This is a genomic window from Serratia sp. EWG9, assembly GCF_019913725.1.
In the GTDB taxonomy this organism is placed as follows: Bacteria; Pseudomonadota; Gammaproteobacteria; order Enterobacterales; family Enterobacteriaceae; genus Serratia; species Serratia ureilytica.
This window is the reverse complement of the sequence record NZ_JADNRO010000001.1, coordinates 686,127-799,117: the sequence shown is the minus strand read 5'-3', so window position 1 is coordinate 799,117 and position 112,991 is coordinate 686,127. Positions and strand designations below refer to the sequence as shown.

110 protein-coding genes and 1 other annotated feature (2 of these 111 cut by a window edge) are annotated in these 112,991 nt (G+C 60.3%); of the genes, 56 read left to right on the top strand and 54 right to left on the bottom strand.

The annotated features are described in order from the left end of the window. The 4 genes in view from ITX55_RS03745 to puuD are tightly spaced (at most 15 nt apart) and all read right to left on the bottom strand, a layout consistent with a single transcriptional unit that may run on beyond the window. Positions 1-938: the 5' portion of an FAD-binding oxidoreductase gene (locus ITX55_RS03745; protein ID WP_016928043.1), read on the bottom strand. 343 nt of this gene lie to the left of the window's left edge; the window shows 938 of its 1,281 coding nt (coding positions 1-938); it begins with the start codon at positions 936-938; its stop codon lies off the left edge, out of view. An 11-nt stretch (positions 939-949) separates the two neighbouring features. Continuing rightward, positions 950-2,446: an aldehyde dehydrogenase PuuC gene (gene puuC, locus ITX55_RS03740; RefSeq protein ID WP_108680562.1), complete on the bottom strand. Its 1,497-nt coding sequence runs from the start codon at positions 2,444-2,446 to the stop codon at positions 950-952. Positions 2,447-2,461: 15 nt separating this feature from the next. Then, on the bottom strand, positions 2,462-3,019 hold the full coding sequence (puuR, locus tag ITX55_RS03735) for an HTH-type transcriptional regulator PuuR (protein WP_033642801.1): 558 nt from the start codon (positions 3,017-3,019) through the stop codon (positions 2,462-2,464). Next, positions 3,016-3,777: a gamma-glutamyl-gamma-aminobutyrate hydrolase gene (gene puuD, locus ITX55_RS03730; protein ID WP_025302552.1), complete on the bottom strand. Its 762-nt coding sequence runs from the start codon at positions 3,775-3,777 to the stop codon at positions 3,016-3,018. Before puuD ends, puuR begins: the two co-directional genes overlap by 4 nt. Before the next feature lie 219 nt (positions 3,778-3,996). Between puuD and ITX55_RS03725 the strand changes: the two genes are divergently transcribed. The 5 genes from ITX55_RS03725 (at position 3,997) to ITX55_RS03705 (ending at position 9,667) form a co-directional block, all read left to right on the top strand. Further along, positions 3,997-5,415, top strand: a complete 1,419-nt coding sequence (locus ITX55_RS03725; RefSeq protein WP_015377637.1) for a glutamine synthetase family protein — start codon at positions 3,997-3,999, stop codon at positions 5,413-5,415. Between the two features lie 307 nt (positions 5,416-5,722). After that, positions 5,723-7,093 carry an APC family permease gene (locus tag ITX55_RS03720; RefSeq protein ID WP_033642803.1) on the top strand — a complete coding sequence of 457 codons (1,371 nt, stop codon included), beginning with the start codon at positions 5,723-5,725 and terminating at the stop codon, positions 7,091-7,093. Between the two features lie 91 nt (positions 7,094-7,184). Then, complete coding sequence (yddG, locus tag ITX55_RS03715) at positions 7,185-8,078, top strand: aromatic amino acid DMT transporter YddG (RefSeq protein ID WP_042784303.1); 894 nt, start codon at positions 7,185-7,187, stop codon at positions 8,076-8,078. A 73-nt stretch (positions 8,079-8,151) separates the two neighbouring features. Then, positions 8,152-8,424: a hypothetical protein gene (locus ITX55_RS03710; protein WP_004941292.1), complete on the top strand. Its 273-nt coding sequence runs from the start codon at positions 8,152-8,154 to the stop codon at positions 8,422-8,424. Between the two features lie 370 nt (positions 8,425-8,794). Beyond that, a complete protein-coding gene (locus ITX55_RS03705; RefSeq protein WP_223084863.1) occupies positions 8,795-9,667 on the top strand; it encodes a nucleoside-specific channel-forming protein Tsx in 873 nt (290 codons plus the stop codon). Positions 9,668-9,721: 54 nt separating this feature from the next. Here the strand turns inward: ITX55_RS03705 and ITX55_RS03700 are convergent, their stop codons facing one another. Further along, positions 9,722-9,901 (bottom strand): hypothetical protein, encoded by a 180-nt coding sequence (locus ITX55_RS03700; protein WP_033642811.1) that lies wholly within the window; start codon positions 9,899-9,901, stop codon positions 9,722-9,724. 442 nt (positions 9,902-10,343) lie between these two features. Here ITX55_RS03700 and ITX55_RS03695 point away from each other — a divergent pair, with 442 nt between their 5' ends. Together ITX55_RS03695 and ITX55_RS03690 are read left to right on the top strand one after the other, a co-directional pair. Next, positions 10,344-10,850, top strand: a complete 507-nt coding sequence (locus ITX55_RS03695; protein WP_108680566.1) for an anti-virulence regulator CigR family protein — start codon at positions 10,344-10,346, stop codon at positions 10,848-10,850. A gap of 115 nt (positions 10,851-10,965) precedes the next feature. Then, on the top strand, positions 10,966-11,496 hold the full coding sequence (locus tag ITX55_RS03690) for a chorismate mutase (RefSeq protein ID WP_042784307.1): 531 nt from the start codon (positions 10,966-10,968) through the stop codon (positions 11,494-11,496). A 3-nt stretch (positions 11,497-11,499) separates the two neighbouring features. On the opposite strand, the gene ITX55_RS03685 is transcribed toward ITX55_RS03690, so the two are convergent. From ITX55_RS03685 to hutC, 4 genes are all read right to left on the bottom strand, one after another. Further along, the gene (locus ITX55_RS03685; protein ID WP_108680570.1) at positions 11,500-13,035 is read right to left on the bottom strand and encodes a serine hydrolase; all 1,536 of its coding nucleotides are present in this window, start codon (positions 13,033-13,035) and stop codon (positions 11,500-11,502) included. A 243-nt stretch (positions 13,036-13,278) separates the two neighbouring features. After that, complete coding sequence (gene hutG / locus ITX55_RS03680; protein WP_108680572.1) at positions 13,279-14,082, bottom strand: N-formylglutamate deformylase; 804 nt, start codon at positions 14,080-14,082, stop codon at positions 13,279-13,281. Further along, positions 14,079-15,302: an imidazolonepropionase gene (gene hutI, locus ITX55_RS03675; RefSeq protein ID WP_108680574.1), complete on the bottom strand. Its 1,224-nt coding sequence runs from the start codon at positions 15,300-15,302 to the stop codon at positions 14,079-14,081. The genes hutG and hutI overlap by 4 nt, the downstream gene beginning before the upstream one ends. Before the next feature lie 156 nt (positions 15,303-15,458). After that, entirely contained in the window at positions 15,459-16,214 is a 756-nt protein-coding gene (gene hutC / locus ITX55_RS03670; RefSeq protein ID WP_033652097.1) for a histidine utilization repressor, read from the bottom strand. A 180-nt stretch (positions 16,215-16,394) separates the two neighbouring features. Here hutC and ITX55_RS03665 point away from each other — a divergent pair, with 180 nt between their 5' ends. The 3 genes from ITX55_RS03665 (at position 16,395) to ITX55_RS03655 (ending at position 19,399) form a co-directional block, all read left to right on the top strand. Then, positions 16,395-17,765: a formimidoylglutamate deiminase gene (locus ITX55_RS03665; protein ID WP_108680575.1), complete on the top strand. Its 1,371-nt coding sequence runs from the start codon at positions 16,395-16,397 to the stop codon at positions 17,763-17,765. Further along, positions 17,765-18,328 (top strand): HutD family protein, encoded by a 564-nt coding sequence (locus ITX55_RS03660; protein WP_033652099.1) that lies wholly within the window; start codon positions 17,765-17,767, stop codon positions 18,326-18,328. The genes ITX55_RS03665 and ITX55_RS03660 overlap by 1 nt, the downstream gene beginning before the upstream one ends. A 69-nt stretch (positions 18,329-18,397) precedes the next feature. Further along, positions 18,398-19,399, top strand: coding sequence for a LacI family DNA-binding transcriptional regulator (locus ITX55_RS03655; protein ID WP_033652100.1), 1,002 nt, complete (start codon positions 18,398-18,400; stop codon positions 19,397-19,399). A gap of 41 nt (positions 19,400-19,440) precedes the next feature. Here ITX55_RS03655 and ITX55_RS03650 read toward each other — a convergent pair whose 3' ends face one another. From ITX55_RS03650 to ITX55_RS03635, 4 genes are all read right to left on the bottom strand, one after another. Beyond that, positions 19,441-20,883: a glycoside hydrolase family 32 protein gene (locus ITX55_RS03650; protein ID WP_108680577.1), complete on the bottom strand. Its 1,443-nt coding sequence runs from the start codon at positions 20,881-20,883 to the stop codon at positions 19,441-19,443. After that, a complete protein-coding gene (locus ITX55_RS03645) occupies positions 20,880-22,139 on the bottom strand; it encodes an MFS transporter (protein ID WP_042784312.1) in 1,260 nt (419 codons plus the stop codon). The genes ITX55_RS03650 and ITX55_RS03645 overlap by 4 nt, the downstream gene beginning before the upstream one ends. A 168-nt stretch (positions 22,140-22,307) precedes the next feature. Then, complete coding sequence (locus ITX55_RS03640; RefSeq protein ID WP_042784313.1) at positions 22,308-23,612, bottom strand: MFS transporter; 1,305 nt, start codon at positions 23,610-23,612, stop codon at positions 22,308-22,310. Positions 23,613-23,705: 93 nt separating this feature from the next. After that, the gene (locus ITX55_RS03635; protein WP_025302572.1) at positions 23,706-24,404 is read right to left on the bottom strand and encodes a DAPG hydrolase family protein; all 699 of its coding nucleotides are present in this window, start codon (positions 24,402-24,404) and stop codon (positions 23,706-23,708) included. Between the two features lie 93 nt (positions 24,405-24,497). On the opposite strand from ITX55_RS03635, the gene ITX55_RS03630 reads away from it, so the two are divergent. Continuing rightward, a complete protein-coding gene (locus ITX55_RS03630) occupies positions 24,498-25,142 on the top strand; it encodes a TetR/AcrR family transcriptional regulator (protein WP_108680579.1) in 645 nt (214 codons plus the stop codon). A 56-nt stretch (positions 25,143-25,198) separates the two neighbouring features. Here the strand turns inward: ITX55_RS03630 and pckA are convergent, their stop codons facing one another. Continuing rightward, entirely contained in the window at positions 25,199-26,818 is a 1,620-nt protein-coding gene (gene pckA / locus ITX55_RS03625; RefSeq protein WP_033642831.1) for a phosphoenolpyruvate carboxykinase (ATP), read from the bottom strand. 432 nt (positions 26,819-27,250) lie between these two features. Between pckA and ITX55_RS03620 the strand changes: the two genes are divergently transcribed. Together ITX55_RS03620 and ITX55_RS03615 are read left to right on the top strand one after the other, a co-directional pair. Continuing rightward, a complete protein-coding gene (locus ITX55_RS03620; RefSeq protein ID WP_223084808.1) occupies positions 27,251-28,594 on the top strand; it encodes a 2-hydroxycarboxylate transporter family protein in 1,344 nt (447 codons plus the stop codon). Positions 28,595-28,922: 328 nt separating this feature from the next. Next, positions 28,923-30,341 (top strand): serralysin family metalloprotease, encoded by a 1,419-nt coding sequence (locus ITX55_RS03615; protein WP_108680581.1) that lies wholly within the window; start codon positions 28,923-28,925, stop codon positions 30,339-30,341. A gap of 146 nt (positions 30,342-30,487) precedes the next feature. On the opposite strand, the gene ITX55_RS03610 is transcribed toward ITX55_RS03615, so the two are convergent. After that, the gene (locus ITX55_RS03610) at positions 30,488-30,697 is read right to left on the bottom strand and encodes a hypothetical protein (protein ID WP_033642834.1); all 210 of its coding nucleotides are present in this window, start codon (positions 30,695-30,697) and stop codon (positions 30,488-30,490) included. 159 nt (positions 30,698-30,856) lie between these two features. On the opposite strand from ITX55_RS03610, the gene ITX55_RS03605 reads away from it, so the two are divergent. Beyond that, positions 30,857-31,009 carry a hypothetical protein gene (locus tag ITX55_RS03605; RefSeq protein ID WP_162837208.1) on the top strand — a complete coding sequence of 51 codons (153 nt, stop codon included), beginning with the start codon at positions 30,857-30,859 and terminating at the stop codon, positions 31,007-31,009. A gap of 38 nt (positions 31,010-31,047) precedes the next feature. Here ITX55_RS03605 and yniD read toward each other — a convergent pair whose 3' ends face one another. Together yniD and ITX55_RS03600 are read right to left on the bottom strand one after the other, a co-directional pair. Further along, entirely contained in the window at positions 31,048-31,140 is a 93-nt protein-coding gene (gene yniD / locus ITX55_RS23970) for a small membrane protein YniD (RefSeq protein WP_223525009.1), read from the bottom strand. Further along, on the bottom strand, positions 31,121-31,315 hold the full coding sequence (locus ITX55_RS03600; protein ID WP_223084873.1) for a hypothetical protein: 195 nt from the start codon (positions 31,313-31,315) through the stop codon (positions 31,121-31,123). Before ITX55_RS03600 ends, yniD begins: the two co-directional genes overlap by 20 nt. Before the next feature lie 160 nt (positions 31,316-31,475). On the opposite strand from ITX55_RS03600, the gene ITX55_RS03595 reads away from it, so the two are divergent. Next, entirely contained in the window at positions 31,476-31,868 is a 393-nt protein-coding gene (locus tag ITX55_RS03595) for an ASCH domain-containing protein (protein WP_033638276.1), read from the top strand. Positions 31,869-31,872: 4 nt separating this feature from the next. Further along, positions 31,873-32,472, top strand: coding sequence for a C39 family peptidase (locus ITX55_RS03590; protein WP_089191602.1), 600 nt, complete (start codon positions 31,873-31,875; stop codon positions 32,470-32,472). 55 nt (positions 32,473-32,527) lie between these two features. Here ITX55_RS03590 and ITX55_RS03585 read toward each other — a convergent pair whose 3' ends face one another. The 11 genes from ITX55_RS03585 to yebS form a co-directional block, all read right to left on the bottom strand. Further along, positions 32,528-32,767, bottom strand: coding sequence for a YebV family protein (locus ITX55_RS03585; protein ID WP_033652110.1), 240 nt, complete (start codon positions 32,765-32,767; stop codon positions 32,528-32,530). A 135-nt stretch (positions 32,768-32,902) separates the two neighbouring features. Then, positions 32,903-33,838 (bottom strand): spore coat protein U domain-containing protein, encoded by a 936-nt coding sequence (locus tag ITX55_RS03580; protein WP_169539546.1) that lies wholly within the window; start codon positions 33,836-33,838, stop codon positions 32,903-32,905. A 16-nt stretch (positions 33,839-33,854) separates the two neighbouring features. Further along, positions 33,855-36,326, bottom strand: coding sequence for a fimbria/pilus outer membrane usher protein (locus ITX55_RS03575; protein WP_370632584.1), 2,472 nt, complete (start codon positions 36,324-36,326; stop codon positions 33,855-33,857). A gap of 22 nt (positions 36,327-36,348) precedes the next feature. After that, on the bottom strand, positions 36,349-37,116 hold the full coding sequence (locus tag ITX55_RS03570; protein ID WP_046686936.1) for a molecular chaperone: 768 nt from the start codon (positions 37,114-37,116) through the stop codon (positions 36,349-36,351). Positions 37,117-37,136: 20 nt separating this feature from the next. Beyond that, a complete protein-coding gene (locus ITX55_RS03565) occupies positions 37,137-37,652 on the bottom strand; it encodes a spore coat U domain-containing protein (protein ID WP_370632589.1) in 516 nt (171 codons plus the stop codon). 20 nt (positions 37,653-37,672) lie between these two features. Further along, positions 37,673-38,176, bottom strand: a complete 504-nt coding sequence (locus ITX55_RS03560; RefSeq protein WP_033642839.1) for a spore coat U domain-containing protein — start codon at positions 38,174-38,176, stop codon at positions 37,673-37,675. A gap of 2 nt (positions 38,177-38,178) precedes the next feature. After that, on the bottom strand, positions 38,179-38,715 hold the full coding sequence (locus ITX55_RS03555; protein ID WP_046686938.1) for a spore coat protein U domain-containing protein: 537 nt from the start codon (positions 38,713-38,715) through the stop codon (positions 38,179-38,181). A gap of 273 nt (positions 38,716-38,988) precedes the next feature. Further along, positions 38,989-39,525 carry a spore coat protein U domain-containing protein gene (locus tag ITX55_RS03550; RefSeq protein WP_033652487.1) on the bottom strand — a complete coding sequence of 179 codons (537 nt, stop codon included), beginning with the start codon at positions 39,523-39,525 and terminating at the stop codon, positions 38,989-38,991. A 265-nt stretch (positions 39,526-39,790) separates the two neighbouring features. Beyond that, positions 39,791-41,227, bottom strand: coding sequence for a 16S rRNA (cytosine(1407)-C(5))-methyltransferase RsmF (gene rsmF / locus ITX55_RS03545; RefSeq protein WP_108680585.1), 1,437 nt, complete (start codon positions 41,225-41,227; stop codon positions 39,791-39,793). Positions 41,228-41,329: 102 nt separating this feature from the next. After that, positions 41,330-43,960 carry a PqiB family protein gene (locus ITX55_RS03540; RefSeq protein WP_108682297.1) on the bottom strand — a complete coding sequence of 877 codons (2,631 nt, stop codon included), beginning with the start codon at positions 43,958-43,960 and terminating at the stop codon, positions 41,330-41,332. Continuing rightward, positions 43,929-45,176 (bottom strand): membrane integrity lipid transport subunit YebS, encoded by a 1,248-nt coding sequence (gene yebS / locus ITX55_RS03535; RefSeq protein WP_108682295.1) that lies wholly within the window; start codon positions 45,174-45,176, stop codon positions 43,929-43,931. Before yebS ends, ITX55_RS03540 begins: the two co-directional genes overlap by 32 nt. 255 nt (positions 45,177-45,431) lie before the next feature. Between yebS and ITX55_RS03530 the strand changes: the two genes are divergently transcribed. The 3 genes from ITX55_RS03530 (at position 45,432) to prc (ending at position 48,804) form a co-directional block, all read left to right on the top strand. Beyond that, positions 45,432-45,929, top strand: a complete 498-nt coding sequence (locus ITX55_RS03530; protein WP_033642843.1) for a GAF domain-containing protein — start codon at positions 45,432-45,434, stop codon at positions 45,927-45,929. Positions 45,930-46,025: 96 nt separating this feature from the next. Next, on the top strand, positions 46,026-46,736 hold the full coding sequence (gene proQ / locus ITX55_RS03525; RefSeq protein WP_004931497.1) for an RNA chaperone ProQ: 711 nt from the start codon (positions 46,026-46,028) through the stop codon (positions 46,734-46,736). A gap of 19 nt (positions 46,737-46,755) precedes the next feature. After that, positions 46,756-48,804, top strand: a complete 2,049-nt coding sequence (prc, locus tag ITX55_RS03520; RefSeq protein WP_042784328.1) for a carboxy terminal-processing peptidase — start codon at positions 46,756-46,758, stop codon at positions 48,802-48,804. 67 nt (positions 48,805-48,871) lie between these two features. On the opposite strand, the gene ITX55_RS03515 is transcribed toward prc, so the two are convergent. Genes ITX55_RS03515 through ITX55_RS03490 form a run of 6 tightly spaced genes read right to left on the bottom strand, consistent with a single transcriptional unit; the run spans position 48,872 to position 54,715 of the window. Then, positions 48,872-49,717, bottom strand: coding sequence for a DMT family transporter (locus ITX55_RS03515; protein ID WP_033642846.1), 846 nt, complete (start codon positions 49,715-49,717; stop codon positions 48,872-48,874). After that, entirely contained in the window at positions 49,714-51,021 is a 1,308-nt protein-coding gene (locus tag ITX55_RS03510; protein ID WP_223084807.1) for an opine metallophore biosynthesis dehydrogenase, read from the bottom strand. The genes ITX55_RS03515 and ITX55_RS03510 overlap by 4 nt, the downstream gene beginning before the upstream one ends. Then, positions 51,014-51,811, bottom strand: a complete 798-nt coding sequence (locus ITX55_RS03505; protein ID WP_072627726.1) for a nicotianamine synthase family protein — start codon at positions 51,809-51,811, stop codon at positions 51,014-51,016. Before ITX55_RS03505 ends, ITX55_RS03510 begins: the two co-directional genes overlap by 8 nt. After that, entirely contained in the window at positions 51,799-52,584 is a 786-nt protein-coding gene (locus ITX55_RS03500) for an ABC transporter ATP-binding protein (RefSeq protein ID WP_047026224.1), read from the bottom strand. Before ITX55_RS03500 ends, ITX55_RS03505 begins: the two co-directional genes overlap by 13 nt. Beyond that, a complete protein-coding gene (locus ITX55_RS03495; RefSeq protein WP_033652483.1) occupies positions 52,581-53,621 on the bottom strand; it encodes an iron ABC transporter permease in 1,041 nt (346 codons plus the stop codon). The genes ITX55_RS03500 and ITX55_RS03495 overlap by 4 nt, the downstream gene beginning before the upstream one ends. A 2-nt stretch (positions 53,622-53,623) precedes the next feature. Beyond that, positions 53,624-54,715 carry an ABC transporter substrate-binding protein gene (locus tag ITX55_RS03490; protein ID WP_042784331.1) on the bottom strand — a complete coding sequence of 364 codons (1,092 nt, stop codon included), beginning with the start codon at positions 54,713-54,715 and terminating at the stop codon, positions 53,624-53,626. A gap of 368 nt (positions 54,716-55,083) precedes the next feature. Between ITX55_RS03490 and htpX the strand changes: the two genes are divergently transcribed. Both htpX and ITX55_RS03480 read left to right on the top strand, forming a co-directional pair. Beyond that, positions 55,084-55,962, top strand: coding sequence for a protease HtpX (gene htpX / locus ITX55_RS03485; protein WP_033652481.1), 879 nt, complete (start codon positions 55,084-55,086; stop codon positions 55,960-55,962). Between the two features lie 338 nt (positions 55,963-56,300). Then, positions 56,301-57,008 (top strand): hypothetical protein, encoded by a 708-nt coding sequence (locus ITX55_RS03480; protein WP_108680586.1) that lies wholly within the window; start codon positions 56,301-56,303, stop codon positions 57,006-57,008. Between the two features lie 104 nt (positions 57,009-57,112). On the opposite strand, the gene ITX55_RS03475 is transcribed toward ITX55_RS03480, so the two are convergent. After that, a complete protein-coding gene (locus tag ITX55_RS03475) occupies positions 57,113-58,507 on the bottom strand; it encodes an MFS transporter (RefSeq protein WP_089191607.1) in 1,395 nt (464 codons plus the stop codon). 230 nt (positions 58,508-58,737) lie between these two features. Here ITX55_RS03475 and kdgR point away from each other — a divergent pair, with 230 nt between their 5' ends. Continuing rightward, complete coding sequence (gene kdgR, locus ITX55_RS03470; RefSeq protein WP_108680590.1) at positions 58,738-59,529, top strand: DNA-binding transcriptional regulator KdgR; 792 nt, start codon at positions 58,738-58,740, stop codon at positions 59,527-59,529. Between the two features lie 45 nt (positions 59,530-59,574). Here the strand turns inward: kdgR and ITX55_RS03465 are convergent, their stop codons facing one another. From ITX55_RS03465 to phnR, 5 genes are all read right to left on the bottom strand, one after another. After that, positions 59,575-60,378: an ABC transporter permease gene (locus ITX55_RS03465; RefSeq protein ID WP_047026220.1), complete on the bottom strand. Its 804-nt coding sequence runs from the start codon at positions 60,376-60,378 to the stop codon at positions 59,575-59,577. A 2-nt stretch (positions 60,379-60,380) separates the two neighbouring features. After that, positions 60,381-61,244 carry a 2-aminoethylphosphonate ABC transporter permease subunit gene (gene phnU / locus ITX55_RS03460; protein ID WP_042784336.1) on the bottom strand — a complete coding sequence of 288 codons (864 nt, stop codon included), beginning with the start codon at positions 61,242-61,244 and terminating at the stop codon, positions 60,381-60,383. Position 61,245: 1 nt separating this feature from the next. Continuing rightward, on the bottom strand, positions 61,246-62,370 hold the full coding sequence (gene phnT / locus ITX55_RS03455) for a 2-aminoethylphosphonate ABC transport system ATP-binding subunit PhnT (protein ID WP_046898635.1): 1,125 nt from the start codon (positions 62,368-62,370) through the stop codon (positions 61,246-61,248). An 8-nt stretch (positions 62,371-62,378) separates the two neighbouring features. Next, positions 62,379-63,389: a 2-aminoethylphosphonate ABC transporter substrate-binding protein gene (locus ITX55_RS03450; RefSeq protein ID WP_108680592.1), complete on the bottom strand. Its 1,011-nt coding sequence runs from the start codon at positions 63,387-63,389 to the stop codon at positions 62,379-62,381. 176 nt (positions 63,390-63,565) lie between these two features. After that, entirely contained in the window at positions 63,566-64,285 is a 720-nt protein-coding gene (phnR, locus tag ITX55_RS03445; protein ID WP_069100110.1) for a phosphonate utilization transcriptional regulator PhnR, read from the bottom strand. A gap of 152 nt (positions 64,286-64,437) precedes the next feature. On the opposite strand from phnR, the gene phnW reads away from it, so the two are divergent. Together phnW and phnX are read left to right on the top strand one after the other, a co-directional pair. Next, positions 64,438-65,541 (top strand): 2-aminoethylphosphonate--pyruvate transaminase, encoded by a 1,104-nt coding sequence (gene phnW, locus ITX55_RS03440; RefSeq protein WP_108680593.1) that lies wholly within the window; start codon positions 64,438-64,440, stop codon positions 65,539-65,541. 9 nt (positions 65,542-65,550) lie between these two features. Next, positions 65,551-66,360: a phosphonoacetaldehyde hydrolase gene (gene phnX / locus ITX55_RS03435; RefSeq protein WP_108680595.1), complete on the top strand. Its 810-nt coding sequence runs from the start codon at positions 65,551-65,553 to the stop codon at positions 66,358-66,360. 63 nt (positions 66,361-66,423) lie between these two features. Here phnX and ITX55_RS03430 read toward each other — a convergent pair whose 3' ends face one another. From ITX55_RS03430 to ITX55_RS03415, 4 genes are all read right to left on the bottom strand, one after another. Continuing rightward, entirely contained in the window at positions 66,424-67,815 is a 1,392-nt protein-coding gene (locus ITX55_RS03430) for an L-cystine transporter (protein WP_033652470.1), read from the bottom strand. Positions 67,816-68,001: 186 nt separating this feature from the next. Next, a complete protein-coding gene (locus ITX55_RS03425; RefSeq protein WP_033642861.1) occupies positions 68,002-68,550 on the bottom strand; it encodes a metal-dependent hydrolase in 549 nt (182 codons plus the stop codon). 422 nt (positions 68,551-68,972) lie between these two features. Further along, on the bottom strand, positions 68,973-69,638 hold the full coding sequence (gene hxpB, locus ITX55_RS03420) for a hexitol phosphatase HxpB (protein ID WP_108680597.1): 666 nt from the start codon (positions 69,636-69,638) through the stop codon (positions 68,973-68,975). Positions 69,639-69,702: 64 nt separating this feature from the next. After that, positions 69,703-70,983, bottom strand: a complete 1,281-nt coding sequence (locus tag ITX55_RS03415) for an HdeD family acid-resistance protein (protein WP_046686946.1) — start codon at positions 70,981-70,983, stop codon at positions 69,703-69,705. 185 nt (positions 70,984-71,168) lie between these two features. On the opposite strand from ITX55_RS03415, the gene ITX55_RS03410 reads away from it, so the two are divergent. Next, on the top strand, positions 71,169-71,729 hold the full coding sequence (locus ITX55_RS03410; protein ID WP_025302601.1) for a YniB family protein: 561 nt from the start codon (positions 71,169-71,171) through the stop codon (positions 71,727-71,729). A 35-nt stretch (positions 71,730-71,764) separates the two neighbouring features. Here ITX55_RS03410 and ITX55_RS03405 read toward each other — a convergent pair whose 3' ends face one another. From ITX55_RS03405 to ghoS, 6 genes are all read right to left on the bottom strand, one after another. Beyond that, entirely contained in the window at positions 71,765-72,634 is an 870-nt protein-coding gene (locus ITX55_RS03405) for a fructosamine kinase family protein (RefSeq protein WP_033642864.1), read from the bottom strand. Between the two features lie 240 nt (positions 72,635-72,874). After that, positions 72,875-73,729, bottom strand: a complete 855-nt coding sequence (locus ITX55_RS03400) for a metal ABC transporter permease (protein ID WP_108680599.1) — start codon at positions 73,727-73,729, stop codon at positions 72,875-72,877. After that, complete coding sequence (gene yfeC / locus ITX55_RS03395; RefSeq protein WP_016927980.1) at positions 73,729-74,589, bottom strand: iron/manganese ABC transporter permease subunit YfeC; 861 nt, start codon at positions 74,587-74,589, stop codon at positions 73,729-73,731. The genes ITX55_RS03400 and yfeC overlap by 1 nt, the downstream gene beginning before the upstream one ends. Further along, positions 74,589-75,479: a manganese/iron ABC transporter ATP-binding protein gene (locus tag ITX55_RS03390; RefSeq protein WP_033642866.1), complete on the bottom strand. Its 891-nt coding sequence runs from the start codon at positions 75,477-75,479 to the stop codon at positions 74,589-74,591. The genes yfeC and ITX55_RS03390 overlap by 1 nt, the downstream gene beginning before the upstream one ends. Beyond that, positions 75,476-76,420 carry a metal ABC transporter substrate-binding protein gene (locus tag ITX55_RS03385; protein ID WP_108680601.1) on the bottom strand — a complete coding sequence of 315 codons (945 nt, stop codon included), beginning with the start codon at positions 76,418-76,420 and terminating at the stop codon, positions 75,476-75,478. Before ITX55_RS03385 ends, ITX55_RS03390 begins: the two co-directional genes overlap by 4 nt. A gap of 131 nt (positions 76,421-76,551) precedes the next feature. Beyond that, complete coding sequence (ghoS, locus tag ITX55_RS03380; RefSeq protein WP_033642868.1) at positions 76,552-76,851, bottom strand: type V toxin-antitoxin system endoribonuclease antitoxin GhoS; 300 nt, start codon at positions 76,849-76,851, stop codon at positions 76,552-76,554. A gap of 109 nt (positions 76,852-76,960) precedes the next feature. Between ghoS and ITX55_RS03375 the strand changes: the two genes are divergently transcribed. From ITX55_RS03375 to ITX55_RS03350, 6 genes are all read left to right on the top strand, one after another. After that, a complete protein-coding gene (locus ITX55_RS03375) occupies positions 76,961-77,626 on the top strand; it encodes a transglycosylase SLT domain-containing protein (protein ID WP_004931439.1) in 666 nt (221 codons plus the stop codon). Between the two features lie 304 nt (positions 77,627-77,930). Further along, the gene (locus tag ITX55_RS03370; RefSeq protein ID WP_042784344.1) at positions 77,931-78,656 is read left to right on the top strand and encodes a gluconate 2-dehydrogenase subunit 3 family protein; all 726 of its coding nucleotides are present in this window, start codon (positions 77,931-77,933) and stop codon (positions 78,654-78,656) included. 2 nt (positions 78,657-78,658) lie between these two features. Beyond that, a complete protein-coding gene (locus ITX55_RS03365; RefSeq protein WP_004931432.1) occupies positions 78,659-80,440 on the top strand; it encodes a GMC family oxidoreductase in 1,782 nt (593 codons plus the stop codon). A gap of 12 nt (positions 80,441-80,452) precedes the next feature. Then, positions 80,453-81,790: a cytochrome c gene (locus ITX55_RS03360; RefSeq protein ID WP_042784347.1), complete on the top strand. Its 1,338-nt coding sequence runs from the start codon at positions 80,453-80,455 to the stop codon at positions 81,788-81,790. Positions 81,791-82,045: 255 nt separating this feature from the next. After that, positions 82,046-83,329 carry a serine/threonine protein kinase gene (locus tag ITX55_RS03355; protein ID WP_033652462.1) on the top strand — a complete coding sequence of 428 codons (1,284 nt, stop codon included), beginning with the start codon at positions 82,046-82,048 and terminating at the stop codon, positions 83,327-83,329. Between the two features lie 150 nt (positions 83,330-83,479). Further along, entirely contained in the window at positions 83,480-84,613 is a 1,134-nt protein-coding gene (locus ITX55_RS03350; protein WP_033642872.1) for an ABC transporter substrate-binding protein, read from the top strand. A 36-nt stretch (positions 84,614-84,649) separates the two neighbouring features. On the opposite strand, the gene ITX55_RS03345 is transcribed toward ITX55_RS03350, so the two are convergent. Together ITX55_RS03345 and ITX55_RS03340 are read right to left on the bottom strand one after the other, a co-directional pair. After that, positions 84,650-85,339: a MarC family NAAT transporter gene (locus tag ITX55_RS03345; RefSeq protein ID WP_033652461.1), complete on the bottom strand. Its 690-nt coding sequence runs from the start codon at positions 85,337-85,339 to the stop codon at positions 84,650-84,652. A gap of 107 nt (positions 85,340-85,446) precedes the next feature. Continuing rightward, positions 85,447-85,674, bottom strand: a complete 228-nt coding sequence (locus ITX55_RS03340; protein ID WP_025302614.1) for a hypothetical protein — start codon at positions 85,672-85,674, stop codon at positions 85,447-85,449. Between the two features lie 223 nt (positions 85,675-85,897). Between ITX55_RS03340 and ITX55_RS03335 the strand changes: the two genes are divergently transcribed. The 25 genes from ITX55_RS03335 (at position 85,898) to ITX55_RS03215 (ending at position 111,274) form a co-directional block, all read left to right on the top strand. Continuing rightward, positions 85,898-86,947, top strand: a complete 1,050-nt coding sequence (locus ITX55_RS03335; RefSeq protein ID WP_108680603.1) for a YrzE family protein — start codon at positions 85,898-85,900, stop codon at positions 86,945-86,947. Positions 86,948-87,186: 239 nt separating this feature from the next. Further along, entirely contained in the window at positions 87,187-87,810 is a 624-nt protein-coding gene (locus ITX55_RS03330) for a hypothetical protein (protein WP_047026212.1), read from the top strand. Positions 87,811-88,028: 218 nt separating this feature from the next. Then, the gene (gene thrS, locus ITX55_RS03325) at positions 88,029-89,957 is read left to right on the top strand and encodes a threonine--tRNA ligase (protein ID WP_025159696.1); all 1,929 of its coding nucleotides are present in this window, start codon (positions 88,029-88,031) and stop codon (positions 89,955-89,957) included. 3 nt (positions 89,958-89,960) lie between these two features. Continuing rightward, positions 89,961-90,512: a translation initiation factor IF-3 gene (gene infC / locus ITX55_RS03320; RefSeq protein WP_048233542.1), complete on the top strand. Its 552-nt coding sequence runs from the start codon at positions 89,961-89,963 to the stop codon at positions 90,510-90,512. 97 nt (positions 90,513-90,609) lie between these two features. Beyond that, complete coding sequence (gene rpmI, locus ITX55_RS03315) at positions 90,610-90,807, top strand: 50S ribosomal protein L35 (protein WP_004931418.1); 198 nt, start codon at positions 90,610-90,612, stop codon at positions 90,805-90,807. A 43-nt stretch (positions 90,808-90,850) separates the two neighbouring features. Next, positions 90,851-91,207: a 50S ribosomal protein L20 gene (rplT, locus tag ITX55_RS03310; RefSeq protein ID WP_004931417.1), complete on the top strand. Its 357-nt coding sequence runs from the start codon at positions 90,851-90,853 to the stop codon at positions 91,205-91,207. 113 nt (positions 91,208-91,320) lie between these two features. Continuing rightward, positions 91,321-91,443: a sequence feature (Phe leader region), on the top strand. Beyond that, the gene (gene pheM / locus ITX55_RS03305; protein ID WP_121626058.1) at positions 91,325-91,369 is read left to right on the top strand and encodes a pheST operon leader peptide PheM; all 45 of its coding nucleotides are present in this window, start codon (positions 91,325-91,327) and stop codon (positions 91,367-91,369) included. Its footprint overlaps the feature before it by 45 nt. Positions 91,444-91,630: 187 nt before the next feature. Beyond that, positions 91,631-92,614, top strand: a complete 984-nt coding sequence (pheS, locus tag ITX55_RS03300) for a phenylalanine--tRNA ligase subunit alpha (protein ID WP_004931416.1) — start codon at positions 91,631-91,633, stop codon at positions 92,612-92,614. A gap of 14 nt (positions 92,615-92,628) precedes the next feature. After that, positions 92,629-95,016: a phenylalanine--tRNA ligase subunit beta gene (pheT, locus tag ITX55_RS03295; protein WP_033642878.1), complete on the top strand. Its 2,388-nt coding sequence runs from the start codon at positions 92,629-92,631 to the stop codon at positions 95,014-95,016. A 4-nt stretch (positions 95,017-95,020) separates the two neighbouring features. Further along, positions 95,021-95,317: an integration host factor subunit alpha gene (ihfA, locus tag ITX55_RS03290; RefSeq protein ID WP_004931414.1), complete on the top strand. Its 297-nt coding sequence runs from the start codon at positions 95,021-95,023 to the stop codon at positions 95,315-95,317. Between the two features lie 551 nt (positions 95,318-95,868). Next, the gene (locus ITX55_RS03285; RefSeq protein ID WP_047026211.1) at positions 95,869-96,285 is read left to right on the top strand and encodes a DUF2502 domain-containing protein; all 417 of its coding nucleotides are present in this window, start codon (positions 95,869-95,871) and stop codon (positions 96,283-96,285) included. Between the two features lie 179 nt (positions 96,286-96,464). Further along, a complete protein-coding gene (btuC, locus tag ITX55_RS03280; RefSeq protein ID WP_033652456.1) occupies positions 96,465-97,472 on the top strand; it encodes a vitamin B12 ABC transporter permease BtuC in 1,008 nt (335 codons plus the stop codon). 45 nt (positions 97,473-97,517) lie between these two features. Next, positions 97,518-98,069, top strand: coding sequence for a glutathione peroxidase (locus ITX55_RS03275; protein ID WP_072627708.1), 552 nt, complete (start codon positions 97,518-97,520; stop codon positions 98,067-98,069). Positions 98,070-98,074: 5 nt separating this feature from the next. Continuing rightward, positions 98,075-98,830, top strand: a complete 756-nt coding sequence (gene btuD, locus ITX55_RS03270; RefSeq protein ID WP_089191669.1) for a vitamin B12 ABC transporter ATP-binding protein BtuD — start codon at positions 98,075-98,077, stop codon at positions 98,828-98,830. 402 nt (positions 98,831-99,232) lie between these two features. Then, positions 99,233-100,387, top strand: a complete 1,155-nt coding sequence (gene arnB, locus ITX55_RS03265; RefSeq protein WP_047026209.1) for a UDP-4-amino-4-deoxy-L-arabinose aminotransferase — start codon at positions 99,233-99,235, stop codon at positions 100,385-100,387. Beyond that, positions 100,374-101,354, top strand: coding sequence for an undecaprenyl-phosphate 4-deoxy-4-formamido-L-arabinose transferase (arnC, locus tag ITX55_RS03260; RefSeq protein WP_033642884.1), 981 nt, complete (start codon positions 100,374-100,376; stop codon positions 101,352-101,354). The genes arnB and arnC overlap by 14 nt, the downstream gene beginning before the upstream one ends. Continuing rightward, complete coding sequence (gene arnA, locus ITX55_RS03255) at positions 101,354-103,336, top strand: bifunctional UDP-4-amino-4-deoxy-L-arabinose formyltransferase/UDP-glucuronic acid oxidase ArnA (RefSeq protein ID WP_033644264.1); 1,983 nt, start codon at positions 101,354-101,356, stop codon at positions 103,334-103,336. Before arnC ends, arnA begins: the two co-directional genes overlap by 1 nt. After that, the gene (gene arnD / locus ITX55_RS03250) at positions 103,333-104,238 is read left to right on the top strand and encodes a 4-deoxy-4-formamido-L-arabinose-phosphoundecaprenol deformylase (RefSeq protein WP_223084806.1); all 906 of its coding nucleotides are present in this window, start codon (positions 103,333-103,335) and stop codon (positions 104,236-104,238) included. Before arnA ends, arnD begins: the two co-directional genes overlap by 4 nt. Next, positions 104,235-105,899 (top strand): lipid IV(A) 4-amino-4-deoxy-L-arabinosyltransferase, encoded by a 1,665-nt coding sequence (gene arnT / locus ITX55_RS03245; RefSeq protein ID WP_033652452.1) that lies wholly within the window; start codon positions 104,235-104,237, stop codon positions 105,897-105,899. Before arnD ends, arnT begins: the two co-directional genes overlap by 4 nt. Further along, a complete protein-coding gene (gene arnE, locus ITX55_RS03240) occupies positions 105,896-106,240 on the top strand; it encodes a 4-amino-4-deoxy-L-arabinose-phosphoundecaprenol flippase subunit ArnE (RefSeq protein WP_033642887.1) in 345 nt (114 codons plus the stop codon). The genes arnT and arnE overlap by 4 nt, the downstream gene beginning before the upstream one ends. Then, on the top strand, positions 106,237-106,629 hold the full coding sequence (gene arnF, locus ITX55_RS03235; RefSeq protein WP_033642888.1) for a 4-amino-4-deoxy-L-arabinose-phosphoundecaprenol flippase subunit ArnF: 393 nt from the start codon (positions 106,237-106,239) through the stop codon (positions 106,627-106,629). Before arnE ends, arnF begins: the two co-directional genes overlap by 4 nt. A 176-nt stretch (positions 106,630-106,805) precedes the next feature. Beyond that, complete coding sequence (locus ITX55_RS03230; RefSeq protein WP_016927954.1) at positions 106,806-107,270, top strand: NlpC/P60 family protein; 465 nt, start codon at positions 106,806-106,808, stop codon at positions 107,268-107,270. A gap of 59 nt (positions 107,271-107,329) precedes the next feature. Continuing rightward, positions 107,330-108,343 (top strand): lipoate--protein ligase A, encoded by a 1,014-nt coding sequence (locus ITX55_RS03225; protein WP_108680606.1) that lies wholly within the window; start codon positions 107,330-107,332, stop codon positions 108,341-108,343. Between the two features lie 511 nt (positions 108,344-108,854). Then, positions 108,855-109,586 carry an EAL domain-containing protein gene (locus ITX55_RS03220; RefSeq protein WP_033642891.1) on the top strand — a complete coding sequence of 244 codons (732 nt, stop codon included), beginning with the start codon at positions 108,855-108,857 and terminating at the stop codon, positions 109,584-109,586. A 245-nt stretch (positions 109,587-109,831) separates the two neighbouring features. Continuing rightward, positions 109,832-111,274 (top strand): protein adenylyltransferase SelO, encoded by a 1,443-nt coding sequence (locus ITX55_RS03215; RefSeq protein WP_108680608.1) that lies wholly within the window; start codon positions 109,832-109,834, stop codon positions 111,272-111,274. Positions 111,275-111,311: 37 nt separating this feature from the next. On the opposite strand, the gene ITX55_RS03210 is transcribed toward ITX55_RS03215, so the two are convergent. After that, positions 111,312-112,097: a heme ABC transporter ATP-binding protein gene (locus tag ITX55_RS03210; RefSeq protein WP_033642893.1), complete on the bottom strand. Its 786-nt coding sequence runs from the start codon at positions 112,095-112,097 to the stop codon at positions 111,312-111,314. Then, positions 112,090-112,991, bottom strand: partial view of an iron ABC transporter permease gene (locus ITX55_RS03205; RefSeq protein WP_044031352.1) — the 3' portion only. The gene runs 103 nt beyond the window's last position; the window shows 902 of its 1,005 coding nt (coding positions 104-1,005); its start codon lies off the right edge, out of view; its stop codon occupies positions 112,090-112,092. The genes ITX55_RS03210 and ITX55_RS03205 overlap by 8 nt, the downstream gene beginning before the upstream one ends.

The window sequence follows — 112,991 nt, the reverse complement described above, 5'->3', positions numbered from 1 at the left end:
TCGATGTCGTCCGGATCGCGCGCGCCGTACACCACGCCGCCGCCGTACAGCAGACGATGATCGGCGGTGATGCGGTAGTAATCCAGCAGGTAGTTGCAGTCCTCCACGCAGTAATTCTGCGGGATCAGCGCCTGCGCTATCTCCGGCGCCAGCGGTTCGGTGGTCACCACCTGGGTACCGCACGGCATGCTGCGCTTGGCCAGCCGCGGCTCCAGCTTATCGCCCAGATAGGCGTTGCCGGCGACGATGACGAAGCGCGCCTTCACCTGGCCATTGGCGGTGCTGATGAGCGCCGGTTCGCCGTGGCGAATGTTCGTCACCGCCGATTGCTCGAAGATGCGCCCGCCCTGCAGGCGAATCGCCTCGGCCTCGCCCAGCGCCAGATTGAGCGGATGGATGTGGCCGCCGCTGTGATCGAGCAGCGCGCCGACGTAACGATCGCTGGCGATCTCCTGGCGCACCCGGTCCGCGTCGAGCAGTTCAAGCTGGGTATTGCCGTAGCGCTCCCAGTTGCGTTTTTGCTCGATCAGCGCATGGAACTGCTTGTTGTTCAGGGCGGCGAAGATGCCGCCGGGGCGGTAGTCGCAGTCGATGGCGTAGCGGCTGATGCGGCTGCGAATGATCTCCGCGCCTTCGAACATCATGCTGCCGAGCAGGCGGGCGCTTTCCGCGCCGTAACGCTCTTCAATCACATCAATGTCGCGGCTGTAAGAGTTGACCAACTGGCCGCCGTTGCGGCCGCTGGCGCCGAAACCGATGCGCGCCGCTTCCAACACCACCACGTCGTAACCGGCTTCCACCAGGAACAGCGCGGAGGAGAGGCCGGTATAGCCGCCGCCGATCACGCAGACGTCGCACTCGATCGATTCATTCAGTTGCGGATAGGGCTGATGTGCGTTGGCCGTGGCCGCATAATAGCTTTTTACGTGTTCAGTCATGATGTAAGCCCTTATTCCAGCGAGATCCAGGTGGTTTTCAATTCGGTGAATTTGTCCAGCGCATGCAGCGATTTGTCGCGGCCGTTGCCGCTTTGCTTGTAACCGCCGAACGGCACGGTCATGTCGCCGTCGTTGTAGTTGTTGACGAACACCGTACCGGCCTTCAGTTGGCGCGCCATGCGGTGCGCGCGCGCCAGATCGCGGGTCCAGACCGCGGCACCGAGGCCGTAGTCGCTGTCGTTGGCCAGCTGCAGCGCCTGTTGCTCGTCGTCGAACGCCGTCACCGCCAGCACCGGGCCGAAGATTTCATCGCGCGCCACGCTCATGGCATTGTCCACCTGGGTGAGGATGGTCGGCCCCAGATAGCCGGCGTGGTCGCCCTGCGGATGGTCGCGCCCGTCGAGGAACAGCGCGGCGCCCTGGCTCAGCCCCCGATCGATATAGCCGGCCACTTTCTCGCAGTGGCCGCTGTCGATCAGCGTGCCCATCACCGTGTCGGGATCGAGCGGATCGCCGGGCACGAAGGCCGCCGCGTGTTTGCGCAGCGCCTGCAGGAACGCTTGCTCAATGCTCGCTTCGACCAAAAGGCGAGTGCCGGCGATGCACACCTGCCCCTGATTGTAGAAGATGCCGGCGGCGGCGCTGCGGGCGGCCTGATCCAGATCCGGGCAGTCGGCGAAGACGATGTTGGCGCTTTTGCCGCCGGCCTCCAGCCAGACGCGTTTCATGTTCGATTCGCCGGCGTAAATCATCAGCTGTTTCGCCACCAGCGTAGAGCCGGTAAAGGTGAGGGCGTCGACGTCGCGGTGCAGCGCCAGCGCCTTGCCGGCGTCGTGGCCGTAGCCGGGCACCACGTTCAGCACGCCGTCCGGCAGCCCGGCCTGTTGCGCCAGTTTGCCGAGCAGGATGGCGCTCAGCGGCGACTTTTCGGAGGGTTTGAGCACCACGCTGTTGCCGGCGGCCAGCGCCGGGCCGAGCTTCCAGCAGGCCAGCAGCAACGGGAAGTTCCAGGGCACGATGGCGCCGACCACGCCGATCGGCTCGCGTTCGATCAGCGCCAGCGCGTCGCGACCGGTAGGGGCGATTTCGCCGTACACCTTATCGATCGCTTCGGCGTACCAGCGGATGCAGCGGATAGCGCCCGGCACGTCGTCGCGCAGGCTGTGACGAATCGGTTTGCCGGTGTCCAGCGTTTCCAGCAGCGCCAGCTCTTCGTGATGCTGTTCCATCAGCTCGGCGAAGCGCAGCAGCGTGGCTTTGCGCTGCGCCGGCGCGGCCTGGGCCCAGTCGCCGCGTTCAAAGGCGGCGCGCGCCGCGCTGACCGCCCGATCGATGTCGGCGGCTTCGCCGCGCGCGACCTGCGCCAGCTCACGGCGACCGGCGGGATCTTCGACGGCGAAACGTTTCCCCGCGGCGGCCGGCTGGTAGCGGCCGTCGATAAACAGCTGGTGCTCAATCTTCAGGGCCTGCGCCCGTTGTTGCCAATACTGCAAATGGTGAAAGTTCATGCCTGGCTCCGTTGATCAGAATGTCGTCGGCGTATGGGCGCTGATAATCCGGCAAATGCGCGCCGACGTGTTGCTGAAACTGTGGGGAATGCCGGTATTGATGGCGTAGCTCTGCCCAGCCTGCAGGTGATAGCTCTGGCCGTTGACCTGCAGCACCACTTCGCCTTCCAGCAGCGTGCCGATCTCTTCCCCTTGGTGTTTGATGCGCTCGCCGGTGGTGGTGCCCGGTTCGTAGGTCTCGATCATCATTGCCAGCGTGCGATTCGGATCGCCGTTATGGATCAGCTTCATCGATACGCCCTGGCTGCCGATCTCGATCAGGTCGTCGCTGTCTATCACGATCTGCGGCTCAGCCGGTTTTTCCGGTTCGGCGAAAAACGCCGACAGCGACAGACCGTATACCGTCAGCAGCTTTTGCAGCGTGCTGATGGCCGGGCTGACCTTGTCTTGCTCGATAGTACTGATGGCGCTGTGGGTTAACCCAGACAGTTCGGCGACCCGGCGCTGCGACAACCCCAATTGTTGACGGATCTGCGACAGACGTTTTCCCGGTGCCAAGCTGACGTCGCTCATGGGCGTTTTTCCTTTTGATAGTTCCGACAGGCGGTAATGAAACCATCAAACAACAGGCGCGACAGGGCGTACTCGTCGCTGTTCCACTCCGGGTGCCACTGCACGCCGAGCGCGAAAGGCTGATCGCGTACGCTGATCGCCTCCACCAGCCCGTCGGCGGCGTGCGCCTCGATGCGAACGCTCGCGCCCAGGGTTTTGGCGCCCTGGCCGTGCAGCGAGTTCACCCAGAATCTGTTGCAATCCGGTATCAGTTGCGAAAGCAGCCCCCCTTCCTGAACGATGACCTCGTGGGCGGGGGCGTATTGCTGTTCCAGCGGCAGGTCGTGATCTTCACGATGCTCCAGCAGCTCGGGCAGTTCGTACAAGCGGCGATGCAGGGTGCCTTGAGTGGCGACCACCATTTCCTGCATGCCGCGGCAAATGGCGAAAAGGGGAATGCGCCTGTCGAATGCCTGGCGGATCAGCGCCAGGCTCAACGCGTCTCGGCCAGGATCGGCGTCAGGCTCATCGCCGTTTTCACCATAAAGGTGCGGCTGCACATTACTGGGGCTGCCGGGCAACAGAATGCCGTCGAGGCGCGGCAACAGTTCCGCCAGCATCTCAGGCTCCGCCAGCGCATGCGGCAGGGCGATCGGTAAACCGCCGGCGGTGATAACGGCATTCAGGTACTTTTCTTGCAAGGTCTGCGTAAGGTGCCCGTTTAACCTATACCTGCACATGACGACGCCGATGACTGGTCTGTTAAATATATTGTCCATGCTATCCCCTTGGTACGTTCGAAATTATGAACGATAAGCTTCTCCACCGCCGATTTCGTTCAATATTCTATAAATCTAGCAGTCGATTGGCCAATATTCAAACCAAAAGTAACACTTGCAAAACAAATTTGTTTCATCTACGTTTCAATTGTGGGCATTATATTGAACAAGACGGTCAATAAACATCGACGACAGCAAAACACAAACGGCGGGTGAACCATGCAGACCAACATCGTAGAAGTGGAAAACTTTGTTCAGCACAGTGAAGAGAGACGAAGTAGCGCGTTCCAGCGCGAAGTGAAGAAGTACCTGGAACGTTATCCGTTAACCCAACATGTCGACGTCCTGTTGACCGATCTGAACGGCAGCTTCCGCGGCAAACGCATCCCGGTCGGCGGTCTGAATAAGCTGGAGAAAGGCTGTTACTTCCCGGCGTCGGTATTTGCGATGGATATTCTCGGCAACGTGGTGGAAGAAGCCGGGTTGGGGCAGGAGCTGGGCGAGCCGGATCACGTGTGCGTGCCGGTACCGGGCACGCTGACGCCGTCGGCGGCGGATCCGCAATATATCGCGCAGGTGCTGCTCACCATGTTGGATGAAGATGGCACTCCCTTTGACGTTGAACCGCGCAATGTGCTGAACCGAGTGTGGCAGCGTTTGCGTCAGCGCGGGCTCTCCCCCGTGGTAGCGGTAGAGTTGGAGTTCTATCTCATCGATCGTCAACGCGATGCGGAGGGGTATCTGCAGCCGCCGTGCGCACCGGGGACCCAGGAGCGCAACACCCAAAGCCAGGTGTACTCCGTCGATAACCTGAATCATTTCGCCGACGTGCTGAGCGAGATCGACGAACTGGCGCGCTTGCAGGGCATTCCGGCGGACGGCGCGGTGGCGGAGGCGTCGCCGGGGCAGTTCGAGGTCAACCTGCACCATACCGATGATGTGCTGCAGGCCTGCGACCATGCGCTGGCGCTGAAGCGCTTGGTGCGCATGGTGGCCGAGAACCACAATATGCAGGCGACCTTTATGGCCAAGCCGTATGAAGAGCACGCCGGCAGCGGCATGCACGTGCACATCAGCATGCTGAATGCGCAAGGCGACAACGTGTTCGCCGATGACGACGGCGAAGATTCGGCGCTGCTGAAACAGGCGCTGGCGGGCATGATCGCCCTGATGCCGTCCTCGATGGCGCTGCTGGCGCCGAACGTCAACGCCTACCGCCGCTTCCAGCCCGGCATGTATGTGCCGACCCAGGCCTCCTGGGGGCATAACAACCGCACCGTGGCGCTGCGCATTCCCTGCGGCGATCGCGATAACCACCGGGTGGAGTATCGCGTGGCGGGCGCCGACGCCAACCCGTATCTGGTGATGGCGACCATTCTGGCCGGCATCGTCTACGGCCTGGAAACCGCATTGCCGCTGCCTGAGCCGGTGACCGGCAACGGGCTGGAGCAGGACGGGCTGCCGTTCCCGATCCGCCAGAGCGACGCGCTGTACGAGTTCGAACATCAGCCGGTGCTCAACGCATTGTTGGGCGAACGCTTCAGCCACGTCTATCTGGCCTGCAAAACCGATGAGCTGGTGCAGTTCGAGCGCCTGATCACCGAAACCGAGATCGAGTGGATGCTGAAAAACGCCTGATCCCGCTCACCCTGCGACTACCGCGCGCGTCCGGCGCATTTCATCGGCTCTCCTGTGGCCGGCGAGGCTGCGCGTTGCGGTACTGCATTTCTTCTATCACGCGTACAGGACGCCGACGAGGAAATAACCATGACTCAGTCATCTCCCTGCGCAGACGTTTGCCTGTGCCGCAGTGCCGACGGGCCGGTCGCCGGCCGCCCGACAGCGATCCCAACCCGTTTTTCCCGCCGCCTGAGCAGCAGTTTCCCCGCGGCCTCTCTGAATGACGTTGCACGGTTGACAGCAGAGGACCAAAAGGGGAAATGCCATGACGACTAAAGCCATCGACGGCGGCCAGGCGGGCAAACCGCAGCTGCGCAAATCCCTCAAGCTGTGGCAGGTGGTGATGATGGGCCTGGCCTATCTGACGCCGATGACGGTGTTTGACACCTTCGGCATCGTCTCCGGCCTCACCGACGGCCATGTGCCGACCTCCTACCTGCTGGCGCTGGCCGGCGTGCTGTTCACCGCCATCAGCTACGGCAAACTGGTGCGCCAGTTTCCCACCGCAGGGTCCGCCTACACTTATGCGCAGAAGGCGATCAATCCGCACGTCGGTTTCCTGGTGGGATGGTCGTCGCTGCTGGACTATCTGTTCTTGCCGATGATCAACACGCTGCTGGCCAAGATCTACCTGACCGCGCTGTTCCCGGAGGTGCCGCCCTGGGTGTGGGTGGTGGGTTTCGTGATTCTGATCACCGCCATCAACCTGAAAAGCGTCAATCTGGTGGCCAATTTCAATACCCTGTTCGTACTGGCGCAGGTGGCGATCATTTTGGTGTTCATCTATCTGGTGGTGCGCGGCCTGCACAACGGCGAGGGGATGGGCACGGTGTGGAGCCTGCGGCCGTTCCTCAGCGAGAATGCGCATTTGCTGCCGATCATTACCGGCGCGACTATCCTGTGCTTCTCGTTCCTCGGCTTTGACGCAGTCACCACGCTGTGTGAAGAGACGCCCGACGCCGCCAAGGTGATCCCGCGCGCCATCTTCCTGACCGCGCTGTACGGCGGGGTGATCTTTATCAGCGTGTCGTTCTTCATTCAGCTGTTTTTCCCGTCCATTCAACGCTTTCACCAGCCCGATGCCGCGCTGCCGGAGATTGCGCTGTACGTCGGCGGCAAACTGTTCCAGTCGATCTTCCTGTGCGTGACATTTATCAATACGCTGGCCTCCGGCCTGGCGTCGCACGCCAGCGTGTCGCGCTTGCTGTACGTGATGGGGCGCGACAACGTGTTCCCGGAGAAATTCTTCGGCTATATCCATCCCAAATGGCGCACGCCGGCGCTGAACGTGCTGATGGTTGGGCTGGTGGCGTTGTCGGCGCTGTCGTTCGATCTGGTGACCGCCACGGCGCTGATCAACTTTGGCGCGCTGGTGGCCTTTACCTTCGTTAACCTGTCGGTGATCAGCCACTTCTTTATTCGCGAAGGGCGCAACAAAAGCTGGAAGGATCGTTTCAACTTCCTGTTCCTGCCGTTGGTGGGGGCGCTGACGGTGGGCGTGCTGTGGCTGAATCTGGAGAAGAGCTCGCTGACCATGGGATTGATCTGGGCGACGCTGGGCTTCGGCTACTTGGCCTGGCTGACCCGGCGTTTTCGCCAACCGCCGCCGCAGCTGGAGCGGCAACCGCAGCAATAAATTCACAGGCGGGAGTTTCCCGCCTTTCTTTTTGGCGCGTGCGGCAGTAGAGTGAAAAACCTGATAAAAAATAACCTATTGGACCTGCCTTATGCCCGCTTTGCCCTCGCGTACCCGCGCCACGCTGTTCGGTTTGTTGGCCATCGTGCTGTGGAGCAGCGTCGTTGGCCTGATCAGAAGCGTCAGCGAAGGGCTGGGGCCTGTCGGCGGCGCGGCGATGATCTACAGCGTCAGCGCGGCGTTCTTGCTGGTGGCGCTCGGTGTGCCGAAATGGCGCAGCTTTCCGCGGCCTTACCTGATCGTCGGCAGCCTGCTGTTTGTCAGCTACGAGATCTGCCTGTCGCTGTCGCTCGGTTACGCCAATACCCGCCTGCAGGCGATAGAAGTGGGCATGATCAACTACCTGTGGCCCTGTTTCACCGTGCTGATGGCGCTGGCGCTCAACGGCCAAAAGGCGAAATGGTGGCTGCTGCCGGGGCTGCTGCTGTCGCTGTTCGGCATCGGCTGGATCATGAGCGGCGAGGGCGGCTGGTCACCGGCGCAGATGCTGGCCAACGTGCGCAGCAATCCGCTCAGCTATACGCTGGCGTTCAGCGGCGCGGTGATCTGGGCGCTGTATTGCAACCTGACCAAGAAGATCGCCCAGGGCAGCAACGGCGTGGTGCTGTTTATCGCGCTGACCGCGCTGGCGCTGTGGCTGAAGTACGCCTTCAGCGCGGAAAGCGGCATGCAGTTCAGCGTCGGCGTGACCGTGACGCTGCTGTGCGCCGGGGTGGCGATGGGGGCGGGGTATGCCGCCTGGAACGTCGGCATTCTGCACGGCAACATGACGCTGCTGGCGACCGTCTCCTATTTTACCCCGGTGCTGTCGGCGGTGTTCGCCGCGCTGGTGCTGCACACCTCGCTGACCGTCAATTTCTGGCAGGGCGTGGCGATGGTTACCCTGGGTTCGCTGATCTGTTGGCGGGCAACTCGCGGAAATTAACGGAAATTATCCGCCATCGCCGCAATGTTGAACTAGAATTTAACTAGCCATGTTGCCTGAAGGAACGACGACAATGAGAAGTGACATTCAATTTATTCAGCAGCCTGAAATCGACGTGCATCATTATGAGCGCGGCGATACCGTGCGCCTGACCACGGCGAATTTGCGGCATGAATATCAGCTCGATGTTTATATTTTGCGCCGCGACGACAAGCTGATTTACGGTTCGGTCGTCGCGGCGGCGCCCAAAACCGATATTCCGGTCGCCAGCTGGGAGGTCAAAAACGGTGAAGAGGTGGCGTTCCGCCAGGAAAACATCGCCAAAGCGGTGCCGGCGGTAAACTGATTTCACGTTCCGCACTTTCTCCTGATGCTGACGAAGGCCGACGCTCGCGCGTCGGCTTTTTCTTTTCCACCTCGTGATGACGCCCTGATGTCATTTGGCTTAAAAACTGCGCTAAAAAACGCGACACATGACAAAAATCACAGCGAATGTGAATTTGCATGAAACATAATTTGACAAATGTGAACGCAATCGATTACCTATTCGCGAAATGCGTAACTGGATCACAGATTCTTACAGTCAGTGGTTTCTATAATGCGCGCGTCATCCGAGTTTCTGTGTGAAGACAACGCCAGGTGTCGGCAGACTCATTGTCATCTTTTCTAAACGGGCAGGAAATGGCCCTTTAAGCATGTGGTAATAAAATGAAAAAATAGCTCTCGCAGCAGGTGTACTGCTCGCAGCGTCTTACAGTGCATCATCAATGGCTGATAGCAAAGACAGTCAATATGTCTCCGACTGGTGGCACCAGAGCGTTAACGTGGTGGGCAGCTACCACACCCGTTTCGGGCCGCAACTGAATAACGACGTGTATCTCGAATACGAAGCCTTCGCCAAGAAAGACTGGTTCGATTTCTACGGCTACGTTGACGTGCCAAAGTTCTTCGGCGTGGGCAACACCCCGGACCGCGGCATCTGGGACAAAGGCTCCCCGCTGTTTATGGAGATTGAACCGCGCTTCTCCATCGACAAGCTGACCGGCACCGATCTGAGCTTCGGTCCGTTCAAAGAGTGGTACTTCGCCAACAACTACATCTATGACCTGGGCCACAACGCCGACGGCCGTCAGAACACCTGGTACATGGGCCTGGGTACCGATATCGACACCGGCCTGCCGATGAGCCTGTCGATGAACATCTATGCCAAATACCAGTGGGAAAACTACCAGGCCGCCAACGAGAACAGCTGGGACGGTTACCGCTTCAAGGTGAAATACTTTGTGCCGCTGACCCAGGTGTGGGGCGGCAATCTGAGCTACATCGGCTTCACCAACTTCGACTTCGGTTCCGATCTGGGCAAGGACAGCCACTGGGTTGACGGCACCGGCAAACAGGTGCGCACCGGCAACTCGATCGCCTCTAGTCATATTTTGGCGCTGAACTACGATCACTGGCATTATTCTTTCGTGGCGCGTTACTTCCATAACGGCGGCCAGTGGCAGGATGGCGCGGAGATCGGCACGCCGCAGGGCCCGATCAAGTCTACCGGTTGGGGTTACTACCTGGTGGTCGGCTATAACTTCTGATTTTCCGTGTTATCAGAAACAGAAAACCCCGCCTGGCGGGGTTTTTTTTCGTCATCACTGGGCTTGTTCTACCGGGAGATGCCTCACCGGCATAAACAGCCTGCCTTTGATCACGTGACATTCATTATTTATCCAACTAATGATTTGTTCACGGCTGACGCCTTCCGACTGCGCGTAACGATGAAGATCGCCGTTAAAGTGCCGAGTGATGTATTCCATGAGGGTCATTTGCACGTCTTTTGCTCCTGAACGCCCACCCGTTGCCAGCCTGGCCACCGCGGGAGGTTAAGGTTTCTCAGACAGCGAATGTAAATTATCGGCAACGAAATCTCAACATAAAGCACCAAATAGGGGCGACGCCGGTGGGAAAAAGAATCCCGCACGGAAAGGCGGGAAGTGTTCGATATTATCATTCTGGATGATAAGAATAAGATTTGAGGTGCGACGAAAAAGAGCACGCTAACTCTTTTTTGTTACCGTCCCACGCTAGCGGAAGGCTTATTTTTCTTCAAGAAAAATCGGGGGTAGATTTCGGAATTCTCGAGGCGTTTTGCGTTAAAACAAGAGAGTGGCGCGAATGCCGTAAAACCGCACTGTCATCTCGGAGTTTTCCTTATACTTTGCCCGGAAAAGGCCAACTATAGTAAACAGAGTCCCCCACGCAGGAATACACAACATGAACAAACGTCGTACGACTCTCACGGTGTTGGCACTGATTGCATCGCTGGGGTTGTCATCCGCCCCGGCCATGGCCGACAAAGGCGGCAATGGTAACGGCAACGGGCATGGCAACAGCGGCAATCACGGCAACAACGGTAACCACGGCAACAACGGCAATCACGGCAATCACGGCAATCACGGCAACAAAGATAAAGGCGACTATAGAGACTATAGAAACGACGATAATCTGGTTTCCGTCAGCCTCTCGCGCGACCGCGCCCGTTCGCTGGCGCACACCTACGGGCTGACCGGCTACCGCTCGTTGCCGCCGGGCATCGCCAAGAATCTGGCGCGCGGCAAACCGCTGCCGCCGGGCATCGCCAAAAAAATGGTGCCGTCTTCGATGCTGCGTGAACTGCCGCAGTATCCGGGTTATGAATGGCGCATTGCCGGCGACGATCTGGTGCTGGTCGCGCTCAGCACCGCGATTGTGGCTTCCGTCATCAACGGCGTGTTCGACTAACGCCGGTTGGATCTCATCGGGCCTCGCTGCGGCGGGGCCTTTTTTATTTGCCGGCGCGGGGCTGACGTGGTGAACTTGGCGCCTGACCTTTTCACTGCATCATAAGGGAGGCGCCATGTTCAGGGCGTTATTGATAGCGTGTTGCCTGACCAGTTTTCCGGCGTTGGCGGACGGCGGCGCCGCTATCGGCGAGCTGGTGAACCAACGGCTGTCGTTGATGAAAGACGTGGCCGGTTACAAGGCGCAGCAGCATTTGCCGATCGAAGATCTGGCGCAGGAGGCGAAGGTGTTGGCCAACGCGCAGGCGGAAGCGGGGCGTTTGGGGCTGGAGCCGGCGTCGGTACGGCCTTTTATCACCGCGCAGATGAACGCCGCCAAGGCGATTCAGTACCGCTATCGCGCCGACTGGTTGGCGAGCCCGGAAAGCGATTGGCAGCCGCGCCCGCTGGCGCAGGTGCGGGTGCAGATCGGGCAATTGAGCAGCCGGATACTGCAGCGTTTGGCGGCGCGGCTGCGCGCCGGCCCGCTTGACGCGGCGGATCGGGCGGCGTTTATGGCGTCCGTGGAACAGGTGAATCTCAGCGCCGCCGACAAGCGGCGGCTGGCGGATGCGCTGCTGGCGGTCAAAGCCGACAGCGCGCGCTGATCGTCAGTCGCGGCCGACGGTGCTGCGGCGGAAGGTCAGCATCCGGCTGCGGTTGGCGATGAGATCCACGTTGTAACCGCGGAAATAGAGGCAAAAGCGTTTCAACCACGGGCCGTCCTGGCACTCCACCAGCATGCGTCCCTGGCCCAGCGGGCTGAGCGTGCCGGTCTGCGCCGCCGGGCCGACGCCGATATGCACCCGATTGCCGCGAATTTCAAAGGCGGTGCGATAGTGCGGGTGGTACCACAGCCCCTGCACATGCTTCAGGCAGTCGCCGTTGGCCGTGACCGGCAGGAAACGGCGCGCCACGTGTCCAACCTCGCCCTCTACCGTTTCGCCGGTCCACTTCAGCCTGATGGGCATATGAGCGGATAGCGACACCGCGTACCCGTCCTCTCCTTGATACAGCGGTTCATCGCTGCCCAGATAGGCCAGGTTACCGTTTTTGACTTCCAGCCAGTGCGGCTCCGCCAGCGTGGCGTAGAGGCCGTCGGGGATCGCCGCGCTGCGCTGCGGCAGCGGTTCGCCCAGCAGCGTCGCCATCACCTGCAAGGCCATGCCGAAACTGTCGCAATCTTCGCGGTTGGCCACCAGCGCGACGCCGGCCTGACGGTCGGGCGCCAGCAGGAAATAGGTTTTGTAACCGGCATGGGAGCCGCCGTGGCCCAGCAGGCTGCGGCGGCCCAGCGGCGTGCGCGCCAGCCCCAGGCCATAGGCGCTGAGTTGGCCCTGATTGAGGCGGCGCGGCGCGCTGAGTTGCGCCAGCACGCCCTGGCCGGGGCCTTGGTCCGCCAACAGCGTTTGCAGCCAGCGGGTGAGGGCGTTGAGGCTGCCGGTCAGGCTGCCGGAGGCGGAAAGGTGCAGGCCGGCGCTGGCGTGTTGCCAGCCCTGCGGCGCCCGCCAGTAACCCGGCACCAACCCCGGCACTACGTCGAACCAGCTTTCCGGCGCTCGCATCTGCACCTGCAGCGGCTGGGCGATATGCCGTTGCACCAACTGGTCGAAATCATACCCTTTGCTGCGCAGCGCGGCCTCCAGCAGCCGATAGCCGGTATTGCTGTAGGCGATCTCGCTGCCGGCCTCATAGTTCAACCTTTCCAGCCCCTCGACAAACTGCATCACCGGCTGCGCCTCGCTTACGGCGTGCAGCGAGATGCCGAGCAGGCCGAGCGTCTCGCGCACGTCAGGCAGGCCGCCGGTCATGTCCAGCGCCTGGCCGACGGTGACGTCCGCCAGCGCAGGCTGCAGGGCGGGGAGCAGTTCACCCAGGCGTTGTTCCAGCCGAACGGCGCGATCGGTGGCGTTCAGCGCCAGCGCGGCGAAGATATGCTTGGTCACTGAGGCGTAGCGCACCACGCTGTCGGCGGTGAAGGGGGTGTTCTGCGCCAGATCGGCCAGGCCGGCGCAGGCGGTGGCGCGGAGTTGTTCGGCGTCAAACAGGGTGATGGCGCCGCCGGGTTCGCCACGCCGTTGCCAGCCGGCCAGCAGTTGTTCGGCGACGGCGCCGGCAGCGCGCCAGTTTAACGGTGTTACAGACATAGGGCCTCCAGAGAGATATTCGAAACGGGCCAGTTGGCCACAGGCCGCCCGGTGCTGACGATGAACACGGGCTTTTGGGCTGATTGTGGCGCAGTGCGTTTTTCGTCGGCCGCTGTTTTGTGCGCTGTTTGGACCAGTTAGCGGGGAATCACGCGAAACTTTGATATAGCGCGCAGATTTCTGCTGGCGTTGCGGTTAAAGGCAGGAGAAAAACAGGCGCCCGGCGGCGCCTGTAAAGGGGGATCAGTTCAGCCTGGCGGCACCGTCCAACAGGCTTTCAACCATCTGCTTGAGCAGGCGCTGCAGCGAGGCGGCGCGCTGCGGTTCGAACGCGAAAGGATACTGTTCGGACATGTAGTTGACCTGCGCCAGCTCGAGCTGGATCGCATGCTGTTGCTGCTGCGGTTGACCGTAGGCGCGGGTGATGTAACCGCCCTTGAAGCGGCCGTTCAGCACGTGGGTGTACTGCTGTTGCTGCTCGCAGCAGGCGACCAGCCGATCGCTCAGCGCCTGGGCGCAGCTTTCGCCGCCGTTGGTGCCGAGGTTGAGATCCGGCAGTTTGCCGTCGAACAGCCGCGGGATCACCGAGGCGATGGAGTGCGCGTCGAACAGCAACGCATAGCCGTGCCGCGCTTTGAGGCGCGCCAGCTCGTTCTGCAGCTGCTGATGATAAGGTTGCCAAATCTGCTGCAGATAGCCGGCGCGTTCTGTGTCCGTCGGCGCTTTGCCCGGCAGGAAGCTAGGGCGGCCGTCGAACAGCACGTCGGGATACAGACCGGTGGTGGCGGTGGTGTACAGCGGTTTGTCATCCGCCGGGCGGTTCAGATCGATGACGAAGCGCGAATAGTTGCCGACCAGCACGCTGGCGCCCATCGCCCGGGCGAAGTCGTACAGCTGCGGAATGTGCCAGTCGGTATCGGGCAGCGGGCGGGCGTCGTCGGTCAGCCCGGCCTCGACCGCCGGCGTCAGTTGCGTGCCGGCGTGCGGGATGCTGATCAGCAGAGGCAGGCTGCCGGTCTGGAAGCTAAAAGGATCGCGAATGGTCATTGACGTACTTCTCCTCGGAAAATCACCGTACAGGGCAGCTGGCCGCCCAACCAATAAGCCAGTTCCGCCGGCCGCGACAGCGGCCAGTGAACGAAGTCCGCCACCTTGCCGGTTTCCAGCGTGCCGTGGCTGTGTTGCAACCCCAACGCTGTGGCGGCGTGGGTCGTGACGCCCGCCAGCGCTTCTTCCGGCGTCAGGCGGAACAGCGTGCAGGCCATGTTGATCATCAGGCGCAGCGACAGCGCCGGCGACGTGCCGGGATTGGCGTCGCTGGCGAGCGCCATCGCCACGTTGTGTTTGCGGAACAGCTCTACCGGCGGGCATTGGGTTTCACGCAGCAGGTAGTAGGCGCCCGGCAGCAGCACCGCCACGGTGCCGGCGTCGCCCATGGCGCGGGCATCTTGCTCGGTGGCGTATTCGAGATGGTCGGCGGAGAGCGCGTGATGGCGCGCCGCCAGCGTGCTGCCGCCGAGGGCGGAGAGCTGTTCGGCGTGCAGTTTGACCGGCAAACCGGCGGCTTCGGCGGCGGCGAAGACTCGCTCCACCTGCGCCGGTGAGAACGCCAGATGTTCGCAGAAGGCGTCAACCGCATCCGCCAGGCCGGCGGCGGCGGCCTGCGGGATGATGGTATCGCAGACCAGATTGATGTAATCGTCGGCGCGGTTGGCGTATTCCGGCGGCAGCGCATGGGCCGCCAGACAGGTGGTTTTCACCTCGACCGGCAGCAGCTCGCCCAGTTTGCGCGCCACCCGCAGCATTTTCAGCTCGCTTTCCGGGCTGAGACCGTAGCCGGATTTGATTTCCACGCAGGTGACGCCTTCCGCCAGCAGCGGACGCAGGCGGAACAGCGCCTGTTCCAGCAGCAGCGCTTCGTCGGCTTCGCGGGTGGCTTTCACGGTGGAGATGATGCCGCCGCCCTGAGCGGCGATGTCGGCATAGCTCACGCCGTTCAGCCGCTGTTCGAATTCGCCGCTGCGGTTGCCGCCGAACACCAGGTGCGTGTGGCAGTCAACAAAGCCGGGGGTGATGATGCCGCCGTCGAATTTCACCGTTTCGTCCGCGATCAGGCCGGGCGGCAACGCCGCATGTTCGCCAATCCAGACGATCTTGCCGTCGCGTACGGCGATCGCGCCGTCGGTCAGGGTGTGATATTTGCCGTCGCGCATGGTGACTATATCGGCGCCGTGCCACAGGCTGTCACAGTGAATCTCAGACGTCATTGCTTTCCTCCGTCGGAGCCGCAGCTCCCACATGGTTGTATATACAATTAAAAACAACCTAACGCATTCATCGGGATGTCACAAGAGGCGGGAGAGATTTTGTTATCAGGATGTGATCGACCGCGGAGATGCGGGCGCAGGGGCGCCCGCCGGGGATCAGACTTCGCTGGTGAAGCGGCCGAACAGCTGGTAACGGCTGCCGGGGTACAGCAGCCGGGCCGAGGTCACCACGGTTTTGCCGGACCAGGTGCGGCGGTGGATCAGCAGGCCAGGTTCGTGGTCCTCCAGCTGCAGCAGCTCGCGTTCGCGCCGGGTCGGGATCACCGCTTCGACGATGTGTTCGCCGGCGGTCAGCGGCGCGGCCTGCGTCAGATAGGTGTAGGGCGTGACGCGGTCGAAATCCTGCTTCAGGTAATCCGGCGCCACCAGCGGATTGACGCAGCGGTCTTCCACCTGCACCGGCACGTCGTTTTCGTAATGCACGATCTGCGAATAGAACAGCCGTTGGCCGGGCTGAATGCCGAGCGCCGCCGCCTCTTCCTCGCTGGCCGGGCGGGCCTTCAGCTCGAGGATTTTGCTGCTGTGGCGATGACCGCGCGCGGCGATCTCATCGGCGATGTTGTGCACTTCCAGCAGCGCGGTGTGCGCCTTGGCTTCGGCGACGAAGGTGCCGACGCCTTGCATGCGGATCAGAAAACCTTCGCTGGTCAGCTCGCGCAGCGCGCGGTTGATGGTCATGCGGCTGACGCCCAGTTCCGCCACCAGTTCACTTTCGGAGGGCACGCGCTGGTGCGGTTGCCAGTGCCCCGCACGGATTTGATTCACGATCGCCTGTTTGACCCGTTGGTAGATCGGGGCGGGGGCATCGCTCATTGCAGCCGCCAGTTGTAACACGGTCTGTTGTTCAGCCACGACGTTAACCTCGTCAAATAAAAAAATAATAACACCAGTTTACTGTTGATGTCGGCGTATGTATATGTATATACAACTAGTGGCCGTCGCGCCAGAAACTTGCCGGCGACCGCCAAAAATTCCTGAAGACGCGCCATCGCCGCGCCTTATTCGCCGTTACATTAACCGTGGAATACTGCCATGCCTGCTTATTTTGCCCCACGCGCTTTGCTCCCTGAGGGCTGGGCGCATAACGTCCGGCTAGACGTCGATGCGCAAGGTTATCTGACTCAAGTTACCGCCAACGCTGAACCGCAAGGCTGCACCCGGCTGCACGGCGATGCGGTGCCGGGCATGCCGAACCTGCACTCCCACGCCTTTCAGCGCGCGATGGCCGGGTTGGCGGAAGTGGCGGGCAACCCGCAGGACAGCTTCTGGACCTGGCGCGATCTGATGTATCGGCTGGTGCAGCGCCTGACGCCGGAGCAGGTGGAGGTGGTCGCCCGTCAACTGTATATCGAAATGCTCAAGGGCGGATATACCCAGGTGGCCGAATTCCACTACCTGCATCACGACGCCGACGGCAAGCCTTACGCCGATCGCGGTGAAATGACCGGCCGCCTCAGCGCGGCCGCGCATCAGGCCGGCATCGGCATGACGATGCTGCCGGTGCTGTACAGTTACGCCGGTTTTGGCGCCCAGCCGGCCCAGCCGGGGCAGAAACGGTTTATCCAGGATGCCGAAGGCTATCTGCAACAGCAGCAGGTGATTGCTCGCCAACTGGCGGATCGCCCGTTGCAGAATCACGGTCTGTGTTTCCATTCGCTGCGCGCGGTGGAACTTGGTCAGATGCAACAGATTTTGGCCGCGTCGGATCGCACCTTGCCGGTGCATATTCATATCGCCGAGCAGCAAAAAGAGGTGAACGACTGCCTGGCGTGGAGCGGGCAGCGACCGGTGGCCTGGCTGTATGACCATCTGCCGGTGGATCAGCGCTGGTGCCTGGTGCACGCCACCCATCTGGATCGCGACGAGCTGGAAGCGCTGGCGCGCAGTCGCGCGGTGGCCGGCCTGTGCCCGACCACCGAAGCCAACCTCGGCGACGGCATTTTCCCCGGCGACGTCTATCTGCAGCAGCAGGGGCGTTGGGGCATCGGCTCCGACAGCCACGTTTCGCTCAACGTGGTGGAAGAGCTGCGCTGGTTTGAATATGGTCAGCGGCTGCGCGATCAGCGCCGCAATCGCCTGACGACACCGCAGCAACCGGCGGTGGGCGATGTGCTGTATCACCAGGCGCTGCAAGGCGGCGCGCAGGCGTGTGGCGCGCCGATCGGCCGCTTGCAGAGCGGCTATCGCGCCGACTGGCTGGTGCTGGACGGCGACGATCCGTATTTGTCGGCGGCGCCGGATGCCTCGATCCTCAACCGCTGGCTGTTCGCCGGCGGCAAAGAGCAAATTCGCGACGTGTTCGTCGGCGGCCGACAGGTGATCGAGCAGGGGCGGCACGCGCTGCAGCAGCAGAGCAGCGCCGATTTCCTGCAGGTGCTGAAAACCTTTCAGCAGGAGGCGTGATGAGCCTGACCCGTTTTAATTTCGCTGGGTTGCCGGTCAGCCCGTGGCGCAACGGCGGCGGGGAAACCCGTGAAATCGTCAGTTGGCCGCCGGGCGAGCCGGATTTCGACTGGCGCGCCAGCATCGCCACCATCGCACAGGACGGGCCGTTTTCCGCCTTTGCGGGCATCGATCGTTCGATCACGCTGCTGGAAGGCGACGGCGTGCGGCTGTTCAGCGCCGGGCATATCGACCATCAGTTGGCGCGTATCGGGGAGCCGTTCGCCTTTTCCGGCGACGTGGCGCTGGAAGCGACGCTGCTGGGCGGCGCCAGTCAGGATTTCAACATCATGACGCGCCGCGGCCGGCTAGCGGCGCAGGTGCAACGCAGCGCCGAGCCGCTAACCTTGCCGCCGGGGCGGGCGGGGGTGCTGTATGTGCTGAGCGGGCTCTGGTCGCTGCCGGGGGGCGGCGAACTGAGCGCGCGCGAGGGCGTCTGGTGGACGGCATCGGCGGCGGGGGGCGACGTGGCGCCGTTGAGGGCCGGCAGCGCCATCCTGTGGGCGGACATCACACCCCGTTAACGCAGAGTAGAGTCCTGCGCCCGGTTATGGGATTATTCACTTTTTCCCATTAATCATAAAGAAGGGCGCATGGCTTCGCTGAAAGACGTCGCAAAACTTGCCGGAGTCTCGTTGATGACGGTGTCCCGCGCCATCAATGATCCCGGCAAGCTGCGGCCGGAAACCTACCGCCGCGTCAAACAGGCTATCGATCGGTTGGACTATGTGCCGGATCTGTCGGCGCGGCGTATTCGCGGTGACGGAAATCGCGTGCAGACGCTCGGCGTGCTGGCGCTGGATACCGCCACGACGCCGTTCTCGGTGGAAATGATCCTGTCGATTGAGAAAACCGCGCGCGAGCGCGGCTGGAACAGCTTCGTCGTCAACCTGTTCGCCGACGACAACGCCGAACAGACCGTCGATCTGCTGCTGGCGCATCGGCCGGATGGGGTGATCTTCACCACGATGGGGCTGCGTGAGGTGACGCTGCCGGCCAAACTGCTGGACAAAAAGCTGGTGTTGGCCAACTGCGTCAGCCCGGCGCATTCGATCGCCAGCTACATTCCTGATGATGAGCAAGGGCAGTATGACGCGACGCGCACGCTGATCGCCAAAGGCTATCGCGCGCCTTTGTGCATTCATTTACCGGCGGATACGCTGGCGGCGGGGCTGCGCCGCCGCGGTCTGGAACGCGCCTGGCGCGAAGCGGGGCGCGATGTTGAACAGCTGCGGCAGTATCATCTCGATCTGAGCGCCGGCGATCAAAGCTATCGCGACTGCGTAGCGTTGCTGGAGCGGCATTTTTCCGCCGGCCGGCGCGATTGCGATGTCGTGGTGTGTGGGAACGATCGGATAGCGTTTCTGGCGTATCAGGTATTGCTGGCGCAAGGTTGGCGGATACCGCAGCAGGTGGCGGTGCTGGGCTACGACAATATGGTCGGCACCGGCGAGCTGTTCCTGCCTGCATTGACGACGGTGCAGCTGCCGCATTATGAACTGGGTCGCCTTGCGGCGCTGCATGTGATTGAGCGGCGGGAACAGCGTGATACGGTGAAAGTGCCTTGCCCGCTGCTGGAACGTGGTTCGCTGTAAGCGCACCGGGGGCATCGCTGCGCGCCCGGTGCTCATTCCCATTACCCCCAGATGCTTGCCAACTGCCATCCCGTGATGGGCTCGAACAGCGCCTGGCCGCCTTCGGCGAACAGGCTGAGGCGGCGATCGCCCGCCGTCGGATAGATGCGGCTGGTCAGGCAGGCCTGCCCCTGATTAACGAAGATCTCCAGTGAGGAGCGATCGATAAAGATCCGCAGCGACAGAATGTCACCCTCCGGCAGCGGCACACTGCGGCAGGTGCACAGCGCCGGGTGTTCATTAAAACGCTCCAGCACCAATCGGTGTGACTGATTGTCGACGAACAGCCGCGCCGCACTCCCAATGGCCAGACCGTACCGCTCGGCGTCGCTGTCGGCCGGTCTCAACGTCAGGATGAGCTCCTGCATATCGTTCGTCAGCGGCAGATGCTGATTGGTCAGCGTCTGCGCCGACAACGTCTGCGATCCTCGGCGCAACGCCGCCAGTTCACGAGCCGGATTCATGCGGACGCTGCCGTCGGCGGCCAGCGTCAGCTCGCGTGGCAGGGTGAGGGCGCCGGCCCAGCGGTGCGCTTTGCTGGGCATCGGTGATTCCCACATATCCATCCAGGCAAACAGCAGCCGACGGCCGTCGGCGGCGGTGAAGGTCTGCGGCGCATAGAAATCGTGGCCGGCATCCAGCTCGCAGAAGGGCTGCGTTACCGTAAAGTCGCCGTCCGGCCGCCAATGGCCGAGCAGATAGCCGCTCTGGAAGCGATTGCGGTAGCGGTAGCCCTGCGCCGCCAGCCCCTGCGGCGAAAACAGCAGCAGGTGTTGCTCCCCCAGCTGAAAGAAATCCGGGCATTCCCACATATAGCCCTGATGCGCCGTTTGCGCGCCGGCCAGCACCCGATCGAAGCGCCAGGCGCGCAGGTCGGCAGAGCGGTACAGGCGCACCTGGCCCAGGCCGTTTTCTTTGGCGCCGACCACCAGCCACCATTCGCCGTTTTCGCGCCAGACTTTCGGATCGCGAAAATGCTGAATGCCGTCCGGCGGGGCCAGTACCGGCCCGTGCTTGACGAAGCGTATGCCGTCTTCGCTGGTGGCCAGACATTGCACTTCCCGCACCTGGCTGTCGTCACCGGGTTCGCCCAACCACACATGGCCGGTGTAAAGCAGCGTCAGCACGCCGTTGTCATCCACGGCGCAGCCGGAAAAACAACCGTCTTTGTCATAGGGCGCATCGGGCGCCAGGGCGATGGGTTGGTGCTGCCAGCGTATCAGATCGCGGCTGGTCGCATGCCCCCAGTGCATGGGCCCCCAGTGCTCGCTATGGGGATGATGTTGGAAGAACGCATGATAGACGCCGTCAATACAGATCAGGCCGTTGGGATCGTTGATCCAGCCGGCGGCCGGTGCGAGATGGAACTGCGGATAATAATCGTCTCGGCGCTCTGCGCGCAGGGCTTCGACCGCATGGTCGGCTTGAGCTAAAGCAGTGTTCATTGGACAGACTCACTTGATTTAATGGCGGATGGAAAGGGCGTTGCCGTGGCGGAGCGTTCGCCGCGCAGCAAGAAACAGGAGACAAGCGTGGTGACGGCGACCGCGCAGCCCATCAGCAGATAGGTGTCGGCAAAGCCGATGCGGTCATAACCGTAGCCCGCCAGCGGCGACAGGAAGCTGGCCATCACCTGGGTGATGAACTGGAAGCCTACCAGGTACAGCGTGGAGGAGAGTCGGCTGTCGAAGCGGCTGGCGATGTATTTGAAGATAGCGATCAGCAGGATTGGCAATTCTACGGCGTGCAGCAGTTTCATGGCGGAGATCATCAGGGCGCCGCTGACCAACCCGGAACCGAACATGCGCAGCGCCATCACGCTGCCCGCCAGCAACAGCCCCTGCTTGGCGCCGATGCGGTTCACCAGCAGCGGGGCCAGGAACATGCCGCCGGCTTCGAGGAAGACCTGCAGCGAGTTGAGAAAACCGTACATCTCGTTGCCCTGTGCGCGAGAAGCGAACTGTGAAGCGAAGTAGACAGAAAATTGCTGATCGAAAACGTTGTATACGCTGATCCCCAGCACAAACACTACCAGCGCCCAGAAGCCCGGCATGCGCAGCAGCGCCAGCGCGTCCTGCAGCCGCAGGTTCTCCGGTTTGCCGAACGCCAGGCCGGCCATGGCGTTCGGCTTCAGCTCGCGCACCTGACTGAGCAGCAACAGGAACACCACGGCGGCGGCGGAGGCCAGCCAGAAATTGATGTTCGGGTTGATATTGAAGATAAAACCGGCCACAAAGGTGGCGCTGGCCCAGCCGAGCGAGCCCCACATGCGGGCGCGGCCGAACTCGAAACCGCTGATGCGGCTGACGCGCTCGGTATAAGACTCCAGCGCGCCGATGCCGGCGAAGAAGGTCGCGCCGATGAACACCCCGCCGACCAAAGCGCCGAGCGGCAGGCTGCTCGCCAGCAGCGGGGCATAAACGTAGATAAAGAACGGGCCGGTCAGCAGCAGCATCACGCCGAGAAACTGCAGCAGGTGTTTGCGCAGCCCAAGTTTGTCCTGAATAAAGCCGTACAACGGCTGTGCGCACAGCGCCACCAGCGAGATGGCGGAGAAGATCAGGCCGGTCTCGGCGCCTTTCAGCCCGATCTTTTGATTCAGCCATAGCGAGATCAGCGAAAAGCTGGAAGACCAGGTGAAGAAAAAGAAGAACAGCAGGCCGCTGAGCAGCACGTAATATTTTTTAGTTTCGCGGTTCATGGGTAGGGCCCCGGTGAGTGAAGTTAGCTCTATTGTTAACGTTAACTCGCGGATGGATGAAGCTGTCAGTTATCACTCATGCGATGTTAATCACAAAAGTTAACGTTAACATTCTTGCGTTGTGATCATTATCACTAGTTGGAATGGGGGCGATGCGCCCCCGGAGGATTAACGTTCGTTCAGCGAGCGCAGATGATCGTCGCGGCGCAGCGTCATCAGCGCAAACAGGCTGACCACCGACGTGGCGACCACATAGTAGGCGGGAATGTCGATATTGCCGGTCTGTTTGATGAGGCCGGTGATAATCAGCCCGGCCGAGCCGGAAAACACCGCATTGGACAGCGAGTAAGCCAGCCCCAGGCCGGTATAGCGCACCCGGGTCGGGAACATCTCCGCCAGCATCGCCGGGCCGGGACCGGCCAGCAGGCCGACCACGGCGCCGGCGATCATGACTGCCAGCCCTTTGATCCACAGTGAGCTCTGCGCATCCTGCAACAGGTGCAGCAGCGGGAAGGTGAACAGGATCACCGCCGCCACGGCTGTCAGCATCACCGTTTTTCGTCCCAGCCTGTCGCTGATGATGCCCGCCGGCAGGATGGTCAGGGCGAAACCGACGTTGGCCAGCACCGTCGCCACCAGCGCCTGTTGGAAGGTGGCGTGCAGCGAGGTTTGCAAATAGGAAGGCATCACCACCAGGAAGGTATAGCCGGCGGCCGACCAGCCCATCATGCGGCCGATGCCGACCAGAATGGTTTTCACCACGCCGCCCAGCTTCGCTTCCGGCGGCGCGGCGGTGTGCTCCGCGGCGTGCTGCGCCTGGGTAAACGTCGGCGTTTCCTCAAGCTTGAGCCGCAGCCACAGCGCCACGGCGCCCATCGGCAGCGCCAGCAGGAAGGGAATGCGCCAGCCCCAGTCATGCAACTGCTGCACGCTCAGCAGCGCAGCCAGCAGCGCCACCAGCCCGGCGCCGGCCAACAGGCCGAGCGCGACGGTCAGCGATTGCCAGGCGCCGAACAGCCCGCGCTTGCCCTTTGGGGCGAACTCGGTCATCAGCGACACGGCGCCGCCGAATTCGCCGCCGGCGAACAGCCCCTGGAACATACGCAGCAGCGTCAGCAGCAGCGGGGCGGCGACGCCGATCGAGGCATAGGTCGGCATGACGCCGATCAACGCCGTCGCCAGCGTCATCAGCAGCAGGACCGCAATCAGCGTCGGACGACGGCCGATGCGATCGCCGATGCGGCCGAAGATCACCGCGCCGATCGGCCGGCAGAAAAACGCCAGCGCGAAGGCGGCGTAGGTGAGGATCAGGCTGGTGATTTCATTTTCACCCTGCAGCGTGAAAAAATTGGCGGCGATAACGGTGGCCAGGAACCCGTACACCCCGAACTCGTACCATTCGATAAAGTTGCCGACCGAGCCGGCCAGCAACGCCTGACGCGAGCGGCGCGCGTCGAGAGTCTGTTGATTCATCCCCGTTCCCATACTTTTGATTTATTGTTCGTCAGTTCTAAATTTATACGACAAAACAATCAATTGATTTCAGCGGGAACTGTGAGGCGCGATTCACCAGAGCAACGGCGCCGGCTCGCGGCCGTTTTCGGCGTAGTACAGCGACGGCAGGAACTGCGCCAGATAGCTGAACTCGTTGTAGCAGTGGCGCATCAGGTTAAACCCGATGTCGTCCGACAGTTCGTCGTGGGCGTTGGCGCAGGCTTTACCCAACAGAAAACGGCTGCGCAGCACGCACCCGTAGGGCGTATCGCGCGCCAGATGCAGCATTTCGCCGTCGCAGGGATCGCCGTTGTCATCCAACGCCACCTGGTCGCCGAAGCCGATGCGCGCGCACACGGCGGCGGAGAGCGCCTGCGCGTCACGCGCCTGGCGCAGCGGTTGCGGCGCGAAGAAGTCCTCGGCGGCGTGGAATTTGAGGCGCGCCGCGACCGGTGGCAGCTCCGCCAGCCATTCGACCGCTTCGATGCTGGCGCCGACGTAGCTTTCCCCTTTTTTCCAATGGCGGTCCCAGCCGCGATGTTCGACGTGATCGTGCGGGTGCCACCAGTTGATGTGCTGCGTGTTCTCAAAGAAGGTGAACCACCAGTCCAGCATGCGCCCCTTGCAGCCGTGCAGATCGGTACGGACCGCGACGGTCAGCAAACCGTCGGCGCTGCGACTCAGCCCCATCTCCAGCCGCAGCGGTTCAGGTTTGAGCAACTCGTTGATATCGTTAACGCCCCACGGCGCCAGCAGGGAAGGATGTGTCATAATGGGTTCCTGTTTTATTTTGGAAACGAATTGTGTTTCCAAAATAAAACTATGCCGCTATGCTGAGTCTGTCAATGCTTGTGAGGAATAAATATGGCGAACCCGAATGAAGAACCGCTGCGTGCTCGCGGCCGGCCGGCCACGCCGGAAACGGCGCTGCGCGCCGCGTTGGCGCAGGCGACGCTGGCGCTGTTGCTCGACGGCGGCTATGCCGCGGCAACGGTGGATGCGGTGGCGAAACGCGCCGGGGTGGCTAAAAAAACCCTGTATCGCTTTGCGGCCAATCGCGACGAACTGGTGGCGCAGGCGGTGAGCGGCTGGACCGAGGCGTTTCAGCCGGCCTTCGCCCAGGATGCCGGGCGGTGGGAGGCGGTGGCGCCGCTGTTGGAAAAAGGGCTGAAGGCGGTGGCGCAGCAGGTATTGAGCGCCGAAGCGGTGGGGATGTTTCGGCTGTTGCAAAGCGAGTTTCCGGGGCGCGAGGCGCTGCTGGACAGCTATCAGCGCAACGGCATCCTGCGCGGACGGGCGACGGTGGCGAACTGGCTGCGGCGCCAGCAGCAGTGCGGGTGGCTGCGTGAGCGTGACTGGGCGCAAACCAGCGATCTGCTGTTGGCGATGACCATCGCCGAACCGCTGCGGCAGATGACGCTGGGGCTGTTGCCGCCCGGCAGCGCGATCGACGAGCGCATCGCGGCGGCAGTGGCGCTGGTGATGCCGGGTTTGCTGGCGGAAGGATGAAAACAAGAAAGGGCCGAAAGTTCGGCCCTTAAACAGCAGGATGCAAAACGTCTGCGTTACAGCTTCGGCCCGGCGTTCACCAGCTTTTCGCCCGCCTGGGTGACGGTATATTTGGCGAAGTTATCGATAAAGCGCTGCGCCAGATCCTGCGCTTTCTCCTGCCACAGCGATTCGTCGGCGTAGGTTTTGCGCGGATCGAGGATGGACGGATCGACGCCCGGCAGCGCGGTCGGCACTGCCAGCCCGAAGATCGGCAGCGTGAAGGTGTCGGCCTGCTCAATGTCGCCATTCAAGATGGCGTCGATGATGCCGCGCGTATCTTTGATCGAGATACGCTTGCCGCTGCCGTTCCAGCCGGTGTTGACCAGGTAAGCCTGGGCGCCGGCGGCCTCCATGCGTTTCACCAGCACTTCAGCGTATTGCGTCGGGTGCAGCGTCAGGAACGCGGCGCCGAAGCAGGCGGAGAAGGTCGGCGTCGGGGCGGTGATGCCGCGCTCGGTGCCGGCCAGCTTGGCGGTGAAGCCGGACAGGAAGTGGTATTGGGTCTGCTCCGGCGTCAGGCGCGACACCGGCGGCAGCACGCCGAAGGCGTCGGCGGTCAGGAAGATGATCTTGCGCGCGTGGCCGGCTTTGGACACCGGTTTGACGATGTTCTCGATGTGATAAATCGGGTAAGAGACGCGGGTGTTCTCGGTTTTGCTGGCGTCGTCGAAGTCGATGCTGCCGTCGGCCCGCACGGTGACGTTTTCGAGCAGCGCATCGCGGCGGATCGCCTGATAGATTTCCGGCTCCGCCTGCGGCGACAGCTTGATGGTTTTGGCGTAGCAGCCGCCTTCGAAGTTGAACACGCCGTCGTCGTCCCAGCCGTGCTCGTCATCGCCGATCAGCTGGCGTTTCGGATCGGTGGAGAGGGTGGTTTTGCCGGTGCCTGACAGGCCAAAGAACACCGCGACGTCGCCTTGCTCGCCGACGTTGGCCGAGCAGTGCATCGAGGCGATGCCCTTCAGCGGCAGCAGATAGTTCATGATCGAGAACAGGCCTTTCTTCATCTCGCCGCCGTACCAGGTGCCGCCGATCAGCTGCATGCGCTCGGTCAGGTTGAAAGCGACGAAGTTTTCCGAGTGCAGCCCTTGCTGCTGCCAGTCCGGGTTGGTGCATTTGGCGCCGTTCAACACCACGAAGTCCGGCTCAAAGTCCGCCAGCTCGGCGTCGCTTGGGCGGATAAACATGTTTTTCACGAAGTGCGCCTGCCAGGCCACCTCGGTGATGAAGCGCACCTTCAGGCGCGTATCGGCGTTGGCGCCGCAGAAGGCATCCACCACGAACAGACGCTTGCCGGAGAGCTGGTTGCCCACCAGCGTCTTCAGATGCTGCCAGACTTCCGGCGACAGCGGCTGGTTGTCGTTCTTGCCGGTACCGTTGTCGGACCACCAGACGGTGTCGCGCGTGGTGTCGTCGCGCACGATGTATTTGTCTTTCGGCGAACGGCCGGTAAATTCGCCGGTCGCGACGTTGACCGCACCCAGTTGGGTGAGGGTGCCGCGTTCCAGCGGCGGCAGGTCGGCGCGGGTCTCTTCGGCGAACAGCAATTCATAGCTGGGGTTATAGACGATGTCGGCGGCCTGATGGATGCCGTAGCGAGCGAGGGTTTGTGGGGTAACAGCGCGTGAAGACATATTCTACTTCCTTATGAGTCATATTATGCCTTTTTCCCGTGCGGTGCCGCGCGCAGGATTAAGGTTCGGATCAAGCTGACCGGATTCAGCTAATGGCGTTTCCGGTTCTTTATTAATAAAGCAGGGGGCTTTTTCGCCCTCCTATAGCATAGCAGCGAATTTAAGCCTGATTACTTTAATTACAAAATGCTGACGATAATTAATTAAAACCAACCTTGGCGGAGGGTCACAATATTGAATTCCCTCAGCGTAATTTAGTTTTGCATTTTTATTTTTTATCATATTGTCAGTGCTGTCTACTGTTTTATTTCTTATTAGAAAAAGCGAAATCCGCAATAGGATTTTTGTAATTAGTTGTTTTCACTTGGCTATGGCGGGATTGTTGCGCCAGGTGGATCTAACCGTACTGTACGCTTGTCAGCAGGGTGAATAATGAAACAGATAAATGCAAAAATAGCCTGTGATAAAAATACGGCATCGTCCGAATCATCAGGATTAATTAATCAACTTCGTCAAATAGATATCGGTGCGGTGCCGATCGCGTTGTTTATCACGATTTGCGCCATCGTGGCGATTTCCGCCTACGCCAACTTCCTGCCGAAGAATATGATCGGCGGCCTGGCGGTGATAATGACGCTGGGCTTTGCGTTGGCGCAGTTGGGTAAAAGCATTCCCGTGCTGCGCGATATCGGCGGGCCGGCCATTCTGTGTTTGATGGTGCCGTCGGTGCTGGTCTACTTCAACGTGTTCCAGCCCAACGTCATGGGCACCGTCCATCTGCTGATGAAAGACGCCAACCTGCTTTATTTCGTCATCGCCAGTCTGGTGGTCGGCAGCATTCTCGGCATGAACCGGGTGATCCTGATCCAGGGGATGATTCGCATGTTCGTGCCGCTGGTGGTGGGCACGGTCACGGCGGTGATCACCGGGCTGCTGGTGGGGAAACTGTTCGGCTTCACCTTCTATCACACCTTCTTCTTTATCATCGTGCCGATCATCGGCGGCGGCATCGGCGAGGGCATTTTACCGCTGTCGTTGGCCTATTCGGCGATCCTGGGATCGACACCGGACGTCTACGTCGCGCAGCTGGCGCCGGCGGCGGTGCTGGGTAATATCTTCGCCATCGTGACCGCCGGGGTGCTGGCGCGCGTCGGCATGCAGCGCAAGGCGCTGAGCGGCGACGGCATGCTGATCCGTTCGGCGCAGGAGAACGCGATGTTCGCCATCAAGGAACAAAGCGGCAACGTCGATTTCCAACTAATGGGCGGCGGGCTGCTGGTGATCTGCGCCTTCTTTATCGTCGGCGGCCTGTTCGAGCATATCGTGCATATCCCTGGCCCGGTGCTGATGATCCTGTTCGCGGTGCTGTGCAAATACTGCCGGGTGATCCCGGCTTCGATGGAGACCGGCGCGCACAGTTTCTATAAGTTCGTCTCCACCGCGTTGGTGTGGCCGCTGATGATCGGTCTGGGCATGTTGTACGTGCCGCTGGAAAGCGTGGTTGCGGTGTTTTCGGTCGGCTATGTGGTGGTCTGCGGCTCGGTGGTGCTGTCGATGGGGTTGGTCAGTTTCCTGATTGCGCCTTACCTGAAGATGTTCCCGGTGGAAGCGGCGATCGTCACCTGCTGTCACAGCGGCCTGGGCGGCACCGGCGACGTGGCGATCCTGTCGGCGTCCAACCGCATGGGGCTGATGCCGTTCGCCCAAATCGCTACGCGCATCGGCGGCGCTTCCACGGTCATTGGCGCGACGCTGTTGCTCGGTTGGTTAGTCTGAGTCCAGAGTGTGTTATGGATAGCCGGGGTTGGATTGCCCCGGTTTTTTTATACTTTTTTCGACATCGTGATAATGCTGATTATTACCTTGAAAATCATTCGCATGGCGGAAAATCCCTGTCACACTTTTGATAAGAAAAATCTGTTCTCGGTAAAATGTGTCTATTCTCTTCTCTTAAGGGATTATCGTTCTCATTCAGAGTGCCGATGGAAGGCGCCAGCGCATTACCGATATCCCCGTATTGATTCAACACCGGGCCGCTGCCGTTCAGGCAATCCGCCAGTTGGGGCATCCCCCCGATTGAATTGACGAATATGGAGATAAGGTTATGTCATCAAGCAATGCTTCCGTTAAGGCCGAAGGCGTATTAGCCCTGCTGGGCGCTTATAAACCCGATGTAGACGACACCATTACCGTGCTTCATCCGTCGAAAACGTTCGAGAATGCCGGCCTGGAACTGGTGCGCGGCGATCGCAGTTGGCACGACAAGGGCGTGACCGAAAAGCCGGTCTCCCTGACCTACAGCTTCTGGGAAAAGGCGCCGGGCAATATGTCGAGCATGAGCATCAGCGGCTTCAGCAGCTTTAACGCGGAACAGCGCGAGCAGGCCAAACTGTCGCTGCAGTCATGGTCCGACGTGGCCAACATTACCTTCACCGAGACCAGCAACACCGCCGCCGCCAACATCAAATTCGGTCTGTTCGATTACAGCTCGCGCGGCTCCTATGCCTTTGCGTATAACCCGGATTCATCGCCTTCGGTCGCCGGTCAAACCTGGTATAACGCCAAGAACCACACCTTCGTCAACAACCAGATCCATGAAAACGAGTACGGCCGCCAGACCTTCACCCATGAGATCGGTCATGCGCTGGGGTTGCAGCACCCGGGCGACTATAACGCCGCGCCGGGCGTCAGCATCACCTACGCTAAAGACGCGACCTACTTCGAAGACAGCCGCGCCCACAGCCTGATGAGCTATTTCAGCGAAAGCAACACCGGGCAGGACTTTAAAGGCGCGTACTCTTCCGGACCGTTGCTCAATGACATCACGGCGATCCAGCATTTCTACGGCGCCAACATGAACACCCGCACCGGCGACACGGTTTACGGTTTCAATTCCAACACCGATCGCGACTTCCTCACCGCCACCGGCGCGCAGGACAAGATAATCTTCACCGCCTGGGATGCCGGCGGCAACGACACCTTCGACTTCTCCGGCTTCGACCAAAATCAGCGCATCAACCTGAATGAAAAGGCGTTCTCGGACGTCGGCGGCCTGAAAGGCAACGTGTCGATCGCGGCGGGCGTAACGATTGAAAACGCCATCGGCGGGTCGGGTAACGATGTGCTGGTCGGGAACGCCGCCGATAACGTGCTCAAGGGCGGCGCGGGCGATGATGTGTTGTACGGCGGCAAAGGGGCGGATCAGCTGTGGGGCGGCGCCGGCAAGGACACCTTCGTCTACTTCGCGGCGGATGAGTCGACGGCGGCGGCGCCGGATTGGATCCGCGACTTCGTGCGCGGCGAGGACAAGATCGATCTGACGCTGTTCAACACCGGCAGCGCCGACGGCATCCGCTTCGTCGATCAGTTCAGCGGCAAGGCGGGCGAGGCGAAGCTGAGCTACGATGCGCAAAATCACGTCAGCGATGTGGCGATCAACCTGGGCGGCGCCTTTGACGGCAACGATTTCCTGGTGAAAGTGGTGGGGCAGCCGCTGGATGCCGGCGATTTCGTGTTGGCGTAAGGCAGGCAACAAAAATAGGGCATTTTGGGCAAAAACCCGACAATTCCTATTAATTACGTCATATTAGCGTGACATAGTAGCGCGCAGAAGGCCGGGCTTGCATACCTCGGGCTTCTGTCGGATCGCCAACCTTTTCGGTTGGCGATTCATTTTCCGCCTTTCAGCATGTTGATGGCGGCGCCGAGCAGGATACGCCGTTCGATGTCGTTGCTCTCGGCCAGCTGCCGCGCCAGATGTTTCTCCAGCGTTTCCACCGACAGCGCCTCGCCGCGATGGCGCAGCTGCATCACGCTGTCGCCGATCAGGCGCGCGACTTCATCCCATACGGGTTTAATCTCCTGTTCCGAGAACGTCATGGCCTACACCTCGGTGGGTTGATTTTCGCCCAATGTAGCAGTTGAACTGCGGCTTCGCTACCGACGGCCAAAAACAGGAAGCATAAAAAACAAGCCATCAGTATTTCTTCTGGTTTTTGCGCTCAATACTTGCGGTGTCGAAAAGCAGGAGATCACAACATGAACTGGGTCGAAACCTTGGCGGAGTACTACCGCCTCAGCCGCACGGGTGAAACGCAACATTGGCTGTGCCGTCGCTGGTTGCCACAGGGGGAAGCGCGTCTGGCCTATTTGCGCGAGTTACTGGAGCCGACCGCGGCGCCGCGGCGGTGAGCAGGGCGCCGGCGGTTGGCCGGCGTCGTTTTATGGGATTAACCGAACGCTATCGCCGCCCAACGCAACAGCAACAACGCCAGGCAGATCAGCAGCAGCACCCCCACCATTTTACTGAGCTTGTTGCCCATGCGTTTTGTCGCCACGTCGCCCTCTCTTAACTGAAATACCATCGCCGGCGATGGCGATGAGCAACAGCGTCGCCAACGCGACGCTGTTGAGTAAATCGCTGAAGGTATCGTCAGCATCGAAATCGTCTTGCCGCATGTTGCCGCCTGGCGTTGCCATTGAGTGAATAATGTTCACAGTATGCGCCCCGTAGCGCTGAAGGCACAGCGAAGAACGGTAAAAACTCGTAAAGACGGCGCTGGCATAACGCGCAGTCGCGCTTGTGACGGATGCAGACGGCCGCCAATACGTTGTACTATCCTGTCTGCATTGAGGCATTTTTCCAAAAGGTATAATCATGGCGACGGCAATTCCACAGAAATACGAGCACCTTGAGCGTTGGGCGTTCGGCGATACCGAACAGCAGGCCGATGAAGTGGTGCAATTGATTTTGAACGGCACCAAAACGGCGACCTGCTCCAACCTGGACGGCGAGGGCATCCCACAGGCCGGCGATCGGTTCCTGGTGGTGGACGGCAAGGGAGAGCCGGTCTGCGCGGTTGAGCTGACCGCGGTGGAAATGAAAACGTACGATCAGGTCGATGAAGCGCACGCCTTTGCCGAAGGCGAGGGCGATCGTTCGCTGGCGCATTGGCGCAAAGAGCTGCAACGCTTCTTCGAAGAGTACGATCTGTTCTCGCCGGACATGACGCTGGTGCTGATGAATTTCAAAGTCGTCGACAAGTTCTAAACTGATGCGCGCCGTTCCCTACGAGTGCCAGTGGGCGAGCCCGGAGATGGCCGCCGATCTGATCGCCGGCCGCGCGACGCTGGCGCAAGACGAGAATTGGGCGCGCAGCGGCGCCCGCGATCGGGCGGAGTACGTCGAGTGGGCCAACCACGTGTGCGGCATGGCCTGCCTGAAAATGGTGCTGGGCCACCGCGACGGCGCAGCGCCGCCGCTGTTGGAACTGGCGCGCCGCAGCCTGCCTTATGGCGCCTATGTGCGTGAGAACGAGCGGATAAAAGGGCTGATTTACGCGCCGTTCGTCGAGTACGTGCGCGAGCAGTTCGCGCTGCAGGCGGAGGTGAAGGTGGGGTTGGCGGCCGCCGATGTGCCGGCGCTGCTTCATGAATGCCGCTACTTTATCGCCTCGGTGCATCCCGCCATTCGCCGGCCCGAGAACATACCGCCGCAGCGGGGCGGGCATCTGGTGTTGATCACCGCCGCCGATGCGCAAAGCGTGACCTTCCATAATCCTTCGGGCGACAGCCCGGCGACGCGCGAGCGAGTACAGCTGTCACTCAACCGCTTCGCCCACTTCTTTGCCGGCCGCGGCATCGCCATCGCATAAAAAAACGCGCTGTTTCTGATGAAAGCAGCGCGTCGTCAGCCGACTGGATGCATTTTCATGCCACCCGCATCACCCAGGCGTCCGTCTGTCGATCGTAGTGTTGCTTGTACAGCAGCGACTGCTTGCCGTTGAGGATGGCCGGAATGCTGGTGTGTTCATCCCAGCCGTCGAGCTGCATGCACAGATCCGGATCGGACTTGCAGGGGATGCTCAGGGTGCCTGCACGGTCGGCGGTGGCGTGAAGATGCGCGTCATCGACCTCGAAGCTGCCAATTTTTACGACGGTTTTGCTCATGGGAACTCCTTGCTCAATGATGTGGTAGGAGGTTAGACCAGTTAGGTCATCGGTATGAGCATAGCCAAATGAGCAAAAAATGCCACATAAAAAATACATTCTGGCAACATTCGTGCCGGGCGGCTAGCGGCTGCGCTAGTAAGTCACGACATAGCTGACGTTATCCTGATAGGTGCCGACCGGCACTTCGGTCTGCGCCGGATTGACGGCGGCGGTAAAGGGGATGCTTTGCGCCAGGCCAGTGCCGGTGCCGCTTTGCGCGTTGGTGCTGCTCCACACGGTGCTGGTATTGGGCAAATAGATCTGATACTGCAGGAAGTTGCTGGTGCCGCTGATCATTCGCCGCCAGCCGGTGATCGGATTGTTGCCGTTGGTGAAATAGGAGCTGTAAGACTGGGATTTGGTGCAGGTCAGCGTGATGCTTTGGTTGATCGGATTGAATTGCCCCACTAAGGCCATGCTGCCGAAGTTGACGTTGTTGGCGGTGTTGATCAGGCAACTCTTGGTGATGACCGCGGTGACGGTCACGGTGCTGGGTTGATTGGTGCCGTCCCACCAGATGCAAAGCCCTATCAGGCCCAGGCCGCAGATATGGTAGTTCCACACCAGGTTGATGGTATCGGTATAGGTGCCGGCGCTGACGTTCGCGCCGACGACGGTTTTGATATACACCGGAAAGTTGACGTTGGAAGAGATCAGGATCAGCGACAGCAGATTCAGCGAGCTGTAATCGATGGTCTGGCCGACGCTATACGGGTACTGGTAGTTCGAATCCGGGTAGATCAAATAAGAAATTTTATCGCCTGAGCCGTTGCCGTTCAGCAGAGCCATGTTGTTGGTGGTGGAAGCGATCTTGACCGTGACGGTGTTTTGCGTCAGCAAATTGAGCCCGAGCCCGGTGCAGTTCAGCCCCGCAGTGCCTTGGGCGCTTATCTGGCCGTTGTAGACGGCGAAGGAGTTGCTGCTGGGCAGGGTAACCGTGCCGTTGGTGGTGGCGCAGTCCGCCAGCGCGCGTTGTCCACACATCAACAGCAGCGCCGCCAAAAAGATTTTCACTTGCCGAGACATCATTCTTCTTCTCCGTGTGTTACTGGCAGACGAGAGGGCCGACGCGTTGCAGCCCCTGCGGGTTGGCCAGGCTGAAACTGACCTGGCACGGCGGGCCGCCGTCGGCCGGGATTACGCTTAACCGGTTGTGTTGCTGCACCGGATCGATATAGGTCATGCCATCCCACCCGACGTAGCTTTGTTGATTGCCGCCGAGCACCGCCACCTGGCTGCCGTTGGCCAGCGGTTTGCCTTGCGCATCGACCAGCTCGACGTCGGCGGCGGACAGGCGCTGGACGGGGAATTCGACCAGGTAGCCGCTGTGATCGCGGATGGCGACGGTTTTTTCGACCGCCGGCAGGTTAACGTCCGCCGGTAAATTGAGCGGGTCGATTTGGAACTTGGCGTGGTAATACGAGGTGACGGTGGGCACCAGCAGATAACCTTTGTCGTTGGTGACGCCGATGCGCTGGTTCTCGTAGCTGACCGGTATGCCGGCGTAGCCGTCGGTCGATACCAGCGCGAAGGCATCGTTGATGGTGTTGGTGGCATAAACGCCGCCGTTCATCGCTACCAGAGAACCGCTGACTTCGCCCCAGCGGGTGTAGTCGTTACGGTTGCCATACAGCCCGGCGCGGGTTTCCAACAGCGAGGTGCGCCAGGTCACATCCGCCTGACGATAATCGCTGTTGCTGCCCTGGCCGCCGGCATAGGCCAGATTCCAACCGAAACCGCCGTCGGTCGGCGCGGCGCGGCTGTAAGCCACGCGTTCGCTCCAGCGGTTGCCGGCGTCGCGGGCGGTGCTGACGTTGGCGGTGCCCCAGGTATCGAACGGAATGCTGATCTGCAGCTGAGAGCTGTAACCGTCACCGCCAATCTCGCGGTTCGCTGAGGCGTACAGGCTGATGTTGCGCCACAGCGTCAGGCTGTACGACAGGTTGACCAGGCGAGTGCGCTGGCCGATGGCGTCGCGCACGTCGAAATAACCGGCGCCCAGGCTGCCGAAGCGGCTCAGGCCGATGCTGCCGGTCAGCTGATCGGTGCGGCGGCTCAGCCGATAGCTGCTCTTGTAGGTGGATAGATCGCCAAAGTCCGCGCTGCGCAGCACCCGTTGAGCGTTGAGGCTGAAATACTGATTGCTGTAGGTGTAGCTCAGGCTGGTTTGATCGCCGTGTCGGCCGGCGTACTGATAGACCTGCCCGGCATCCGGTTGCTGCACCGGTTGGCCGGTGACCGGATCGTAATACCGCGGCGTGACCGGAGGGGCGTTGAAAGCGTCGCGGCCCGCCTGGCTGTAGCTGTAGGAGGCGTTGAGCACCCCTAGCTGCCCGATGCGCACGCCGGCGCCGGCGCCGGTGACCGCCAACTCCGCCGCACCTTCCGCCCGCCCTTCGATCGTGAGCCAATCCGTGACGCCGTAACGCCCGCTGCCGCTGGCCACCCACTGGCCGTAGTCCGCGGATCGGTAACCGTAGTTTTGGCGCAGCGCGCCTGCCGACAGGCTGAAATCGCTCAACCCGGCCTGCAGCAGCGAACTGGCGACATAGAACGGCACCGTCGTGCTGATCTGGCGGCCGAGCGCATCGGTCGTCACCACCGTCGCCTGACCGGCGCCGTTGATGTAGGGCACGGTATTCAGGGTGAACGGGCCGGGATTCACGTTGGCGGAGGTGTTTTTATAGCTGTTGATGTACAGATCGACGCTGCTCGGCACGGCGGCCTGGCCGGAGAACTGCGGCAGCGGGTAGGTAATGAGATCCGGCCGCGTGGCGAAATTACGCGCTACCTGCAGACCGCCGATGCGCACCGAACTGGTCCAGGGCAGCGAGCCGGTCGTGAGATCGCCGGCGGTATAGCTGAGCATGGTGTCGTCGTCGCTGTAGCGCCAGCTGCTGTCGTAGCGGATATAGCGATTGTTCTGCTGCGTGGCGGTCTCGCCGTTGAAGCTGCTGCGGAAAATGCCGGTGTTGGCGATAACGCCGAAGCCGTCGAACAGGCGCTGTTCGCTCCAGGCGGAAAAATAGCCCGGATTGCCGCGCCCACCGCTTTGGCTGATGTAGGCGTCGTAATTCAGCAAGAAGCCCAGGCTGCTTTGCGCCGGCAGCCGCTGCTCCGGGTTGGCGTCGCCGAGGGTTTGCCTGGGGAGCCAATCGTTGGGCACCGAGATCAGCAACTGCTGCGTTTCGCCGCTGTAGGTGACGTCGACCTTATCCAGTTGATCGACGGCGATCTCTTTCACCTGTTTGTCCGTCACCGGCAGGCCGGCATCGATCAACTGCTGAGGCGTTAAATAGTAATGGCCGCCGCGGTAGGCGACCGGCACGACTTTGCCGGTCGGGCGGCCATTCACCACCGGCTCCAGATACAGCGTGGTATCCGGCATGCTGACGGCGCGGGGCGGCGGTGGCAAATCGTCTGCGGCGGCAGGCGGCGGGCACAGTTCTACCGCCATACAGAGTACGGCCAGGGCCAGCGGCTTGAGCTGCATGCCGCGTGAGGGCGATGGCGACATCCGCATCACCTGCGCCTCGGGCTCAGTAAGACGGAAGGGTTACGGGCTGCTTGTTGTCGTTGACCATCGCCTGCAGCTTGCCGGCGGCAAAACTGCCCGACGGCGGCAGGGCGAAACGCATTTGCGAACCCGGCAGCACATAGCCCAGCAGCCCGTTGTTGAGCGGCTTGCCCTGAATGCTGACCTGCGACAGACGAGCATGCACGATGCCGTCATTGCGCACGTCGAGCCAGCGCTGGCTGTTTTGTTGCAGCAGCCGGTAGCTGAGCTTCGGCTGGTTGGCGGTGGCGTAGTCGCGCGGGTGTTCGAAGTCTTGCTTGGTCCAGACGCCTTTGCCGCTGACGAACAGCGGCACCGAATAACGCATCTGGAATTTCAGCCCCATCTGCGCGCCTTTGTCGGGCGCTGCGCCATCTTTATCTTTGATCGGCACTTCATCGACCAGGATGCGGTAAGCCCGCTCTTGTCCGGCGGCGGCCGGCGTCTGCTTGATCAGGCGAATCAGTTGGCGTTTGCCGGGGAGAATGGTGGCGACCGGCGGGCTGGCGAGCACCTCGCTCTGGTTGCGGTAATCGTCCTTACCGCCGGTTTGTTGCCAGCCCAGCACGCGAATTTGCATGTAAACCGGCTTGCTGTCGCGGTTTTCCAGCCACAGGGCTGTCGCCTGCTGGTTGTCTTCAATAACCGGATCGATGGGCCAAATCAGAATGGAGGCGGCGGCGAAGGCCTGCGGCTGGCCGGCTAACAACAATCCTGCCAGCAGAGGCAGGCGAAGCAGAGTAGTACGCATAATGTGATCCTTTTAAAAGCTCAATAACTCACCGTCACTAAGACCGTATCGTTGTAGGTGCCGCTGGTGGGCAAGGTGCTGCTCGCCATTAAACTGGCGTAGATTTTTATTTCCTGCGTACTGCCGGTGGAGGAGACGGTTTGGGCGGCGCCGCCGTTGCCGCCGTCTCCCCACAAAACGGCGTAGTTGGCATCCTGGTAGAGCTGGTAAATCAGCGTTTCCGAGGTGACCGAGTTCAACAGCTTGCGCCCGCCGGCGATGGAGCCGGACACGTTATTGCCGACGTTCAATCCCAGGGTGACGCTGAGCCCGGGGTTGCAGCGGATCAGGATCGAGCCGGCGCCGGCGCTCGAGACAATTTTTATCGGGCTGCTTAAAGACGCCACCTGGCCGAAGCTCATACTGCCGAACGAGGTAACGTTGGTGACGCCGCTGCCGAGCACGCAGCCTTTGATGATCGAAGCATTGACAGTGAAGCCCTGGCTGACGGTATCGGCATGTGCCGCCGGAGCGCCAAACAGCGCCGTCAGCAGCAGGGTGCGCAGCGTTCCGTTAATCACCAATTTATCGTCACCTGTACCGTGTCCGTATAAGTGCCCGTCGCCGGCGTCGCCTGCACCGGAATCATGCCGTACACCGGCAGCCAGACGCTTTGACCGGTGGCGGTCTGCGTCACGCCGGTGACGTTATCCCAGACGGTGGCGTAGCTGGCGCTGGTATACAGGTTGTAGTTCACGCGGGCGCCCGCCGCGCTTTGCAGATAGCGCGAAGCGGTATTGCCGCTCTGTCCGCCGCTGAGCAGCACCGTGTAACTGGTGCCGTTGTTGCAGTTGATCTGCAGTGCACCGGCGTTCGCCTGGCCGGTCACTTTTATTGCCGTATTGAGGAAGTAAACCGTGCCGAAGTTAAAGGTGCCGAACGTGGTGTTGCCGCCGCTGGTGGTGCCTGCGACACAGGATTTGACCAAGGTGGCGCTGACGCCGACCGTCGCAGTGCTGACGTCGGCGCGGCAAGCGCCTGCCAACGACAGCAGCATGCAGGTGACGGCCAGGCGCGTCATGCTTACCAGGTGACGGTCATGGTGACGGTATCGCTGTACGCGCCTGCCGCCGGGGTGGTGCCCGCGGCGGGCACCAGACCATAGACGATCAGCGGGACCGCCGAGCCGGTGCCGGTGCCGGTCAGCACACCGGTGGTGCTGTTCCACGGCACGGCGTGGGCGCTGTCCTGGTAGAGGTTATAGCTGATGTAAGCGGGCACGCTGCTGGCCATGCGCCGCTGGCTGCCGGAGGCGTTGAGGCCGTTGTCCAGCGCCACGGTGTAGTTGGTGCCGGTGGTGCAGTTCAGCCCCAGGGTGCCGGTGCCGCCGCTGCCGGTGGCGCTGGCGGTGATGACGTTAGCCAGCGACGAGTAGGTGCCGAAGCTGATGGAGCCGAAGTTGTTGGTGGTGCCGGAGCTGTTGCCGCCGGTAACGACGCAGCCGGCGCCGATGGTTAAAGTGACGCCCAGCGTGCCCTGAATGGTGCCTGCCGCAAAGGCGGCGCCAGAGGTGCACAGCAGGGCCGCTGCCGAGGTTAATGCCGCCAGAGTCTTTTTCATCATGGTTCCTTGCCGTAGTAGAGAAGCCTGCCAAAAAGCCCGAAAAATGAGTCAAATGCATTAATCTATTTACAGATTAATTAATAGAATAAGAACGGGAGAATGTCTTGCCGAAAGATTAAAAACTTTATTTATTTTTAAGCGAGATCGCAGGTTGAGTGCAGCGTAAACACATCAGGGGGAATTGTGTTTGAGATAACGAAAGGGTGGATAGGAATATTATTATATTGATGAATAACGGAGCGCCGTGGTGGCGCCCCGTGTCGGCAGGCATCACCAGGTCACGGTCATGGTGACGGTATCGTTGTACACGCCGGCGGCCGGGGTGGTGCCCGCGGCGGGCACCAGACCGTAGACGATCAGCGGGACCGCCGAGCCGGTGCCGGTGCCGGTCAGCACGCCGGTAGTGCTGTTCCACGGCACGGCGTGGGCGCTGTCCTGGTAGAGGTTATAGCTGATGTAGGCGGGCACGCCGCTGGCCATGCGCCGCTGGCTGCCGGAGGCGTTGAGGCCGTTGTCCAGCGCCACGGTGTAGTTGGTGCCGGTGGTGCAGTTCAGCCCCAGGGTGCCGGTGCCGCCGCTGCCGGTGGCGCTGGCGGTGATAACGTTAGCCAGCGACGAGTAGGTGCCGAAACTGATGGAACCAAAGTCGTTGGTGGTGCCGGAACTGTTGCCGCCGGTGACCACGCACCCGGCGCCGATGGTCATTGTCACGCCCACCGTGCCCTGAATGGTGCCCGCTGCGTTGGCTGCGCCACTGATGCACAGCAGAGGTGTTAACGAGAGCAAAACCAGCAGAGTTTTTTTCATCATGATTCCTTGCCATGTCAGAGAAAGTCCGCAAAAACGCCACCCAGAGCTGAGTTGCACGCATTTATTTACTTACATTTAAATTAATAGGATAAGAACGTGAAATTGTCTTTATCAAAGGTCAAAACTTTTTAATTGGCACAGGGCAAGCGTGCGCGGGTGAAATAACGTGATGGTGAAATGATTAGAATAATAACGAATGGTGATGGGAATATTGTTATCTTTATTTATCGCCGGGGAAAGCGGCTCCCCGGCGCCAGGGCGATTACAGGTGAAAATCCAGCGCGCCGTCGCGCACCAGCTCGCGCGGCAGGTTGTTCTTGATGCGGCTGCCGATGCGTTTGGCGATGCCCAGCGGTTGCCCCTGATAGGTGACGATGCACTCGTCGCCCGCCGGCGGCTGCTCAGGGTAGAGATCGCGGCCGTGATACCACTCCTGGGCCAGCGTGGCGTCCAGCTCGAAATGCTGTTTGCCGTCGGCGCCCGCGAGGGCGATCGCCGCTTCGTGCTGCCAACGGAAACCTTTCGGGAAGCGCTCCGCCAGCTTGAGGCCGATACGCGAGAAGCGCACTTTGCCGAACAGCGGCTCCAGCTCGGCCGGGAACAGCCAGATTTCCTTGTCGCGCTCCCACAGCCGGCTGTCATCGCCCCAGGTTAAGCCGGATGCGGCGGCGGCTTGGGCGATCAGCGCCGCCTCTTTGCCGGACAGCGGGCTGAACGGGAATTTACCGACTTTATAGGTCGGCTTCGCCAACGGCGCCACGGCGTGTTTTTTACGCAGGCGGGCGACGAAAAACCCTTCGCTGTCGTAAATCTGCGGGAAGACGTGCAGGAAGCCCTCGGCGGTCAACGCCTTGTCGGCGCCGGGGAACAGCTCACCCAGCGGCTCGATGCTGACCGCGTCGCCATAGGTGTCCAGCAGCCAGCGCACCACCTGCTGATTTTCCTGCGCATTGAGGGTGCAGGTGGAATAAACCATCACGCCGCCCGGCGCCAGCGCATGAAACGCGCTGTCGATCAGCTCGCGCTGGGTGGCGGCGATCTCGGCGACGCTTTCCGGCGACCAGTTGCTCATGGCGTCCGGATCTTTGCGCACCACGCCTTCGCCGGAGCAGGGGGCGTCGAGCAGAATGGCGTCAAAACTCTCCGGCAGCGCGGCGCCGAACACCCGGCCATCGAAGTGGGTCAGCGCCGTATTCTTCACGCCGCAGCGGCTGATATTGGCGTGCAGCACTTTCACCCGGCTGGCGGAGTATTCGTTGGCGACGATGCCGCCCTGATTATCCATCAACGCGGCTATCTGGGTGGTTTTGGAACCCGGCGCGGCCGCCACGTCCAGCACCCGATGGGGCGCTGCGCCGCCGGCGAACAGCGCGCTGACCGGCAGCATCGAGCTGGCCTCCTGAATGTAGAACAGGCCGCTCAAATGTTCGGCGGCGCTGCCCAATCGCAGCTCTTCATCGTCGCGCTCGATCCAGAAACCTTCCGCGCACCAGGGAATGGGTTCCAATCGCCAGTCGTAGTCCCGCACCAGCGCCAGGAAGTCGGTGACGCTGATTTTCAGCGTGTTGACGCGCAGGCTGCGGCGCAGCGGGCGCTGGCAGGCGGCGATAAAATCGTCCATCGCCAGTTCGGCGGGCATGATGGCGCGGGTGGCGTCAAGGAAAGCGGGGGGCAGAAAAACGGCGGTGGATTTGGCCACAGGGCGAACTCTCAGGGTGCAATAAAGACAAGGGCGAGAGTTTATCACAAAGCGGAAAAAAACAGGGCCCGGCATTGCCGGGCCCTGAGGGAAACGCGAAAGTTAATCGCGCGGAATGGCGGTGCCCCAGGTTTTCCAGTCCTTCGGCTCTTCCGGATTCAGCAGGAAGTGCTTGTTCGGTGTCGCTTTCGGCGCCAGCGGAATGGTTGGCGGCGTGGCGAAGGCGATGCCGCCGCGGATGAATTGCTGGAAGGTGCCACTCTTGATTACGCCGCCGGTCAGGCCGAACTGCAGGTTGTAACCCGACGCCAGCCAGAACACGCTGTTGTTGCGCACCAGATGCTGGTACTTCTTGCTGATGCGCAGCGCGACGTGCACCCGATCGGACATGGCGCCGAGGTAGAAGCCGGTGATGGTGCCGACCTCCACGCCGCGGAACAGCACCGGCGTGCCGATCTGCAGCGAGCCGGTTTCGGCCGCGTCGAGCACGACGCTCAGGCCGTCCAGATAGCGCGAGTCGGTGATGCTGGCCTGCTGCAGTTCGAAGGTGCGCAGCTCGCGCCCGCGGCCCGGCTCTACGTTGATATAAGGCTGGAGCAGGGTATCGAGGTTGCTGACGCCGGCGGCGGAGATCTCCGGCGACACGATCGAGAAGCGGCTGCCGAGGCGCGCGAAGGTCTGCACGTATTCCGGATACAGCACCGCTTTGGCCAACACTTCGTTGCGCTCCGGCGCCAGCTGCAGCGACTCCACCTGGCCGACGTCGATGCCGAGGTAACGCAGCGGCATGCCCGCCGACAGCTTGCTGGCGTCATAGGTTTTCAGCGTGATTTGGCTGCCCACCGCGCGGGCGGCGGTTTCGCTGGCGTACAGTACGCGGTTGGCGCCTTTGTTCAGCGTCACGCCCTGCAGGTTGTCGAAGCTGATGGCGCCTTTCAGCGCGCGGTTGAGCGGTGAAGCCTGCACCGTCAGGCCGCTGCCGTTGAGCTGCACCTTGGCGCCGCCTTCGGCCCAGAAGATGCTTTCACGGGTCAGCAACTTACGGTATTCCGGGCTGATGTAGACATCCACCTCAAACTCGTTGGCCTTCGGCCGAACGTTAACGATCTCGCCCACCTGGAATTTACGATACAGCACCACTGAGCCGGCCTGCACGTCCGGCAGGCTGGTGGCGCTGAGGGTCAGTGTGGTGGAAGGGGCGTTGCCGACGATGCCTTCCTCGGCTTTTTCGCTGTTGGCGTACAGCGGATACTGGCCGCCAGGCTCCCCTTTGCTGCCGGGGATAATGCGCACGCCGCCGTCTACCCACTCCTGCGCGCTGGCGCCGAGCACTTCCATGCCGTCTATTCCCAGCTTGACGTCGAGGCGGCTGTTGACCACGAATTTGCTGTCTTTGTGCAGCAGGCCGCGATATTGCGCATCAACGGCGGCGGTGAACACCACGCCGCCGGCGGTCAAGGTGCGGCTCAGGATTTGGCCGACTTTCACGCCGTGCACCACCAGCGGTTGCCCGACGTCGATGCCGTAGCTTTGCGGCGCCGTCAGCGTGACGGTCAACACGCCCGGCTGTTGCAACAGCGTTTCGCTGCTGTCCAGCACGTTGAAGCGCTGCTGCGGTTCGCCTTCACCCGGCACCAGTTCCAGCGTGGTGCCGGTCAGCAGTTGGCTGATCTTGGCGTCGTTGAGGCTGATGCGCGGGCTGCGCATCACGATGCGGGTGCCGCTGCGCATCAGATCGACCACCGAAGGATCGATGGTCAGTTCACCGATGACTTTGCTGTCCTGTTGCAACGTCAGCTTGGTCAGGGTGCCGACCTGCAGCCCCTGGTACATCAGCGGCGTGCGGTTTTCACTCAAATTGTTGCCGCTCGGCAGATCCAGCAGAATATTGACGCCGCGCTGGCTGTGGGCCAGGTCCGGGTAAAGGGTATAGTTCTGATCGCCCTTGGCCTGCTGGCCATCGGCCGGCGAATCGAAGGCGATGGCGCCGTTGACCAGTGCCGCCAGGCTCTCCATCTGCACCGTGGCGCCGGACAGGCTGAAATCGCCCTTGAAGCCGGAGACATTCCAGAAGCGGCTGTTGCTCTTCACCAGGTTGGCGAAGCGGCGGTCGATCAGCACGTCGATGGTTACGCCCTTGTTGCCTTCGCTGATGGTGTAGTCATACACCTTGCCGACCGGGATTTTACGGTAATAGACCAGCGAGCCGCTGTTGAGCGAACCCAGGTCGTCGGCGTGCAGGTGAATCATCAGCTCGCCGGTGTTCAGGCGGTACTTCGGCTGGGTATCGAGCGCGGTGAAGTGGGTTTGCTCCTTGCCGCTGCCGGGCATCATGCCGATATAGTTGCCGCCGACCAGCGCATCGAGCCCGGAAACCCCGGCCAGCGAGGCCTTGGGCGTCACCAGCCAGAACTGGGTGCCTTCGCGCAGCGAGTCTTCCAGATCGCTTTTGATGCTGGCTTCCACCACGATGCTGCGCAGATCTTTGCTCAGGCTGATTTTTTGCACCGTGCCGACCTCAACGCCCTGGTAACGCACCGGCGTGCGGCCGGCGACGATGCCCGCCGCCGATTGGAAATCGATGGTGACGGTGGTGCCGCGCTCCTGGAAATTGTTATAGACCAGCCACCCGGCGATCAGCAGGGCGATGAACGGCAGTAACCAGAACGGTGAAATGCGGCGTTTGTTCTTGACCCGCGCTTCAGTCGGTGTAGTCGGCGTTTCCTGTTGCATGTGCATCCCAAATCAATCGGCTATCGAGCCATTCAACGGCAAGAATAGTCAAAATGACCGCCGAGCCAAAGTAAAACGCGGCCGGTCCCATAGTAAAAGATAACAGTTGATCGCGATTTACCAGCGACATCATCAAGGCGATAACGAACAGATCGAGCATCGACCAACGGCCGATCCAGGTGACCAGGCGCAGCAGACGAATGCGCGTCTTCAGGCTGTGCGAGGTTTTGAAGTGGATGCTCAGCAACAGCACGATCAGCACGATCACCTTGGTGAAGGGCACAAGCACGCTGGCGATGAACACGATGGCGGCGATCGGCACGTTGCCGGAGGTGGCCAATGAGACCACGCCGGAGAAAATGGTGTCTTCCAGCCGCGTGCCGTTGGCGTAAATGATGGAAATCGGCAGCAGGTTGGCCGGTATCAGCAGGATCATCGCCGCGATCAGCGCCGCCCAGGTTTTCTGCAGGCTGTAGGGCTGGCGATGGCACATCGGCACATGGCAACGCGGGCAGCGGCCGCGCGCGTCGGGATAGCCGGTATAGTGGCAGGACAGACAAATGTGCAGCGCCGTCGGCGGGCCTTCCGGCTGTTCCTGCGGATAGTAGCGCTCCCACAGCTGCTCCAGGTTGACGTGGATCAGCGTCAGGATGCTCAGCACCGTGAGCGACAGGTAAGCGATCAGCGCGCTGCCGGGCTGGATGTCGGCGTAATCCTGCACTTTGATCGCCGCCACCGCCATGCCGATCAGATAAATGTCCAGCATTACCCACTCTTTGAGCCGCTCCAGCATCAGCAGCACCGGGCGCAGGTTCATGCCGAGCGCATGGCCGAAACGCAGGTACAGCAGCGACAGCACCAGCGTCAGCGGGGCGCCGATGGTGCAAAACGCCACCATGCTGGCGGTGAGCGGATCGCCCTGGCGGCTCATCTGCCAGATGCCCTCCAGCAAACTGGCGTCGATGCGCGTGCCGAGCAGACGAATGCTGATCAGCGGTTCGGTGAAGGCGAACGGCATCAGCAGCAGCATGGTGATCGCCATGGCGGTCAGGCGCGTCATCGACCAGTCGCGGCCGTGCACCACCTTGGCGTTACAGCGCGGACAATAAGCGGCCTGATTGCCGCTGAGCGGCGGCAGCACAAACAGCAGGTCGCACTCGCAGCAGCGTTGGTGGCGCGCTTTGGAAAGGGGGGCGGTGATCGCGTGTATTTTCATTTTTGACAAGTAGCTGCCCTTGAGCCCGCCGGAACTGTCAGCGTAGCTGAAAAATAAACCGGCCGCGTCACCGGCGTTCGGGCGCCGGACGGTAAAACGAGGTAAACCGGGATTCTGAGCGGCAAACATACCCCGAGCGACGGGGTTTTGTGAAGCAACAGATGATTAACCTTGTGGCTATACGCATTTAATGCTTATTTTATAGGGCCTAAGCTTTGGGCTTCTGGCCATCTTCACTGTTTCAATGGTTATCACATGACAAAAGAACAATTCTACGCGGAATTAAAACGTGACCTGAGCGCGTTGCTCGGCGGGGAAACCAACTTTATCGCGGCGTTGTCCAACGCCAGCGCGTTGCTCAACGAACGTCTGGATGACGTGAACTGGGTCGGTTTCTATCTGATGGATGGCGACCAACTGGTGCTGGGGCCGTTCCAGGGCAAGATCGCCTGCGTGCGCATTCCGGTGGGCAAGGGCGTGTGCGGCACGGCGGTGGCGGAAAATCGCGTGCAGCGCGTCGGTGACGTGCATGCGTTTCCGGGCCATATCGCCTGCGATGCGGCCAGCAACGCGGAAATCGTGCTGCCGCTGGCGGTTGGCGGCCGAGCGATCGGCGTTTTGGATATCGATAGCACGGTTTATCAACGCTTCGACGAACAGGACGAAGTGGGCCTGAAAGCAGTGGTGGCGGGGCTTTGTGAGCAACTGGAACAGTGTGACAGTGCGAAATATGTGACTGTGGCGGCAAGTTGATCGACGGTTAACGTGGCAATTACCGATGGCGTCATTATAATGACGCCTGTTCATGCCTGTGGCTTGTTGGCAATACCGTTGTAATCAGGAAATTTCATGGAAAATCAACCTAAGTTGAACTCTAGTAAAGAAGTCATTGCTTTTCTTGCCGAGCGTTTTCCGCTCTGCTTTAGCGCCGAAGGCGAAGCTCGTCCGCTGAAAATCGGTATTTTTCAGGATTTGGTAGAGCGCGTGCAGGGGGAAGAGAATCTCAGCAAAACGCAATTGCGTTCTGCCCTGCGCCTATACACCTCAAGCTGGCGTTACCTGTACGGCGTCAAGGTTGGCGCGCAGCGCGTCGATCTGGACGGCAATCCGTGCGGTGAACTGGAGCAGCAGCATGTCGATCATGCTCGCCAGCAGCTTGAAGAAGCCAAAGCGCGCGTTCAGGCACAGCGTGCCGAACAAAACGCCAAAAAACGTGAAGCCGCCGGCGAATCCGCCGATGCCGCTCCGCGCCGTCCGCGTCCAGCCGGTAAAAAGCCCGCTGCGCGTCGCGAAGGCGGAGCCGCGCCGGAAAACCGCAAGCCGCGCCCACAAACTCGCCCACAGCCCGCTCGCCAACCTCGTGCAGCCAAAGAGGAAAGCCAGCCGCGTTATGCGCCAGTCACGGATATCTCTAAACTGCAAATTGGCCAGGAAATCAAAGTCAGAGCAGGCAAGAGCGCGATGGATGCTACCGTACTCGAAATCGCTAAAGATGGCGTACGTGTGCAGCTCTCTTCCGGTCTGGCGATGATTGTGCGCGCAGAACACTTGCAGTTCTGATACGGAGGCCAACCCAGGCATGAACAAATTCGTCAGATTAACAGCGATTGCAGGGCTGCTGTGGGCGGGTGTCAGTTACGGCGCGGAAACAGCCAACATCCGCATCGGCCAACTGCCCCAACTGCAACAGGAACCCCAGCACGCTACGGTGAGTGAGCGCGTCACCTCGCGCTTCACTCGCTCTCATTACCGCCAGTTCGCCCTCGATGCGGAATTTTCAGGCAAGATCTTCGATCGCTACCTGAACATGCTGGACTACAACCATAACGTGTTGCTGGCCTCCGACGTGGCGCAGTTCGCCGGCAAACGCAATCAGGTTGGCGAAGAGCTGAAAACCGGCAAGCTGGACACCTTCTACGCGCTGTTCAATCTGGCGCAGAAACGCCGCTTTGAGCGTTATACCTATGCGTTGTCGTTGCTGGACAAGCCGATGAACTTCACCGGCAACGGCACTATCGATCTCGACCGCAGCAAAGCGCCGTGGCCGAAAGACAAGGCCGAGCTGGATAGCCTGTGGGATGCGAAAGTCACGTATGACGAGCTGAACCTCAAGCTGACCGGCAAGACCGACAAAGAAATCCGCGACACGCTGACCAAGCGCTATCAGTTCGCCATCAAGCGGCTGACGCAAAGCAACAGCGAAGACGTCTTCCAGCTGGCGATGAATGCCTTTGCGCATGAAATCGACCCGCACACCAACTATCTGTCTCCGCGCAACACCGAGCAATTCAACACCGAGATGAGTCTGTCGCTGGAAGGCATCGGCGCGGTGCTGCAGATGGATGACGACTACACCCTGATCAACTCGATGGTGCCGGGCGGTCCGGCGGCGAAGAGCAAGGCGATCACCGTGGGCGATCGCATCGTCGGCGTCGGCCAGGCCGGCAAACCGATGGTGGACGTGATCGGCTGGCGCCTGGACGACGTAGTGTCGTTGATCAAAGGGCCGAAGGGCAGCAAGGTGCGTCTTGAGATCCTGCCGGCCGGCAAGGGCACCAAAACCCGCGTGGTCACCTTGACCCGCGAGCGCATCCGTCTGGAAGACCGCGCGGTGAAAATGACCATCAAGACCGTCGGCAAAGAGAAGGTGGCGGTGTTCGACATCCCCGGGTTCTATGTCGGTCTGACCGATGACGTGAAAGTGCAGCTGCAGAAGATGGCCAAGCAGAACGTCAAGAGCGTGGTCATCGATCTGCGCACCAACGGCGGCGGCGCGCTGACCGAAGCGGTGTCGCTGTCCGGCCTGTTCATTCCGAGCGGCCCGGTGGTGCAGGTGCGCGACAACAACGGCAAAGTGCGCGAAGACGCCGACACCGACGGCGTGACCTACTATAAAGGCCCGCTGGTGGTGCTGGTCGATCGCTTCAGCGCCTCCGCCTCCGAAATTTTCGCGGCGGCGATGCAGGATTACGGCCGCGCGCTGATTGTCGGCGAGCCGACCTTCGGTAAAGGCACCGTGCAGCAGTACCGTTCGCTGAACCGTATCTACGATCAGATGCTGCGCCCTGAGTGGCCGGCGCTCGGTTCCGTGCAGTACACCATTCAGAAGTTCTACCGCGTCAATGGCGGCAGCACCCAGCGCAAGGGCGTGACGCCGGACATTCTGATGCCGACCGGCGTCGATCCGGCGGAAACCGGCGAAGCGTTTGAAGACAACGCCATGCCGTGGGACAGCATCAATGCGGCGACCTACAGCAAGACCGGCGATATGGCGCCGTTCGAGCCGGAGCTGCTGAAAGATCACCAGCAGCGCATCGCGCAAAATCCGGAGTTCCAGTACATCGCGCAGGATATCGCGCATTACAAGGCGCTGAAGGATAAACGCAACATCGTGTCCCTCAATCTGGCGGTACGCGAGAAAGAGAATCACGATGACGACGCGACCCGTTTGAAACGCATCAACGAGCGTCTGGAACGTGCGGGCAAGAAGCCGCTGAAATCGCTCGACGATCTGCCGAAGGATTACCAGGAGCCGGATCCGTACCTGGATGAAACCGTGCATATCGCGCTGGACCTGGCTCATCTGGAAAAGGATCAGCCCGCTCAGCAGCCGACGCCGGCCAAATAAGGCCACGGCTTTGCCTGTGAAAAACGCACCCTTGGGTGCGTTTTTTTTTGGTTGCGGCAAGCCCGGCTTAAGCCGGTTTCTTGCGGTGACGCAGCCCGAGCTGAATGCAGGAAACCACCACCAGCAGACAGCCGAACAGCGACAGCAGCAGCGGGATCTCATGCCAGAACAGCCAACCCCAGGCGATGTTGAACACGATGCCGATATAGCGCACCACCGAGACCACGATCAGGTTATCGGAAGAGAAGGCCTGGGTTAAGACGACCTGCCCCAACAGCGACACCAGGGCGATGGCGAGCAGAATGGCGAACTGATAGGCGTTGGGCCAAACGAACGCGTTCCACATCAGCGGCAGCGAGATCAGCGTTGCGATGAACAGGAAGTAGAACACGATCTCGTAGTTGTGGTGGCGCTTGCTGAGTTTGTTGACCGACAGATAGGCGATCGAGGCGAACACCGCGCTCATCACGCCGACCAGCGACGCCAGAGTATAGGCCGAGAAGTGCCACGGCCGCACCAGCAGCACGGCGCCGATGATGACCATCGCCAGCCAAAACGCGGTGCAGGCGCTGACCCGTTCACGCAGCACCAGCAAGGAGAGCAAAATGGAGAAAAACGGCGACAGGTAGGCCAGCATGCTGGCGTCGGCCAGCGTCAGATGGGCGATGCTGTAAAAATAACAAATGAGATACAGCCCGCCCATGGTGCCGCGCAACACCAGCAGCGGCCGGTCTACGCGGCTGAAGGCGATGCGGTGGCGGTACATCAGCAGCAGAACCAGCACACAGCCGATGCTGCTGCGAAAGAACACGATTTCACCGGTGGGAATAGCATCGGAGATGGTTTTAACCAGCGCGTTCATGACGCTGAAAATCAATGAGGCAAAAATGGCCAGTAGCGCACCCTGATTCATGCTTGCCTCCGCCATTGTCGGTAAATGATGTCCGCCTGCTCGTCGCAGGTATCGTCCAGCAACGAACGATGGCAATGCTCGGCGCCGATCCGGGTGACGAAGCGCTGCAGCGCCTGCTGAAAGCGGGCCAACAGACGCTGGGCGGCGGGCATCTCGACGTCAAGCCGCTGCGCCAGCAAGACCAGGACGCGCAGTTTGCGCACGTCCTCTTGCGGCACGCGCGGCAGTCGCCAGCGCCCCTGGGCATCCTGGAAGACGCGGGCGACCCTGACGGCGGAAAAATCATAGTAGCGACCCTGCGCATCCGGCTCGGAATAGGGGTCGACCAGCAGCGCGGTATAACGCGTAAACAGCGCATAGCATTGCTCCGTCGGCGCGAGCTGCGGGAATTGGTCAATCCAGCGGCGGCTCACCATACGGGGCGGAACCGGGTAGTTGTCGTCATTCAAAAAGCGCAGCAGGTTAATGGCCTCGATGCCGAGCCGGTTGAGCAACTGCTGGTAATCCTGCGAGAGCGCCAGCATGTCGGCGATCGCCTCGGGACAGATGGGGCCCTCGGGGTGGGTTTTATACAGGTACTGGATCGGCGCCTGCGGCTGGAATATCGCCTGCAGCGTGGTTTCGGCCAGCGCCAGCGGAGGATGAACATAATTGGTGATGCTGAAGCGCTCGGCGGCGAGCAGGCTGTTGCAGCGTTGGGCGTCAATGCCGTGATGCGCCAGCAGCGAGCAAAGCCAGTCGAGTTCGGCGCAGTCTGACCTTGTGCCTGCGCCGGCCAGATAAATTCGCTGCTTGAACGCCTTGGTGTAGGCGCGGTAAGGCTGTTCGGCGTTCTGGTATTTGGTGTCGGCGTAGTAGCTCGACAGGCTGATAACCTCGACGTGGGATTGCCCGGCCTCCTGCAGCAGGCTTTGCGCCATCAAGCCGGAGCCGATGGAGGGAGAGAGCAGGATCAGTGAGCGCAGTTGGGGCAACGCCGCCCATGGCACCTGTCGCAGCACGTCATGGTATTGATCGGCGGGGACGGCAAGGATCAGTCTGCGCCAGTCGCCGCCGACGAGCGCCAGATCATCGCAATAGCGCTCAATCGTCACCTGCGCATCGTCTTGGGTGCGTTGCGCCTTACCGGCGCCCGTCAGCCACAGGCTGGGCGTGTGCGCCAGATGTTGCTTCAGGCGGCGCCCTTTTTCGCTGGTGCGGTTGTACAGGCCGATGCGCGCATTGCCCGCGGTCTTGATGTCCGCAGCCAGTTGGATCGCCGCCGGGCCGGCGCCGAGGATCAGGGTGGGAAAGGCATTATTCATGGCGGTGAGGCTCCAAAATCAACAGATCGTACAGTGGGGTGGTGAGCGGTTTACCGCTGACGCGCCAGGGCGAGCCGGCGGCCTGGTGGTGGTAAGGGCAGTTGAAGATCGACTTGAGGCCATTGCCATAGCGCACCAGCAATTTGCCGCACTGGGGCAGCAAAGGCCGCAGCGCCTTCAGCAAACCCTGCTTGTCCGCCACCAGGGAGGCGATGATGATGTGATCGATATCGTTGCGCGTCAGGCCGTTCAGATTGTCGATGCAGGGCATCTGCTGCACCAGCCCCAGGTGGCGCGTGAGCCGGCGGGCAAAACGCTGGGCCGCCGGATCGCAATCGTAGCAAATGACGGTGGCGGAGAGCCTGGCGACCAGCGCCAGCGCCGTGGTGGGCAATGCGCCGCTGCCCACCAGCAGCACCCGTTCGCCGGGTTTAATGTCGGCGGCCGCGATCTCCAGCTGCAGCGCGCGGTCGAAACTGTTCAGGTAGGCGTTGGTTTGCGCCGGTTCCCGGCACAGCGCCGAGACGCGATGCTTTTCGTAGTCGCACAACGCGGCGTTGGCCGTCGCCCGCAGTTGGGTGATCTGCGCCGTTATCAAACGGTCGTTTTCCAGCTTTTGACGATAGGCCTGCAGCTGCGGTTCGTCGTTAAAGGCCTGCAGGCGGCTGAAACGACGTTCCAGCAGGGAAAAATGGCGCCGATCTTGCCGGGCGGAACGGTGAAGCTGGTGAATTTCCTGTTGCAAGCCGGCGAGTTGCGCCAGCATGTCCGCCTTGGTCAGAGTGTACATGGGGATTCTCCGTGTGCGTGTAACAGCTGTGTCGGCAGCAGATAGGGGTAGCCCTGCGGGCTGACGCCGTTTTCGATGCCGACGCCAAATACGCGAGACACCATCGGATGTCCCATCATCTGATGGGTATCGCCGTGGCAAACGACGCGTCCGTGCGCGAGCAGCGTGAGTGAGTGGCAATAGCGCAGCGCCAATCCCAGATCGTGGATCACCAGCAGCGTGATGCAGCGGTGGCGCCGGCCGTAGTCGGCGATCTGATTGAGCACGCGCAGCTGGTGGTGGATATCCAGCGCGCTGGTGGGTTCGTCGAGCAAAATGATCTGCGGCTGAGAGACGAAGGCCTGAGCCAGCATCACCAACTGTCGCTGGCCGCCGCTGAGACGGTTGAAGGGGCGATCGGCGAGCGCGGAAATGCCGCATTCCGTAAGCGCCTGCTCGACCGCATCGGTCTGGGCGGCGCTGATGCGCCAGCTCAACTGGCGTACCTTGCCCAGCAGCACCATGTCAAAAGCGGTCAATGCCGAATCGCAGCGATTAAGCTGCGGCACATAGGCGATACGGCTGGTTTTCGGATCGAGAGGGCGCTCGCGGTAAGCGATCTCGCCGCTGCACGGCACCATGCGGTTAATCGCTTTCAGCAGCGTCGATTTGCCGGCGCCGTTGGGGCCGATGATGCCGCCGAGCTGCGCCTCCGGCCAGCTCAATGAAACGTCTGCCAATAGCGAGCGGCGATGCAGCGAGACGCCGACGCGGGTGAGGGTCAGTTGAGTCATGGGCGTTTAACCTGTCGAGTGACGAAGTAAAACAGCACCGGCACGCCGATCAGTGCGATAACGATGCCGATGGGCACCACGCCGTTCGGCATCACCAGCTTGGCGACGATCGAGGCGCACAGCAGCAGCAGGCTGCCGCAGAGGGCGGAAATGCAGATCAGGTAGCGCTGATCCTCACCCACCAGAAAGCGGGCGAAATGCGGGGCGATCAGCCCGACGAACCCGATGGTGCCGACAAACGAGACCGAGGCGGCCGTCAGCAAGGTCGCCAGCAGAAAGGCCAGCTTGCGCAAGGCGCTGACATTGATGCCCAGCCCCTGGGCCTGCTCTTCGCCGGCGGACAGCGCCGTCAGCCGCCAGGCGAGCCGCAGACTGACGAACAGCGCGCACAGCAACACGACGCCGGTGATCGCCACGCCGTGCATATTGGCTTTGAGCAGGCTGCCGAACAGCCAAAAGACAATTTGCTGCATGGCTTCCGGCGAGGCCAGAAACAGCAGCAGCGATTGCAGCGACTGAAAGAAAAACAGCACCACGATGCCGCTCAACACTAATATTTGCGGCGTCATGCCGCGGCGTTGTCCCAGCAGATAGACAGGCACGCAAGCCAACAGCGCCATCAGCGAAGCCAGCAGCGGCGTGCCCAGCGCCAACGCGCCGCCCAGGCTGAAGCCGGTGAGGATCGCCAGCGCCGCGCCGAACCCCGCCGCGGCAGAGATCCCCAGCGTATAGGGGCTGGCGAGGGGATTGGCCAGCACGGTCTGCATCAGCAGGCCCGCCAGCGCCAGGCTGGCGCCGACCACCAAGGCGGTGAGCGTCATCGGCAAGCGAATCGACCAGAAAACCGCCTGATGCAGTGCGTTGCCAGGCGCAGAGCCGGGCCAAAGCATCCGCACGATATCCGTGAGGCCAAGTTGCGCGGCGCCGACGGTGAGATCGATGGCGGTCGCCGCCAGCAGCGCGCCGAGCAGCGCCAGCGTCAATAGCCCGCGGCGCAGCCTGCGCCGTCGCAAAAACGCACGTCCTGTGTGGGCCACGGTTATTCTCCTTGCCAGCGTTGCAAGAAGACGCCGTCCGCCTCTATCGGCAAATATTGATGGTAGAACTGCGCCAGATTGCGCGCGGGATCAACATCGGTAAACGCGGCGGGATAGAGCGCTTTTGCCAGATACTGGACAAAGATAAAATCGTAAATCGTGCGCGCGCCGCCATGGTAAAGCGCATAAAGACGCTGATTTTTTACCGCCGGCAGTTGCGGCCATCCCGCCCGCCGGGCGTATTGCGTCAGGCGCGTCTGTAGGGGGGCTGCCTGCGTGCCGTAGCCCATCGGCACGGCGTTCGGCATGTTTTCCCAGTCGCCACCGGCGAGAAAAATCACCTCGGGCCGTTGGGTCAGGACATAGTCGGCGCGCAAGGGGGAAGGGCTGCCGACGACGCCGGCGGCGATATTGTCGGCGCCGGCCAGCTGCAGCAGCGGCCCCCAGATCGATGCGCCATAGCTGCTGCCGTACTCGCCGGGGCCCTTGTCCCCCAGCTCAATGTAGGTGACCGGCGGCGGCAGCTGCGCCTGGCGGATGCGCCGCCGGGTATCCTCGAGACTTTGGCGATATTCGTCGGCCAGCCGTTCCGCTCGCTCGGCGTGGCCCATCGCCTGGCCCATTAACCGGATGCTGGCGAGCTTGACTTCAACGCCCTGATTGAAGTCGACGACGATGTAAGGAATGTTGAGCTGTTGCAGCACCGGCAGGTAGTTGGCGAAGCCGTCGAGCTGCCACTTCGCCAGGATCAGCAGGTCTGGCCGCGTGGTCAGCAGGCGTTCAAAATCGAAGCTCTGGTTATAGAGCGAACCGACATCGACCAGCTGAGCGAGCCGTGGCAGCGCCGCCTGATAGCGCGTCCATTGGCTGGCGCGCAACGCCCAGTCGCTTTTGGAGAAGGCGACGACCTGTTGATAACTCTCCGGGCCGTTCACCGCCAGAAAGTCTTCGTAGTAAAAGCCGATATAGGCGCGCTGTGCGGGGGCGGCCAGGGTAACCTGGCGTCCTTCAACGTCGGTGAGGTGAATTTCAGCGTGCGCGACCTGGCAGAAAAGCAGCCACGTCGCCAGCATCCAGACGATACGCGATAACATGATTGACATCCCTTTACGATTAATTGTGATGTTATAATGTAACAATTAATCGCGAGATTCAAACTTTCGTCGCCGCTGAATCAGGCGGGGCATGATGAAACGCGCTGAGCGGATATTGGCCTATAAAGCGTGAGGATAACGGTTCTCGTTGTCATGGCGTGCGGGCAAAGAAATTTTTCTGCAAAATCCCTCCGCCTTGCGCAACAATCGTTTACAATTTGCCAAATCCCGGTCGCGCGTCGTTTTTGTAAAGTTTCGTATTTTTAGTAGGTTAATGGCGCGCAACTCTTGAAACTGTGACGAATGCCCATACGATCCAGGGTATCTGGACAGTGTTTTGTTAACATTTATGAGGAAGTAAACATTTTATGATGCGTATAGCTCTGTTCCTGCTCACCAACCTGGCGGTGATGTTGGTTTTCGGGCTGGTGCTCAGCCTGACAGGAATCCAATCCAGTAGCGTTCAGGGCCTGATGATCATGGCCGGTCTGTTCGGCTTCGGCGGCGCTTTCGTGTCGTTGCTGATGTCCAAATGGATGGCGCTGCGCTCCGTGGGCGGGGAAGTGATTGAACAGCCGCGTAACGAAACCGAAAACTGGCTGCTGGAAACGGTGCGCCGTCAATCGCAGCAGGCGGGCATCGCCATGCCGCAGGTCGCTATCTACCACGCGCCGGACATCAACGCCTTCGCCACCGGCGCACGGCGCGACGCTTCGCTGGTCGCCGTCAGCACCGGCCTGCTGCAGAGCATGAGCCGCGACGAAGCGGAAGCGGTTATCGCGCACGAAATCAGCCACGTCGCCAACGGCGATATGGTGACCATGACCCTGATCCAGGGGATCGTGAACACCTTCGTCATCTTCATTTCGCGCCTGATCGCACAGGTTGCCGCCGGCTTCCTGGGCAACCGCGACGGTGAAGGGGAAGGCAACGGCAACCCGATGATTTACTTCGCCGTGTCGATGGTGCTGGAACTGGTGTTCGGCATCCTGGCGAGCATCATCACCATGTGGTTCTCGCGTCACCGCGAATTCTATGCCGACGCCGGTTCCGCCAAACTGGTGGGCCGCGAGAAGATGATCGCCGCCTTGCAGCGTCTGAAAACCAGCTATGAACCGCAGGAAGCGGGCAGCATGATGGCGTTCTGCATCAACGGCAAATCCAAGTCGTTCAGCGAGCTGTTCATGTCGCACCCGCCGCTCGACAAGCGCATCGAAGCGCTGCGCACCGGTCAGTACCTGAAGTAATCGGCTGAATGAAATGAAAAACCCCGGCTTGCCGGGGTTTTTTTATGGCATGCCTGAACCGCTATTTCAGCGGCGGCGACGGATTCAACAATGAAATTCGGCAATGAATGGGGTGAGCGCTTCAGCGAAGTTTGCGGGCGTTAATGCCGTGCAGCAGCGCCCGAAGTCCCTGAAGCCTACCTGCAAACCGCGTCTTTCGGCCTCTCAGCCTGGGCAGGCGCGGTGCCAGATCACCCGGTGAGAGGGCAAGCCGCATCGGGCCCGGTCACGACCGCCTGTTTGGCTTTGGAAGCACATGTTATATGCTCTGGCACAATGACATTTGTCCCTGAGGCCCTATGAAAATCAACCACCTTCCCTTACTCAACGGTGATGAGGTGCCGGCGCGCCTGGCCGCATTGGCTGGCGGTGTCGCCGATGCGGTTGCGGAATTGTTGAACCGGCATGATGACGATGATGAACCGCCGGTTATTCGCTGGCATTCAGGCGATCTGCGCCTGCCGGCGTTTTTCCCCGATGAGCACGACGGCCACGATTACGATTACCTGATCGTGGACGGCGATGTGATCGTGGAGGGATGCCTGGCGGTGTCACCGCAGCGAGAGGACGGCGGCATTGTTGTGCTGGGGCGGCTGCAGGCGGATACGCTGATTTGCTGGGGCGGACTGGTCGTGCGTGACGATGTCCGCATACGCCATGCCTATTGCAGCTCAGGAAACGACGGCGCGTTCGTGGTGGGGGGAGACCTGACCGCGCTCACCCTGGTAGAAACGGGGGAGTTTATCCATGTTCATGGCGACCTCGACGCGCGATGTTTCGCTTCGTTGCAGAACTTCGTTCAGGTTGACGGAGAGACGCGCTGCGACTGCCGCATCGACAGCGCGCAATCCGAAGATCTGATAAAGCGCATGTTCGCCCCCGGCCTGCTCAAGGCCTTCGAGGGGATGGATAACGACGGCCAACGCCTTGTTGGCTGGTATCCGGATGACGACGCCTATTTAGCCTGTTTACGACAAGGCCGCAGCCCGTTGAGGCGCGGCGACTGACGCCTGGCCTGCCATGCTCCCGGCACCGCACCCGACGCGGCCCGGCCGCCAGTGCTGGTCCCGTCGGTTTTACAATCGATGGGGGCTCGGCTCTTTTATGTGCGCTATTTCACCTCACGGCTGGGCTGCGCCGTTTGCGTCGTCGGTTGAGTGATACGCAGGCTGCTGACGGCCGCCGCCAGGGTGGCGAACACCCCAGCCAGGATCAGTGAAGCGTGGGTGCCGGAGGTCGGGAACAGGTTGAACATCAGCGCCACCAGCGCGGCTCCCGAGGTTTGTCCCAGCAGACGGGCAGTGCCCAGCATGCCGCTGGCGCCGCCGCTGCGGTTGCGCGGCGCGGCGGAGATGATGGTGTGGTTGTTGGGCGACTGGAACAGGCCGAAACCGGCGCCGCACAGCACCATGCGCCAGATGATGTCCATATTCGACGGCGCCGCGGGCAGCAGCGCCAGCGAGAACAGCCCGAGCGCGAACACCGCCAGCCCGATGCACCCCAGCAGGCCGGCATGCACGCGTTCCACCAACCGGCCGGCGATCGGGGCCATCACCACGATCGCCAGCGGCCACGGCGTCAGCAGCAGCCCGGTCGCCACCTCGTCGCGGCCCAATGCGCTTTGCAAGAAGAACGGCAGCGACACCATCGCCAGCATTTGCGCGGCAAACGAGCAGATTGAGGTGCCCATCGACAGGGCGAAGATCGGAATGCGCAGCAGATCGACCGGCAGCAACGGAAATTCCTGGCGCAGCTGGCGGCGTACGAACACCGCGCCAATCGCCAGCAGCGCGGCGATCTCGCTGAAGATCAGCGTCAGGCTCTGGCCCTGGGCGAAGCCGCTGATGGCGGTGATCAGCAGGCCGAAGGTCAGCGCGTTCAGCACGGCGCTGGTGGGATCGAAACGGCGGTTATCGCTTTTTTGGCCGTTGGCCGGCAGGAATTTCATCCCCAGCAGCAGCGCGACGATGCCGATCGGCAGGTTGATGGCGAACAGCCATTGCCAGGACGCGACCGACAGGATAGCGGCCGCCACCGTCGGCCCGGCCGCCGAGGAGCAGGCGACGATCAGCGAGTTGATGCCCATGCCGCGGCCGAGAAAACGCTGCGGGTAGATGATGCGGATCAGCGCGGTGTTGACGCTCATGATGGCGGCGGCGCCAAAGCCCTGCAGCACGCGGGCGATGGTCAGGGTGAGCAGCGAGTCGGACAGGGCGCAGAACAGTGAGGTGATGCTGAACACCAGCAATCCAGCCTGATAGATGCGGCGATAGCCGACCAGATCGCCGAGCGACGCCAGCGACAGCAAAGAGACGGTGATCGCCAGTTGATAGGCGTTAACCACCCAGATGGAACTGGCCGGACTGGCGTTGAGATCGCGCGCGATGGTGGGCAGCGCCACGTTGGCTATCGCGCCGTCGAGCACGGATACGGTAATGCCGAGGGCGATGGCGAGGATCGCCCCATAGCGTTGCGGGACGGGGAGGCCGTCGGAACAAGGACGCATGCAGGTCTCAGCGGTATTTATTCAGGAGAGTATTATCATGCTAATCATATTCGCCTGCGATTGCATGCCCCTTGTCCGCTTAATTGTAAACGGCGGTGAGCGGCAGGCGGTTATTCATTTGGCTTCAATCGCTTAGCCTTCAGCTGCGTTGCGCGTCGCGATCTGTTCCGATTATACTGAAACCCTTGTTTAAATTTCCTGAAACAAAACCGTTAAGTAGGGTATTCGCCATGGCTAACGCAGATTCAGACAAGCAACCGGATGCCGTCTCATCCGTGATGAAAGTGTTCGGCATTTTGCAGGCGCTCGGCGATGAGCGCGAGATAGGCATTACCGAACTGTCCCTGCGGGTGATGATGTCTAAAAGCACCGTCTACCGGTTTCTGCAGACCATGAAAGCGCTGGGTTACGTTTCACAGGAGGGCGAGACGGAAAAGTATGCGCTGACGCTCAAGCTGTTCGAACTGGGCGCCAAATCGTTGCAGAACGTCGATCTGATCCGTAGCGCCGACGTGCAGATGCGCGAGCTGTCGAATCATACCCGTGAAACCATCCACCTCGGCGCCCTGGACGAGGATGGCATCGTCTACATCCACAAGATCGACGCAATGTACAACCTGCGCATGTATTCGCGCATCGGCCGCCGCAACCCTCTGCACAGCACCGCCATCGGCAAGGTGCTGCTGGCCTGGCGCGAGCGGGATGAGGTGGCGCAGATCCTGTCGCAGATTGAATTTACCCGCAGCACCGAGCATACCCTGACCAGCGCCGCCGAACTGTTGCCGGTGCTGGATCGGGTGCGTGCGCAGGGATACGGCGAAGATGCCGAAGAGCAAGAAGCGGGGATCCGCTGCATCGCGGTACCGGTTTTTGACAGGTTCGGGGTGGCGATCGCCGGGCTGAGCATCTCTTTCCCGACGCTGCGCTTTTCCGAAGCGGCGCGGGAGGAGTATGTGGCGTTGCTGCACGTCGCCGCCCGACGCATTTCCGAACAGCAGGGCTATCACGACTACCCGTTCTGACCTGCGTTTCGATGAGCAAGGCGCCGTCATGACGGCGCCTTGCTGTTATTTCGCGCCGGGCGTCAACCGCTGAGAAATCCGCTCCAGCACCAACATCAGCACCAGCGTGGCCGCCACCAGGATCATGGTCAGCGTTGCGCCATTGGCGATGCTGCCGCGATCGGTCAGACTAAAAATGGTGACCGGCAGCGTCGCCCAGCTTGGCGGGTAGATCATCATGGTCGCGCCCAGCTCCCCCATCGACAGCGACAGGCTGAGCGCGAAGGCGGAGATCATGTAGGGGGCGATCATCGGCAGGGTGACGTGGCGCAGGCGAAACAGCGGCGAAGCGCCCAGGCTGGCGGCGACGTTCTCGTAGTCGTCAGGCAGCCGGGTCAGCCCGGCCATGACGTTGCCGAAGGTAAAGGCGGAAATCAGCACGAAGTGGGCGGCGGGCACGATCAGGAAGGTGCCGTTCATCTGCAGCGGCCCCTGGCTGAACGCCACCAGCATCCCCAAACCGATAGAGACCGAAGGCACCGCGCTGGGAATGAAAAACAGCGTGCCCAGCAGCCGTCGGCCGCGTTCAGGCACGTGGCGCAGCGCCAACGCCGCCCAGGTGCCGCACAACAACGCGAACAGGCTGGCGCTGAAACCGATAGCCAGACTGGCGATCAGCGCGTCCCAGGAGGCGCCGCTGAACGCCTGGCGGAAGTGGCTGAGGGTGAAGCCGCTCGGCAGCACGCCGCTCCACTGTTCACTGAGGCTGGACATCAGGATCACCGCCAGCGGCAGGCAGAAGAACAGGGCGAACAGCGTGACCGCCAGTGTGCAGGTCAGGGTGCGTCCGGTGCGAGACCAAATCAACATCGTCAGTTCCTCAGCCCGGCGCGCGCCGCGGCGTAGCGGTAAAGGGAGAACAGCCCGAGCGACAGCGCGATATTCACGACGGCGATCGCGCAGGCGACGGCGTAGTCCGATTCCAAAATCGCTTTGGCGTAGACCATCATCGGCAGCGTGGTGACGCCCTTGGCGCCGATAAACAGCACGATGCCGAACTCATTGGTGGTCAACAACAAACACAGGCTGCCGCCGGCCAGCAAGGCCGGCAGCGCGGCCGGTAAAATCACCTGGCGCACCACCCGTCCCGGCCGGGCGCCGAGGATGCTGGCGGCCTCGAGCTGGCTGCGGTCGATCTGCGACAGCGCCGCCATCAGTGGGCGCATCACCAGCGGGGTAAACACGGTGATTTCCGCCAGGATCACCCCCCAAATGGAGTAAAGAAAATCCACCGGCGGCAGGGTGAAACCAAAGGTCGCCATCAGCGTGCCGTTCAGCAGGCCGGCGGAACCGTAGATGAACGTGAAGGCCAGCGTGATGAGGAAGGTCGGCATGGCGATAAAGGTATCGATCACCCGGGCGATCAGACGGCTGCCGGGGAACGGCGTGAACACCAGCAGCAGCGACAGCAGGGTGCCGAGCACCAGGCAGCCCAGCGTCGCCAGCAGCGCGATCTGCAGCGTGTTGAGAAGGGCGCCGACAAAGCGACGTGATTCGAACGCCTGCTGCAGCGCAGCGGCGCTGAACAGCCCTTGGTCGTCGGTAAACGCCTGTTTGACGATCAACGCCAGCGGGTAGAAAAACAGCGTCGCCAGCGCCAGCAGCGGCAACAGGATCCACAGGCGGCGCGGCAAACGCAGCCGCTGGGCCGGGCGAATAAGCGTAGAGTCGGTCATGTCAGTCCTCGATCAGTACCGCATCGTCGGGGGCGAAATAGAGCGGCACCCGTTCGCCGATCTGCGGCATCCGGCTGCGATGGGTGGTGACCACGCGCAGCGGGTGGCCTTGCGCGTCGAACTGCAGGTGCGTCAGTTCACCCTGCCAATGAATATCGCGCAGCGTGCCGATAAGGCAGTTGCTGCGCTGGGCGTCGGCATCGAGCGCAATATGCTGCGGCCGGATGCACAGCAGCTTGTCGAAGCCGCGTTGTGCGCCGTAGGTGAAACAGCCGATCACTTTGCCGGCGCAGCTGACGGTGGTCATGCCTTGCCCGGTGGTGGTCTCCAGCGCGGTGGCCGGCAGCAGGTTGGCGCGGCCGAGAAACTCGGCGGCGAAGCGGTTCGTCGGATGGTGGTACAACGCGCGGGTTTCGCCGTGGGCGATCAGGTGGCCGTCGCGCATGATGCCGATCTTGTCCGCCAGCGTCAGCGCTTCGCCCTGATCGTGGGTGACGTACAGGATGGTCAGATCCGGCAGCTCGCGGTGCAGGCGGGCGATCTCTTCCACCATGCTGTGGCGGATTTGCGCGTCCAGCGCCGACAGCGGTTCATCCAGCAACAGCACTTTGGGGCGCACCGCAATGGCGCGGGCGATCGCCACCCGCTGTTGCTGGCCGCCGGAAAGCTGGCTGGGATAGCGCCTGGCGTAGGCGGACATGCCGACGATGGCCAACGCTTCTTCGACGCGCTCGGCGGTCAGGCCGCGCGGCTTGCCCTGGGCGCGCAGGCCGAACGCCACATTGTCTTCGACGCGCATATGCGGAAACAGCGCATAGTTCTGCACCACCATGCCCAGGCCGCGTTCATAGGGCGGCACGTCGGTGACATCGATATCGCCGATGGCGATGCGTCCGGCGGACGGCTGCACGAAACCGGCAATCGCTCGCAGTACGGTGGTTTTGCCCGAGCCGGAGGGGCCGATCAGCGCCAGCACTTCGCCGGGCGCGATGGTGAGCGTCAGGGGTTTCAGCACTTCGGTGCCGCGGTACGACACGCTGACGCGGTCGAGCTGAATGCCCGACGGCCCGGCGATGTCCCGGCTGTTATCCCGCGCCTCAGCGCGGGAAGCGAGAAGAGAAGGCATGGTCAGCGTCATTCTGTCACCTTGTGCCAGCGGGAAATGTCGGCGGACAGGCTGCTCACCACCTGATTCCAGTCCGGCGCCCAGATATCCACGCCCTGCAGCGCAGCCTGCGACTGCCTGAAGTTATCGTCGGTCGGGGTCACGTCTTTACGCACCGGCATGCCGTAGGAAATGGCGCTGACGCTGCTCTGCGCCTCTTTGCTCAGCAGGAAATCGATCAGCTTTTTGCCGTTGGCGCTTTGCGGCGCGCCTTGCACCAGGCCGATGTAGTAAGGCAGCACCAGCGTGCTGCGCTTGCCGTCCGGCCCGGCCGGCCAGAACACCTTCACGTTCGGGTTGCTGCGCATCTGCGCCAGGTTCATCTGCAGATCGCCGTTGGCCACCAGCAGCTCCCCTTTATTGACCAGCGCGGTCAGCTTGCCGGTGGAGGCGGAAGGGCCGACGTTGTTGCTTTGCAGCTTGCCGAGGTAGTCGAAACCGGCGTCTTTGCCGCCGAAGCTGTGGAACGCCTGCAGCATCACCGCAGTGCCGTCACCCGCCTGGCCCGGCGTGGAGTACTGCAGCTTATTGCGGAACTGCGCGTCCAGCAGCTGTTGGTAGCTGGCGGGCGCCTGCGGCAGCAGTTTGGCGTTATAGATGAAGCTCAGGTAGTTGTTCACCAGCGGCACGAACTGCGGTTGCGCATCGGCGATTTGCGCGGTCGCCTGCGGGGTAAAGTCCTGCAGCAGTCTTTCCGCCGCCGCGCGTTGAATGAACGGCGGCAGCGTCACGAGCACGTCGGCCTGCGGGTTGCTGCGCTCTTTCGACAGGCGTTCCACGATGGCGCCGGAGCCGCCTTCGACGTACTGCACCTTGACGCCGGTCGCCTGGGTGAAGGCGTCGAACTGCGTTTGATACCAGCTGTGATCGCCGTCGTGCAAACCATCGGCGGAGTAGACGGTCACCACCGCCTCGGCGGCCCAGAGCGGCGCGGCGCCGAGTGCGATGGCGGTCATCACGACCAGTCGAGAAAGTTTCATAGCTTCAGCCTCACTGTTACGGGTTAATGCGAAACTGGTATACACCAGATATGCGGCCACGCTAATCGGCGAATATGACAAACAAATGAAATCAGCAAAATATCATTGCCGGAAACGGGGAGGACGACGCGGGAGAGAAAGGCGGGCCTGCTGCGCAGGCCCCGTTGGGCAGGGAGTTAAAGCGTATCGACCTCGATGCGCAGGCTGTCGTGGCGCCAGTATTCGATATCGAAATCGAGAATGCGGCCGTGCTGATCGTAATTCAAGCGGCGCAGCAGCAACGCGGGCAGGCCGACCATGGCACCCAGCGCGTTGGCGGCGCGATAAGGCAGGGCGGTCGGGTAGAACGACAGGTGCATGTTGCTGTAAATCAAATCGTAATGCTGCTGATAAACCTCGGTCAGGCTGCCGTTGAGATCGTGGCTGAGCAGTTCCGGCACCCGTTGCGGCAGGCAGTGGTTCTCGCAATAGCAGATGGCGCGGCCGTCGGCATAGCGCACCCGGCGCAGCAGATACACCTGATCGAACGGTTCGAGCGCCAGCGGTTGCATCACGTCGAGCGGCACCGTGGTTTTTTCGCCGGACAGCAGCGCGGTGCGTGGCGTGCGCCCTTGCTCCTGACAGAGACGGTGGAAGTTGGTGTTTTGCGTCGGATCCAGCCACAGCCGCTCCGGCGTGACGAACCAGCCGCGACGATCGGCGCGGTAGATGGCGCCGGTGGCTTCCAACTGCGCCAGGCTCTCGCGGATGGTGACGCGGGTGGTGGAGAAGATGGCGCACAGCTCGCGCTCCGAAGGCAGCTTGTCGCCGGCCTGCAGCGCGCCGCGGGTGATGCGCGCCTGAAGCTGATCCTTGATCTGCAGATAGTGGGGCATATCGCCCGGATGTTCTTTCATTTCATCTCGCTATGGCATCGGCCTGGCATTCCGGCCCGCTTATTATACATAGCCAGATGAATTTTTTGTTTCACCGCGCTTTGCCGTTTGACCTGGGAAGGAATTTGCCGCCACAATCAGCGCGATCTGGTATAGACCAATAGGTGAATAACATGTCCGACCGTAACTACCTGCTGTTGACCCCCGGCCCGTTGACCACGTCGAAAACGGTGAAAGAGGCGATGCTGTATGACAGCTGCACCTGGGATGAAGATTACAACCTCGGCGTGGTGCAGCGCATTCGCCAACGGTTGGTGGCGCTGGCGACGCCGTCCGCCGGCTATACCTCGGTGCTGCTGCAGGGCAGCGGCAGCTTTGCAGTAGAGGGCGTGCTGGGCACGGTCATCGGCCCGCACGACAAGCTGCTGATCGTCAACAACGGTGCCTACGGGGCGCGGATGATCGAAATGGCGCGGCTGATGGATATCGACCACCACGCGTTCGACTGCGGCGAGGTGAACGAACCGGACGTGGCGGCGATGGAGGCGGTGCTGAAAAGCGATGCGCGCATCAGCCATATCGCCATGGTGCACTGTGAAACGACCACCGGCATGCTCAACCCGCTGCAGAAGGTCGCCGGTCTGGCGGCGCGCAACGGCAAGACCTTTATCGTCGATGCGATGAGCAGCTTCGGCGGCATCCCGCTGGATGTGGACGCGCTGGGCATCGATTTTCTGATCAGCTCCGCCAACAAATGCATTCAGGGTGTGCCGGGCTTTGCTTTCGTCATCGCCCGCCGCAGCGAACTGGAGAAATGCGCCGGCCGTTCGCGCTCGCTGTCGCTGGATTTGTATGCCCAGTGGCGCTGTATGGAAGACCAGGCCGGCAAATGGCGCTTTACGTCGCCCACTCACACCGTGCTGGCCTTCGCGCAGGCGCTGAAAGAGCTGGAACAAGAGGGCGGCATTGCCGCGCGCCACCACCGCTATCACGCCAATCAGCGTCGGCTGGTGGCGGGCATGCGTGAACTGGGCTTTGAGACCCTGCTGGACGATGCGCTGCATTCGCCGATCATCACGGCATTCTATTCGCCGAAGGCCGACACTTACCGCTTCGCCGAGTTTTATCAGCGCCTGAAGCAGCAAGGCTTCGTGATTTATCCCGGCAAAGTGTCGCAGAGCGACTGCTTCCGCATCGGCAACATCGGCGAAATTTATCCGCAGAATATCGAACGATTGCTGGCGGCCGTCGGGCAGGCGATGTACTGGAATCAATAAGGATTGACCATGAAACAGATCAAGGCAGTGATCCTCGACTGGGCCGGCACCACGGTGGACTTCGGCTCCTTTGCGCCGACGCAGATTTTCGTCGAGGCGTTCAAACGCACTTTCGATATCGACATCAGCCTGGAGGAAGCGCGCATTCCGATGGGGCTCGGCAAATGGCAACACATCGAGGCGCTGGGCAAGTTGCCGGCGGTTGACGCGCGCTGGCGGCAGAAGCTGGGCCGCTCGATGAGCCATCAAGACATCGACGCGCTGTATCAGGCGTTTATGCCGCTACAAATCGCCAAAGTGATCGACTTCGCCGATCCCATCGAGGGCGTGCCGCAGGTGATTGCCGCTCTGCGTGAACAGGGCATCAAAATCGGCTCCTGCTCCGGTTATCCGCGCGCGGTGATGGCGGTGCTGGCGCCTGCCGCGGCGCAGCGCGGCTACGCGCCGGATTACTGGGTCGCCACCGACGATCTCGCGGCCGGCGGGCGACCGGGGCCGTGGATGGCGTTGCAAAACGTGATTGCGCTGGGCATCGATGCGGTGACGCATTGCGTGAAGGTGGATGACGCGGTGCCGGGCATTGCCGAAGGGCTGAACGCCGGGATGTGGAGCGTCGGGCTGGCGCTGTCCGGCAACGAGTTTGGCGCGACCTGGCAGGAGTATCGCCAAATGCCACAAGGGGAGATCGAGCGCCGCCGCACGGCCGCCGCCGATAAGCTGTACGCGGCGGGCGCGCACTATGTGATAGACACGCTGGCGCAATTGCCGGGTGTGATCGCCGATATCAACCGGCGGCTGGCGAACGGCGAGCGGCCGTAACGACCGAACGCAGGGCATAAAAAAACCGGGGATCATCCCCGGTTTTTTCGTTCGCGGAAGGCGTTAACGGTGAGCCAATTCGACTTCGTCTTCGCTGTCCATCACGGCTTTGTCGGTTTGTTTCATCAGTTGGCTGGTGATGGTGCCCGCCGCCATGGAACCGTTGACGTTCAGCGCGGTACGGCCCATGTCGATCAGCGGTTCGACCGAGATCAGCAGCGCGACCAGCGTCACCGGCAGGCCCATCGCCGGCAGCACGATCAGCGCGGCGAAGGTGGCGCCGCCGCCCACGCCCGCCACACCGGCGGAGCTGAGGGTGACGATGCCGACCAGGGTGGCGATCCACACCGGATCCAGCGGGTTGATGCCGACGGTCGGCGCAACCATCACCGCCAGCATCGCCGGGTAGAGGCCCGCACAGCCGTTCTGGCCGATGGTGGCGCCGAACGACGCCGAGAAGCTGGCGATGGATTCCGGCACGCCCAGGCGGCGAGTCTGCGCTTCCACGTTCAATGGAATGCTGGCGGCGCTCGAGCGGCTGGTGAAGGCGAAGGTGATTACCGGCCACACCTTGCGGAAGAACTTCAGCGGGTTCACGCCGGTGAAGGCCAGCAGGATGGCGTGTACCACGAACATGATGGCCAGACCGATGTAGGAGGCCACCACGAAGCTGCCGAGCTTGACGATGTCGTGAATGTTGGAGCCGGCGACCACTTTGGTCATCAGCGCCAGCACGCCGTACGGCGTCAGCTTCATGACCAGACGCACCAGCTTCATCACCCAGGCCTGCAGGGTATCGATAGCCACCAGCACGCGCTCGCCTTTCGGCTTGTCGTCTTTCAGCAGCTGCAGCGCCGCCACGCCGAGGAAGGTGGCGAAAATCACCACGCTGATGATCGAGGTCGGGCTGGCGCCGGTCAGATCGGCGAACGGGTTTTTCGGGATGAACGACAGCACCATCTGCGGCACGGTCAGATCGGCCAGTTTACCCACGTAGTTGGTCTGGATCGCCGTCAGGCGCGCGCTTTCCTGCGCCCCCTGCACCAGGCCTTCGGCGGTCAGGCCGAACAGGTTGGTGACCAGCACGCCCACCAGCGCCGAGATCAGCGTGGTGAACAGCAATGTGCCGATAGTCAGAACGCTGATTTTGCCCAGCGAAGAGGCGTTATGCAATTTGGCGACCGCGCTCAGGATAGAGGCGAAGACCAGCGGCATGACGATCATTTGCAGCAGTTGCACATAGCCGTTGCCGACGATGTTGAACCAACTGATGGATTCTTTCAGTACCGGGTTGTCGGCGCCGTACACCAGCTGCAGCCCCAGACCGAACACCACGCCGACCACCAGGCCGACCAGCACTTTTTTCGCCAGGCTCCATTGCTTGTGGCGGGTTTGCGCCAGCAGCAAAAGGAGCGCGACAAACACCAGCACGTTAATCACGAGCGGAAGATTCATCCCCAATATCTCCAATAATCTTTCTTATATAAAAACGACTACGCACCATTAGGTGTGTCGCGATGTAAATATCGTAACAGTTTGCCGAGGGGCCTACTTATATCCAAATGGAATTTAATATAGCTTTTTGTGTGATTTTGTTCGTTTTATATACGCATGGGTGATGGGTTGAGCGATTTTTTGTGATCAGAGTCTAATATTTCTGATTTGCTCTACGTAGGATTGCACCGGGAGGGTGAAATCACCTTGCCAGCAGATGGCAAACGCCACCAGGCAGAGGCACAGCACGCGCTCCAACTGATTGCCTTTTTGCGAGTTGAGCAGCGGCAGGCGAAAACGCCAGCGGCACGGCCACAGCAGCGGTACGCCGGCGGGCGTGAGCATGTCGGCCAGCAGATGGCTGAAGTAACCAATGATCATGGCGTGCAGCGCGTCGGCCGGGATCGGCCAACTGCGCGGCACATCAAGCTGAAACAGCGCCATGCCGCCGGCGATCGCCAGCAGGCTGTGGGTGAAACCGCGGTGGCCGAAGGCGCGGGCGATGGGAATGGCGATCCAGCGCAGACGCTGGCCCAGCACCGACTTGGGGTGATCGATGTCCGGCAGCAGTGAGGTCAGCAGCGCGGCGGGTATGATGTGCCACCAGTCGCCGGTAGCCAGCTCTGGCGTCACTTCCGCCTTCTTGGCGAAGATCGCGCAAGCGACAGAGAATATAAGGTGTCCTTCCGCGGTCATGCTGTTGCGATTCCGACTGGTAAACTGTTAATTTATCCAGTATATGGGAAAATTCCCAGTAGTGGAAGCAGTTACCCTGTAACCAATTGTTTATTTTTCCCTGTTTTACAACGGCTTGTTACGGCAATGGGTAACAAAGCATCGATTTTGACGGGCGAGAACAAAAAGCGGGCGATGGGGGGCGTATGGCGGTGAGAAAAAAGGACGGTTGCTCGGCGTGTGGCGGGAGGAAGCGGCGGCCTTGAACCGCGCTGCGTGGCAGTGACAACGCGCCGCGGGCCGTCGCTTTCCCTGCCATGCAGCATAATGAGAACGTCATGCCAATTCAATAAAATGAAACGGTGTTTCGTTTATTTTGCGGTGCGGATCCCTTTTATGACGCAGAGCGGCAAACCCAGGGCGCCGATGGCCGGCGCCGCAGGTCAGGCAAAGTGGGCGGGGGTGAGCTGTTCCAGGGTGTCCAGTTTGTGGTCCGCCAGCGCCCAGCGCGGATCGTGACGGTATTCGGCCGCCGGGATCACGATGGAACGCATGCGTGCGGCCTTGGTGGCGATCATGCCGTTAAACGAGTCTTCCAGCGTGATGCATCGCAGCGGATCGCTGCCCAGGCGTTCGGCGGCGATCAGGTAGACCTCCGGGTGCGGCTTGCTGTACGGCAGGTATTCGGCGGAAACCAGCTGATCGAAGTAATCCTCAAGCTCGAACATCTTCAGCACCTGCCGTTGCATGTGCAGCGGCGAGGCGGAGGCGAGACCGATGTTCAGCCCCTGGCGGCGGCACAGCTCCAGCGCCTGCTGAACGCCCGGCAGCAGCGGGCGCGTATCGTGCACCAGCTCGATGGCGCGCTCGATAATCCGCGCCGACACCTCATCAAGCGAAACCCCTTGCCACGGCATCGCCTGATACCACATCTTCACCACCAGATCGATGCGCAGCCCCAGCGTGTCCGGCAGCTTGTGACGGTCGGACAGATCCAAACCCAGCGCGCCGAAGATATCCAACTCAGCCTGCAGCCACAGCGGTTCCGAGTCGATCAACAAGCCGTCCATATCAAAAATTGCGGTTTCAATGCGTTGCGAATAAGCCATTAACGGTTAACTCCTGCCGGCGCGGGTGAATGTGCCCGACACTTTATCATCGCCGGTGACGAGACTAAAACCTTTGCCTGCGCGTTTGGCTTTTGCCAAAACGCAGGATATTCCACACCTCGCGCAATTTTAGCCACCAGCGCTGGTGTTGACGCTCGGTGACCTGTTGCAACATGCGTGCGTAGTCCAGCACCAAACCCGGCGTCCAGGTCATGCTTTCGCCGCGGCTGCGCAGTACCGCCAGCATCCACAGGTTGGGATCGAGCACCAGCAACAGAAAGCGGCGCCACAGATGTTTATCGCCCAGCACGCCTTCCAACGCGCTGTCGAGCGCGCCGATGACCGTGGTGGAGCAGTTGCGCCGGGTCAGATTGTAGGTGGCGTCCTGCCGATAACGCAGCCAGAATGCGCGCAGCGCCGCCGGGTTATAGCGGTAGAATTGAATTTTCTTGTCCGGGGGGCACCAGGCGGCGATCTCGCCCGCCAGGTCGGGCAGGAAACGCCCGTCGACGTTGTTCTGTTCGCCGGCATGCAACAACTGGCGGAAATCCTGAACGGAATGGCTGATGTCGTTGAGCGGGTAGTGACTGATATACACATCCGGCGCGAGCGCCAGGGCGGCGTGACCGGTGGAGATATTGCCGCCGCCGTCAACCGCCGCGATGTATCGGTCGACGATGTAACGCCGGCGCGGATCTTTAGCCGCACCAATCGGTGTCCAGACATACACCGTGAGCGGCGCAGTCTCATCCTCCGGGTGCGGTGGCTGCCGCGCGGGGTGCTGATTCAGAGAGAAGCTTGTCAGTCTCCGGGCGATACGCAATAAGGCCCAGCCGGAAAGCACCATCATCACGCCGAGGCAAAAGGGCACCGTCATCCGATGCGGCGCCGGCCAGCCGACAAAAATCATCAACGAAAGCAGGATCTCGCCGCTGCCCGCCAGCGCCACGCCTTTCCATCGACTGTGTTGAATCACCGTGGAGGAGGCGATGCGCACGGCGCCGTCAAGCAGCAGCGCGCTGCCAAACACCACGGTGGCGACGATGTTATCGTCTGCGGGCACGTCCAGCATTAAAAAGGCCATAAAGACAAAACCCAATCCTTTCAGCAGCACCGGCCTGCTGGCCGAAGAGCCGATCACCAGCGCGGCGGATACCGCCACCAACCCCTCCAGCGCCAGGATGACCGCCAGCGCATCCAGCGCCAGCACCGACCGGCCATCCTGCAGGATGTCGAACAGCATCAGCGCCCCTGCGGCTATCCACAGCCAACCGAACAGCACCAGCAGACGGCGCTGACCGTGCAGCGCCTGCGCGCCCAGCAATAAGATAATCAGTCGAATCATGGCGGCCTCTGCCCGAATGGATAACGTTATCTCTTCAATGATAGTGTGCCGGCGCGGTTAAGTTTTTGATTTCGACTAATTCGGCTAAGCTTGTAGCACAGCGGGAGTGAAGAAAACGGTGGGCGAGTTTCGCCAACAGCAGGTAGACTTAGCCGATTCGGTTACGTCGCTAACAAGGGGAACACATGACGTATCAACAGGCCGGGCGTCTCGCCATTTTGAAACGCATTCTCGGATGGGTGGTTTTTATCCCGGCGTTGCTGTCGACGCTGATTTCCGTGCTGGGTTTTATCTATCAGCACAGTGAAAAAACTAAGGGCATCAACGCGGTGATGCTGGATTTCGTTCACGTGATGGTGGACATGGTGCGTTTCAACACGCCGTTCCTGAACCTTTTCTGGTACAACTCACCGGTGCCCGACGTGGATAAAAGCCTGTTCAGCGGCGCCAATCTGATGTTCATCATCATCTATATTCTGATCTTCGTCGGGCTGGCGCTGCAGGCTTCCGGCGCGCGCATGTCGCGTCAGGTCAAGTTCATCCGCGAAGGGTTGGAAGACCAGATGATCCTGGAGCAGGCCAAGGGCAGCGAAGGGCACACGCGCCAACAGCTTGAGGAGCGCATTACGCTGCCGCACCACACCATCTTCCTGCAGTACTTCCCGCTGTACATCCTGCCGATCGTGATTGCGGTGATCGCCTGGTTCGTGATCCGCCTGTTGGGGCAGTTGGCCGGCGCGGCCTGAACCATGAACGGGGCGCCGCTCGGCGCCCCGGAACGTTATGACGCTTCGGGCTGCAACAGCGCCTCCACCGCGCGTTGGGCAGCCACCAAATGCTGGCCGCCGAACAGATTGCTGCGGTTGAGCAGGTAGTACAGCTGATACAGCGGCTGGCGTTCGATAAATCCGGCCCCCAGCGGCCACACGCTCTGATAGCCGTCGTAGATCTGCGGCGGCAGCTCCGGATACAGCGGCAGCATCGCCAAATCGCACTCTCTGTCGCCCCAGTAGCTGGCCGGATCGAACAGTATCGGCCCGTTGGCGGTCATCGCGCAGTTGCCCGGCCACAGGTTGCCGTGCAGCAGGGAAGGCTGCGGCTGGTGGTGCTGCAAGCGCAGATACACCCGATCGACGATGTCGTCGATGTCGCCGAAGGTCATGCCTTTTTCCGCCGCCAGCTGCAGCTGCCAGCCGATGCGCTGCTCGGCGAAGAATTCCGACCAGCGGCGTTGCCAGGCGTTGGGTTGCGGGGTGGTGGTCAGATCGCTGTCGAAGTCGAGACCGAACTGCGGTTGCTCGCTCCACTGGTGCAGATGCGCCAGTTGTTGCCCCAGGCAGTAGGCGCCATGGGCGTCGAGGGGTTTCAACTGCTGATACTCCAGCAGCAGGAAGCTGTAGTCGCGATCGCTGCCGACGCCGTACACTTCCGGCACCCGCACGCTTTTGCTGCGCGCCAGCAGCGCCAGCTGATCGGCCTCGGCGGTGAATATCGGCAGTTGTTCACGGGCGTCGCATTTCACGAACACCTCGTTGTCACCGTAACTCACGCGCCACGCCGGGTGAATGTCGCCCCCGGGCAGTTCAATCCTTTCGCGTATCTCTGCGCTGCCAAGATGTTCACTTAACAGACGGCTAACGGCTTGCCACATGGTATTTCCCCCTCTGTGCTGCCTGATAATTCATTAGGTTAGCGTCTTTCCCGTGGTGAAAACACGACGCGGCGCACAGCCGGCGTCAAAATAGGCGATTTTTTCAGCATCCCGCCAGCTCACAGTATATACCCTATTGATTAATTTAAGCGCAATACCGGTTGCAACTTGATGACAACGGATAAGGGGGCAGAGAAAACAGGATGCGGCGGAGAGCGCCGCCGCATCAGAGGAGGGCGTTTAACTGTCGCTCAGGGCGGTTTGGTTACGCTGTAACGGACGCAGTTTACCGTACAGTAAGGCGATAACGAACAGCACGGCCTGCACAATGACGATGCAGGGCCCGGTTGCGCCGTCGATGTGGAAACTGATCAGCGTGCCGAGCACGCAAGAGAACACCGACACCACCGTCGCCACCATCAGCATGCGATCGAAGCGGCGGCACAGCATAAAGGCGATGATGCCGGGGGCGATCAGCATGGCGATCACCAGGATCACCCCCACGGCCTGCAGCGAGGCGACGATGGTCATCGCCAGCAGACACAGCAGCCCGTAGTGCAGCAGCTTGACCGGCAGGCCAATCACCCGCGCATGGTGCGGATCGAAACAGTAGAGCATGAAGTCTTTGCGTTTAAGCAACACCACCGCCAGGGTGAGGCCGGCGATCAGCAGGGTTTGCTTCAGCTCGCCGTCGGTGATGCCCAGCATGTTGCCGAACAGAATGTGGCTCAGGTGCTGGTCGGTGTCGATGCGCGAGAACAGCACCAGGCCGAAGGCGAACATGCCGGAGAAAACGATGCCCATCACCGTGTCTTCTTTCACCCGGCTGTTCTCTTTCAGGTAGCCGGTGGCCACCGCGCAGAAGATGCCGGAGAAGAAGGCGCCGATCGCCAGCGGAATGCCGATGACGAACGCCACTACGATGCCGGGCAAGACGGCGTGCGAGATGGCGTCGCCCATCAGCGACCAGCCCTTGAGCACCAGATAGCAGGAGAGTACGGCGCATACCACGCCGGTGACGATGGCGGCGACGATCGCCCGCTGCATGAACGGGTAGGCGAAGGGTTCGCTGAGCAGTTGGTAGAGTGTGTCCATCAGCGGCCTCCGGTTGGTGACTGTGCTACGCGACGTTTTGCCGCCAGCAGGCCGTGTTTCGGCGCGAAGCAGAACGCCGCCAGGAACACCAGCGTTTGCAGGGTGACGATCACCCCGCCGGTGGCGCCGTCGAGGAAGAAACTCAGGTAGGCGCCGATGCCGCTGGTCAATGCGCCGATGATGATAGCGATGATCACCAGCCGGCTGAAGCGGTCGGTCAGCAGATAGGCGGTGGCGCCCGGCGTGATCACCATGGCGATCACCAAAATGGCGCCGACGGTTTGCAGTGCGGCGACGGTGCAGGCGCTGAGCAGGGTGAAGAACAGGATCTTCAGCTTCAGCGGCGACAGGCCGATCGACACCGCGTGGCTTTCGTCAAAGAACACCGCCAGCAGATCTTTCCACACCAGGCACAGGATCAGCAGCGAAACGCCGATGATGATTTCCACTTGCAGCACGTCTTCGTCGGCGATGCCGAGGATATTGCCGAAGATGATCGACTGTACGTTGACCGAGGTGGGGTTGAGCGACACGATCAGCAGGCCGACGGCAAAGAAGGTGGAGAAGATAAAGCCGATGATGGCGTCTTCGCGCAGCCGGGTGATGTGGCGCACCAGCGTCATCGCCAGCGCCGCCAGCATGCCGGTGAAGAAGGCGCCGGCGGCGTAGGGCAGGCCGAGGGCATAGGCGCCGGCCACGCCGGGCACCACCGAGTGCGACAGCGCATCGCCCATCAGCGACCACCCTTTCAGCATCAGGTAGGCGGACAGAAACGCGCAGGCGGCGCCGACGATGGCGCTGACCCAGATGGCCTTCACCATGTAGTTATAACTGAAAGGTTGCAGCAGAAGGTCCAGCATCAGGATTGTTTCTCCCTGGCCTGACTGTTGGCAGGCGGATCGCTCTTGGTGTGGCCATAGAACACCGCCGGGCGTTCATCGTCGGTCAACACCGTGACGGTGCGCGGATCGTTGTCGTCGTGCAGATCCGGGCCGGAGAGGTTGATATGGCGCAGCACGCCGCCGAACGCCAGCTCCAGATTACTCTGGGTGAAGGTGGTTTCGGTCGGGCCGGCGGCCAACACCGTGCGGTTGATGAGGATCACCCGATCGCAGAACTCCGGCACGCTGCCGAGGTTATGGGTGGAAACCAGGATTAAATGCCCCTCGTCGCGCAGCGAGCGCAGCAGATCGATAATGGCATTCTCGGTTTTCACATCCACGCCGGTGAAAGGCTCATCCAGCAGCAGCACCGTGCCCTGCTGCGCCAGGGCGCGCGCCAGAAACACGCGCTTCTTCTGACCGCCGGAGAGTTCGCCGATCTGCCGGCCGCGCAGCTCGCTGAGGCCGACGCGCTCCAGCGCCTTGTCGACCCGCAAGCGATCCTCGCGCGACGGAATGCGCAGGAAATTCATCTTGCCGTAGCGGCCCATCATCACCACGTCTTCCACCAGCACCGGGAAGTTCCAGTCGACGTCTTCGGTTTGCGGCACGTAGGCGATCAGGTTCTTTTTCAGCGCGTCCGCCACCGGTTTGTCGCTCAGCGACACCCGGCCGCTGGTGGGCTTGACCAGCCCCATAATGCTTTTGAACAGCGTCGATTTACCGCTGCCGTTAACGCCCACCAGCGCGCAGATAGAACCGCCGCTCAGGGTAAAACTGGCGTTATGAATGGCGGTGTGCCCGTTGTTGTAGGTCACGGTGACGTCGTCCACGCTCAATTCAGGGCGGACAAACAGCTCATGGGTCATTGATCGAATCCTTTGGCGATGGTTTGCACGGTGGTGTTAAGCAGATCGATATAGGTCGGCACCGGGCCATCGCGGGTGGACAGCGAGTCCACGTACAACACGCCGCCGTATTTGGCGCCGGTCTCTTTCGCCACCTGCTTGGCCGGCTTGTCGGAAATGGTGCTCTCGCTGAACACCACCGGAATATGGTGGGCGCGCACCGCGTCGATCACCCGGCGGACCTGTTGCGGCGAGCCTTGCTCATCGGCGTTGATCGGCCACAGATAGACTTCTTTCAGCTGATAGTCCTGCGCCAGGTAGCTGAAGGCGCCTTCACTGGTCACCAGCCAACGCTGCGCGGCCGGAATGCGCGCCAGGCGTTCGCGCAGCGGAGCGTCCAGCGCGCCGATTTTCTCTGCGTAGGCCTTGGCGTTGCGGTTGTAGGTTTCCGCATTGGCCGGATCGTGCGCCACCAGCGCTTTGCGGATGTTTTCGATATATACCAGCGCGTTGCTCGGTGACATCCAGGCATGCGGGTTCGGGTTGCCGTTATAGGGCCCTTCACGGATCGGCAGCGGGGTGATGCCTTCTGTCACGACTGCCGCCGGCACCTGCTTGATGTTCTCGAAGAAGCGCTGGAACCAGCGTTCCAGGTTCATGCCGTTCCACAGGATCAGGTCGGCGTGCTGCGCTTTGACGATATCGCGCGGGGTGGGCTGGTAATCGTGGATCTCGGCGCCCGGTTTGGTGATGGATTCCACGACGGCGGCGTCACCCGCCACGTTCTGGGCGATATCCTGAATGATGGTGAAAGTGGTCACCACGCGCAGCTTTTTTTCCGCCAGCGCGGGTTGGCTGACCAGAGCGGCGCCGAGCAGCAAACAGGCGAGCGTGAAGGGGCGTAACAGTGCGGCAGCGCGGGGAGGGCGACTGCGACGAAAAGCGCAAGTTATCAATGGCATGATGACGTCTCCTGATTCAAATGAAAATGATTATCAATATCAATTGAAGCGAAGTCAAGCGTCACTTGCCCACCGCCGGCGGGGCTATTTCTCCAACTGAAAAATAATACCGTCCGGGGAGTTATAGCATTTTATGTATCAGTATGTAACCGCTGAAGGTAGTCCTTACAGGTGCAGATCGCCACCTCCGGCTGTTTTCCCAACGCCAACTGCCCGAACCCCTGCGCAAGTCGCTGCACATCCTCTTGATCCAGAACGGTTATGAACGCAAAACTGTTGCTGCCGAGCTCATGATGAACGCCATTTTCGTCTGTCACCGACGTGACAAAACCTTCACGGGTCAATTGCCCGGTCAGCTTGGCCAGGTCGGTCAGTCCCGCTTCCTGATAGCGAAAAGTCACCACAAAGCAGCTTGTTGCAGATTGACTCATAAATCACCTCTTGGTATATGGATAGCTTGAGATTAGTCCAAAAAATTACTGCAGGTGTCCTTACAAGTTGTATATGCTACGCAACTCATTGAAAGGAGTGAGGGATTCTGTGAAAACAAAAATAGGTTGCCTTACGGCAATTTTGCTTTTGTCGGGGTGCGCCAAAGACCCGCAAACGGCGAGCAATATTTCAGGCAGTGGCACAACGCGCGGCGGTTGGTTAAAACCCCCTCCGCAGGCACCGGTAAACCGCACAGGCACCCCGGTTGCTTATAACGATTACATTCGTCAGGCCGCCAGCAACTACGGCGTCGACGAAACGCTGATTAAAGCGATTATTCAGGTGGAGTCCGGGTTTAACCCGAACGTGGTCAGCACCTCGAACGCAGTGGGATTGATGCAGCTGAAGGCTTCTACCGCCGGCCGCGACGCCTATCGCATGAAAGGACGAAGCGGGCAACCCAGCTCGCGTGAGCTGAAGGATCCGGCGGTCAATATTGATCTGGGAACGGCCTATATCAATATTCTTCAAAGCCAGCAGCTAGCCGGGATCAACAACCCACAGACTTTGCGTTACGCCACCATCGTTTCGTATGTGAACGGGGCGGGCGCCATGTTGCGCACTTTCTCCTCGGACAAGCGCGTGGCGGTTAATCGCATCAATCAGATGAGTCCGGATGAGTTTTATCAGCACATCCAGAAAAAGCACCCGGCACCGCAGGCGCCGCGCTATTTATGGAAAGTGACCACCGCTTATCAGGCGATGTCGCAGTAATCCCATCCTTTGAATCGGCCGCCGAACGCGGCCGATTTTGTTTTCGGCGTCAGTTTTTAGCGCGACCCGCCTCTCATTTTTCGTTATTTCCTCATCGCTTATCAGAAAAACCGCACAAAAAGTTAAATTTACGTTAGCAGATAAATCTTTACGTTCATTCAATAAGTTACCGGTAACATTTTTGCTTTTGCTCGCATTCTGACCTTCAATAAATAGACAAATAAGTAACAAATTATTTTAAAAACCCGTATCGATCGCAAGGTTGCGGTTAAATAGTTGTGACTATCTTTGGATGGAATGTGACATGTCGAATCATAAAACCAACAATTCGCGGCGCGATTTCTTGTTGAAATCGATGACCTTAATTCCTGCGGCGGTAATTGGTGGCAGCGGCGTTGGCGCGCTGACGGCCCCAGCACCAGCGGTCGCTGCCTCGAACACTTCAACGCAGAACGATTACCAACCGACCTTTTTCACCCCGGAAGAGTGGGCCTTCATCAAGACCGCCGTCGCGCGCCTGATCCCGGCCGACGAACGCGGCCCTGGCGCGCTGGAAGCCGGCGTGCCGGAGTTTATCGATCGCCAGATGAACACGCCGTACGCCACCGGTTCCATCTGGTACATGCAGGGGCCGTTCAACCCCGATGTGCCGAAGGAAATGGGCTACCAGCTGCCGCTGGTGCCCAAGCAAATCTACAACCTCGGCATCGCAGACGCCGACGCCTACAGCAAGAAAACCGCCGGCAAGCCTTTCGCCGAACTGGATGGCGCGCAGCAAGACGCCCTGCTGCAAAAGTTCGAGTCCGGCGAGGCGGAGTTCCAGCAACTGCCGTCGAAACTGTTCTTCTCCTATCTGCTGCAAAACACCCGTGAAGGTTTCTTCAGCGATCCGATCCATGGCGGCAACAAAGACATGGTTGGCTGGAAGCTGATTAATTTTCCGGGCGCGCGCGCCGATTTTATGGACTGGGTTGAGCGAGGGGAGCGTTATCCCTTCCCGCCGGTCTCGATTCGTGGGGAGAGGGGCTAACCATGGCAACGGTAATGAAAAAAGTAGACGCGGTGATCGTCGGCTTCGGCTGGGTGGGCGCGATCATGGCCAAAGAGCTGACCGAGGCCGGCCTCAACGTGGTGGCGCTGGAGCGCGGCCCGATGCGCGACACCTACCCGGACGGGTCTTATCCGCAGGTGATCGACGAGCTGACCTATAACATTCGACGCAAGCTGTTCCAGGATCTGTCGAAAAGCACCGTCACCATTCGCCACAACAGCAGCCAGACCGCGGTGCCTTACCGCCAGCTGGCGGCGTTCCTGCCGGGCACCGGCGTCGGCGGCGCCGGTCTGCACTGGTCGGGCGTACATTTCCGCGTCGATCCGATCGAACTGCGCATGCGCAGCCATTATGAAGAACGCTACGGCAAAAACTTCATTCCGAAGGACATGACCATCCAGGACTTCGGCGTGACCTACGACGAGCTGGAACCGTTCTTCGACAAAGCGGAGAAAGTGTTCGGCACTTCCGGCACCGCCTGGACCATCAAAGGGCAGAAAGTGGCGCAGAAGGGCGGTAACCGCTTTGCGCCGGATCGCTCCGACGACTTCCCGCTGCCGGCGCAGAAAAACACCTACTCCGCCCAGCTGTTCGAGAAAGCGGCGCTGGAGGTGGGTTACCACCCTTACAACCTGCCGTCCGCCAACACCTCGGACTCTTACACCAACCCGTACGGCGCGCAGATGGGCCCATGCAACTTCTGCGGTTTCTGCAGCGGCTACGCCTGCTACATGTATTCCAAAGCCTCGCCGAACGTCAACATCTTGCCGGCGCTGCGCATGGAGAAACGCTTCGAACTGCGCACCAACGCCAACGTGCTGAAGGTCAACCTGACCGATGACAAGTCCCGCGCCACCGGCGTGAACTACGTCGATGCGCAGGGCCGCGAGATTGAACAGCCGGCCGACCTGGTGATCCTGGGCGCGTTCCAGTTCCACAACGTGCACCTGATGCTGCTGTCCGGCATCGGCAAGCCTTACGATCCGGTGACCGGCGAAGGCGTGGTCGGGCGCAACTTCGCCTACCAGAACATGACCACCATCAAGGCGTTCTTTGATAAAGACGTCTTCACCAACCCGTTCATCGGCGCCGGCGGCAACGGCGTGGGCGTGGATGACTTCAACGCCGACAACTTCGATCACGCCAAAGAAGGCTTCGTCGGCGGTTCGCCGTTCTGGGTCAACCAGGCGGGCACCAAGCCGATCTCCGGCCTGCCGACCCCTCCGGGTACCCCGGCCTGGGGCAGCAAGTGGAAAGCGGCGGTGGCGGATGCCTACACCCACCACGTCTCGATGGATGCCCACGGCGCGCACCAGTCGTACCGCAACAACTATCTGGATCTCGATCCCAACTACAAGAACGTGTTCGGCCAGCCGCTGCTGCGCATGACGTTCGACTGGCAGGAAAACGACATCAAGATGGCGCAGTTCATGTACGACAAGATGGCGCCGATCGCCAAGGCGATGAACCCGAAACTGATCGCCGGCAGCCCGAAAAACGCCAACAGCCACTTCGATACCACCAGCTACCAGACCACCCACATGAACGGCGGTGCGGTGATGGGGGAAGATCCGAAGACCAGCGCGGTCAACCGCTATCTGCAGAGCTGGGATGTGCACAACGTGTTCTCGATCGGCGCATCGGCCTTCCCGCAAGGGCTGGGCTACAACCCGACCGGCACCGTGGCGGCGCTGGCTTATTGGTCTGCCCGCGCCATTCGCGAGCAGTATCTGAAAAACCCAGGCCCATTGGTGCAGGCATAAGGACGGCGAACGATGAAAGCATTTGTACCGGCACTGGTTCTCAGTGCAGTGAGTTTCTCCGTTTGGGCGCAGGACGCCACCGTCAGCAGCGAGCTGATCAAGCGCGGCGAGTACCTGGCGCGCGCCGGTGACTGTGTGGCCTGCCATACCGATGGCAAGAACGGCAAGACCTTCGCCGGCGGCCTGGCGATGGAGACGCCGATCGGCACCATCTACTCGACCAACATTACGCCGGACAAGAAAACCGGCATCGGCGATTACAGCTTCGAGGATTTCGACAACGCGGTGCGTAAGGGCGTAGCCAAAAACGGCAGCACCCTGTACCCGGCGATGCCGTACCCGTCGTTCGCGCTGGTGAAAGAGGACGACATGCGCGCCATGTATGCCTATTTCATGCACGGCGTGCAGCCGGTGGAGCAGGCCAACAAGGATTCCGACATCCCGTGGCCGCTGTCGATGCGCTGGCCGCTGAGCATCTGGCGCGGCATGTTTGCGCCGTCGCCGGCGGATTTTGTCGCCGACGCCAAGGCCGATCCGGTGATTGAGCGCGGCCGCTACCTGGTGGAAGGCCTGGGCCACTGCGGCGCCTGCCATACCCCGCGCAGCATCACCATGCAGGAGAAAGCGTTGAGCAACAGCGAAAGCGACGACTACCTGTCCGGGAGCAACGCGCCGATCGACGGGTGGGTGGCTTCCAGCCTGCGCGGCGACCGCAAGGACGGCCTGGGCAGCTGGAGCGAAGCCGAGCTGACCGAGTTCCTGAAAACCGGCCGTAACGACAAAGCCATCGTGTTCGGCGGCATGAGCGACGTCGTGGAGCACAGCCTGCAATACCTGAGCGACGACGATCTGACCGCCATCGCGCGCTACCTGAAATCGCTGCCATCGAAAGACGGCAAGCAGCAGGCGGCGCCGGTCGAAGACAGCGTGGCCAAGGATCTGTGGCGGGGGAATGACAGCAAGCCCGGCGCGGCCCTGTATGTTGATAACTGCGCGGCCTGCCACCGCACCGACGGCGTGGGCTACAAGCGCGCCTTCCCGTCGCTGAAGGGCAATCCGGTGGTGCAGACCGAGGACGCGACCTCGCTGATCCACATCGTGCTGACCGGCAACACCACGCCGGCGGTGCAGGGCGCGGTGTCCAACATCACCATGCCGCCGTTTGGCTGGCGTTTGAACGATCAGCAGGTGGCGGACGTGGTGAACTTCATCCGCTCCAGCTGGGGCAACAGCGCCAAACCGGTGAGCGCCTCCGATGTGGCCGACGTGCGTAAAGACCGCTCGATGATCCGCGATGAGAAGGAGATGGGCAGCGCCGAGGTGCCGGACCATCCGGACGCGAAGAAGTAAACCGTTTAAGGGCTCCGCAAGGGGCCCTTAGTTTTTCTGCTGCCGCCTGCTTTTTCAGCAGATTGTGTTCGCAAATCGTCCGTTCAGCCGATAAAACATAGACCCGCAGCGGATTTTTCATTATCCTTGCCGTCCTTTCATCAGGCGTAAGTATGAAATATCGCTTTAATTCACTGATTATTATTAAAAAACTCGCGGAGAAGGATATCCCGTTAGGCGCAATCGTTGTCGCCGCAGATTAAGGTAGACTGTCTCATGAGTACGATTTCTCCCGATTCAGGCACGCTGACGGCCGCTCAGACTGCCAAATGGAACAAAACCGACACCGTCTGGATGTTCGGTCTCTATGCGACTGCGGTGGGCGCAGGTACGTTGTTCTTGCCGATCAACGCCGGCCTGAACGGCCCGCTGGTGCTGCTGTTGATGGCGCTGTTCGCTTTCCCGCTGACCTATTTGCCGCACCGCGCGCTCAGCCGCTTCGTGCTTTCCGGCTCCAGCCGCGACGGCAACATTCACGATGTGGTGGTGGAACACTTCGGCGTGCTGGCCGGCAAAATCATCATGGTGCTGTATCTGATGGCGTTCTTCCCGATCGTGCTGGTGTACAGCATTTCGATCACCAACGCGCTGGACAGCTTCCTGATCCATCAGTTTCACGTGGCGCCGCTGCCGCGCCTGTGGCTGAGCCTGGCCGTGGTGGTGGTGCTCAATCTGGTGCTGCTGCGCGGCAAAGACAGCATCGTGGCGGCGATGGGCATGCTGGTGTTCCCACTGCTGGTGTTCCTGATGGGCATTTCGCTCTATCTGATGCCGAGCTGGAATACCGCCAACTTCGTGCATGGCCTGGCCGCCACCCGCTTCGACACGCCGGGATTGTGGCATTCTCTGTGGCTGGCCGTGCCGGTGATGGTGTTTTCCTTCAGCCATGCGCCGATCATCTCTTCCTTCGCCTCGACCCAGAAGAGCCTGTACGGCGACAAGGCGGAACGCCGCTGCGCGCGCATCATGCGCTACAGCTATGTGCTGATCTGCGTTACCGTGCTGTTCTTCGTGTTCAGCTGCGTGCTGAGCCTGTCTCATGAAGACATGCTGCAGGCGAAAGAGCAGAACATCACGGTGCTGACCACGCTGGCCAACAAGTTCTCCAACCCGCTGATCGCCTACCTTGGCCCGGTGATGGCGATGCTGGCGATGGCCAAATCCTATCTCGGCACCTCGCTGGGGGTGACGGAAGGGGCGACCAGCCTGATCGACGGCGTCACGCGCGCGGTCGGCAAGCCGCTCAGCTCGCGCATGACGCACCGCATTTCGGCGGTGTCGCTGTTCCTGCTCACCTGGGCGGCGACGGTGTGGAACCCCAGCGCGCTGCATATCATCGAAACCATCAGCGGCCCGCTGATTGCGGCGATCCTGTTCATCCTGCCGATGTACGCCGTGCGTGCGGTGCCGGCCATGCGCCAATATCGCGCGGCGAGCAACGTCTTCGTGCTGGTGATGGGGCTGATCGCGCTCTCGGCGCTGATCTACGGCCTGATATGATCCCCTGGGCGCGCCGGCTCCGGCGCGCCTCTTATCCTTCCTTTACACATCCCTTTGCAATTAATCGCCGGCATGCCGGGCGTTATCTTTGATAATGCAAGCCATTCTCATTAGTATTTCCTGAATGTATTCATGACTAAGGAGTCTTTCGTGCACCGTCGAATCACTTTGCCGGCGCTGGTTTGCGCCGCCTTACTCGCCTCTCCGGCGATGGCCACTACCTATCCGTTGACCCTGACCGACACCTCCGGCCAGACGGTCACCCTCCCGCAGGAGCCGAAACGCATCGTGGTGCAGGACGGGCGCGACATTCTCACGCTGGCGCTGCTCGATCGCGCCAACCCGTTCGGCCGGCTGGTGGCCTGGAATAACCTGCTGAAGAAAAGCGACGCGGCGACCTGGGAAATCTTGCAGAGCAAATGGCCGGCGGCGAAAAACATCATCGATATGGGATTCAGCGATAAAGGCGAAGTGAATCTGGAGAGCGTGATCGCCAAGCGCCCCGATCTGATGATCGCCCAACTGCGCTCCAAGCCTTCGCTGAGCCAAACCGGCGTGCTGGATAAGCTGAAGGCGCTGAACGTGCCGGTGCTGTTTATCGATACCATGCTCAAGCCGGTGGAAAACACGCCGAAAAGCGTGACGCTGTTGGGGGAAACCCTCAACCGTGAAAGCGAAGCCAAGCAATATACCGATTATTATCAGCAGCATTATCAGGCCATTCTGGCCAAAACGCAGGCGGTGGCACCCAAACCGTTGGTGTTCTTCGAAGCCAAGGCCGGTCTGAATGGCCTGGAATCCTGCTGCTTCACCCATGCGCACGTCGGCTGGGGCGCGTTGGTCGAAGCGGTCGGCGCGCGCAACATCGGTTCTGCGCTGCTGCCGGGTGCGACCGGCGACGTGGCGCTGGAAAAAGTGATCAGCATGAAACCGGATGCGTATATCGTTTCCGGCTCGCAGTGGGCCAGCAAGACTAACGCCGCGGTGCCGTTCGGCTATGGCGTGACGCAGCAGCAGGTGGATGAGGCCTTCAACCGCATGAAACAGCGCCCGGGGTTCTCGCAGGTGTCGGCGGTAAAGGAAGGGCGGTTCTACGGCATCTACCATAACTTCTACAACCACCCGTACAACATCGTCGGGCTGGAGTATCTGGCGAAGTTTATCTATCCGGCGCAGTTCCCGGATTTGGATCCGGCCAAGACCTACAGCGAGATCCTCAGTCGCTTTACCGAAGTGCCGGAAGGCAAGGGCATTTTGGGCGCGCAGGCGCCGGCGGGGAAATAACGGCAACGGGCGCGGTGTCGCGCCCGTTTTTCATGGTCAGGCGGCGGCCGGTGTATAGGTGGAGATGATCTCCAGCACGCCGTTGATGATGAACTGCACGCCCATGCACACCAGCAGGAAGCCCATCAGGCGCGAGATCGCTTCGATGCCGCTTTTCCCGACCAACCGCATGATGGCGCCGGAACTGAGCAGGCAGGCCCACAGGATCACCGCGACCGTCAGGAAGATGGCGACCGGCGCCACGGCCAACACCCAGGGTTCAAAGCCCAGCGAGTTCGCTTTGACGCTCGACGCCGAGCTGATGATCATCGCGATGGTGCCCGGCCCGGCGGTGCTCGGCATGGCCAGCGGCACGAAGGCGATGTTGGCCGACGTCTTGTGGCGCAGCTCGTGCGACTTGCTCTCCACCTCCGGCGCGTCTTCGGGGCTCTGCTGCGGGAACAGCATGCGAAAACCGATGAAGGCGACGATCAGGCCGCCGGCGATGCGCAGGCCGGGGATCGAAATGCCGAAGGTGTTCATCACCACCTGCCCGGCGTAAAACGCCACCGTCATGATGCAGAACACATAAACCGAGGCCATCAGCGACTGCTGATTACGCTCTTCGCGCGTCATATTGCCGGACAACCCGAGCAGCAACGCCACCGTGGTCAGCGGGTTGGCCAGCGGCAACAGCAGCACCAAACCCAGTCCGATGGCCTGGAATAACTGCAAAATACCCGTCATAAAATAGACTCCCTGTGCAACGTTCAAGCCGCCAAACGGCGGCCCATGAGCTGAACAGCCTAGCCTGCCGTACGCCTGGCGGCAATGGGGATAGCTCGTAACGTTAATTAACCGTCGGCCCGGGCGTTCAGCGTCGCCGGCCGGCGAAATTCGTCGGCGGGAGCCTCATCGTCATCGCCGCACTCGCCGGCGAGCTCAGGTTCATCCTCACACCCCAGCGGCGCCTCGTTGACCGCAATCGCGCGCGGCACCGAACGTGCGCCAAAATGCACCAGCCCATATAACGTCGCCAATGCCGCGCACGCCACGATGAGGGCTGCGAGTAACCGGTTCATGTTGTGCGCTAAGACCTTGTTCATTGGTGGATAGCGTAAGAATAGTGACGCTAAGGCGGTCTGTCAGCGTAGCGCCGCTGAAAGTAAACGCACGTCTGAAGTCATTATCATTAATTATTTTTAACTGTTTTCACCCTTTAACCGCCTGATTGATGAAGCGAGTCTATAATGGTAAGGCTTTCTGGCATTTCTTTATAATCGAAAACTTAAAAGGAGTTTTACTATGGAAGTGGCAAAAGAATGGGTAGCGGCGAAAAAAATCTCCTGGGGCAGCGTCATCGGCGGCGTGATCACCGTATTGGCTGTTTCACTGTTGCTGTCGACGTTAGGCACCAGTCTTGGATTCTCCATCGTGGATCCGACATCAGACGATCCGATAAACGGCGCCGGTACCACCGTAGTGATTTGGTCCGCTGTTTCAATCATTATTAGTTTGGCCGCCGGCGCTTTTATTGCCGGGCGTTTGGCTGCTAATGACGGACTTATTCATGGCTTCCTGGTATGGGCGACCTCACTGATTGTGGCGGCGGTGCTGGGGGGGATGCTGGTCGGGTCTGCCGTGAAGGCGACCGGCAATGCGCTGGGCGCTATCGCTTCGACCTCCGGCAGCTTGCTCTCCGGCGCCGGTTCAGCGATTGGCAAAGGGGCATCCGGATTGGCGGACGCCGGCGGTAAAGTGTTTGACAAGTTGGGCATTGACACAACCTTGGAACCTGAACAGCTGCAAGGCGATGTGGTTACGGCGCTTAAAAAAAGCGGTATCCCGTCATTGCAGCCTGAATTCATGCAACAGCAGTTGAATGCGGCCAAAACTGATTTGGCGGATGCAGTAAAAGCTCTGGCACTTCAGCCTGACAATAGCGACGCCATTATTAATCAACTGGTCGCCAAGCTTAAAAAACAGGGTGAGGCCATCTCGCAAGATGTGGATCAAGACGCCCTGAAAAAGGCCTTGGCGGAAAATACCGATATGACGCCGCAGGAAGTGGACCAGACGGTGAAGAATTTGGTCGAAGCCAAAAATAAAACTGCGCAGCTGGTTAATCAGCGTTTGGATGACGCCGAAGCAAAAATCAATCAGGCAAAACAGGAGTATGTGGAGCTGAAACAGAAGGCGCGCGAACAGGCTGCCGCTGCTGCGGACGAATTGTCGCGGGCCGCATTGTGGTCGTTCTTTGCGCTGTTGATTGGCGCAGTGGTCAGTGCGTTGGCCGGCTTGTGGGGCGTTAACACCAATGTCCACCGTATCGCGGTATCACCTGCGCAGGCGTAATCTTCAGGCTCCTTTGCGCGTCTCGATGATATAGGGATGAGAGCCTGGAATACTGACGACGATGAAGTGACTGCCAGGAAAGACTGGCCTTACCCCGGCCCAGGTGCCGGGGTTTTTTATTGTTTCGGCGTAATTAACGACCACCTTTCGCGCGGCGCAGGGCATTAGGCATCAATTGCCACGATCCCTGAGAACAGGTGGATACCATAGATGCGCTGTAAATAATAATGAGTGTGATTATGAAACAAGAACTGCATATTTTACTGGGGAAAATCGGCGCATTCGCGCTTTCCGCCGCCTTCATGGCGGCATTGGTCGGCCTGGTGTTTATCGATGTGCACTGGCTGCATAACTTCGTGCATGAAACCTCGTTGACCGAAGCGGCGCAGGAGCTGTTGCTGCTCGCCATCTCCGGCGGTTTCTTCGCCGCGGCTCGGCGACAGGCCGAGCGTCGTTCCGCCTGGCTGCTGGTTGGCGGCTTCTTTCTCTGCATGCTGATCCGCGAGATGGACTTCGCTTTCGATGCGTTGTGGCACGGCGCCTGGGTGTGGTTCGCGCTGGCGGTCGCCTTGGCCTGTCTGTGGCATGCCGCAAGGCATATTGCGGCTACGGCGCGCGGCCTGGTCTATATCGTGTCGCACCCCGGCTACGGCATGATGTGCGCCGGCCTGCTGTGCATCCTGGTGTTTTCACGCCTGTTCGGCATGAGCGCGCTGTGGCAAACGCTGATGCTGGACGGTTACAACCGGGTGGTGAAAAACATGGTGGAAGAGGGATGCGAACTGCTGGGCTACGGCCTGTGCCTGCTGGCCACCCTTAGCTACCTGAAAGGCGTGTTTGCGCCGGATAGAGCGAAAGTGTGAGGGCGGCGGCGCTTTATTTATCCGGAACAATTTTAGTGATACTATTCGCTTAGCCGAATGCGGCTGAGAAGGTATGCGTTCCATTCTGTATACCCAGTGAGGTTTCAATCTGGCAATTGTGGGCGAGATCTGAAACCTGGCTGACCAAACCCAAAATCCAATTTTCGTACTGCATGTGATCTGTCGTGTGGGTCACCACTGTAGATAAGGAATTATTAATGCCTGTTATTACCCTTCCTGACGGAAGTCAGCGTCATTTCGACCACCCCGTTTCCCCGATGGATGTCGCGCGCGATATCGGCCCTGGCCTGGCGAAAGCCTGTATCGCCGGCCGTGTCAACGGCGAGCTGGTCGACGCCGGCGATCTGATCGAATCAGATGCGCAGCTGGCCATCATCACCATCAAAGACGAAGACGGTCTGGAAATCATGCGCCACTCCTGCGCGCACCTGCTGGGTCATGCGATCAAGCAGCTGTGGCCGGATACCAAAATGGCGATCGGTCCGGTGATCGACAACGGTTTCTATTATGACGTGGATATCGACCGCACCCTGACGCAGGAAGACTTGGATCTGCTGGAAAAGCGGATGCACGAGTTGGCCGATAAGGATTACGACGTCATCAAGAAGAAGGTCAGCTGGCAAGAAGCCCGCGACACCTTCGCTGAGCGCGGCGAAATCTATAAAGTGGCGATCCTGGATGAGAACATCAGCCATGACGATCGTCCGGGCCTGTATCACCACGAAGAATACGTCGACATGTGCCGCGGTCCGCACGTGCCGAACATGCGTTTCTGCCACCATTTCAAACTGCAGAAAACCTCCGGCGCTTACTGGCGCGGCGACAGCAAAAACAAAATGCTGCAGCGTATCTACGGTACCGCCTGGGCAGACAAGAAGCAGCTGAACGCCTACCTGCAACGCCTGGAAGAAGCGGCCAAGCGCGATCACCGCAAGATCGGCAAACAGCTCGACCTGTATCATATGCAGGAAGAAGCGCCGGGCATGGTGTTCTGGCACAACGACGGTTGGACTATCTTCCGCGAGCTGGAAGCCTTCGTGCGCATGAAGCTCAAAGAGTACCAGTACCAGGAAGTGAAAGGTCCGTTCATGATGGACCGCGTGCTGTGGGAAAAAACCGGCCACTGGGAAAACTACAAAGACGCCATGTTCACCACCGCGTCGGAAAATCGCGAATACTGCATCAAGCCGATGAACTGCCCGGGTCACGTGCAGATCTTCAACCAGGGCCTGAAGTCGTACCGCGATTTGCCGCTGCGCATGGGCGAATTCGGCAGCTGCCACCGCAACGAGCCTTCGGGTTCCCTGCACGGCCTGATGCGCGTGCGCGGCTTCACGCAGGATGACGCCCACATCTTCTGTACCGAAGAGCAGGTGCGCGCCGAAGTGAACGAATGCATTCGCATGGTCTATGACGTGTACGGCACTTTCGGCTTCGACAAGATCGCCGTCAAGCTGTCCACGCGCCCGGAAAAACGCATCGGCACCGACGACATGTGGACCCGTGCGGAAGAAGACCTGGCCGCCGCGCTGACCGAGAACGGCATTCCGTTCGAGTACCAGCCGGGCGAGGGCGCCTTCTACGGACCGAAAATTGAATTTACCCTGCATGATTGTTTGGATCGCGCATGGCAATGTGGTACCGTGCAGCTCGATTTCTTCTTGCCGGGCCGTTTGGGCGCATCGTACGTTGGCGAAAACAACGATCGCGTCGTGCCGGTAATGATTCACCGCGCCATTTTGGGCTCCATGGAACGCTTCATCGGTATCCTTACCGAAGAATATGCCGGGTTCTACCCGACCTGGATCGCTCCGGTGCAGGTGGTGGTGATGAATATCACCGACAGCCAGTCTGATTACGTCCAGCAATTGACCAAAAAACTGCAGGATGCAGGTATTCGCGTGAAAGCGGACTTGAGAAATGAGAAGATTGGCTTTAAAATTCGCGAACATACTTTACGTCGAGTCCCTTACATGTTGGTGTGCGGTGACAAAGAGGTCGAAGCAGGCAAAGTTGCCGTTCGTACCCGCCGTGGCAAAGACTTGGGAAGCCTGGACGTAAACGAAGTCGTAGACAAGCTGCTGAAAGAGATTCGCAGCCGTAGTCTTCATCAACTGGAGGAATAAAGTATTAAAGGCGGAAAACGAGTTCAACCGGCGCGTCCTAATCGCATTAACAGAGAAATTCGCGCGCAAGAAGTTCGCCTAACCGGCGTCGATGGCGAGCAGATTGGTATTGTCAGTCTGAATGAAGCTCTTGAAAAAGCTGAGGAAGCGGGCGTTGATTTAGTAGAAATCAGCCCAAATGCCGAACCGCCAGTTTGCCGAATCATGGATTACGGCAAATTCCTCTACGAGAAGAGCAAGTCGACGAAAGAACAGAAGAAGAAGCAAAAAGTTATCCAGGTTAAGGAAATCAAATTCCGTCCTGGCACCGATGATGGCGACTATCAGGTCAAACTACGCAACCTGATTCGCTTTCTGGAAGATGGCGATAAAGCCAAAATCACCCTGCGTTTCCGCGGGCGTGAGATGGCGCACCAGCAGATCGGCATGGAAGTGCTTAACCGCGTCCGTAAAGACCTGTGTGAAGATATGGATCTGGCAGTGGTCGAGTCCTTCCCTACGAAGATCGAAGGCCGCCAGATGATTATGGTGCTCGCTCCTAAGAAGAAACAGTAAGGCTTACAAGTAATGGAACCCGCGCGCGCTTGCGCTGTGTGGGTTTTATTCGCCCAACTGATTCGTTGTTTAACAATGCGAAGTGGATTTAATTAAAATGCCAAAGATTAAAACTGTACGTGGTGCAGCCAAGCGCTTCAAAAAAACCGGCAGCGGTGGTTTTAAGCGTAAACATGCCAACCTGCGTCATATTCTGACCAAAAAAGCAACCAAGCGTAAACGTCACCTGCGTCCGAAAGGCATGGTGTCTAAAAACGATCTGGTCCTGGTTACCGCGTGCCTGCCGTACGCATAAGCCATTTTTTTTGAATTTAGAATAAGACTTTAGGAGAGAGCATATGGCTCGCGTAAAACGTGGTGTAATTGCACGCGCACGTCACAAGAAAATCATGAAGCAGGCGAAAGGCTACTACGGTGCCCGTTCGCGCGTATATCGTGTTGCCTTCCAGGCAGTAATCAAAGCAGGTCAGTATGCTTACCGTGACCGTCGTCAACGTAAGCGTCAGTTCCGTCAGCTGTGGATTGCACGTATCAACGCAGCTGCTCGTCAGAACGGTCTGTCTTACAGCAAGTTCATCAACGGCCTGAAAAAAGCCTCGATCGAAATTGACCGTAAGATCCTGGCTGACATCGCAGTCTTCGACAAAGTGGCCTTCGGCGCACTGGTTGAGAAAGCGAAAGCAGCTCTGGCGTAAGTCAGTAGAAGAGGGAGCTTGCTCCCTCTTTTAATCTTTGTTTTCAGCGACAAATATTGACTTTCATTGCCCGCCGCTATATCACTGGTGGACAATCATCGACAAGGTACCGCAATTATGCACGCAGCTATTTTTCGTTTCTTTTTTTACTTTAGCGCCTGATTTCAGGAGGCTTTGCGCGTAAGAAAAGAAACGAAAAGTAGCGCCTAAGCCTCCCTCGTGGAGGCTTTTTTGTTTTTGGCCATCGTCCCGCCTTGCAAAGCGTTGCGGTCAGAACGGCGGGTACTCAGCCGGCCCTGCGCCGCGCAGGCGAGCCGCCTGGCCGGCAACGCATTGAAAAGTCTTTGAAGATTGCTCAAAGGCGTGTTCGAATAATAGATAACAATTACTTAGGGCCATCCCGGCCAGAGGAAGAGGAAAGCAATGCCACATCTCGCAGAGCTGGTTGCCAATGCCAAGGCAGCCGTAGAAGATGCCCAGGATGTTGCCGCGTTAGATTTGGTGCGCGTCGAATATTTTGGCAAGAAAGGTCATTTCACCTTGCAGATGCAGTCTCTGCGCGACGTACCGGCGGAAGACCGCCCGGCGGCCGGCGCGGTGATCAACCAGGCCAAGCAAGAGGTGCAAGACGCCCTGAACGCGCGCAAGAACGCGCTGGAAAGCGCCGCGCTGAACGCGCGCCTGGCGGCTGAAACCATCGACGTCTCCCTGCCGGGCCGTCGCATGGAAAACGGCGGCCTGCACCCGGTGACCCGTACCATCGACCGCATCGAAACCTTCTTCGGCGAGCTGGGCTTCTCCGTCGCTACCGGCCCGGAGATTGAAGACGATTACCATAACTTCGACGCGCTGAACATTCCAGGGCATCACCCGGCGCGCGCCGACCACGATACTTTCTGGTTCGACGCCACGCGCCTGCTGCGCACTCAGACCTCCGGCGTGCAGATCCGCACCATGAAGAACCAGCAGCCGCCGATCCGCATCATTGCGCCGGGCCGCGTTTATCGTAACGACTACGATCAGACTCACACCCCGATGTTCCACCAGATGGAAGGGCTGATCGTTGATAAAGACATCAGTTTCACCAACCTGAAGGGCACGCTGCACGATTTCCTGAATAACTTCTTTGAAGAAGACCTGCAGGTTCGTTTCCGTCCGTCCTACTTCCCGTTCACCGAGCCGTCCGCCGAAGTTGACGTGATGGGTAAAAACGGTAAATGGCTGGAAGTGCTGGGCTGCGGCATGGTGCATCCGAACGTGCTGCGCAACGTGGGCATCGATCCGGAAGTTTACTCCGGCTTCGCCTTCGGTATGGGCATGGAGCGCCTGACGATGCTGCGTTACGGCGTCACTGACCTGCGCGCATTCTTCGAAAACGATCTGCGTTTCCTCAAACAGTTTAAGTAAGGCGGGAATATCACATGAAATTCAGTGAACTCTGGTTGCGCGAGTGGGTAAACCCGGCCATCAGCAGCGAAGCATTATCCGATCAAATCACCATGGCCGGTTTGGAAGTGGACGGCGTGGATCCGGTTGCCGGCGCGTTTAACGGCGTCGTGGTGGGTGAGGTTGTCGAGTGCGGTCAGCACCCGAACGCCGATAAACTGCGCGTCACTAAAGTTAACGTGGGCGGCGATCGCTTGCTCGACATCGTCTGCGGCGCGCCGAACTGCCGCACCGGCCTGAAAGTGGCGGTCGCCACCGTAGGCGCGGTGCTGCCGGGCGATTTCAAAATCAAGGCCGCCAAACTGCGCGGCGAACCTTCGGAAGGCATGCTGTGTTCGTTCTCCGAACTGGGCATTTCTGACGATCATGACGGCATTATCGAACTGCCGCTGGATGCGCCGATCGGCACCGACATCCGTGACTATCTGAAACTGAACGACAACACTATCGAGATCAGCGTCACCCCGAACCGCGCCGACTGCCTGGGCATCATCGGCGTCGCGCGTGACGTGGGCGTACTGAACCAGGTTGCGCTGACCGAGCCGGACATGAGCCCGGTGCCCGCGACGATTGACGCCACGCTGCCGATCCGCGTTGATGCGCCGCAGGCGTGCCCGCGTTATCTGGGCCGCGTGGTCAAAGGCATCAACGTGAAGGCGCCAAGCCCGCTGTGGATGCGTGAAAAACTGCGTCGTTGCGGTATCCGTTCTATCGATGCCGTCGTCGACGTCACCAACTATGTGCTGTTGGAACTTGGCCAGCCGATGCACGCTTTCGATCTGAGCCGCATCGACGGCGGCATCGTGGTACGCATGGCGGAAGAAGGGGAAACCTTGACGCTGCTGGACGGCAACGAAGCCAAACTGAACGCCGACACCTTAGTGATCGCCGATCATCAAAAAGCATTGGCGATGGGCGGCATCTTCGGCGGCGAGCATTCCGGCGTCAACGGCGAAACCCAGGACGTGCTGTTGGAGTGCGCTTTCTTCAGCCCGCTGTCGATCACCGGCCGCGCGCGCCGTCACGGCCTGCACACCGATGCTTCTCACCGCTATGAGCGCGGCGTCGATCCGGCGCTGCAGTACAAAGCCATGGAGCGCGCCACGCGCCTGCTGCTCGACATCTGCGGCGGCCAGGCCGGCCCGATTATCGACGTGACTCACGAGAATGAACTGCCGAAGCGCGCCACCATCACGCTGCGCCGCGAGAAGCTGGATCGCCTGATCGGCCACGTGGTGCCGAGCGAGCAGGTCAGCGACATTCTGCGCCGCCTGGGTTGCCAGGTGACCGAACAGGGCGACAGCTGGCAAGCGGTCGCGCCGAGCTGGCGTTTCGATATGGAGATCGAAGAGGATCTGGTGGAAGAAGTGGCGCGCGTTTACGGCTACGACAACATTCCGGATGTACCGGTGCGCGCCGATTTGGTGATGACCCAGCATCGCGAAGCCGATCTGACGCTCAAGCGCGTGAAGACCATGCTGGTCGATCACGGTTATCAGGAAGCGATCACCTACAGCTTCGTCGATCCGAAAGTGCAGGCGCTGCTGCACCCGAATGAAGAAGCGCTGATCCTACCAAGCCCGATTTCGGTCGAAATGTCGGCGATGCGTCTGTCGCTGTGGACCGGCCTGCTGTCTGCGGTGGTGTATAACCAGAACCGTCAGCAGACGCGCCTGCGCCTGTTCGAAAGCGGCCTGCGCTTTGTGCCTGATAGTGCGGCAGATCTGGGTATCCGTCAGGACGTCATGCTGGCGGGCGTGATCGCCGGCCATACGCACGATGAACATTGGGATCTGGCGCGCAAGCCCGTCGACTTCTATGATTTAAAAGGGGATCTGGAGTCTGTCCTCGAGCTGACCGGTAAATTATCCGAAATTCAGTTCCGGGCGGAAGCCAATCCGGCCCTGCATCCAGGGCAAAGTGCGGCGATTTATTTGCACGGCGAACGCGTTGGTTTCATCGGTGTGGTTCACCCGGAACTTGAACGTAAACTGGATCTTAACGGCCGCACCGTGGTGTTTGAACTGGAGTGGAACAAGCTTGCGAGCCGCGCCGTGCCTCAGGCGCGGGAGATTTCGCGCTTCCCGGCAAACCGCCGTGATATCGCCATTGTGGTGGCTGAAAACGTCCCCGCAGAAGATATTTTGGCCGAGTGTAAGAAAGTTGGCGCAAATCAGGTAGTTGGCGTAAACTTGTTTGACGTGTACCGTGGCAAGGGCGTGGCAGAAGGTGACAAGAGCCTGGCTATCAGTCTGGTATTGCAGGATACCGCTCGTACACTGGAAGAAGAGGAGATAGCCGCTACCGTTGCAAAATGCGTAGAGGCTCTAAAACAGCGATTCCAAGCATCCTTGAGGGATTGAACCTATGGCGCTTACTAAAGCTGAAATGTCAGAACACCTGTTTGAGAAGCTTGGGCTTAGCAAACGGGACGCCAAAGACCTGGTGGAACTGTTCTTTGAAGAGGTCCGTCGGGCCCTTGAGAATGGCGAACAGGTAAAACTGTCGGGTTTTGGCAACTTTGATCTGCGTGACAAGAACCAACGTCCGGGGCGTAACCCGAAGACCGGCGAAGACATTCCGATTACGGCGCGCCGCGTGGTGACCTTCCGTCCGGGGCAGAAGCTGAAAAGCCGGGTAGAAAACGCCAGCCCGAAAGGGTGAGTGACGTGACATCAAAAAAGGCCGCTTGCGCGGCCTTTTTCTTTTCTGGGACAAAATTCAGTTTATTCCTAATCGATAAGACATGACTCCATTGAGCCGTTAAGTCGGCACGGCGAAAATCATTGCCCTTAATTGCGGAATATTCTTATATCTTATTTCATGTAATGCGTGGCTTTTATTTCTCACTTCAATAACGGCCGTAATAATGGCCAGGGCCATCGCCACGGTGGCCGCCGCCTCCGTGAGGGCCCCAGCAACAGGCGCTAAGGGTTGAGGCCAGGGCGACCACGGCCAGCAGCATACCGAGTCGTTTAATCATCTTATTATCCTCCGGTGGGGATCCGTTTAATTATCATTGTCGCGCCGCTTAAGCGATGTCAGTTATTCGTTAAGCCTTGGCAGAGGCAATAATAATTAAAGACGTCGGCAAACAGTGTCGGGATTGTGTAAGGCCGTCGAAAACGATCTGAAAATAGGCACCGGTGAGATAGTCGCTAAATAAGCGCACTGATATAACCACTGCAGCAAGAAAAATAGAGTGAGAAGGCAAAATGAAAAAGATCCTGTTGCTGGTGTGTTTTCCGCTGTTGCTGCCGCTGGCGGCACAGGCCGATGTCTCCGTCGATATCAACGTGCCGGGCGTTTCCCTGCATTTGGGGGATCAGGACCGCCGCGGCTACTACTGGGATGGCTACGACTGGCGTCCCCCGCAATGGTGGCATGCACACCAGGGCCGCGGTTTGGGGGAGCGCAATGCGCGCGGCCTGTACTGGGACGGCGGGCGCTGGCAGCCTTCGCCGCCGCGCGGCTATGAGCATCGCGAGCCGGCGCGCAGCGGCAATCCTTTCCACGGCGATCGCGATAATCGTGATCATGATGGCCGCCATGACGATCGCGGCGACCATGACCGGCGCGATGACGGCCGCGGCCGGCCCTATCCGCAGGGCAACCCCGGTCAGCATCGTTAACCCCTGAGTTTATCGGCGGCTGGTTTTGCCATCATCCTGGCGATGACGGGCAGGGCCAGCCGCTGCTTTCCTGTGCCATCGCTTACGCAAGGCTTCCCCTTGCGGCGTTAACCCCCTAATATTTGACTCAGACGTCAATTATCCGGCCACGACAGCGGCCGGCAGGGAATCGCCGCGCCATGCCAACCAGCCGTACCTTCACCTTACTGTTGCAACATCAACGTTACCGCGATAAACGCCAGGTCATTCTGTTGGCACTGGGCGTGGTGCTGGCATTGCTGTTTAGCCTTTGCGCCGGCGATCGATGGATATGGCCGTCAGAATGGTTCAGCGATCGGGCGCAGCTGTTCGTCTGGCAACTGCGATTGCCGCGTGCGCTGGCGGTGATGTTGGTCGGCGCAGCCCTGGCGGTAGCCGGGGCGGTGATGCAGGCGCTGTTTGAAAACCCGTTGGCGGAACCTGGCCTGCTGGGGGTGGCGAACGGCGCCGGCGTCGCGCTGGTGCTGACGGTGCTGCTGGGCCACGGTCTGCTGCCGGTAGCGCTGATGAGCGCCGCCGCGATAGCAGGCGCGCTGGCGATGACGTTCTTGCTGCTGGGCTTCGCTCGCCGGCGCCGCCTGACCAATGCGCGGCTGTTGCTGGTGGGAGTGGCGCTGGGCATCGTGTGCAGCGCGCTGATGACCTGGGCGGTCTATTTCAGCACCAGTCTCGATCTGCGGCAGTTGATGTACTGGATGATGGGGGGCTTCGGCGGCGTCGACTGGCGCCAAAAGTGGCTGGTGTTGGCGCTGCTGCCGGTGCTGCTGTGGCTGTGCGGCCAGGGGCGAGCGCTTAACCTGATGGCGCTGGGCGAGGTGCAGGCGCGGCAGCTCGGGCTGTCGCTGCATCTGTGGCGCAACCTGCTGGTGCTGGCGATCGGCTGGCTGGTGGGCGTCAGCGTGGCGCTCGCCGGGGTGATCGGCTTCGTCGGGCTGGTGATCCCGCATATTTTGCGGCTCACCGGCCTGACCGACCAACGCTATCTGTTGCCGGCCTGCGCGCTGGCGGGGGCCGGCGTGTTGCTGGTGGCCGATGTGATCGCCCGCGTTGCGCTGCTGGCGGCCGAACTGCCGATCGGCGTGGTGACCGCTACGCTGGGAGCGCCGCTATTTATCTGGTTACTGACCCGGGCAAAAGGCGTAAGGTAGTTTTCTTCATTCACCTGCCATTAAAAAACTACAGGATGACAACCGATGAGCAATCCAATTTATAACCTGCCGTTACAGACCATCGCAAATCAGGCTACCACGCTGGGGGCCTATCAGGGCAAGGTGCTGCTGGTGGTCAACGTGGCCTCGGAGTGCGGCCTGACGAAGCAATATGAAGGGCTGGAAGCGCTGTACGAAACCTATCGCGATCGGGGGCTGGAAGTGCTGGGGTTCCCGTCCAATGAATTCCTGGGGCAGGAGCCGGGCAGCAACGAAGAGATCCTGGCGTTTTGCCGTGGCACTTTCGGCGTGCAATTCCCGATGTTCGCCAAGATTGAGGTGAACGGCGAACACCGTCATCCACTGTATCAGGCGCTGATTGCCGCGCAGCCGGCTGCTGTCGCGCCGCAGGGCAGCGAGTTCCTGGCGCGGATGACCAGCAAAGGGCGTGCGCCGAAGCACGCCGGCGATATTTTGTGGAACTTCGAGAAATTCCTCATCGCGCGCGACGGCACGGTGATCCAGCGCTTCTCGCCTGACACCACGCCGGAAGATCCGGCGCTGGTGGCGGCGGTGAAACAAGCGCTGGCAGGGTAAGACGAATGCTGCAACTCGTTGAGGTTGGGGTGGCGGGGCGCCTGGCGCCTTTTTCGGCACAGATTGACGGCGGGTTGCAGGTTCACCTGATCGGCCCAAACGGCGCCGGGAAGAGCACTCTGCTGGCGCGGGTGGCCGGCATGCTGCCGGGGCTGGGCGAGGTTCGTCTGGACGGACGCGCGCTCTCAGATTATCCGGGGAGCGAACTGGCATCCCGGCGTGGTTACCTCAGCCAGCAACAGCCGCCGGTGTCGCTGATGCCGGTGTTTCAGTATTTGGCGCTGCACCGGCCTGCGGCGGCGACGCAAACCGATGTGGAGCACGCCATCCTCTATCTGTGCCGGCGGTTGAAGCTGGTGGATAAGCTGTCACGCATGCTGACGCAGCTTTCTGGAGGCGAATGGCAACGGGTGCGGCTGGCGGCGGTCTTGCTGCAGGTGTGGCCCAGCGTCAATCCGCACAGCCGCCTGTTGTTGCTGGATGAGCCGACCAACAGCCTGGATGTGGCGCAGAAAGTCGCGCTGGATCGCCTGCTGCGCGAATTCTGCCAGAGCGGGCGCAGCGCGCTGGTATGCGCGCACGATCTGAATCACACCCTGCAGCAGGCCGATCGGGTTTGGTTGCTGCATGCCGGCCGGCTGGTGGCGCAGGGCGTCACGCGTGAGGTGATGGCGCCCGCGATGCTGTCGCAGATTTATGAAGTGGATTTTCAACTGCAATGGGTAGGGGAGCAGCGTTGGATCATGACCCGCACGGCTTAATTAACCCAGTCGGCGGGGCGCAACGTAAACGGAAACTAAACACAGTGAATATAAATAGCGGGGTAAGGATCGGCGAATATTGTGCGGTCTCTCATTTTCTTATCGATTTTCTTGAAAAACGTCGATGACGTGCTACGCTTGATTCGGCAAAAATAAAATACGTAAGTAATTATTAAAAAAATATAAGAAATTGATTTACATAATAAAATTAAATTAATGATGACGGCACCTTCCTATCAGTTCTCCCACTGATGACAAGTCTCGTCTTAAGGTTTAGTTAAGCTTGCGGCCTTACATTGGCAGTTAATCCACGGAAACGATTCTTCTCTGGCGTTTAATATTCGTTAAACGAAAGGGATTTACAGTGTCATCAAAAGCAGTTCGATACGTTTGGGGTTAACTATGGATCAATTTTTACCTTTCTCTCGTCCAGCCATCGGCGATGAAGAAATCGCCGCGGTAGAGAAAGTGTTGCGTTCCGGTTGGATCACCACCGGCCCGCAAAATCAGCAACTGGAAAGCGACTTCTGTTCCACCTTCGGCTGTAAGCACGCCATCGCCGTGAGTTCCGCCACAGCGGGCATGCACATCACTTTGATGGCGCTGGGCGTGGGGCCCGGCGATGAAGTCATCACCCCTTCCCAAACCTGGGTTTCCACCCTCAACATGATCGAACTGCTGGGCGCTACGCCGGTGATGATCGACGTTGACCGTGAGACCTTGATGGTCAGCGCCGCCGACGTTGAGGCTGCCATCACCCCGAAAACCAAAGCGATTGTTCCGGTGCATTATGCCGGCGCCCCCCTGCAGATGGACGCTTTGCGCGCCGTGGCCGAACGCCATGGTCTGCCGTTAATCGAAGACGCCGCCCATGCGGTCGGCACGCGTTACAACGGCGAATGGGTCGGCGCGCGCGGCACGGCGATTTTCTCGTTCCACGCGATTAAGAACGTGACCTGCGCCGAAGGCGGCCTGATCGCCACCGACGACGATGCGCTGGCGGATCGCCTGCGTTGCCTGAAGTTCCACGGCCTGGCCGTCGATGCCTTCGATCGCCAGCAGCTGGGCCGCAAACCGCAGGCCGAAGTGGTGGAGCCGGGGTACAAATACAACCTGTCCGACATTCACGCGGCGATCGCCGTGGTGCAACTTTCGCGCTTCGCTGAGCTGAACGCGCGCCGCAAGGCGCTGGCGCAGCGCTACCTGAGCGCGCTGGAAGGCTCGCCGTTCCAGCCGTTGGGCGTGCCGGATTATCCGCATGACCACGCCTGGCACCTGTTTATGGTGCGCGTCGATCCCGAGCGCTGCGGCCTTGATCGCGACCAGCTGATGGAGCGCCTGAAAGAGGTTGGCATCGGCACCGGGCTGCATTTCCGTGCGGCGCACACCCAGAAATTCTACCGTGAGCGCTATCCGCAGCTGTCGTTGCCGAATACCGAATGGAACTCGGCGCGGCTGTGCACCTTACCGCTATTCCCTGATATGACCGACGCCGATGTGGATCGCGTGGTCAATGCCTTGTCTTCTGTTGTGGAGTCTTTACGTGTCTCGCGTTGAACCGATCAAAAAAGTGTCGATAGTCATCCCGGTATACAACGAGCAGGAAAGCCTGCCTGCGTTGCTGGAGCGCACTACCGCCGCCTGTAAGCAGTTATCCCAACCTTATGAAATCATTCTCGTCGACGATGGCAGCAGCGACAACTCCGCTGACATGCTGACCGCGGCGGCCGAAAAGCCGGACAGTCACGTGATTGCCGTCCTGCTTAACCGCAACTATGGCCAACATTCGGCGATCATGGCCGGTTTCAATCAGGTGACCGGCGATCTGGTGATTACCCTTGACGCCGATCTGCAGAACCCGCCGGAGGAAATCCCTCGGCTGGTCAGCGTGGCGGAAGAGGGCTATGACGTGGTGGGCACCGTGCGCGCCAACCGTCAGGACTCCTGGTTCCGCAAAAGCGCTTCGCGCGTAATCAACATGATGATTCAACGCGCCACCGGCAAATCGATGGGGGACTACGGCTGCATGCTGCGCGCCTATCGTCGTCATATCGTTGAGGCGATGCTGCACTGTCATGAGCGCAGCACCTTCATCCCGATCCTGGCGAATACCTTCGCCCGTCGCACGACCGAGATCGACGTGCGTCACGCCGAGCGCGAGTTCGGCGACTCCAAATACAGCCTGATGAAGCTGATCAACCTGATGTATGACCTGATCACCTGTCTGACCACTACGCCGCTGCGTTTGCTCAGCGTGGTCGGCAGTATCGTGGCGCTGTCCGGGTTCGTGTTGGCGCTGGTGCTGATCGCGCTGCGTCTGCTGCTCGGTCCTGAATGGGCCGCCGGCGGCGTGTTCACGCTTTTCGCCGTCCTGTTCACCTTTATCGGCGCCCAGTTTGTCGGCATGGGGCTACTGGGTGAATACATCGGCCGCATCTATACCGACGTGCGCGCACGTCCTCGCTATTTTGTTCAGAAAGTGGTCGGCGTACAGCAAGACCACAATACTCAGGAAGAAGAATGATGAAAGCTATTGTATTTGCTTACCATGATATTGGCTGCGCAGGTCTGAAAGCGCTGACTGAGGCGGGTTATGACGTGCAGGCTGTGTTCACGCACACCGACGACCCAGGTGAGAACAACTTCTTCTCCTCCGTGGCCCGTTTGGGCGCCGAATTGGATCTGCCGGTCTATGCGCCGGAAGACGTGAACCACCCGCTGTGGGTTGATCGCATTCGCGAACTGCAGCCGGACGTGATCTTCTCGTTCTACTACCGTCACATGCTGAGCGACGAGATCTTGTCGCTGGCCCCGTTGGGCGGTTTCAACCTGCATGGTTCGCTGCTGCCGCGCTACCGTGGTCGCGCGCCGGTGAACTGGGCGTTGGTGAATGGCGAAACCGAAACCGGCGCCACCCTGCACAAAATGGTGAAACGCCCTGACGCCGGCGACATCGTGGGCCAGCAGAAAGTGGCTATCGCCGACAACGACACTGCGCTGACGCTGCACAAAAAAGTGCTGGAAGCCGCACAGGCCGTGTTGAAAGAGCAGCTGCCAAAGCTGAAGAACGGCACCGCCACCTTCACCAAGCAGGATGAGTCTCAGGCCAGCTACTTCGGGCGCCGCACCGCGGCGGACGGTGAGATCTTGTGGCACAAATCCGCCAAAGAGATCAACAACCTGGTCCGCGCCGTCACCGAACCGTACCCGGGGGCATTCAGCTACCTCGGCCAGCGCAAGCTGATCGTCTGGCGTTCCCGCGTGCTGGATACCCAACACGATAAACAACCGGGCACCGTGCTGAGCACCGCCCCGCTGGTCATCGCCTGTGGCGAAGGCGCGCTGGAAATCGTCGCCGGGCAGAACGAAAGTGGCCTGTACGTGCAGGGCAGCCGCCTGGCGCAGGAAATGGGCATCGTCACCGATGTGCGTCTGGCCGCCAAGCCGAACGCCGTGATGAAACGCCGCACCCGCGTGCTGATCCTCGGGGTCAACGGTTTCATCGGCAACCACCTGACCGAGCGTCTGCTGCGCGACGATCGTTACGACATCTACGGTCTGGATATCGGCTCTGACGCCATCAGCCGCTTCCTCGACAACCCGCGCTTCCACTTCGTGGAAGGCGACATCAGCATCCACTCCGAGTGGATCGAGTATCACATCAAGAAATGCGACGTGGTGCTGCCGCTGGTGGCGATCGCGACGCCGATCGAATACACCCGTAACCCGCTGCGTGTGTTCGAGCTGGACTTCGAAGAGAACCTGAAGATCGTTCGCGACTGCGTGAAATACAACAAGCGCATCATCTTCCCGTCCACCTCAGAAGTGTACGGCATGTGCGACGACAAAGAGTTCGATGAAGACCATTCGCGTCTGATCGTCGGGCCAATCAACAAACAACGCTGGATCTACTCGGTCTCCAAACAGCTGCTGGATCGGGTGATCTGGGCTTACGGCGCCAAAGAAGGCCTGAAGTTCACGCTGTTCCGTCCGTTCAACTGGATGGGGCCGCGTCTGGATAACCTGGACGCCGCGCGCATCGGTTCTTCCCGCGCCATCACCCAGCTGATCCTCAACCTGGTAGAAGGTTCGCCGATCAAACTGATGGACGGCGGCGCACAGAAGCGTTGCTTCACCGACATCAACGACGGCATTGAAGCGCTGTTCCGCATCATTGAGAACCGCGACGGCCTGTGCGACGGTCAGATCGTCAACATCGGTAACCCGACCAACGAAGCGAGCATTCGCGAGCTGGCGGAAATGCTGCTGGAAAGCTTCAACAACCACCCGCTGCGCGACCGCTTCCCGCCGTTTGCCGGCTTCAAGGACGTGGAGAGCAGCAGCTACTACGGTAAAGGTTACCAGGACGTCGAGCACCGCACGCCGAGCATCAAGAACGCGCGCCGCCTGCTGGGCTGGCAGCCGACCATCGAGATGAAGCAAACCGTCGCCGATACGCTGGACTACTTCCTGCGCACTACCGTTCAGGAAGGGAACGATGCATGAAGAAAGTCGGTCTGCGGGTTGATGTAGATACCTTCAGCGGCACCCGTGAAGGGGTGCCGCAGTTGCTGGACCTGTTCGAAAAGTACGACATTCAGGCCAGCTTCTTCTTCAGCGTGGGACCGGACAACATGGGGCGCCATCTTTGGCGCCTTTTGCGTCCGAAATTTCTGTGGAAAATGCTGCGCTCGAACGCCGCTTCGCTGTACGGTCTGGATATTCTGCTGGCCGGCACCGCGTGGCCGGGGCGCAACATTTCACGCGCGCTGGGGCCGCTGATGAAGCGCACCGCCGAAGCCGGCCATGAAGTCGGGCTGCACGCCTGGGATCACCAGGGATGGCAGGCCAACGTCGGCAAATGGAGCGAGGCGCAGCTGACCGAACAGGTGCAGCGGGGCGTCGATGCCCTGAGCGCCAGCACCGGCCAGCCGGTGAAATGCTCCGCCGTAGCAGGGTGGCGTGCCGACACGCGCGTGCTGGAGGTCAAGCAGCGCTTCGGCTTCCATTACAACAGCGATTGCCGCGGCACCCATCCGTTCCGTCCGGTGCTGAGCGACGGGCGTCACGGTACGGTGCAGATCCCGGTGACGTTGCCGACCTTCGACGAAGTGATCGGCAGCGAAGTCAGCATGGCCGACTTTAACGACTACATTCTGCGCGCCATCGAGAACGATCGCGGCGTACCGGTGTACACCATTCACACCGAAGTGGAAGGCATGTCGCAAGCGGCGATGTTCGAACAGTTATTGCAACGCGCACGGCAGCTGGGCATCGAATTCTGCCCGCTGAGCGCGCTGTTACCGCAAGATTTGGCGTCACTGCCGTTGGGCCGCATCAAGCGCGCTCCTTTCCCCGGCCGCGAAGGTTGGCTGGGCTGTCAAACCGATGTGAAGGACGTTACATGAAGGCGCTAAAAGGATCCTGGGCCATTCTGCTGGCCGTTTTTTTTGCTCTGGTCTATCTGATCCCGCTTAACGGTCGCCTGCTGTGGCAGCCGGATGAAACGCGTTATGCCGAGATCAGCCGTGAAATGCTGCAACGCGGCGATTGGGTGGTGCCGCACCTGCTGGGGCTGCGCTATTTCGAGAAGCCGGTAGCGGGATACTGGTTCAATAACATCAGCCAGTGGCTGTTCGGAGAAAACAACTTTGCGGTGCGGTTCGGCTCGGTGTTCAGCACCGGCATGACCGCGCTGCTGGTGTTCGCGCTGGCGATGCTGATGTGGCGCAATGCGCGCCGCGCCAGCCTGGCGATGCTGATGTTTCTGTCGATGGTGCTGGTGTTCAGCATCGGCACCTACAGCGTGCTGGATCCGATGATTTCGCTGTGGCTGGCGGCGGCGATGGTCAGCTATTACCTGACGCTGAAAGCCACCTCGGTCAAAGGCAAGCTGGGTGCCTACGCCTTGCTGGGCTTGGCCTGCGGCATGGGCTTTATGACCAAGGGCTTCCTGGCGCTGGCGGTGCCGGTGATCGCGGTGATCCCGATTGTCATTCAGCAACGTCGCATCAAGGATCTGCTGTGCTACGGCCCGGTGGCGATCGTGACCGCCACATTGCTCAGCCTGCCGTGGGCGCTGGCGATCGCGCAACGTGAGCCCGATTTCTGGAATTACTTCTTCTGGGTCGAACACATTCAGCGCTTCGCCGAAGATAACGCCCAGCACAAGGCGCCATTCTGGTATTACCTGCCGATCCTGCTGGCGGCGGTGTTGCCGTGGCTGGCGCTGCTGCCCGGCGCGCTGCTCAAAGGTTGGCGCGAACGCGTGCAGCGCCCGGAGCTGTTCTTCCTGCTGAGCTGGGCGATGATGCCGCTGATCTTCTTCAGCATCGCCAAAGGCAAGCTGCCGACCTATATTCTGCCTTGCATGGCGCCGCTGGCGCTGCTGATGACCGCCTACGCGGAAGACTATGCCGCCACGCTGCGCGCAAGGCTGTTTAAGGCCAACGCCTGGCTGAACGGCCTGTTCGGGCTGATTGGCATCGTGGCGCTGGTGGTGTTGAGCTCCGGTTTGCTGCCGAAAGCGCATCTGTTTACTCCGCAGGAGTGGCCGAAAGTGGTGCTCGGCCTGATCGCGTTCGGCGGTTGGCTGCTGTTCGCGCTGGTCTCCGCGCGCGATAACGGCCGCCAATGGCGTTGGGCGGCCGCTTGCCCGGTGCTGCTGTGCCTGGTGATCGGTTACGCGATTCCGCAGCAGGTGACCGATTCCAAACTGCCGCAGAACTTCGCCCGCGCCACGATGGCCGAACTGGGCGACAGCCGTTACGTGCTGACCGACAGCGTCGGGGTGGCGGCCGGCCTGGCCTGGGAACTCAAGCGCAGCGACGTGCTGATGTACAGCCAGAAAGGCGAGGTGGCCTATGGTCTGGAGTATCCGGACGCCAAAGGGCACCTGATCAGCGATGCCGATTTCCCGCAGTGGCTGGCGCAGGCGCGCAAGCAGGGGAATGTGTCGCTGGTGTTGCAGCTCTCCCGCGGCGAAGCGCTGCCGCAGGAACTGCCTGCCGCAGATAAGGTGGATCGCATGAACCGTCTGGTGCTGATGTGGTATAAACAGCAACCATGATCGGTTTTCTGTTGGTGATAGTGGTCAGTCTGCTCACCTGTGGTGGGCAGCTGTGCCAGAAGCAGGCGGCGCACTGCTGGGAACGGGCGGACGAGGCGCGGCTCAAGCAGACGCTGCGTTGGCTGGCGCTGGCGGTGCTGTTGCTGGGGCTGGGCATGGCGGTGTGGCTCAATGTGCTGCAACGCCTGCCGCTCAGCCTGGCTTACCCGATGCTCAGCCTTAACTTCGTGATGGTGACGCTGGCCGCGCGCTGGCTGTTTCACGAGCCGACGACCGCGCGCCATTGGTGTGGCGTGGCGTCGATTATGCTGGGGATCCTGCTGATGAGCGTGCATTCATGAAGGGCTATGCCTGGGGCGCCGCCAGCGTACTGCTGGTGACGCTGGCGCAGTTGCTGATGAAGTGGGGCATGGTTCAGATCCCGCTGATGTCGTTCGCCGACGTCTCGCTGACGCTGATCGGCGACTACTGGCTACCGCTGCTGGCGGTGGGCGGCGGCATCTTTGGCTATGCGCTGTCGATGCTGTGTTGGTTCTTTGCGCTGCGCCATCTGCCGTTAAACCGCGCTTATCCTCTGCTGAGCGTCAGCTATGCGCTGGTTTACCTGGCGGCGGTGATCCTGCCGTGGTTTAACGAATCCGCTACGCTGCTGAAAACGTTGGGCACGCTGTTTATTCTGTTCGGCGTCTGGCTGATTAACAGCAAATCCGAGACCAAATCGCCGCAATAGGGCCAAAACCGGCGATCCTGCTATTATCTCCCTCATGGCGCTTGCCTTTTTCCCCGTGCGGGAGATAAATTAACGCGAAATAGCGCTTTCCTTACGTGGTGCCGGCTTTGCCTCGCAGGCAGTGTAGTGGTGTACCGAATGGCATAATGCGGCAACGTGTTCAATGAAGGGATATTATGCGGATGCGTGTGTGGTTTTTATTAGCCAGTTTAATCCTCGCCGGTTGCAGCAGCCATGCGCCGCCACCCAGCGGCCGCCTGGCGGATTCTATCGTGGTGGTGGCTCAGCTCAATGAACAACTGCGCCAGTGGTACGGCACGCCATACCGTTACGGTGGCCTGGATCGCGGCGGCGTGGATTGCTCCGGCTTTGTTTACCGCACGTTCCGCGATCGCTTCGATATGCAGCTGCCCCGTTCGACCGAAGAGCAAACCTCGCTGGGCACCAAGGTCTCGCGCGACGAACTGATGCCGGGCGATCTGGTGTTTTTCAAAACCGGCGGCGGTGAGAACGGTCTGCACGTCGGCATTTACGATACCAACGACCAATTTATCCACGCTTCGACCAGCCGCGGGGTGATCCGCTCCTCGCTCGATAACGTTTACTGGAAACGGGTGTACTGGCAGGCGCGGCGCATTTAGCCTTAACCCGTTGATTTGGTGTATCATGGCGGCATCACGTGTTTTGAACGGTGCCTGCCATGAACAGTTTGCGTTTACTGATCTCCGACTCCTACGATCCCTGGTTCAACCTGGCGGTGGAAGAGTGCATCTTCCGCGAAATGACCACGCAAAAAATCCTCTTCCTGTGGCGCAATGCCGAAACGGTGGTGATCGGCCAGTCGCAGAACCCCTGGAAAGAGTGCAACACCCGGCGTATGGAACAGGATGGCATTCGGCTGGCGCGGCGCAGCAGCGGCGGCGGGGCGGTATTCCACGATTTGGGCAACACCTGTTTCACCTTTATGGCCGGCAAGCCGGGGTACGATAAAAGCGTCTCCACGAACATCATTCTGCAAGCGCTGCGGCAGTTGGGCGTAACGGCCGACGCATCGGGGCGCAATGACCTGGTGATGGAAACTGCCGATGGGCCGCGCAAAATATCCGGCTCCGCCTATCGCGAAACGCAGGATCGCGGTTTCCACCACGGCACGCTGCTGCTGAATGCCGATCTGGAGCGGCTGGCGGACTACCTCAATCCGGATCCCAAAAAACTGCAGGCCAAGGGCATCACCTCGGTGCGTTCGCGCGTCGCCAACCTGGCGGAGTTTTTGCCGGGCATCAGCCATGAGCAGGTGTGTGAGGCGATCGTGCAGGCCTTCTTCGCCCACTATGGCGAGACGGCCGAGCCGGAGATCATTTCGCCGGATGTATTCCCCGATCTGCCCGATTTTGCCGCGCAGTTCGCCAAACAGAGCAGTTGGGAATGGAATTTCGGCAAGGCGCCGGCGTTCAGCCATCTGCTAAATGAACGCTTCGTCTGGGGCGGCGTGGACCTGTTCTTCGATGTCGAGAAGGGGAGAATTGTTCGTGCGCAGGTATTCACCGACAGCCTGAATCCGGCTCCGCTACAGCGGTTGGCGGACATGCTGGTGGGCTGCGCGTACCGCAGTGAGCCCGTCGCCGCCTGCTGCGACCGCCTGGTGGCGGCCTATCCGCAACAGGCGGCTGAATTGACCGAGCTGCGGCAATGGCTGAGCGATACCATCCGCTAGCCGGGCGGTCTGGCTGCGAGGGGATGAGCGTGCTCATCCCTTTTTTTATCGCTGAAAGCGACGTTTCGCTGGGCGTAGCGCAGATTTTCTGAAAATCAAGGTGGGCATTTTTTCAGGTTTTCAATGCTGCGAATAACGGGCGGAATTGATGCGTTATTAAATTTAATCAGTCATCGTTAACGGCCGGAAAAATTGGCGTTAAGTCAGAAAGATTATTTTACTTTATTTAGGATTTTTCTTAATTAAAACAAAGGAGATAAGTCAAATTTGACCTCAAATCCATTCCACTTAAGCCAAATATCTTTTCGCATCACGCGCCGAACGAGAAAACTGGCATAAGTGCGGCTGCTTTTCTTTGCGCCGTTCGCGATTGTCGTATAGCTTTAATCTATCAATTAAATGATATTTTACGAGCATTTGCATTGATATTTCCGATTAATCCCAGAAGGATTGATCGATAAAATATATTGATATACGATGATACGCTAGCCATTCATCCTGTGGCATTAAAATGAACATCCAACTCGAAGCTGACTTTATTAGTAGCTATGTTTTTCAACCTGTTTACTCAATGGAGGGCGGGCTGTTGGCGGTGGAAATGTTGAGCCGTTTCAACAGTCTCGACGGTGATTTAGCCATGCCGGCCGAAATTGGGATTAATTTATTGGCGCCTGAACAAAGGATTGAGTTATTTAATGAGCAATTGAGACTGGCGGAGCAGCATGCTGCCTGGTTTACCGGTAACAGCGTGCAGTTGACCATCAATATCGAAGAAACCATCGTCGAGCTTATTCTTTCCGATCCGGCCTTGTGCCAGAGGATCCGGCAATATCCTTTTATTGCATTTGAAATGAGTGAGAGTTTTCCGAATCTTTCTGCCGGAAAGAACAATACGAGCGTGCGGCGATTAAGCGAATTGTTTACGCTGTGGCTCGATGATTTCGGTTCCGGTAAAGCCACGCTGACCGCGTTGTACGATGGTTTGTTTGACTACGTAAAGATAGACAAGCGTTTTTACTGGCAGCTGTTTACCCATCAGGGGTATGACGTGGTCATCGACTCGTTGTTAAAGAATATCAACCTGTTGTGTAAAGGCGTGATCGTCGGAGGAATAGAGAAAAAAGAGTACTTTAATAAACTCAGATACGCCGGTGTTTTAGGCCTGCAAGGTTTTTTATGGCCCAGCGTTGGTGTGGATAATCTGCAAGCTTTGCTGGCGATGCCCAGCGAGTTCAATAATTAAGAAGTGATACAAAAAAACTACACACAATGAGGTAAATAAGCGACGGGGTGATGTTTAGCGTGATTCAGTCGCCGTTATTCACCCACGTTTTTGCTGATAACCGCGTTTGTCAGCCGACGTTCAGCGCGTTTCCTCACGCGAAACCTCCCGCATCCGTTCTGGCGACAGGCGGATGCGTTCTCCCTGCATTCCTTCGGTGTTAATCCTCCCGTTCAGGCTCTACACTACGCTGAAACGGAGGGCCTATGCCGCAATTCGATAACGCTTACTATCAACAATTACCCGGTTTTTACACCGCCCTGAACCCGACGCCGCTCAAGGATGCGCGTCTGCTGTACCACAGTGAGCCGCTGGCGCGCGAGCTGGGGCTGGATGACAGTTGGTTTACTCAGGATAAAACCCCGATTTGGGCGGGGGAAACGCTGCTGCCGGGCATGCAGCCGTTGGCGCAGGTGTACAGTGGCCACCAGTTCGGCGTCTGGGCCGGGCAACTGGGCGATGGGCGCGGCATTTTGCTGGGCGAACAAGTCCTCGCGGACGGCAGTCACCGTGACTGGCACCTGAAGGGCGCCGGGCTGACGCCGTATTCACGCATGGGGGATGGCCGCGCGGTGCTGCGTTCGGTTGTCCGCGAGTTTCTGGCCTCTGAGGCGTTGCACCATCTGGGGATCCCCACCACGCGTGCGTTAACTATTGTCACCAGTCAACAACCGGTATACCGCGAGCAGCCGGAACGCGGCGCGATGCTGCTGCGGGTGGCGGAAAGCCATGTGCGTTTCGGTCACTTCGAACACTTTTATTACCGCAAACAGCCGGAGCAGGTGCGGCAGCTGGCGGATTTCGTCATCGCCCGTCACTGGCCGCAGTTGCAGGATCAGGCCGATCGTTACCTGTTGTGGTTTACCGACGTGGTCGAACGCACGGCGCGCCTGATCGCCCATTGGCAAACCGTCGGATTCGCCCACGGCGTGATGAACACCGACAACATGTCGATTCTCGGCATCACCATCGATTACGGCCCTTACGGCTTCCTCGATGACTATCAGCCCGGCTACATCTGTAACCATTCCGACCATCAAGGGCGTTACGCCTTTGATAATCAGCCGGCGGTGGCGTTATGGAACTTGCATCGCCTGGCGCAAACTTTGTCGGGGCTGATGACTGCCGAACAGCTGCAGCAGGCGTTGGCGGCGTATGAACCGGCGTTGATGCGCGCTTATGGCGAACAGATGCGCGCCAAACTGGGCTTCTTCACGCCGACGGCGCAGGATAACGACGTGCTGACCGGCCTGTTGAGCCTGATGGCCCAGGAAGGGCGGGACTATACCCGCACGTTCCGCCTGTTGAGCGAAACAGAACAGCAACAGGCGCAGTCGCCGCTGCGCGATGAGTTTATCGACCGCGCGGCCTTCGACGCCTGGTATCAGCAATATCGTCAGCGTTTGCAGCAGGAGCAGGTCAGCGACGCGGAGCGGCAACGGGCGATGAAGGCGGTGAACCCACGGCTGATCCTGCGCAACTACCTGGCCCAGCAAGCGATTGAGGATGCGGAGAAAGACGACGTCGGCCGTTTGCAGCGGTTGCATCAGGCCTTGCTGCGGCCGTTCGACGATGAGCCGGAGTATGACGATCTCGCCGCGCTGCCGCCGGACTGGGGCAAACATCTGGAGATTTCCTGCTCCAGCTGAGATGAAAAAAGGGCGCCTCATGGCGCCCTTGAACGTTTCATTGTCGCAGATAGACCTGCGGCAACGACACTTCGGGATGATGAATCACGCCGAGATCGGCCTGGTACCAGCGGGTGAGGATTTCCGTCTGCAACACTTCCTGCGGTGTGCCGCTCGCCACCAGACGCCCCTGATGCAACAGCAGGATGCGGTCGGCGTACAGCGCCGCCAGATTGAGATCGTGCAGCACACAGCAGACGCCCAGCGGCTGTTGGCGCGTCAACGAGCGCAGCAGGCGCAGGGTATGCTGCTGGTGGTAAAGATCCAGCGCCGAAGTCGGCTCGTCGAGGAACAGCCAGGCGGGGGACGGCTGCGGCTGCCACAGCTGCGCCAATACCCGCGCCAGTTGCACCCGCTGCTGTTCGCCGCCGGACAGCTGACGATAGTCGCGCTGCGCCAGCGCCAGGCAATCGGTCTGCGCCATCACCTGTTGGATCGCCTGGTGCTCGTCGCGTTTGCCGTGCGGCGCGCGTCCCATGCTGACCACTTCTTCCACGCTGAAGGGAAACGCCAGATCGCTGTATTGACGCATCACGGCTCGGACTTTGGCCAACTGCTGCGGCGCCCAGTGTTCCAGCGGGCGGCCAAGCAGCCGGCATTCGCCGCAGTCTGGCGTCAAATAGCCGGTCAGCAAACGCAGCAGCGTCGATTTGCCGGCGCCGTTAGGGCCGATAATCGCCACCATTTCACCGCCGGCGAGGCTGAGCGAAACATCGTTGATCAAGCGGCGCGTACCGAGGCTGTAGCGCAGCTCCCGGGCCGTGAGGTTGGCGGCGTTATCCACCGGTTCGCTCCCGCTGGCGCATCACCAGCCACAAGAAGTAAGGGCCGCCGATCAGGCTGGTCATCAATCCCACCGGCATTTCGGCCGGCGCCACCAGCGTGCGCGCCAGCGTGTCGCTGACCAGTAACAGGCAGGCGCCGCCCAGGGCGGAGCAGGGCAACAGCCAGCGGTGATCCCCGCCGAGGCGCATGCGCACCAGATGCGGCACTACCAGACCGACGAAGCCGATCACGCCGCTCATCGCCACCGCCGCGCCGATCAACAGGGCGCTCAACAGCAGCAGCTGCAGCTTGGCGCGCTGAACGTTCACCCCGAGGTAGTGTGCCTCTTCGTCCCCCAGCTGTAACAGGTTCAGACGACGCGCCTGCAGCAGCGTCAGCAGCGCCGTGGGCAGGATCAACGAGGCGGAAACGGCCAGCGTCGGCCATTGCGACTGGCTGAGGCTGCCCATCATCCACAGCGAGAATTGGCGCAGCTGTTGATCGCTGCTGATGTAGGAGAGCACGCCGATGGCCGCCATGCACAGGGCGTTGATCGCGATGCCCGCCAGCAGCAGCCGCGACAGATTGCCGTGCCCGCTGCGGCTGATGCCGTAGATCAACAGCGATACCAGCAGGCTGCCGAGGAACGCCGCCAGCATGTGGCCATACAACGCGATCGTCACCGGCAACGCCAGCGGCATCACGATGAACAGCGCGACAAACAGCGCGCCGCCGCTGCTGATGCCCAGCAGGCTCGGATCCGCCAGCGGATTGCGGAACAGCCCCTGCATTACCGCGCCGGATACCGCCAGCGCACAGCCGATCACCACCGCCAACAGCACGCGCGGCAGACGAATGTTGAGCCAGATGTGCCAGGCGGCGTCGCTGAAGGGTTCGCGCCACAGGGTGCCAA

Excerpts from the sequence above, each read along its gene's own strand:
- puuC (WP_108680562.1), bottom strand. The coding sequence starts at position 2,446 with ATGAACTTTCACCATTTGCAGTATTGGCAACAACGGGCGCAGGCCCTG.
- puuR (WP_033642801.1), bottom strand. The coding sequence starts at position 3,019 with ATGAGCGACGTCAGCTTGGCACCGGGAAAACGTCTGTCGCAGATCCGT.
- puuD (WP_025302552.1), bottom strand. The coding sequence starts at position 3,777 with ATGGACAATATATTTAACAGACCAGTCATCGGCGTCGTCATGTGCAGG.
- ITX55_RS03725 (WP_015377637.1), top strand. The coding sequence starts at position 3,997 with ATGCAGACCAACATCGTAGAAGTGGAAAACTTTGTTCAGCACAGTGAA.
- ITX55_RS03720 (WP_033642803.1), top strand. The coding sequence starts at position 5,723 with ATGACGACTAAAGCCATCGACGGCGGCCAGGCGGGCAAACCGCAGCTG.
- yddG (WP_042784303.1), top strand. The coding sequence starts at position 7,185 with ATGCCCGCTTTGCCCTCGCGTACCCGCGCCACGCTGTTCGGTTTGTTG.
- ITX55_RS03710 (WP_004941292.1), top strand. The coding sequence starts at position 8,152 with ATGAGAAGTGACATTCAATTTATTCAGCAGCCTGAAATCGACGTGCAT.
- ITX55_RS03695 (WP_108680566.1), top strand. The coding sequence starts at position 10,344 with ATGAACAAACGTCGTACGACTCTCACGGTGTTGGCACTGATTGCATCG.
- ITX55_RS03690 (WP_042784307.1), top strand. The coding sequence starts at position 10,966 with ATGTTCAGGGCGTTATTGATAGCGTGTTGCCTGACCAGTTTTCCGGCG.
- ITX55_RS03685 (WP_108680570.1), bottom strand. The coding sequence starts at position 13,035 with ATGTCTGTAACACCGTTAAACTGGCGCGCTGCCGGCGCCGTCGCCGAA.
- hutG (WP_108680572.1), bottom strand. The coding sequence starts at position 14,082 with ATGACCATTCGCGATCCTTTTAGCTTCCAGACCGGCAGCCTGCCTCTG.
- hutI (WP_108680574.1), bottom strand. The coding sequence starts at position 15,302 with ATGACGTCTGAGATTCACTGTGACAGCCTGTGGCACGGCGCCGATATA.
- ITX55_RS03665 (WP_108680575.1), top strand. The coding sequence starts at position 16,395 with ATGCCTGCTTATTTTGCCCCACGCGCTTTGCTCCCTGAGGGCTGGGCG.
- ITX55_RS03660 (WP_033652099.1), top strand. The coding sequence starts at position 17,765 with ATGAGCCTGACCCGTTTTAATTTCGCTGGGTTGCCGGTCAGCCCGTGG.
- ITX55_RS03655 (WP_033652100.1), top strand. The coding sequence starts at position 18,398 with ATGGCTTCGCTGAAAGACGTCGCAAAACTTGCCGGAGTCTCGTTGATG.
- ITX55_RS03650 (WP_108680577.1), bottom strand. The coding sequence starts at position 20,883 with ATGAACACTGCTTTAGCTCAAGCCGACCATGCGGTCGAAGCCCTGCGC.
- ITX55_RS03645 (WP_042784312.1), bottom strand. The coding sequence starts at position 22,139 with ATGAACCGCGAAACTAAAAAATATTACGTGCTGCTCAGCGGCCTGCTG.
- ITX55_RS03640 (WP_042784313.1), bottom strand. The coding sequence starts at position 23,612 with ATGAATCAACAGACTCTCGACGCGCGCCGCTCGCGTCAGGCGTTGCTG.
- ITX55_RS03635 (WP_025302572.1), bottom strand. The coding sequence starts at position 24,404 with ATGACACATCCTTCCCTGCTGGCGCCGTGGGGCGTTAACGATATCAAC.
- ITX55_RS03630 (WP_108680579.1), top strand. The coding sequence starts at position 24,498 with ATGGCGAACCCGAATGAAGAACCGCTGCGTGCTCGCGGCCGGCCGGCC.
- pckA (WP_033642831.1), bottom strand. The coding sequence starts at position 26,818 with ATGTCTTCACGCGCTGTTACCCCACAAACCCTCGCTCGCTACGGCATC.
- ITX55_RS03620 (WP_223084808.1), top strand. The coding sequence starts at position 27,251 with ATGAAACAGATAAATGCAAAAATAGCCTGTGATAAAAATACGGCATCG.
- ITX55_RS03615 (WP_108680581.1), top strand. The coding sequence starts at position 28,923 with ATGTCATCAAGCAATGCTTCCGTTAAGGCCGAAGGCGTATTAGCCCTG.
- ITX55_RS03610 (WP_033642834.1), bottom strand. The coding sequence starts at position 30,697 with ATGACGTTCTCGGAACAGGAGATTAAACCCGTATGGGATGAAGTCGCG.
- ITX55_RS03605 (WP_162837208.1), top strand. The coding sequence starts at position 30,857 with ATGAACTGGGTCGAAACCTTGGCGGAGTACTACCGCCTCAGCCGCACG.
- yniD (WP_223525009.1), bottom strand. The coding sequence starts at position 31,140 with ATGGGCAACAAGCTCAGTAAAATGGTGGGGGTGCTGCTGCTGATCTGC.
- ITX55_RS03595 (WP_033638276.1), top strand. The coding sequence starts at position 31,476 with ATGGCGACGGCAATTCCACAGAAATACGAGCACCTTGAGCGTTGGGCG.
- ITX55_RS03590 (WP_089191602.1), top strand. The coding sequence starts at position 31,873 with ATGCGCGCCGTTCCCTACGAGTGCCAGTGGGCGAGCCCGGAGATGGCC.
- ITX55_RS03585 (WP_033652110.1), bottom strand. The coding sequence starts at position 32,767 with ATGAGCAAAACCGTCGTAAAAATTGGCAGCTTCGAGGTCGATGACGCG.
- ITX55_RS03580 (WP_169539546.1), bottom strand. The coding sequence starts at position 33,838 with ATGATGTCTCGGCAAGTGAAAATCTTTTTGGCGGCGCTGCTGTTGATG.
- ITX55_RS03575 (WP_370632584.1), bottom strand. The coding sequence starts at position 36,326 with ATGTCGCCATCGCCCTCACGCGGCATGCAGCTCAAGCCGCTGGCCCTG.
- ITX55_RS03570 (WP_046686936.1), bottom strand. The coding sequence starts at position 37,116 with ATGCGTACTACTCTGCTTCGCCTGCCTCTGCTGGCAGGATTGTTGTTA.
- ITX55_RS03560 (WP_033642839.1), bottom strand. The coding sequence starts at position 38,176 with ATGACGCGCCTGGCCGTCACCTGCATGCTGCTGTCGTTGGCAGGCGCT.
- ITX55_RS03555 (WP_046686938.1), bottom strand. The coding sequence starts at position 38,715 with ATGAAAAAGACTCTGGCGGCATTAACCTCGGCAGCGGCCCTGCTGTGC.
- ITX55_RS03550 (WP_033652487.1), bottom strand. The coding sequence starts at position 39,525 with ATGAAAAAAACTCTGCTGGTTTTGCTCTCGTTAACACCTCTGCTGTGC.
- ITX55_RS03540 (WP_108682297.1), bottom strand. The coding sequence starts at position 43,960 with ATGCAACAGGAAACGCCGACTACACCGACTGAAGCGCGGGTCAAGAAC.
- yebS (WP_108682295.1), bottom strand. The coding sequence starts at position 45,176 with ATGAAAATACACGCGATCACCGCCCCCCTTTCCAAAGCGCGCCACCAA.
- ITX55_RS03530 (WP_033642843.1), top strand. The coding sequence starts at position 45,432 with ATGACAAAAGAACAATTCTACGCGGAATTAAAACGTGACCTGAGCGCG.
- proQ (WP_004931497.1), top strand. The coding sequence starts at position 46,026 with ATGGAAAATCAACCTAAGTTGAACTCTAGTAAAGAAGTCATTGCTTTT.
- prc (WP_042784328.1), top strand. The coding sequence starts at position 46,756 with ATGAACAAATTCGTCAGATTAACAGCGATTGCAGGGCTGCTGTGGGCG.
- ITX55_RS03515 (WP_033642846.1), bottom strand. The coding sequence starts at position 49,717 with ATGAATCAGGGTGCGCTACTGGCCATTTTTGCCTCATTGATTTTCAGC.
- ITX55_RS03510 (WP_223084807.1), bottom strand. The coding sequence starts at position 51,021 with ATGAATAATGCCTTTCCCACCCTGATCCTCGGCGCCGGCCCGGCGGCG.
- ITX55_RS03505 (WP_072627726.1), bottom strand. The coding sequence starts at position 51,811 with ATGTACACTCTGACCAAGGCGGACATGCTGGCGCAACTCGCCGGCTTG.
- ITX55_RS03500 (WP_047026224.1), bottom strand. The coding sequence starts at position 52,584 with ATGACTCAACTGACCCTCACCCGCGTCGGCGTCTCGCTGCATCGCCGC.
- ITX55_RS03490 (WP_042784331.1), bottom strand. The coding sequence starts at position 54,715 with ATGTTATCGCGTATCGTCTGGATGCTGGCGACGTGGCTGCTTTTCTGC.
- htpX (WP_033652481.1), top strand. The coding sequence starts at position 55,084 with ATGATGCGTATAGCTCTGTTCCTGCTCACCAACCTGGCGGTGATGTTG.
- ITX55_RS03480 (WP_108680586.1), top strand. The coding sequence starts at position 56,301 with ATGAAAATCAACCACCTTCCCTTACTCAACGGTGATGAGGTGCCGGCG.
- ITX55_RS03475 (WP_089191607.1), bottom strand. The coding sequence starts at position 58,507 with ATGCGTCCTTGTTCCGACGGCCTCCCCGTCCCGCAACGCTATGGGGCG.
- kdgR (WP_108680590.1), top strand. The coding sequence starts at position 58,738 with ATGGCTAACGCAGATTCAGACAAGCAACCGGATGCCGTCTCATCCGTG.
- ITX55_RS03465 (WP_047026220.1), bottom strand. The coding sequence starts at position 60,378 with ATGTTGATTTGGTCTCGCACCGGACGCACCCTGACCTGCACACTGGCG.
- phnU (WP_042784336.1), bottom strand. The coding sequence starts at position 61,244 with ATGACCGACTCTACGCTTATTCGCCCGGCCCAGCGGCTGCGTTTGCCG.
- phnT (WP_046898635.1), bottom strand. The coding sequence starts at position 62,370 with ATGCCTTCTCTTCTCGCTTCCCGCGCTGAGGCGCGGGATAACAGCCGG.
- ITX55_RS03450 (WP_108680592.1), bottom strand. The coding sequence starts at position 63,389 with ATGAAACTTTCTCGACTGGTCGTGATGACCGCCATCGCACTCGGCGCC.
- phnR (WP_069100110.1), bottom strand. The coding sequence starts at position 64,285 with ATGAAAGAACATCCGGGCGATATGCCCCACTATCTGCAGATCAAGGAT.
- phnW (WP_108680593.1), top strand. The coding sequence starts at position 64,438 with ATGTCCGACCGTAACTACCTGCTGTTGACCCCCGGCCCGTTGACCACG.
- phnX (WP_108680595.1), top strand. The coding sequence starts at position 65,551 with ATGAAACAGATCAAGGCAGTGATCCTCGACTGGGCCGGCACCACGGTG.
- ITX55_RS03430 (WP_033652470.1), bottom strand. The coding sequence starts at position 67,815 with ATGAATCTTCCGCTCGTGATTAACGTGCTGGTGTTTGTCGCGCTCCTT.
- ITX55_RS03425 (WP_033642861.1), bottom strand. The coding sequence starts at position 68,550 with ATGACCGCGGAAGGACACCTTATATTCTCTGTCGCTTGCGCGATCTTC.
- hxpB (WP_108680597.1), bottom strand. The coding sequence starts at position 69,638 with ATGGCTTATTCGCAACGCATTGAAACCGCAATTTTTGATATGGACGGC.
- ITX55_RS03415 (WP_046686946.1), bottom strand. The coding sequence starts at position 70,983 with ATGATTCGACTGATTATCTTATTGCTGGGCGCGCAGGCGCTGCACGGT.
- ITX55_RS03410 (WP_025302601.1), top strand. The coding sequence starts at position 71,169 with ATGACGTATCAACAGGCCGGGCGTCTCGCCATTTTGAAACGCATTCTC.
- ITX55_RS03405 (WP_033642864.1), bottom strand. The coding sequence starts at position 72,634 with ATGTGGCAAGCCGTTAGCCGTCTGTTAAGTGAACATCTTGGCAGCGCA.
- ITX55_RS03400 (WP_108680599.1), bottom strand. The coding sequence starts at position 73,729 with ATGGACACACTCTACCAACTGCTCAGCGAACCCTTCGCCTACCCGTTC.
- yfeC (WP_016927980.1), bottom strand. The coding sequence starts at position 74,589 with ATGCTGGACCTTCTGCTGCAACCTTTCAGTTATAACTACATGGTGAAG.
- ITX55_RS03390 (WP_033642866.1), bottom strand. The coding sequence starts at position 75,479 with ATGACCCATGAGCTGTTTGTCCGCCCTGAATTGAGCGTGGACGACGTC.
- ITX55_RS03385 (WP_108680601.1), bottom strand. The coding sequence starts at position 76,420 with ATGCCATTGATAACTTGCGCTTTTCGTCGCAGTCGCCCTCCCCGCGCT.
- ghoS (WP_033642868.1), bottom strand. The coding sequence starts at position 76,851 with ATGAGTCAATCTGCAACAAGCTGCTTTGTGGTGACTTTTCGCTATCAG.
- ITX55_RS03370 (WP_042784344.1), top strand. The coding sequence starts at position 77,931 with ATGTCGAATCATAAAACCAACAATTCGCGGCGCGATTTCTTGTTGAAA.
- ITX55_RS03365 (WP_004931432.1), top strand. The coding sequence starts at position 78,659 with ATGGCAACGGTAATGAAAAAAGTAGACGCGGTGATCGTCGGCTTCGGC.
- ITX55_RS03360 (WP_042784347.1), top strand. The coding sequence starts at position 80,453 with ATGAAAGCATTTGTACCGGCACTGGTTCTCAGTGCAGTGAGTTTCTCC.
- ITX55_RS03355 (WP_033652462.1), top strand. The coding sequence starts at position 82,046 with ATGAGTACGATTTCTCCCGATTCAGGCACGCTGACGGCCGCTCAGACT.
- ITX55_RS03345 (WP_033652461.1), bottom strand. The coding sequence starts at position 85,339 with ATGACGGGTATTTTGCAGTTATTCCAGGCCATCGGACTGGGTTTGGTG.
- ITX55_RS03340 (WP_025302614.1), bottom strand. The coding sequence starts at position 85,674 with ATGAACCGGTTACTCGCAGCCCTCATCGTGGCGTGCGCGGCATTGGCG.
- ITX55_RS03335 (WP_108680603.1), top strand. The coding sequence starts at position 85,898 with ATGGAAGTGGCAAAAGAATGGGTAGCGGCGAAAAAAATCTCCTGGGGC.
- ITX55_RS03330 (WP_047026212.1), top strand. The coding sequence starts at position 87,187 with ATGAAACAAGAACTGCATATTTTACTGGGGAAAATCGGCGCATTCGCG.
- thrS (WP_025159696.1), top strand. The coding sequence starts at position 88,029 with ATGCCTGTTATTACCCTTCCTGACGGAAGTCAGCGTCATTTCGACCAC.
- rpmI (WP_004931418.1), top strand. The coding sequence starts at position 90,610 with ATGCCAAAGATTAAAACTGTACGTGGTGCAGCCAAGCGCTTCAAAAAA.
- rplT (WP_004931417.1), top strand. The coding sequence starts at position 90,851 with ATGGCTCGCGTAAAACGTGGTGTAATTGCACGCGCACGTCACAAGAAA.
- pheS (WP_004931416.1), top strand. The coding sequence starts at position 91,631 with ATGCCACATCTCGCAGAGCTGGTTGCCAATGCCAAGGCAGCCGTAGAA.
- pheT (WP_033642878.1), top strand. The coding sequence starts at position 92,629 with ATGAAATTCAGTGAACTCTGGTTGCGCGAGTGGGTAAACCCGGCCATC.
- ihfA (WP_004931414.1), top strand. The coding sequence starts at position 95,021 with ATGGCGCTTACTAAAGCTGAAATGTCAGAACACCTGTTTGAGAAGCTT.
- ITX55_RS03285 (WP_047026211.1), top strand. The coding sequence starts at position 95,869 with ATGAAAAAGATCCTGTTGCTGGTGTGTTTTCCGCTGTTGCTGCCGCTG.
- btuC (WP_033652456.1), top strand. The coding sequence starts at position 96,465 with ATGCCAACCAGCCGTACCTTCACCTTACTGTTGCAACATCAACGTTAC.
- ITX55_RS03275 (WP_072627708.1), top strand. The coding sequence starts at position 97,518 with ATGAGCAATCCAATTTATAACCTGCCGTTACAGACCATCGCAAATCAG.
- btuD (WP_089191669.1), top strand. The coding sequence starts at position 98,075 with ATGCTGCAACTCGTTGAGGTTGGGGTGGCGGGGCGCCTGGCGCCTTTT.
- arnB (WP_047026209.1), top strand. The coding sequence starts at position 99,233 with ATGGATCAATTTTTACCTTTCTCTCGTCCAGCCATCGGCGATGAAGAA.
- arnA (WP_033644264.1), top strand. The coding sequence starts at position 101,354 with ATGAAAGCTATTGTATTTGCTTACCATGATATTGGCTGCGCAGGTCTG.
- arnD (WP_223084806.1), top strand. The coding sequence starts at position 103,333 with ATGAAGAAAGTCGGTCTGCGGGTTGATGTAGATACCTTCAGCGGCACC.
- arnT (WP_033652452.1), top strand. The coding sequence starts at position 104,235 with ATGAAGGCGCTAAAAGGATCCTGGGCCATTCTGCTGGCCGTTTTTTTT.
- arnE (WP_033642887.1), top strand. The coding sequence starts at position 105,896 with ATGATCGGTTTTCTGTTGGTGATAGTGGTCAGTCTGCTCACCTGTGGT.
- arnF (WP_033642888.1), top strand. The coding sequence starts at position 106,237 with ATGAAGGGCTATGCCTGGGGCGCCGCCAGCGTACTGCTGGTGACGCTG.
- ITX55_RS03230 (WP_016927954.1), top strand. The coding sequence starts at position 106,806 with ATGCGGATGCGTGTGTGGTTTTTATTAGCCAGTTTAATCCTCGCCGGT.
- ITX55_RS03225 (WP_108680606.1), top strand. The coding sequence starts at position 107,330 with ATGAACAGTTTGCGTTTACTGATCTCCGACTCCTACGATCCCTGGTTC.
- ITX55_RS03220 (WP_033642891.1), top strand. The coding sequence starts at position 108,855 with ATGAACATCCAACTCGAAGCTGACTTTATTAGTAGCTATGTTTTTCAA.
- ITX55_RS03215 (WP_108680608.1), top strand. The coding sequence starts at position 109,832 with ATGCCGCAATTCGATAACGCTTACTATCAACAATTACCCGGTTTTTAC.